A 115343-nucleotide genomic window follows, 5' to 3' on the forward strand; every position below is an offset into this window, starting at 1 on the left:
AACTTTAACCTGAATGACATGATCCCAATCTTCCAAGGTCTATTGGATGTACAAAAAGCCTTTTACAGAGAGTTAGTGAGCCGTATTGGTGTATCAGCTAACTTAATCGATGCCGATGGCGATTGATTCTCCATTAGCGCTGTTCTTAAACGGTAGCCAACGTATATTTTGGGGCTACCTAATTGCTAGCGCGCTGATAGCAACAGTTTGGTATGTGTGGCAAGGGCATAAGCTTTCTATTACTAACATGAAAGCCTATTGGTTGAATGCTGATGCCAAACTTGATTATCGCTATTTTTTGGTTAATTGGCTGTTAAAAAAACTGCTAATTATTCCATTATTATTATCAGGCCAAACGGTCGCATTGTGGGTTTTAAATTATTTAAACTCAAATTATGAACCGCTGTTTCTATCTTGGTATTATCGCGATATCGTCTTGTCTTATACCTTGTGCTTATTTGTATTAGGGGATTTGAGTCGTTATTGGTTACATCGCTTGATGCATACAAATCGTTGGTTGTGGAAGTTTCATGAGGTACATCATAGTGCCGAGTCATTAAACCCGTTAACCTTCTACCGTTTGCATCCGGTAGAAATATTATTATTTGCGTTGCGCAACGCGATTGTTGCAGGTGTGGTGACAGGTATTTTCATCTTTTGTTTTGGTGCGCGTGTTGATTTATATACTGTATTAGGTGGTAACCTGTTTATAGTTGCCTTATTTTCTTTTACTGGAAACCTAAGACATAGCCATATTCGTTTAACTTATGGGGGTTGGATGGAACGATTATTGATTTCTCCAGCGCAACATCAAGTACATCATCAACAAGAGAGTATGCGAAAAAATTACGGTAGCGTATTAGCCTTATGGGATTGGTTGTTTGGTTCATTGAGACTAACCAAGGATGCCGCTACGGTGCAAAAATTTGGTTTAGGGGAAGGTAAAAGACAAGATTTTGATAGTGTTAGCAAAATTATGGTTCGCCCCTTTTTTAATATAATGACAAATATAAAACGGACACTTAAGTGAAAAAATTTCTTTATTTATTCTTCATTGGTATGAGCTTTTATCAAGCGAACGCTGCTCAACTGACAGAGGCACAGTTAGGGCAGATCTTGTTTCTCGACCCGAGCTTTTCTGTGAACAGAACTATGTCTTGCGCAACTTGCCATGAGCCTTCAACAAGCTTTAGTGATCACCGTGACAATATTGGACTGACTATGGTTTCACTGGGTGACGATAGTAAATCTCTTGGCACGCGTAATACGCCAATGGCCGCTTATGCCAATACATCGCCTTCATTTCATTTTAATCAAGAGCTCAATGAATATGTTGGTGGGCAATTCTGGGATGGTCGTGCGAATACCTTAGCTGATCAAGCAATGGGGCCGCCATTAAACCCTGTTGAAATGGGTTTTCCTGATGCTGAAACGGTAGTACAGCGTATTCAAGAAAATCCATTTTACATTGATAACTTTAAACGTATTTATGGTGAAACAGTCTTTGAGCAGCAAGCTAAAGAAGATGGTGTTTTACCTGCTTTTAATGGTTTTGCCCGTGCTATTCAAGCATTTGAACAAACTGATGAGTTTGCAACTTATGATAGTAAGTATGATCGATTCTTAAAAGGCGAGTACGAGCTAACAGTGTTAGAAGATTTAGGGCGTACTTTATTCTTCTCTAATAACAATGTGAGCTGCAATAGTTGTCATATGTTGAAAACAGAAGATAGTAAAAAAGAGCCTTTCACTAACCATCAATATCGTAATATTGGTGTTCCTTCTAATGCTCAGTTGATTGCATTAGGCCACGTAAAAGATGACTTTATTGACCATGGTTTACTAGAAAATCCAGCAGTTGACGATCCTAAATACGATGGTAAATTTAAAAATCCATCATTACGTAATGTCGCCGTAACAGCACCTTATATGCATAATGGTGTATTTAAAGATTTACGTACCGTGATGGAGTTTTATGATCACTTTAATAATCCTAAGCGCACTATTAATCCAGAAACTGGCAAACCTTGGCGCGCACCTGAAGTACCTGCAACGGTTGACTTAGAGGATCTTAAAGCTCAAGTATTAACAGACCGTAAGATTGATGCATTGATTGCTTTTATGAAAATATTAACGGATAAACGATTTGAGCCGTTATTAGAAAAGCAAGAAAAGCGTGAGGAAGCGAAGCAAGCGGCTCACTAGTTATCATTATTATCTGCCAGTCGATACTGGCAGATAATAACCTCAGAATAACGACTATAAATTATTAAGTTTATAGTCGTTATTTCCCTCTGTTGTGTCGAATTACTTAACACTTTATTTCATTTATTTTTTTGTTTACAACTAATCTATTTAAATTCAGTACTTTACATTTTTGGCTTGCTTATTGCTTGATCGCTCTTTGTGGGTAGATTTTACCTAGTTAATTATAAAGGAAAGGTTGATGAGAAAAATCATCTCAATATTAGTACCATTGTTATTTTCAGTGGCAGCACAAGCAACAGTCATGAGTCATAAAACAAGTGGCAAACATACCTCTGGCAATACCATTGGATCTAATACCATTGGAGCAGTAAAAACATATCAAGATAGTTTATATATATATTCAATTGATGGTGAGAGTGATAGTAAAGTCAGTACTTTTGCAGGTGTTGAACAAGGTACTTTCGACAGCATTTCAACAGGAAACGCAGTATCGGGCTCCGCATATCAAAATAGTGTCACAGTCGATACCGGCTCAGTCTTTTCATTTGATTGGTTGTGGTACAGCGCTGAAAATTCAAATTCATATTATAATGATTTTGCCTTTGTTAACTTAAGCTTAGGTGACCTAAATTGGCTTGCTGATACAGCAACACCAGATTGGACAACGGGGTCTTTTGAATGGACTGCTACTGAGTCTGGTTTATTAACCTACACAGTAGGTGTGTTGAATGTGAATGATAATGCTTTTAAATCAAAATTAATCGTTAATAATTTTTTAGTGTCAGCTCCTGTTGCAGTGCCTGCACCTGCTATGTTGGGACTTTTTGCTTTAGCGGTACTAGGTTTTTCTATTAGCCGCCGTAAAAAGGTTAGCTAACCTCTACATAGACAAAGCTTCGCACATAAAAAAACCATTCAACTTGAATGGTTTTTTTGTTTTACGCTTATTATTTTTAACTTAACTAACCTCAGTTCTGGTTAATGGAAGCGAAACATAATATAAAATCAGATAGTTAAATCATGTAATAGACAATACTGCTAGTTGTGCGTAGTTCAAGGCAAATTATTGAAGCAATAACGGGTTATTGAGCAATAATTTAACGCAGAAATCCGTATCAATAGCGGTGTCGATTCGCTTTTCTTATCCAGTATTGATTGAGGTTAATTAATACGCTTGTACTTCACACGTGTTGGTTCTACTGCTGCTGCACCCAAGGTTTTCTTCAACCATGCTTCGTAATCTGTGTAGTTACCTTCGTAGAAGTTAACTTGACCTTCATCGCGGTAATCGATGATATGCGTAGCAATACGGTCTAAGAACCAACGGTCATGGGAAATAACCATAGCACAACCCGCAAAGCCTAGTAGCGCATCTTCAAGCGCACGTAAGGTTTCAATATCTAAATCATTGGTTGGCTCATCCAGTAGTAGTAAGTTACCGCCAGATTTAAGCAGTTTAGCCAAGTGTAAACGACCACGCTCACCACCTGATAAATCACCGACAATCTTAGATTGATCAGAACCTTTAAAGTTGAAACGGCCTAAGTAGGCACGGCTTGGGATTTCAATGTTACCCACTTGGATAATATCACTGCCGCCAGACACTTCTTCAAATACCGTTAATTTGTCATCCATGTGATCACGGAACTGATCAACACTGGCCATGTTAACTGTTTCACCAACAATTATTTCACCAGAGTCAGGTTGCTCAGTACCAGCTAACATTTTAAATAACGTTGATTTACCCGCGCCATTGGCACCGATAATACCTACGATTGCACCTTTAGGAATACTAAAGCTTAAATCATCAATTAACACTCGACCATCAAATGATTTAGTGAGGTTATTGACATCAATCACTTGGTCACCTAAACGCTGACCAGTAGGAATAAATAGCTCGTTAGTCTCATTACGTTTTTGGAAGTCTTGATTATTAAGCTCTTCAAAGCGGGATAAACGCGCTTTACTCTTAGATTGGCGACCTTTTGCATTTGAGCGAACCCATTCAAGCTCTTGCTCAATTTGACGTTGACGCGCTTTCTCTTGTGATGCTTCTTGTTTTAAACGCTCATCTTTTTGCTCTAACCAAGAAGAGTAGTTACCTTCCCATGGAATACCGTAACCACGGTCTAACTCTAAGATCCAACCCGCAACGTTATCTAAGAAATAACGGTCATGGGTAATAGCAACAACAGTACCTTCATAGTCATGTAAGAAACGCTCTAACCAAGCAACCGATTCAGCATCCAAGTGGTTAGTTGGTTCATCGAGCAATAACATATCTGGTTTTTCAAGCAGTAGGCGACATAACGCAACACGACGACGTTCACCACCAGACAATACTTTCACTGGTTGATCCCAAGCTGGAAGGCGAAGTGCATCAGCAGCACGCTCTAGTTGGTTATCAAGGTTATGACCGTCATGGGCTTGGATAATATCTTCCAATTGACCTTGGCGTTTTGCTAACGCATCAAAGTCTGCATCTTCTTCAGCATATGCTGCGTAAACTGCATCTAATTCAGTTAATGCTGACTTCACTTCAGACACTGCTTCTTCAACAACTTCACGGACATTCTTTTCTAGATCTAATACAGGCTCTTGCGGTAAGTAACCAATTTTAGTGCCAGTTAAAGCACGCGCTTCACCTTCAAACTCTTGATCGATACCCGCCATAATGCGTAATAAGGTAGATTTACCTGCACCATTTAGACCAAGCACACCAATCTTAGCGCCAGGGAAAAAGCTTAATGAAATATCTTTTAAAATCGTACGTTTAGGTGGAACCACCTTAGAAACGCGGGACATAGAATAAATGAACTTATCAGGCAATGCTTGAGGCATAGGGAATCCTTTATAATGAATAAAATAATTGCCAGCTATTGTAAGTATCTACCGAACAACAAGCAACAGAAGGGCGTGGCTTAGGTGAGCAAAAATGCGAAAAGGGACAAGCAAGGGAATGGAAATAGAGAAAACACTTAATTAGAAACTGGGTATAGATAATAATTAAGGTTACCTTAATACTCACATTAATATTCTATAAAACAGACTGCGAAGCCTGTTGATTAATTTTGACTATTATTTTTAATAAAATTACTCATTCCCCCTAAAAAAATTGTGAATAATATGTTATAAAGCTGAATACTATGAATCATCCTCCTACTGGTTGTTAATAATCAGTATCAGCCTGAATCTTCTTAAAAATCAAAGTATCAAGGGTTAGTAATGAGTGCAAAGTCCTATCAGTATGTTAATCGACAACGTTATCGATTAATGCCCGAGGGAGATATTGATGTGCGCTTGAGTGAAGATGTAGTGATCAGTGAAGATCCGTTAAACATCGTATTACATTGGACTTGTAAAGACACTCAGCAACAATTAGAAAAAACGTTTATGGTGACCATGAGAACGCCTGGGCAAGATGCCTTATTGGTGACTGGTTTACTGCTTTCCTATGCAATTATTCAAGATCGCACTCAAATCAAATCTATTGAAAGTGAAGAGTTTAACCAATGTGATGTGCTATTAAGTGATGATGTAGTGTTGGATTGGGCCTCATTAACGCGTCAATTTGTTAGTCACTCTGGTTGCGGCATTTGTGGTGCCAATGATGTAAAAAAGTTAGCGCACACCTTTGACCTCAATATTGACCAAGCACCTGAATGGTTGCCGATTCAAAAAGTACTGACTTTCTCCTCTCAATTAAGAGAACAGCAAACGTTATTCTCTGCAACGGGTGGCGTGCATAGCGCAGGTGTCTTTACGTTAGACCAATGTTTAGCAGTGCATGAAGATGTAGGTCGTCATAATGCCGTGGATAAGGTAATTGGCGAATTGGTCACTAAAAACTTATTAGACAAACAAAATATATTAATGCTCAGTGGACGAGTTAGTTTCGAATTAATGCAAAAAGCGGTAGCCGCTAAAATGGCTGTGGTGGTTGCGATTGGTGCACCATCAAGCCTAGCAGTAGCTGTTGCAAAGCAATTTAACATCACCTTAATAGGGTTTGTGAGTGACCATACTTGCAATGTCTACCATGGTGATTTTCGTTTAAAAAAGACTAATCAAATCAATAGGTAGGCAATAATGACCGTTAAAAAATATAAAGGTGCCGCTGGTGGTTGGGGTTCACTTGTTAGTACAGGTAAACATTTGTTGCACAGTGAAAATGTCGCAAAAAATGTATTAAATTTATTAAAGACCAATCAAGACCATGGTTTTGACTGCCCGGGTTGTGCTTGGGGCGAAGAGGGTAAAAAAGACCGCTTTAAATTCTGCGAGAATGGTGCAAAAGCAGTGAATTGGGAGGCAACATCTCGTCGTTTAACACCGGTGTTTTTCGACCAATATTCAGTGTCAACACTGCGCACTCAAACCGATTACTTCTTGGAAGATCAAGGTCGTTTGTCAGTGCCTTTAATGTACGATGCCGAAACAGATAAATATACTGAGGTAAGTTGGGAAGGGGCCTTTGAATTAATTGCCAAACACTTAAATGGTTTAGAAAGTCCTCACCAAGCTGAATTTTATACTTCGGGCCGTGCAAGTAATGAAGCAGCCTTTTTATACCAGTTATTTGTAAGAAAATTCGGTACAAATAATTTTCCTGACTGTTCAAATATGTGCCACGAGGCAAGCGGTATTGGGCTTAAACAAGCGATTGGAATTGGTAAAGGCACAGTCACATTAAATGACTTTGAGCATGCAGATGCTATTTTTGTATTTGGCCAAAACCCCGGCACAAACCATCCTCGTATGTTACATACCTTAAACCACGCCGCACATCGTGGCGCTAATATTGTGACTTTTAATACCTTAAAAGAGCGAGGATTAGAGCGATTCGCGAACCCTCAATCGCCTGTGGATATGATGTTTGGGAGTTCAACTAAGCTGACGAGCCAATATTTTACACCTAATTTAGGTGGTGATATGGCGGCTGTGCGCGGTATGGTAAAAGTGCTACTAAAACGCCATGAACAAGCCATTGAAAATGGCGACCGTGTATTCAATCTAAAATTCATTGAAAAACATACCAGTGGTTTAGAGGCGTATTTAGAAGAAGTTAAAGCCACGCCTTGGTCATTAATTACTGAGCAATCTGGATTATCTAAAGATCAAATTAAATCAGCGGCGACTGTTTTTCAAGATGCTAAACGCGTGATTATCACGTGGGCGATGGGGATCACTCAACACAAACACTCAGTGGCAACGGTTAACGAATTAGCCAATTTACAATTATTATTTGGTCATATTGGTAAAAAAGGGGCTGGGTTATGCCCAGTGCGTGGCCATTCAAATGTACAGGGTGATCGCACCATGGGCATTGATGAAAAACCACCACAAACCTTATTAGATAATATAGAAAAAACATTTAACTTTACGCCACCACAAGCGCATGGCCATAACGCAGTACAAGCGGTAGAAGCGATGTTACGCGGTGACAGCAAAGTGTTTATTGGATTAGGTGGTAACTTTGCTGCAGCCATGCCTGATACCGAAGTCACCAGACAAGCCATGAGTCGTTGTGATTTAACCGTGAATATCGCCACGAAATTAAATCGAACACATTTATACCCGGGTAAAAATGCGCTAATCCTACCTTGCTTAGGTCGAACAGATATCGATTTACAACAGGGTAAGCCGCAAAAAATCACTGTGGAAGATTCATTTTCAATGGTGCATGCATCACAAGGTGTGGTGAAAAGTGATATCAGAAAAATGCGTTCAGAGCCTGCAATTATTGCTGGCATTGCCCATGCTACATTGGGCAATGAACCAGTAGACTGGTTAGCTTTAATAGAAGATTATGATCGCATTCGTGATTTAATCAGCCAAACTATTCCTGGCTTCACTGATATGAACAAACGACTGGCGAATCCGGGTGGTTTTTATTTAGGTAACTCAGCAGCTGAGCACAAATGGAACACCAATGATCAAAAAGCACAATTTCATCGTGCGCCTTTGCCTGAAGCAATCGTGCCTGCATCGCAACGCGCGTTAAGTAAAAACCCTGTATTTGTATTGCAAACTCTTCGTTCACATGATCAATACAACACCACTATTTATGGCTTCAGTGACAGATATCGTGGTTTAAGTGGCGACCGTCATATTGTATTGCTGAATGAAAAGGATATCAGTGCCATTGGTTTAAGCTCAGGTGATAAAGTCGATATTGAAGCGTTATGGGGTGATGAAGTGCTCAGAAAAGTGACTAACTTTACGGTATTAGCATACGATATCCCAATGGGTAATGCTGCCGCTTACTATCCTGAAACCAACCCTTTAGTGGCTTTGGCTAACCATGGCGATTATACATTTACGCCAAATTCAAAATCGATAGCTATTGTGATCACCGCTGCACGTGATCCTGCGCCTCAACGCATCGTATAATCGTTATATTGTGCGAAAAAAATGGTTGGTTATTAGGTTTTTACTTAATAACCAACCATTAACCTCAATACTGGATAAGAAAAGCGAGCCAACACCGCTATTTAAAGGAATTTCTGCGTTAAATTATTTCTCAATAACCCGTTATTGTTTCAATAATTTATCTGACCTTTGCCTGAACTACACGCAACTAGCAGAATTGCCTATTAAATGATTTAGCTATCTGATTTTATATGATGTTTCGCTTCCATAAACCAGAACTGAGGTTATTTACTGTCATTATTACCAATCTTCACGTTGAGTAACGATATATTTCACGTCATTGCTCTATGCAATAGCGTAAAGATTGCGTAAAATGCGCACCATCAAATTGACTTATACTTTAAATTCCTACCAGGAGATGCACATGTTTAACCGAGATATGAATATTGCTGATTACGATCCAGAATTATGGAAATCAATGACTGATGAAGTTCAACGCCAAGAAGATCACATTGAGCTGATTGCGTCAGAAAACTACACAAGTCCACGCGTGATGGAAGCGCAAGGTAGTCAATTAACAAACAAATATGCTGAAGGTTACCCAGGTAAGCGTTACTACGGTGGTTGTGAATACGTTGACGTTGCTGAATCTCTAGCAATCGAACGTGCTAAATCTTTATTTGGTGCTGACTACGCAAACGTACAACCACATGCTGGTTCTCAAGCAAACAGTGCTGTTTACGCTGCTTTGTGTGCGCCTGGCGATACTGTTTTAGGTATGAGCCTTGCTCACGGTGGTCACTTAACACACGGTGCATCTGTTAGCTTCTCTGGTAAAGTTTACAACGCTGTTCAATACGGTATCAACCCAGATACTGGTGTACTTGATTACGCTGAAGTTGAACGTTTAGCTGTTGAACACAAACCAAAAATGATCGTTGCTGGTTTCTCTGCATACTCAGGTATCGTAGATTGGGCTAAATTCCGTGAAATCGCTGATAAAGTAGGTGCTTACCTATTCGTTGATATGGCACACGTTGCTGGTCTAGTGGCTGCGGGTCTTTACCCTAACCCAGTACCATTTGCTGACGTTGTAACAACAACAACACACAAAACATTAGGCGGCCCTCGTGGTGGTCTTATCCTTGCTAAAGCTAACGAAGCAATTGAGAAAAAATTAAACTCAGCTGTATTCCCAGGCGGTCAAGGTGGTCCATTAATGCACGTTATCGCTGCTAAAGCAGTTGCATTCAAAGAATGTGCTGAGCCTGCATTTAAAGCATACCAAGAGTCTGTTTTAGCAAACGCTAAAGCAATGGTTAAAGTATTCCAAGATCGCGGTTACAAAATCGTATCTAACGGTACAGAAAACCACCTTTTCCTAGTTGACTTGATTGCTCAAGACATCACAGGTAAAGAAGCAGATGCAGCATTAGGTCTTGCTCACATCACAGTGAACATGAACTCTGTACCAAACGATCCACGTTCTCCATTTGTTACATCTGGTCTACGTATCGGTACACCTGCATTCACTCGCCGTGGTGCAAACACTGAAGATGCAACTGAATTAGCTGGTTGGATTTGTGACGTGCTTGATGCAATTAAAGATGAAGAAAAACTAGCTGCTACTATTGAAGCAGTAAAAGTGAAAGTAGCTAAATTCTGTGGCGCACACCCAGTGTATGCATAGTAGTTAATTATCTGCTTTAAAGAATCCGTGTTTGTTTTTAGCAAACACGGATTTTTTTTGTCTTTAATTTGTTGAGTCCAATGCACTTATACAGAGACATTAAATATATTATTTAAATTTTTGCACTGGAAAAACAATTCAATTGAAGGCGCAAACTAACCCTTTCGACGGCTAACTTGGTTAATCGTCTATCGGAGAATTAACCAAAAATGTTAATTCTTTAATGGCTATTTCCTTTACCAAATTTACAAGGAGGAAGTGGACTGTTTTAAAAGCTATTTGTTGCGATTGGTATTACTACCTCTGTATTGATAGATGAAAAAAGCAGGCGTATTATACCAATTAAATAGCTAATCTAGTCTATTCGACATCACTTAAAACGTTACGCGAAAGTGATCTGATTTTTATAACGGGGGTTTTTATGAAACATTCAAAATTACTAGTGTTAAGTGTCACGCTGCTGACTACAGTAGGGATGTCAGCTTGTGCTCCTTTATTTCACGGTGGTCCAGGTGGCGGTGGCGGTCCTAGATTTGCCAATGAGCAATTAAATACACACAAAATCATTGAACAACAAAATATAAATAAAGCATTGACCGCGTCAATTAATTAAAACTGTTATTACCATCAAGTGCATCGTACTTATCTAATCTAGCTAGCCAAGGCATTGGTTAACCGATAAGTACGATCATTTTTAACACTGCTTTGCAATGACATAGTCTCTATATTGTTAATGATTATGTCGTACCTACTTCTATTTATTTGCTCTCATTGAAGTCACCAACACACTGGCAAGGATTAATCCGCCGCCAATCATCTGCAACACAGTAAATGACTCATTCAACCAAACTACTGCAAATAAAGCCCCGAATAACGGTTCGCTACCCATCAATAAAGAGACTTTAGTAGGAGATATCTTTCTGATTGCGTAGTTTTGAATACAAAAAGCAAACAAAGTACAGCACAACACAAGGTAAGTCATCGTTAACCAAAATGACATTGTTGTTGGTAAGTTAATATCAGCAAAGGGCTGTGTTAAAAAGCATAAGACAAGCGCACTGATCGCAACAATAAATGACTGAATAGCAGTCAGCATAGAGGTAGTGATATCTTTCCCTTCAGATAATCGCTTAGTCACAGTGACCATCGCAGCACGCAAGGTAGCCGCACATAAAATGAAATAGTCCCCTGTGTTGAGCGTTATTGTTGCAGAGCCAGAGTGAGTTAAACAATACACTCCCACAATAGAGCAGAGGGCCAACCAAATTAATGAAGGTGAGATCTTAGAACGGTTAATTAAAGGTTCAAAAAAAGCCGTTAATATCACCGACAAACTAATTAAAAAAGCCGCATTAGAGGCTGATGTTTGTGAAATACCATAAACTTCACATAGGAAAATAGCAGACAAAATCAGACCGCTTGGAATAGCCACTTTCCAATCTTTATTCTTACCTGCCCGATATTCCTTAAACACAATCGGTGCCATACATAAACTGGTCAACGAGAAACGAATGGCAATGAACAACAATACGCTAGTAAAGATAAGCGCCTCTTTGGTTAACCCATAACTTGTTCCCCAAAAAATAGCGACCAATAGTAACAACATTTCAGTTAATGGAAATTTAGGCAAATACTTGGTGAAAATGAAACCTGAACGCTTATCTACCGCGTTGCTTACTGTACTGTTTAGTGTGTTCATAAGGACTCTTCTTAATAATGATTTTGACAAGCAGAGTATTAATAATTAACTTATATGAAACAATACTAATAAATGGAAAGGATAATTGCGCTGTGGACATTAATAAATTGATTCCTCTTCTTTCTGAAATGGCTATTTTTGTTAAAGTGGTGGAGTCTGGTAGCTTATCTCAAGCGGCTCAAGCAATTGGCGTTTCACCCTCATCAATCAGCCGCAGTGTGGCGCGTTTAGAGCTCGCCATTGAAGAAAAGCTGTTAGAAAGAACCACCAGGAAAATGCGTTTGACGCCTACAGGTGAGCAAGTCTTTATACAATGTCGAGACATGCTAGCCTCTGCCAAAATGGCTGTTTCAGCGGCACAATCTAATGAAACTGATATTACTGGGTCGCTACGTATTGCTGCTCCTAAAGCATTGTCGCGACAAGTCTTGATGCCAATGGTCATGGATTTTTTAAAACTGTATCCAAAAGTATCCTTTCACTTTAAAGTGGCTGATCACATCATTGACCCAATTGGCGATGAAGTAGATTTAGTTATCCGCATTACAGATAGCCCAATAGAAGGGCTAGTGGCTAAGAAATTAGGTAATTGCAAACAGCTATTATGTGCAACGCCTGCTTATTTAAAAGAACATGGCACACCAGTACACCCTAATGAATTAAAAGATCATAACTGCATCGTACTCGGTGAGGTGACAAAAGATCGTCAATGGAAGTTCCAACATGAAAAACAGGTGTGTGAAATAAACGTTCAAGGCACATTTACTGTTAATCATAGTGAAATTCGTAGAGAGGCTGTACTTCAAGGTATTGGTATTGCACTGTTTCCTGATTTCTCAGTGGCTAAAGAGATTGACTCAAAGCAACTCGTACAATTGCTACCTGAATGGAGGACATTAGGTAATTATCAAGGCGGTATTATTGCACAATATCCGCAGTCGAAATTTATTCCCAGTCAGCTAAAAGCCTTTGTGAATTATTTAGCGGAGGCATTACAAAGCCATTAATAAATCCATTAAAGCACAGGTTTCATAGACTAGGAGCCTGTACTTTAAAGCTTCCCATATCAATTTCTTTACTCTTTTCAACCTACTCATTAAATCAATATCGATTTGCACATTGTTTGCTCATTTGACCGTTATATTTACATTCATAGAAGATGATTGTTGATTTCATCTTGATCGCAAACTTAATGTCACGCGAAGCACCTAGATACTTCCATTGAAATCATTGTAATAAAAGGACTTATATGATGTTGATAAAACATACCCTTAGTTATTTAAAAATAATGGCTATTGTACTCTCATTATTTTCACTCATTGCTTGTACAGAGTCAGACGATTCAGACTCAGTGACAGCAAGCTCTACCGATGAGTCAGATATTGTTTATAGTGAATTAGATAATACTGATGACTGGTCGGAAGCCACTCATGAAAAGCTAACCACAGATGAAATTATTGAAAACATCGATGTTGTTTTTAATACTAGTGAAGTACAGAAACTACGCATTGTTATTGAATCTGAAAACTGGACTGTGATGAATGACGACCTTGAAGAGTTAACCGAAGAACTTAATGGCTCGACAGATTTTAGCGACCTTGATAACCCTATTTTCGTACCTTCTGAAGTATTTTATTATTCCGAAGAAGATGATACCTGGACGGAATGGTATAAAGTAGGTGTGAGATTTAAAGGAAACTCAAGCCTATATAATGCCGGTAATAGTAAACTACCGTTTAAACTTGATTTTGATGAATTTGAAGACGAATACCCAGAAATAAAAAATCAGCGTTTTTATGGGTTCAAACAATTAAACCTAAAAAATAACTACGATGATCAATCAGAAATGCATGAAGTAGTCGCTAATGATATTTTTAGAGATTTCGGTCTAGCCAGTGCACATTCTACTTTTTACGCCTTATACCTTAATGTGGATGGTAGTGGTGATGAAGAAAATGATATTTATTATGGACTTTATACACTCGTTGAAGAAGTTGATGACACAGTTATCGAAACTCAATATTACGATAATGATGATGGTAACTTATACAAACCAGAAGACGATGCAGCAACATTTGCAAGCGGCACTTATGATGAAGACGAGTATGGCTTAAAAACTGATGATGACGAGACTTATGAGGACATAGCAGCACTTTATGATGTTATTAATGACAGTTCACGTACCAGTAGCGATGACGAAGCATGGCAAGCTAGTTTAGAAGCCGTTTTTGATGTCGATACTTTCTTAAAATGGCTTGCCGCAAATAGTGTTATGCAGAACTGGGACACTTATGGCGTAATGCCACACAACTTCTTTTTATATCATAATCCTGATACCGGAACCTTTGAGTGGATACCCTGGGACAACAATGAAGCACTAGTTGATAACAACCGAGCACTATCAATTACAATGACCTCAGTAGATGAAGATGAATGGCCATTGATTGGTTATATTCTTGACCAAGCAACTTACGAAGCTCAATATCAAACCTATTTAGAAACATTTGCTAAAAGCTATTTTAATAGTGATAGTTCCTCCGAATATAATATTAATGATGAATTTACTACCTTTCAAAGTTTGATAGAGGATTACGTTGCAAGTGAAGGCAATGATTATACCTTTACTTCTGAAGAGGAGTTTGAAGAAGCAGTTGAAACATTGATTGAGCATACAAGCGATCGATATGATTCAGCACAACGTTATATCGGTTGGTAATAGCTGATTGCTCTTAACCACCTACCGTTATAAAATTAACGGTAGGTGGTTTAATACTAAATATAGCGAACCAGTTTACTGGTATCGTTGAGTCTATCAACTTACCTATCGGCTATATTTGTGTCTTCAAATGTAAACATTAAATTACTTCTTATTCGCTTTTTTCAATAAAGCTAGCAATGCTGAACTACTTTTCCCGTCAACACGAATGTTGTGCTGCTTTTGAAAGCGTTTAATCGCTTCTCGTGTATTTTTACCCATTAAGCCATCTGCTTTACCCGCTTTATAACCAAGGCGATTTAATTGTTGTTGTGTTTGCAATATTAAAGAACGCCCTGATACGGCTTTTGTTGTTGTACGTGTCGTTGTGACTGCTTTTTTCTGTACTTCTGGCGAGTTTTTTACAGAAGCTTTTGATGATTGCTCTGTTTGCTTAGAGGTCTGCACAACTTCTTTTGAAGCATTACCTGATTTCTGCTGTGTTGTTACAGTTGTCTTAGTCGTTGTCTGTACAACCGTTTTTGAACCTTGCTGTTTTGCATTATTATTATTGTTTGTTGTTGTACAGTCTTGAGTATTGTTTGAATGACAATCAGAGGTGTTTTTCCCATTATTTTCAGCGAATGCTTGTTGCGTAAATACTAAACCACATACTATGATTAAAGTTGAAAATTTCATTTATTAGGTTCCTTGCTAGAGAGTTAATTACTCTATCTGAGTCAACTATCAACAAGATAAGTTCAGATTGATCTGTTTTGCTTGAGTGGTTTCTCGTCTGCGCTCGTCCAGTCACTTTGATTTTTCTTTGCTGTGTTTTCGCCCTGTCGGCGACCACCTTTTTCTTGCCAGAAGAAAAAGTAGGCAAAAAGACTGGCCACCGAATCACTTTCTTATCCAAATCCTTCATTGCTTTTATAACGCAGCGGCTCTTGCTGGCCATCCATGGCCAGAACGAGCCTAACCCAAACATCCTGTTTGGGTTTGCTAAAAGCAAACAAGGATTTGGGAAAGTTCAACGGTGGGGGAGTTGCAGCCATATCGAGCAAGGTTTATTTGGGGCGCTGGGAGAGTTAGCCGAGAGACTAGTACCACGAGCGGAAGAGCTCTGCGATTCCTTTTTTTAGCCTGCTTGTTTTTAATATTTACATTAGTTGTAAGCATCTGAGTGTACTTCGTCTGCGCTCATCCTGTCATTTTGATTTTACTTAGCAGTGTTTTCGCCCTGTCGGCGACCACCTTTTTCTTGCCAGAAGAAAAAGTAGGCAAAAAGACTGGCTACCGAATCACTTTCTTATCCAAATCCTTCATTGCTTTTATAACGCAGCGACTCTTGCTGGCCATTCATGGCCAGAACGAGCCTAACCCAAACATCCTAGTTGGGTTTGCTAAAAGCAAAGATTGATTTGGGAAAGCTCAACGGTGGGAGTTGTAGCCACATTGAGCCAGGTTTTATTGTAACTATTTGATATTGCTTATTTCAATGAGTGGCTGTCCAGTACTTTTTCCCAAATGACAAAGTTCAATTTGAACGCAATGTATCCCATTTTGATCTAGATAAGTGTCAATTTGAAAAAAAAGAAATTGATATTTGTATATTTAGTGATTCTAACTTGAAGTGTGCAATTGAGCTGAAGTTTCCTAGAAATGGTCAAGTCCCAGAGACTATGTTTAGTTTTTGTAAAGACATATTATTCTTAGAGCAACTTGTTATGGCTGGATTTGAATCAGCACATTTCATAGCTTTGGTAGACGAACACTTGTTTTACGAAGGGCAAACAGGTGGAATTTATGGTTTGTTTAGAAATGGGCAACCAATTACCGGATTAATAAATAAGCCTACTGGAGCAAAAGATTCTTCTGTTTTAATAAACGGAAGTTACATTGCAAAATGGCAAGTAATCGATGGTAACTCAAAGTATTGTGTTATAAGTATTTACAGTTAACAATGCATTTAAATGGAACTAAAACATTTGGTTAGGTTCTGCTTCGTTACACAGCATAACCTACAATTTTAGTTCGCTTAATGCGGCGTTGAGGTTGTAGAATAACTCGTTTATTACAAAATAATGTAAAATTGTAATTTTTAACTTATTGTTTTTCCAGCCCATTACTTTTAATAATTGGCTGTATTTTCACTTAAATAGAGAAATTCTACAGCCACGTTACATGGCCAGTGAGAGGTCACTATGGAATTCACTACTGAACAAAAGCGAATAGTTGTATCTTCGATTCGGAAGCTAGATGCTTTACAAGGTGATTATGATAAATGCTTTGAGGTATATGATTCTGCAAAAGTAAAAGTTGGCTTTGCCATATTTGCAAGTGGAATGTTGTTTCTTGGTGTTTTATCTGGCAATTATGAAATACAAGAGTGTATCGGTACTTTAGGCGTTGGCTCATTACCAATAATTTTTATTAGTGCAATTATATATTTTCTTAATGCTAGAAAACAATATAATAATCAAATTACTAAGCGTATAAAAATAGAAAAATCATTATTCGATCTTGGTGTGTCATATCGTCCAATGGGTAAATATTATAAAGAACCATGTTTAATAGTTATTGATACTCGTGAAGAAGTTGATGTAAATAGTTTAATCAAGGGCATGTAACAAGCATATTAAATCTGACGTCACACATTGTCCGATTTTTTGCTTAAATTCAATGACCGCAAAAAACGCGTCCAATACGTTCGGCCCTTTATAAGGTGGCTACAGCTTAACGAGGGATAATGGAATTTACCGCATTTGAAGAACCTGACTATGATCAGTTGATCGACTGGATTGATTCGAAGGAACTGAACTACTTATGGGGTGGTCCAGCTTATGAATTTCCACTTTCACATAAAAAAATCAAATATCATTGTGCGCAAGAGTCGGTATTTCCTTTTCTTGTAAAAGATGAAGGACAGCTTGTTGGTTTCATTGAGCTATATGAGGTTTCAGCATCAGAGTTTCGAGTGTGTCGTGTGTTCATTTCAAACGAGTTTCGTGGACAAGGTAAGGCGCAAGAGATGGTGTTATTAGCAATGCAAAAAGCTAAAATTGAGTTTAATGCTAACTTATTGACACTAAATGTTTTTAGTCATAACAAACCCGCATTAAAATGCTATGAAAAACTTGGGTTCAAAACTACTTCAAATCACGTGAGAGAACTGGAGTTTGAAGGGAAGGTTTGGCAGCTGATAGCTATGGAGAAACGGCTATAATAAAGCAAATATTTTGGGCCGCTAACACCATATATTCTCAGCTATTTAGTCATTGTTATAATTAAAGTGTGGTCTGAGAATGAAAGATTCTACAGTCTAGTTAAGCCGATCTTGTAATTATTAGGATATCCGTATTGAAGATTTATAAGTATCTACCGTTCACAGATGGTTCCAAATGTATTCTTACTGATGGAACTATGAAATTTAGTCACCACTCTGAATTTAACGATCCATTTGACTGTAAAACTGCATACGATATTGAAAAATCTATGACGTACCTACAATCTTGTTCTGATTTATTTAAGGAAGCTGGCAGGCAACTAAAACTATCTCCAGCTCAAAGGGTAAGTAAAAGAAAACAAATGGAGCATGGTCTTAGACGTTCATTGGAGAGTGGGGAATTTCACACAGGAATGATCGGAGAGGTTGGAATATGCTGTTTAACGAAAAAACCAGACAATATATTAATGTGGTCGCATTATGCTGATAACCATAAAGGCCTTGTAATTGAATTTACAATTGATAATAACTCTGAAAATATACACATGGGCAATGTTGAAAATAAACTATTTGGTTGGGATGTCGAATATACTGAAAGTATGCCTGTAATCAGTACTGAAGAAAGAGATTTCAATGCAGTTAAAGATGTTTTTCTGATGAAGTCTCCTGACTGGAGATACGAAGCTGAGTATCGGGTTTTATCGATGTATAAAGGTCCAGGAATTCATAAATTTGATCAGCAACTAATTTCTAGGGTAATAGCTGGTGTGAAGATGCCAAAAGCCAGTTTTGATGAGCTTAAGAAGCTGGTGAAACAATTAAACCATAAAAATGGTAAAAATATAGAAGTAGTAAGAGCTAAAATGTCTAAAACAGAGTATCGAATCATAGCCACTTAACAAGTAAATATAGTTGATGGCATTGATTTTTCGATAGTTTGTTTTGGATCCTGATAAAGAAAAGTCGATGAAACTGCACTTGCTCTATTGCATTTAACATTATGTAGAGTTTCAGGGTTTAGAAAAATAGACTTGGAAGTACCTAACCGATTACATGAAAAGTCTTAATGTTACCCGCTAATGTAGAGATCTTACCTATCTTTCTTAACAGGTAAGGATTTTAGAAAAATCAGAAGCACTACCCAATAAATATTTTGCTAACACTCAACATAAATATACTTTGCAAAAGGCATTTCCATATTTTTTGATATTTTATTCAAAATAGAACTTTCAAGAATTTAATTAATGCCACATCTCTATGATGTTTAAATCAGACTGGTTCACTCTATAAATATATTGAGCATTAATTCATATTGTAGAGTGCATTGTAAGGCTGGCTATAACCTCAACCCAATGATTAAATTTACTTTTTTCATCACTCTGTTAATTACTCTAATCATAGTTATGCTATTTTAGGGGTATTAAGAAAAACCAGATTAAGAAATATCAGTTTAGAAAACAAATAAAAACAACTTTCTCAAAAGGTGGTGCGTGTGTTTCAAGTTTATCACTCTAATCAAATCAGCTTGCTTAAAGACCTATTGCTGGCGCTGATCAATCAATCTCCATTAAGTAATCCTTTTGAAAATGAAACGGTATTAGTACAAAGCCCTGGTATGGCGCAGTGGTTGCAGTTAGAGATTGCACAGTCTACGGGTATTGCGGCGAATATTGATTTCCCATTACCGGCGAGTTTTATTTGGCAGCAATTCAAACATGTTTTAGATGATGTGCCGGATAATAGCCCCTTTAATAAACAGTCGATGACTTGGCAGATTATGAAGTTATTACCTGACTGTTTAGAAGATGAAGATTTCAGTGCCTTAAAAGATTACCTGCAGGATGACACGCATCTGCGTAAGCGTTTTCAGTTAAGCGGTAAAATTGCGGATATCTTTGACCAATATTTAGTATATCGCCCTGAGTGGATTGATAACTGGGAAACCCTACAAGACAGCCAAGTGAGCTTAGAAAACTTACAACCTGAATGGTTGAATACACACCTTTGGCAGGCCAAGCTTTGGCGCTTATTGGTGGCGAGCATTAAACAAGGTTTTCAATCGCAGGGTAAGGCTTATCACCGTGCGGGTTTATACCAAGACTTTTTAAGTACGTTAGCGACTAAAACCACTGATCAATTGACTCACTTACCGAAACGTATTTTTGTGTTTGGTATTTCCTCGTTACCTGAGTCTTATTTACAGGCCTTACAAGGTTTAGGCGAGCATTGTGACGTGCACTTTCTATTAACTAATCCGTGTCGCTTTTATTGGGGTGATATTGTTGACCCTAAACTATTGGCGAAACGTTTTGCACAGTCTCGCCCTAAAGTAAATGTACTGGCTGGTGAAGTGAATACATTAAACCCAACGAGTTGGCAGAAGGATGAGCAGCATTTAGCTTGGGCGAGTAGTGGGGATGTGGAAAGTGAAGTCGGTAATCCGTTATTGGCCTCTATGGGTAAAATGGGACGTGACTTTTTATACCAATTATACAGTTTAGAGCAGCAAGAGATTGATGCCTTTGTGGATATTGACCGTGATAGTTTGTTGCACCATATTCAAGCCGATATTTTAGAATTAAGTGATAGCTCGCTAAGTACCTTAAATGATGTATCGCAGCGTATTGAAGTGACGGATGAGGATAATTCGATTAGCTTGCATGTGTGTCACAGTGTGATGCGTGAAGTGGAGGTGTTGCACGATAATTTATTGGCGATGTTTGAACAAGATCCAAGCTTAACGCCGAAAGATATCATTGTCATGGTGCCGAATATTGATGCCTATGCGCCTTATGTGGAAGCAGTGTTTAGTCGCACTGGCAGTAGTGTGACTATCCCATTCTCTATTTCTGATGTGAGTGCGCAACAAGAAAATCCTATTTTAGCGAGCTTTTTACAGTTATTGAATTTACACCAAAGCCGTTATACCCGTGAAGATATTCTCGCCTTGTTAGAGGTACCTGCGATTTTAAATCGTTTTGGTATTAAACAAGTTGAGTTTGATTTGTTACAACATTGGATCACTGAAAGTGGTATTCGTTGGGGATTAAATAATGAGTCGGCCACACAATGGGAATTACCTGCTTTAACTCAGAATAACTGGCTGTTTGGCTTGAAGCGTATGCTGCTTGGTTATGCCATGAGTGATGAGCTGTTTGAAGGTATTGCGCCTTATGATGAAGTGCAAGGTCTTCAGGGCGATTTACTAGGGCGATTTATTGAGTTTATCGATACGCTGATTATTTTAGAGTCTAACTTACAACAAGATTTAAGCTGTGCGGACTGGCAACTGTTTATCAATCAACTGATTGATGATTTTTATTTAGAAGATGAAGATAACAGTGTGTTGTTCAGTCAAATTCGTCAGCAAATGCAAACGCTGGTGGAGCAAACTGAACAAGCTAAGTTTGAGCAACCTTTATCATTATTGGTGTTGCTTGAATATTTACAAGAGCACTTATCAAGTCAGTCTAATAGCCAACGTTTTTTAGCGGGACAGGTGAACTTCTGTACCTTAATGCCGATGCGTTCTATTCCATTTAAAGTGGTGTGTTTGTTAGGGATGAATGATGGTTTGTATCCTCGTTCATTGTTGCCAATGGGCTTTGATTTAATGGTCGGTCATCGAAAACGTGGTGACCGTTCACGCCGAGATGAAGATCGTTATCTGTTTTTAGAAGCAATGCTATCAGCGCAGTCGCAGTTTTATATTAGTTACATTGGTAAAGATATCAGTGATAACAGTGAAAAAATGCCCAGCGTATTAGTCAGTGAGTTACTTAATTATATTCAACAAAGCTTTAGGTTAACCAGTCAGTTGGATTTGGCTTTAGATGATGGGCAATTAGAGAAGGATCTATTGTCAGCCTTTACCCATCATTACCCAATGCAAAGTTTCAGTGAACAATACTTTCAAGGTAAACAAGTCACTTATCAGCAAGGCTGGTGGGAGGCGATTAACAAACCTGTGAGCAGCGAAGATGAACAGTTTACGCCATTGCCTTTGATCCAAAGTGAGCAAATAGAATTAACTGCTTTAATACGTTTTTTACAAAATCCTTGCCGTGCTTTTTTCAATCAAGGTTTAAATGTTTATTTTGAGATGGATGACATCAACCAAGAAAACGATGAACCTTTTGCTTTAGATAATTTACAACAATACTTATTAAAAGCGGAACAGTTTAAACATGGATTGGACGATCAAGCTTTAACCTCTTTATATGTGGGCTTACAAGCAGAAGGTAAGTTACCTGTCGGTGAATTTGCTAAACTTATTTTTAATAAAGATTTACAGGTGATGGTGGATTTAGCGAGTATTTATAGCAGTTACTTTATTGGTGATATTGAACAGATTGCGGTGGATATTCCCTTTGATGATAAACGCTTAATCGGTGCTTTAGATGACCATTGTGAAAATGGATTGGTACGCATTAAACCAGGTAATATCAAAGGCAAAGATCTCCTAAAATTGTGGGTCGAGCATCTTAGTTATTGTATTGTCCACGGACAACATCTGAATGCCACATTATTTGGACAAACCAAAGGCCATTATTTTGAAGAGATACCTGCGGATTATGCACATCAACGTTTATCGGAATTGATTGCTCTATACCAACAAGGCTTACAACAAGCTTTACCTTTCTTTATTGAAAGTGCATTTCAATGGTGTGAAGCAGTGTGTAAATTACAACCGAGAGTGTATGTATTAGATGAATTAAGTTTTGAAACGCGTGCAGCAGGGCAACAAGAAGCACTAAAAACCTTCAATAATAATCGAGGCTATTCAGAAGCGAGTGATCCGTATATCAATCGTGTATATGAGAATATTGAAGATCACTGGCAACAGTTTGAGAGCACTGCATTACAAGTATTTATGCCATTATTATGCAATTTAAATGACTTAATTTACGAACAATGGGGAGAGGCATAATCATGACCGAAGAAACACAATTATCATTGATTGAAGCTGATAACCTATCAGCCCCTGCGTCTTTGCAAGACAATACCAGTTCACCAGCTGGTGGCATTCCGGTCACGCCATTACAAGCGCTAACTTTTCCGTTGTTCGGTCGCCGTTTAATAGAGGCCTCTGCGGGTACAGGGAAAACCTATACTATCGCCAGTTTGTTTATTCGTTTGTTATTAGGTCATGGCACACAGGCCGATGCTAATGATTCAAGCTTAGTTGGGCAAACTGCACATCAAATCCCATTAACCGTGGATAAAATTTTAGTTGTAACCTTTACAGAAGCGGCTACGGCGGAATTAAGAAGTCGTATCCGGGATCGTATTCGTGAAACGCGTTTAGCTTTTGTACGCGGTAGTAGTAAAGATGCCTATTGTCAGCAGTTAATTGATGATAGTAGCAACCTTGAGCATGATATTCGTTTATTACGTTTTGCAGAATTGCAGATGGATGAAGCGTCTATTTTTACTATCCATGGTTTTTGTCAGCGTATGTTGCAACAAAATGCTTTCGAATCGGGAAGCTTATTCCAGCAGACCTTATTAGAAGATGATGCGGATATTTTAAGCCAAGCCTGTAATGACTTTTGGCGTGCGCATTTTTATCAATTATCCACGCCATTAACTGCGATCGTTTATAGTTATTGGGCGCACCCTGAAGCGCTTAAAAAAGAGTTACAACAATGGTTATCTCGTCACGATTTAACTTTTATACCAGAAATCACTGACTTTGATTTTGAAACAAAATATGAACAAGGTTTACAAGCGATTAATGACGTTAAACAAGCTTGGAATGCCGATAAAGATGATTACTTAGATATTATTGAGTATTCAGGTATTGATAAACGCAGTTACAGTAAACGTTATTTACCAAAATGGTTTGAGGACGTTTGTGCATGGGCAGCTTCTGATAGCTTAGATTTAACCTTACCTAAAAATCTATTGAAGTTTTCGCAATCAGAGTTGATAACTAAAACTAAAAAAGGTGAGCCACCGACACACTCAACTTTTGCCTTAATCGAGTCTTTGTTAGCAAAGGATATCTCCCTAAAAAATACCTTGTTAATTAAAGCAACGCATTGGGTGCGAGACAACCTACAAAAAACTAAACAGCAGCATATGTTATTAGGGTTTGATGACTTGCTGACACGTTTGGATATTGCATTACAGCACTCGCCAGAAGGACATTTAGGAGAGCAAATCAAACAGCAATATCCGATTGCTTTGATTGATGAGTTCCAAGATACCGACCCAGTGCAATACCGAATTTTTGATACCATTTATCAGCAAGCTGACCCAGCTGTTGATGAGCCGCCTGAAGCCATGAATTCACAGACTGCTTTTGGTTTATTTATGATTGGCGATCCAAAACAGGCGATTTATAGTTTCCGTGGTGCGGATATATTTACTTACATGAAAGCGCGTAATGCAGTGTCTGCCCATTATAGTTTGGATAACAACTATCGTTCTAGCGCAGAAATGATCGATGCGGTGAATGGCTTTTTCCAACATAAAATTGCGCCGTTTATTTATGACCAAGATATTCCTTTCCACCCAGTACAAGCGCCACCGATTAAACGTAAAAAGCTGGTGGTGAATAACCCTGAAGATGATCAACAAACCGCATTACAGTTTTTACATGTAAAAGGTGCATTAAGTAGTGACGCTTTCCGTCATGAAAGTGCACAGGCAACGGTTAACGAAATTAAAGCATTGTTATTGTTATCGCAACAAAATCAGGCTTATTTGGAAGACACAGAAGGTAACCATCATCCTATTCATGCTAATAATATTTCGGTGTTAGTGAGAACCGGTAATGAGGCGAATATTATTCGCAAATCGCTATTAGAAGAAAATATTAATAGTGTGTATTTATCACTCAAAGAGAGTGTGTTTGCCAGCATCTTAGCGCAGGACTTATTACGATTATTAAACGCTTGTTTACACCCAAGTAACGAGCGTTATTTACGATCTGCGATTGCCTGTAAGCTTTTTTCACTAACCCCTTTGGAAGTACACAATACTTTTTCTGAAACGGCTCGTTGGGAAAGTAAGATTGCAGATTTTGCGCGGTATAAAACTCTGTGGGAAGAGAGTGGCATCTTAGTGATGTTGCAACAATGTTTTCATGAGCAGGGTATTAGTGCGCATCTATTAACGCAAAGCCAAGGTGAACGCGCCTTGACGGATTTGTTACACCTCGCGGAGTTGTTACAAAAAAATAGTATGGTATTTGAAGGGGCATTTGCTTTATTACGTTGGTTTAGTGAACAAATTAGTCATGCTAAAAGTGAGCAGGGCGAACAAAAACAACGTTTAGAAAGTGAAAAGTCTTTGGTACAAGTGAGCACCTTACATAAATCTAAAGGATTGGAATACGATATTGTATTTATCCCTTTCAGTGGGTTATATCGTGAACCAAAAGAATACTTATTTCATGATGCTAAACAGCGCTTGGTATTCGACCTTGATGGCAGTGAAGTCAGTAAAGAGAAGACTGAAAAAGAGTTGTTAGCAGAAGATATTCGTTTGTTATATGTAGGTTTAACGCGCAGTGTTTATCGTTGTTATTTAGGTATTGGCCCTTATAAAAAAGGCCGTGCAAAAGCGACACCTTTAACAAAAAGTGCTTTAGGTTATTTAACCATTAAAGCGGGCGAGGAGTTACAAGCCGGTGATGACCAAAATTTAGTCCGTTTATTGCAAGGTGTGTGTCAGCAATCCGATAACATTGGTATTCGCCATGCGCCTGATTTACCCAGTGAGACCTATCAAGTTGCCACACCATCGCCAGATCAATTAATCGCGCCGAAACGCTTCTCCGGTGTCATTGAAAAAAATTGGTGGGTAACCAGTTACTCTGCTTTATCGCGTTTTCATACGGCGCCAACCTTGGAAGATAAGCAAACTAAAAAAATCCCTGAAGAGCGTGCGGAATTAATCGCAGTAAGCAATGAATTGCAACTGTTAACTAATGAAGTGCCAACTAAGAATGTGTTTAGTTTCCCAAGAGGTGCCAAGCACGGAACGTTTTTGCATGAACTATTTGAAGAGATTGATTTTCAAGATAGTCCATCTAAACAGCTAACTCCCTGGTTAGAAGAGCGATTAACAGTCAATAATTACGAAGATCCAGAAGAATGGGCGCCTATTGTTAGCCAATGGATTAATCATATTTTGGCACACCCTTTAGCGCCGGCTCTTTACCCTGATTTATCTTTATCTCAATTAAGTGAAGCGCAGAAAAAAGTGGAGATGCAATTCTTTATTCCTATGCAACCCATTGAAGCGACATCGGTTAATCGATTAATTGCGTATTATGATCCTTTATCTGCGCAAGCTGGCTCATTACAATTTAATCAAGTACAAGGGATGTTAAAAGGTTTCATTGATTTAACGTTTGAATACCAAGGGCAATATTTTGTACTCGATTATAAATCAAACTATTTAGGTGATGAGTTGGCTGATTATAGTCAACAAGCTATGTCAGAGGCTATTATTGAGCATCGTTATGATTTTCAATATCAGCTTTATACCTTAGCATTACATCGGTTATTACGTTCACGTTTAGTTGATTATGATTATGAACAACATGTAGGTGGTGTGTTTTATACCTTCCTACGTGGTATGCAAGGTACTAAAGAAGCGGGCGTTTATTTCACTAAACCTAAATTTGAGTTGATTGATAAATTGGATAAGTTATTAAGCGGCGAATTAACGGCTGAAATGTTGCTGGAGGAGTTGTCATGCTAGAAAAATCAATATCATCAAGCTTTGAGTCGACAACTGTTAGTTCAACAGAAAACAGTATGTTAACGCTATTAAAACAGTGTCAGTTAAATCAACAAATTCGACCTATCGATTTCCACTTTGCAAAGTTTATGGCGGAATTAGGTGCAGATAACTTGATGCAACTGGCGGCGGCATTAACCAGTCAACAGCTAGGTGGCGGTCATATCTGTTTACCTATTGATAAAATGGGGGGATTGTTTCATCAACACTGTTTGCAATTGGCGCTGGATTCTCAACAAGTGAGTGAACGTTTAAATGTGTCTTGTATTTTTCATGATCCTCAACAAACACATTATCAACTGAATGAAAGCCTCTGTTGCGGTGATGATGCTCCCTTAAGACTGCAATACAGTGCCTTGTTTATGGCTCGTTATGCGGAATTTGAGCAGTTGATTTCTGACAAGTTATTGCAGCCGATCTCTGTACAAGTCGATGTGGCTAGCAAAGGGTATTTAGAGAAGTTATTTACGCCGCAATATGGTTATTTATGGAATGCTTGGCAAAGTGATACCAGTCAATCAATTCAAGCGTTATGTGAAAAATACTTAGATGTGATTGAGCAAGCATCAGTTGATTGGCCTGCAGTGCAACAGTGCTTTACTGATGCAAGTTCCGCAAAAGATCTGATTTTATTAGAATCATTGATCCCAAATAAAGTGCGTTGTGATTGGCAAAAAATCAGTGCTGCCTTAGCACTAACCTCTCCACGTTGTATTATTTCTGGTGGCCCAGGTACAGGTAAAACCACCACAGTGGTGAAATTATTAGCACTTTTGTTAAATGCTCAACCAGATTTGATGATTAAGATGGTCGCGCCGACGGGGAAAGCTGCGGCTCGACTGACTGAGTCGATTACTAATGCTCTAGATGAGTTAGATTTGGGTAGTCCAGCAGATGGTCAAAAAGCACCGAACATCCCAACGGATGCGAGCACTATCCATCGTTTGTTAGGTGTACGAAATAATAGTGCGCATTTCCGTCATCATGCTGGTAATCAATTAACTTTAGATTTGCTGCTGGTGGATGAAGCTTCTATGGTGGATTTACCTTTAATGGCGAAATTGCTCAGTGCATTACCCGATCATGCTCGTTTAATTTTGTTAGGGGACAAAGACCAATTAGCTTCAGTGGAGGCAGGAGCGGTACTAGGTGATATTTGTTCCTTTATTGACTCAGGCTACAGTCAACAAAAAGCACAGCAATTAGCTGAGCTAACAGGCTTTGATTGTTTATTATCACAAGGTAAACATGCGCAAGCGACTATGTCTGATAATTTGTGCTTATTAAGAAAGAGTTACCGATTTGATCAGTACTCTGGTATTGGTTATTTAGCCAGTGCGGTGAATAAAGGTGGCGTAACGGCTGTGAAATTGGCTGCTTTATGTGAAAAATACGACGACCTTGCTTATTATGCTAATGATGCAGAAAGCGCTACTGATTTTGATCGTTTAGTGGTGGAAGGGTATACCCCTTACCTCTCTGAGTTATGTATCATTAATCAAGATAATCGTGGTCAAGCTAAAGTACTGCTGAGTGCTTTTAATGACTTTAAAATATTGTGTGCGACTCGAGAGCAAGAGTGGGGCGTAGATGCATTAAATCATCGTTGTGAAAAGCTATTACAAAAAGCAGGCTTGTTGGTGCGCCGTTTTGATATGACACAAACTTGGTATGTCGGACGCCCAGTGATGGTCACTGAAAACAGTTATCACCTTGGTTTGTTCAATGGCGACATAGGCTTATGTTTAGAAGATGAACACGGACAATTAAGAGTCTATTTTGTAATGCCTGATGGTAGTGTTGCAGATTTTCAACCAAGCCGTTTACCTGCGCATCAAACGGTATTTGCGATGACGGTGCATAAGAGTCAAGGCTCTGAGTTTAAACATACTTTGTTAGCTTTACCTGATTACGCATTACCCGTGATGAACCGTGAGTTAATTTATACAGGTATCACACGCGCTAAAAAGCGTTTAACCTTGATTGCAGACCTTGCATTGGTAGCGAGTTCGGTAAGAAACCGAGCAAGTAGAAACAGCCGTTTAACAGAACGATTAACAGCTAATTAATAAAGTAATACACCAATTAAACGAGGGTTTATTGGCGCTGAAATAAGTAAAGGTAGGAAATAACATGACTCCAGCGATTAAAGTAGCAGAAAAGCATAAAATTGCCTTTCAAGTTCATCAATATAAACATGATAAAAAACATGAGTCGTATGGGCTAGAAGCCGCTGAAAAAATGAATGTGGACCCGAAACGAGTATTTAAGACCTTAGTGGTGGATCTCGATAAACAATTGGTGGTTGCCATATTACCTGTGACTGAGCAGTTAAATCTGAAGGCAGTTGCCAATGCGTTAAAAGGCAAGAAAGCACAGATGGCGGACAAAAACGACGTATTACGTTCATCGGGATATGTATTAGGTGGCGTAAGTCCTTTAGGACAAAAAAAACAACTCACCACAGTGATTGATGATACTGCAAAGTTATACCCTGATATTTATGTCAGCGCAGGTAAACGAGGTTTAGAAATTCAATTAAACGCAGAAGATCTAGCATCGATACTATCAGCTAGTTTTGTGGACTTGATTTAGTTAACTCAATGCAATTAAACGTAACATCTTTTAAGGGCGCTGGGTGAAATTAGCCGACAGGCTAGTGATATGACCGGAACCGCTCTGCGGTTCCTTTTTTCAGCTTGCGCCTTGTAAGCTTTTCATTGTTCTTTACTCCATTAATTTGCGATAAATCATTTCTATTCATTTTCTTTTAAATAGTTAAAGATCTTTTAAATCACTCTGTGTTAGCATCGCGCTGAAAAATCTTGATCAATTGTTTATTTGTTAATGAGAGTCGAAATGGAACAGTTTATTACCCTTTATTTAAAACTATTTTTTATGATGACACCTTTCTTTGTGTTGTCAGTATTCTTGATCTTGAGTAAGAGCCTTAGCTCAAGTGAGAAGAAGCGGGTAATTTTAAAACTGAGCATTACGGTATTGATTATTAGCTTAGTCTTTTTGATTTTTGGGCAATATATTTTCAGTTTATTTGGTATTACCTTGGATGCCTTCAAAATCGGAGCGGGTACCGTATTGTTTTTAAGTGCATTGGAGATGATTAAGGGTGATACGGAAATGCCAGAAGGCACCAATAAGCGCGGCGGAGACTTTGCTATAGTACCTTTAGCTATTCCTGTTGCTATCGGACCTGGTGTGATTGGTATTTTAATGGTAATTGGTGCGGAATTAGAAAGTTTTACTGACTTTATGAGTGTGATTGCTTCGTTGATTGCAGCGGTATTATCAATTGCCGCAGTGTTGCTTTTTTCAAACAAAATTCAACAGTTATTAGGGCAACAAGGTTTAGAAGTGTTACCTAAAATTACTGGATTATTTGTATCTGCGATTGGTGCGCAAATTGTCTTTTCTGGTGTGAAAGGGTTCTTTGTCGATTCTCTTTTATTACATTAAGGTTTTAATCTGTATTTAGCCTTTATCGATTATTCATTGGGTTTAGCTTAAACAAGTTAAACCTAGTTTTATTTTATGCTGTAACAATAGATAAAATATGAGACTTTATTTGGCTGATAAAAATGCGACGTTAAACTCTTTTCAATGACCTTAATTTCTTATGGGGATTTGATTTATTTTCCTCTTTATTTCATCTTTTATCTGTTTGATATTCGACGTTATCGTACAACTATTGAACACTTATTAAGTGATGATTTTCATCAATTTAATCTGTTTATGTTAACAATTCACTGAAAATTGTGTGAAATAAGCGTGGATCTATGAAAAATAGGGCTTGCATGTCGTTTTTCCTATGGACTGCCTATCGACTATCGTCATAACAGTGTCTATAATGGCGCGTCTTAAATTTCACCATATAAATTACAAACTAATTTTTAATTAAGGTGTCATTTCTATAATGCGGTAGTCCACGCAAATACACCTTAGTGATGAAAGTAATACATTTTTCTTTCATCAGTAAAAACAATTTTTAATGTAAAAGATAAAGGAAATACAATGCAAGTTTCTGTTGAATCTACACAAGGTCTAGAGCGCGTATTAACAATTACTGTTGCCGCTGAAGCATTTGATAAAGAGTTTGATGGTCGTATCCGTCACCTATCTAAAACACAACGTGTTGATGGCTTCCGCCCAGGTAAAGTACCTGCATCAGTTATCGCTAAGCGTTTCGGTGCTGCTATTGAGCAAGAAGTTGGTGGCGAAGTAATGCAACGTAACTTTTACGAAGCAATCGTAGCTGAAAAACTAAACCCAGCTGGCGCACCTGCTGTTGCACCACAACCGCGTAAAAAAGGCGAAGACTTTGTTTTCACTGCTACATTTGAAATCTACCCAGAAGTAGCGCTTAATGCATTAGAAGAGTTAGCTGTTGAAACAGTATCTACTTCAATTGAAGATGCTGACTTAGATAACATGTTAGTGACGCTACAAAAGCAACATGCTGAGTGGAAAGAAGTTAAACGTAAATCTAAGAAAGATGACCAAGTAACGGTTGACTTTGAAGGTTCTATCGACGGTGAATTATTCGAAGGCGGTAAAGCTGAAGGCTTCCAAATCGTTCTAGGTAGTGATCGTATGATTCCTGGTTTTGAATCTGGTATTCTTGGCCAAAAAGCAGGTGAAGAGTTCACAATCGACGTGACTTTCCCTGAAGATTACCATGCTGAACAGTTAAAAGGTAAAGTTGCACAATTCGCAATCAACCTAACTAAAGTTGAGCAACAAATTCTTCCTGAACTAACTGAAGAGTTCGTTAAGAAATTTGGCGTTGAAAGTGGTGACTTAGAAGCTCTAAAAGCTGACGTTAAGAAAAACATGCAACGTGAACTTGATCAAGTAGTTAAAAACACTGCTAAAGACAATGTATTAACTGCATTAGTAGAAAACAACGAAGTTGAAGTACCAAAAGCATTAATCGATAGCGAAGTTAACGTTTTACGTAAGCAAGCTATGGAGCGTTACGGTAAAGAAATGGATCCAAACAACTTACCTGAATTACCAGCAGAATTATTTGCTGAGCAAGCTGAGAAGCGTGTTAAAGTTGGTTTATTATTAGGTGAAGTGATCAAAGTTAACGAATTAAAAGTTGACCAAGATAAAGTTTCTGCATTAATCGAAAACGCAGCATCTGCTTACGAAAACCCAGCTGAAGTTGTTGAATACTACAAAAACAACAAAGAGCTAATGCAAAACATGGAAAATGTAGCATTAGAAGAGCAAGCAGTTGATTTTATCATTGAAAAAGCTAAAGTAACTGAAGTGAAAAAATCGTTTGATGAAGTGATGAATAAACCTGCTGCTTAATAGTTTTTAACTATTAATTCAATTGGTTATAAATTTCAATGGCTCGAGTGATTTCACTCGGGCCATTTTCATTTTGGTAGACACAATAAATAAAAATAATTTAGGATGGAATATGACTAACCCATTTGCTGGAAATACGGAACAAATTAGTAACGCACTTATCCCTATGGTTGTTGAACAAACGGCAAAAGGTGAGCGTTCATATGATATCTATTCTCGACTATTAAAAGAGCGTGTTATCTTTTTAACAGGCCCTGTTGAAGATCACATGGCAAACTTGATTTCTGCACAGTTATTATTCTTAGAATCAGAAAGCACAGAGAAAGATATTTACATCTACATCAACTCACCAGGTGGTTCAATTAGTGCAGGTATGGCGATTTACGACACTATGCAGTTTATTAAACCTGATGTAAGTACTATTTGTATGGGGATGGCTGCGAGTATGGGCGCATTTCTATTAGCAAGTGGTGCAGAAGGTAAGCGTCATGTATTACCTAACGCTAAAGTAATGATTCATCAACCTTTAGGTGGTTTCCAAGGTCAGGCATCTGATTTTGAAATTCATGCTAAAGAGATCATTGCAACAAAACAACGTATGAATGAGTTATTAGCATTCCATACAGGTAAAGATATTGAAGTTATTGCGCGTGATACAGACCGTGATAATTTTATGCGCGCACAAGAAGCAGTGGATTACGGTATTGTGGATTCTGTTTTAACGCGTAGAAAATAATTGAGAGGTATTGATAACTATGTCGGATAAAAATAACAATGACGCTAACAATAGCAGTCTATTGTATTGTTCGTTCTGTGGTAAAAGCCAACATGAAGTTAAAAAGCTGATTGCTGGACCTTCTGTGTACATTTGTAATGAGTGTGTTGACCTTTGTGACGATATCATTAAAGAAGAGATTGCAGAGTTAACAAGTACTACTGATACGGATAACAGTAAGAAAAAATTACCAACACCGCATGAGATTCGTGCCTCTTTAGATGATTATGTAATTGGTCAAGACCTTGCTAAGAAAGTACTTTCAGTAGCAGTTTACAACCATTACAAACGTTTAAAACATGGTGACATTGCTGACGGTGTTGAGTTAAGCAAATCAAATATCTTACTTATTGGTCCAACGGGTAGTGGTAAAACATTATTGGCTGAAACCATGGCGCGCTTATTAGATGTACCTTTCACTATGGCTGATGCAACAACATTAACTGAAGCCGGTTATGTTGGTGAAGATGTTGAAAACATCATTCAGAAGCTATTACAGAAATGTGATTATGATCCTGAGAAAGCGCAACGAGGTATTATTTACATCGATGAAATCGATAAAATTACGCGTAAATCTGAAAATCCATCAATTACTCGTGATGTATCGGGTGAAGGTGTTCAGCAAGCGTTATTGAAATTAATTGAAGGTACTGTTGCTTCTATTCCTCCTCAAGGTGGACGCAAGCATCCAAATCAAGAGTTTATCCAAGTGGATACCTCTAAAATACTATTCATTTGTGGTGGTGCATTCTCTGGTTTAGATAGCATTATCGAACAGCGTATTGATACAGGCGCAGGTATTGGTTTTGGTGCTACAGTTCGAGACGAAGATTCAAAAGAAACATTAAGCGAAACCTTTAAGAAAGTTGAACCTCAAGATTTAGCTAAATATGGTTTAATTCCTGAATTCATCGGTCGTTTACCAGTAGTGGCAACGTTAACTGAATTAGATGAAGAAGCATTAGTTGAAATTTTAACTGCACCTAAAAATGCAATTACGAAACAATATGCTGCTTTATTTGGTTTAGAGAATGTTGAGCTTGAGTTCCGTCCTGAAGCATTAACAGCGATGGCTAAAAAAGCAATGAGCCGTAAGACTGGTGCTCGTGGTTTACGCTCTATTGTTGAAGCAGTATTGTTAGATACAATGTACGATTTGCCATCAGTCGAAAACGTAACTAAAGTCGTGGTGGATGAAGGAGTGATCGTAGGTGATTCTGCGCCATTATTAATCTATTCTGAAGATGATGCTAAACGCGTTTCGTCTGATAAATAAGCAGTTAGTTACTGTAAATTAAAAAAAGAGAGCTTTTAGCTCTCTTTTTTTATTTATATGCTTGAAAAAAAACAATTCATCCCCAATATTATTGTTACTTACGATTTTTTATAGCGAGTTGAGCTGTGTCATTTTTCGACTTGTCATTATTTATCTATCCATTTTCAATTCTTTTTCCGGGGACAATATGAAATTAGAAACAGATCAGCTGTTGACATTACCTGTCTTACCACTTCGTGATGTTGTCGTTTATCCGCACATGGTTATCCCATTATTTGTCGGTAGAAAAAAATCAATCAGCTGCTTAGAAGCAGCTATGGAACAGGGCAAAAAAGTCTTATTAGTTGCGCAAACTGAAGCAACCTTGGATGACCCTAAAATTGAAGACTTGTACCCGGTCGGTACAGTGGCGAATATTTTACAATTACTAAAACTGCCTGATGGTACGGTAAAGGTTTTAGTGGAAGGGGTACAACGCGCTAACATCGTTCGCAATATCGATAATGAAGAATACTTTTTTTCTGAAATTGAATTATTGGAAAGCGAAGGTGTTGACGAAAAAGAGGAAGAGGCGCTAGTCAGAAGCGTACTTGGTCAGTTTGAGTCATACATTAAATTAAACAAAAAGATTCCACCTGAAGTATTAGCATCAGTGAATGGGATTGATGAGCCTGAGCGTCTTGCTGATACGATTGCTGCGCACATGCCATTAAGTTTAGAAGACAAACAAGCTGCATTAGAGTTAACCAATGTAACGGAACGTTTTGAATACCTAATGGGTATGATGGAAAACGAAGAAGACATTTTAAAGGTTGAAAAGCGTATCCGAAGTCGTGTTAAAAAACAGATGGAACGTAGCCAGCGCGAGTATTACCTTAATGAACAGATGAAAGCGATTCAAAAAGAGTTGGGTGATAATGAAGAAGGGCAAAGTGACCTTGACCAACTTGCTGAAAAAATTGAATCGGTAGGCATGTCTGCAGAGGCAAAAGAGAAAGCATTATCTGAGCTTAAGAAGCTAAAAATGATGTCTCCAATGTCATCGGAAGCAAGTGTGATCCGTACTTACATCGAAAGCTTAGTGAATGTGCCTTGGAAGAAACGTAGTCCTGTTAAAAAGAACTTAGCAAAGGCGCAAGAAATCCTAGATCAAGACCATCATGGCCTTGAGAAGGTCAAAGAACGTATTTTAGAGTACTTAGCGGTACAAACGCGTATCAACAAGTTAAAAGGGCCTATTTTATGTCTTGTTGGGCCTCCTGGTGTAGGTAAAACCTCATTAGGTCAGTCTATTGCTCGTTCAACTGGGCGTAAGTATGTGCGTATGGCTTTAGGTGGTGTGCGTGATGAAGCGGAGATCCGTGGTCATCGTCGTACTTACATTGGTTCATTGCCGGGTAAATTGATTCAAAAAATGACCAAAGTGGGTGTTAAAAACCCATTATTTTTATTAGATGAGATCGATAAAATGGCCTCTGATATGCGCGGTGATCCTGCTTCTGCATTATTAGAAGTGCTAGATCCTGAGCAAAATAATAGCTTTAATGATCATTACCTTGAAGTTGATTATGACTTGTCTGACGTAATGTTTGTTGCAACATCTAACTCAATGAATATTCCTGGCCCATTATTGGACCGTATGGAAGTGATCAATCTTTCTGGTTATACAGAAGATGAAAAATTGAATATCGCTAATCAACATCTTTTAAGCAAACAGATTAAACGTAATGGTTTAAAAGAGAGTGAGATTACTATTGATGACAGTGCAATCATTGGGATTGTGCGTTACTACACGCGTGAAGCGGGTGTGCGTGCCTTAGAGCGTGAAATCTCTAAGATCTGTCGCAAAGTGGTGAAAGATATCTTATTAGATAAGAGTCTGAAAAAAATTGATGTAACTATCGATAACTTGAAAGATTATTTAGGTGTTCGCCGTTATGACTTTGGTAAAGCTGATTCTGCTAATCAAGTGGGACAAGTAACTGGTTTAGCATGGACATCTGTTGGTGGTGATCTACTGACTATTGAAGCAACTTCTGTACCGGGTAAAGGTAAGTTAACTTATACTGGTTCATTGGGTGATGTCATGAAAGAGTCAATTCAAGCGGCGATGACTGTGGTACGCGCTAAAGCAGAAGAATGGCGTATTAACAGTGATTTTCACGAGAAACGTGATATCCATGTACATGTTCCTGAAGGTGCAACACCAAAAGATGGTCCAAGTGCAGGTGCCGCAATGTGTACCGTGCTTATATCAAGTTTAACGGGGATTCCTGTTCGTGCTGATGTTGCGATGACAGGTGAAATTACTCTGCGTGGTGAAGTGCTTCCTATCGGTGGATTAAAAGAGAAATTATTAGCGGCGCGTCGTGGTGGTATTAAAACAGTATTGATTCCGTTTGAAAATACACGTGACTTAGAGGAAATCCCTGATAATATTAAAGACCAACTTGAAATCAAACCTGTACGCTGGATTGATGAAGTATTAGAAGTTGCATTACAAGATAGTATCACCGGCTTTTCTGTTGAAAAAAACGACAAATAGGTGACTAATCGCATACAATACGGGCTAGTTCGCTAATTTTATTGAAATTTACTTGCTTGAATTTGAATAGAGAAGTAGCCTAGCTCAAGTTTTTTACAATGTGCCACTCAAGATGAAGATAGCACCAATTATTATAAACAGGGGATTTACAAATGAATAAAGGACAATTAATCGATAACATCGCTGAAAGCGCAGACATTTCCAAAGCGGCTGCAGGCCGTGCATTAGATGCATTTATCGAAAGCGTAACAACAGCTTTAGTTGAAGGCGACAGCGTATCTCTAATCGGTTTTGGTGCTTTCTCAGTTAAAGAACGTGCTGCTCGTACAGGTCGTAATCCACAAACTAACGAACCAATCCAAATCGCAGCTGCAAAAGTACCTGCATTTAAAGCGGGTAAATCATTGAAAGATGCTATCAACGCTTAAGCGTTTATTAGCTCTTCCATGTATTAAGCGCGTCCTATGATGCGCTTTTTTTGTTTTTAGTCTTAAAGAGTAAAATATTATGTTAGAAAGAATGCGCGAAGGTTCGCAAGGAGTCGTCGCAAAAAGTATTTTGATTGTGATCATCCTCTCTTTTGCTTTAGCTGGTGTCAGTAGCTATTTAGGCACTTCATCAGTGAATGCTGCTGTAACCGTAAATGGTGAAGAGATTTCACAGCAAAGTGTTGAACAAGCTTATCAAAATGAAAGAGCACGTTTACAACAGCAATACGGTGAACAATTCGAACTATTAGCTTCTAACCCTAATTTTGCACAACAAGTACGTGCTCAAGCGACACAAACCTTGATCACTGAACGTTTAGTAGCACAAGCTGTTGCTGATATGGGGTTACGTGTTGGTGATGAGCAAGTTAAAGAAGCGATTCGTAACACTCCTGAGTTCCAAGTCGATGGAAAATTCGATAACAACTTATACTTATCACTGTTACGTAATAACAATCTTTCACCTGCACAGTTTAGTGCTAACTTTAAGACTGATTTAGTACGCGTTCAGCTATTAGAAACATTAGTAGGCAGTGAGTTTGTTTTACCTTCTGAAGTGGCACAAACAAGCCAATTACAAGGCCAACAGCGTGTGGCGCGTATCTTAAACGTAGATAGTGCTGATTTTGTTGCGGAAGCGAATGTAACAGCTGAAGATATTGAAACTTATTATGCTAACAATAGCCAAGCTTTTCAAAGCCCTGAGCAAGTCAATGTAGAATATATTGTATTAGATTCGGCAACATTGACTTCAGAAGTCAATGTGACAGAACAAGATGTTCAAGATTACTACGATCAACATCAATCTGATTACGAACAAGTAGAACGTCGTAAAGTTGCACATATTTTCATTCAAGGTGATTCTGATGAAGCGAAAGCAAAAGCAGAAGCTATTTTAGAAGAAATTAAATCTGGTGCTGATTTTGCTGAGCTAGCAAAAACGAAATCGGAAGATGTTTATTCTGCTAAAAATGATGGTGAGTTAGATTGGTTTGAACGTGGTGTGATGGATCCAGCTTTTGATTCAAGTGCTTTTTCTTTAACTAAGGCTTCACCTATTTCTGATGTTGTTAAATCTGAATTTGGTTACCACATCATTAAGTTAATCGATGCACAAGAGAATACTCCTCGCCCATTAAGCGAAGTTAAACCTCAAATCGAAGTTGCATTGAAAAATGAAAAAGTACGTAGCATTTTTGATGATTTATACCAACGTTTAAGTGAAGTGGCTTTTGAGTCTCCTGATAGCTTAGAAGAAGCATCTGCTGAAGTGGGTGTTGCAGTTCAAGAAAGTGGTTTATTCTCAAGTGACGATGTACCAAATGAATTAGACTCTCGTGATGTATTGAGTCAAGTATTTGATGAGAATTTCCGCGCTGAAGGTCTTAACTCAGAAGTTATTGACTTAACAGACTCTAAAGCGATTGTAGTGCGCGTTAAAGATTATCAAGAAGCAGCCACAAAACCGCTTGCTGAGGTAACTGATCAAATTACTGTGCAGTTAGAAGAGCAAAAATCAGCGGAAGCTGCTAAGCAATTTGTGGAGTCTTTAATGACTAAGCTAAATGCGGGCGAGTCAATTGATAGTGAATTAGCAAGTAAAGATCTTACTTTCTCTTCACCATTAACGTTAGCGCGTTACAGCCGTGATTACGATACGCAAATCATTCAGCGTTTATTCCAATTAGCGAAACCTGAAGCTGGTCAAGTAACGCGAGATTATGTTGCAACAGCACAAGGTGATTTTGCTTTGGTTGAGTTGTCTGATGTGATTGAACAAGATGAGAGTAAAGTTGAAGAAGAAACTGAAACACAGTTAGCGACTATGTTACAACGTAGTACATCAGAGGCGACTTATCAGGCATTGATTACTTCATTACTGAACAATGCTGATATTACTTACGCGGGCCAATAATCTATATTGATTCTTAAGTCATCGCATTAAGTAATCTAAAAGCGGCTTTCATAAGCCGCTTTTTTATATCAATCATTCTATTTATTTATCCCAAAACTCTTTTCTGAAGTGCTTTCGACATACAGACACGTAACTCTCATTACCACCTATTTCTACCTGCGCACCTTCATGTAAGACATTACCATTACCGTCCATACGTAAAATCATATTGGCTTTACGACCACAGTGACAAATGGTTTTTAATTCGATTAATTTATCAGCCCATGCCAATAGGTATTGGCTACCAGGAAATAATTCTCCTTTAAAGTCAGTTTTGATGCCGTAGCACAATACAGGAATTCCTAAAATATCTACTACGTATGTGAGTTGTCTAACCTGTTCTTTACTTAGGAATTGTGACTCATCAATTAAGATGCAATGTTGTTTATTTTGTTGATGTACTTTACCTATCATTTCAGCTAGATCATCATTCTCGTTAAAGATGTGTGCATCACTTTCGATACCAATACGTGACGATACTTTACCAATACCTGAACGGTCATCAATTCCTGCTGTTAATACATAGGTATTCATTCCTCGTTCACGATAGTTATAAGAAGATTGGAGTAAAGAGGTCGATTTCCCTGCATTCATTGCAGAATAATAAAAATAAAGTTGTGCCAAAACATGGTCCTATGAATAATTAAATAGCCCCCTTGATTGATTAATAACAGTTTTTTATGGATAGTAGGGGGAATAGCCCATGATAACATTAGCAACTGAATTTTTATTCTAATCATTTTTATGTGCTTCATGTTTTACGTCAAAATATGATCGATGTGCTTTTTCAAGTTGCATTGGTTAATAAGGAGCGACTATGAATCAAGCTGTTTTACATTATGTTTACGATCCTATGTGTAGTTGGTGTTGGGGTTTTAAGAAAACGTGGTTACAACTGGTGGAAGCATTAGCGAATGATGAAGTAGAAATAAATTATCATTTAGGAGGGTTAGCCCCAGATAGCGACCAAGTAATGCCCGAAGAATTACAGCAAACACTGCAAGGTATTTGGCGTACCATTCATGCTAAGTTAGGCACTGAATTTAATTTTGATTTTTGGACTGAGTGTCAGCCTCAACGTTCAACTTACCCTGCATGTCGTGCTTGTTTAATTGCAAGGGAAGAGGGCAAAGAACAAGAGATGCTATTAGCTATTCAACAAGCTTACTATTTACAGGCTAAAAATCCTTCTTTGAGCAGTACGTTAATCGAATTAGCTGAACAAGTGGGTTTGGAGGGGGAACGCTTTGCTACTCAGTTAACTAGCCAAAAAATTAATACAAAATTAATGAAAGAAATTTCAGTAAGTAGGGCGATGCCAATTCAAGGCTTCCCATCTTTGGTATTAACGGTAGGTGGAGACGTTTTTCCGATTGCGGTTGATTATAACAATTGGCAAAAGACCCATAAGCAAATTACGCAGTTAATAAACAATAAATAATATAGTTTTTTAAACGGTAAGGTACTATAAAGCCCATTGATAACAGTGTATCAATGGGCTTTTATTTTTAACCTTTTAAATTGATTTTATGCAGCGTTTTCTCGCGCTTCAATAAATTCAATAGCACGTGAAATACGAGCAACACTGCGTTCCTGACCAATTAATGCCAAGGTCACGTCAAGAGAAGGAGATTGACCTGCTCCGGTAATGGCAACACGTAAAGGCATACCTACTTTACCCATACCTACTTCTAATTCAGTTGCAGTGTCTTCAATGATCTTATGTAAGTTTTCCATTGACCAGTCATCAGTAGCTTGTAGTTTACTTTGTACCAATACTAGTGCTTCTTTCGCTACTGGACGTAAGTGTTTTTTCGCCGCTGTTGCATCAAACTCTTCGTAGTCTTCATAGAAGTAGCGGCTTGAGCTTGCTAGTTCTACTAATGTTTTTGCACGTTCTGCTAATGCTGTAACAACTTCTGTTAATGCAGGGCCATTACTTGTATCAATATTTTGTTGATCCATGTGCCATTGTAGATGTTCTGCTACATAAGCTGGATCTGATGTTTTGATGTAATGATTGTTTAACCATAATAGTTTGTCAGTATTAAAGGCTGAAGCTGATTTGCTGACATTGTCTAAGCTGAATAGGTCGATCATTTCTTGCTCAGAGAATACTTCTTGATCGCCATGTGACCAACCAAGACGAACTAGATAGTTATTAAGTGCATTAGGTAAGAAACCTTCATCACGGTATTGCATCACTGATACTGCACCATGACGTTTTGATAGTTTCGCACCATCATCACCTAGAATCATTGAACAGTGTGCAAAAGAAGGTACCGGTGCACCTAATGCTTCATAGATATTGATTTGGCGAGGTGTGTTATTAATATGATCTTCACCACGTACTACGTTAGTAATTCCCATATCCCAATCATCAACGACTACACAGAAGTTGTAAGTCGGTGAGCCGTCACTACGACGAATAATTAAATCATCTAACTGGTCATTAGCAATTTCAATTTTGCCACGTATTTCATCTTCAAAAACAACAGTACCTTGTTTTGGATTACGAAAACGAATAACACAATCTTGATCTTCTGTTGCTGCAGCATTTACTGCAACAATTTTAGGATGGTTGGCATCGTAACGAGCCATCTCTTTATTTGCTTCTTGCTCGGCACGAATTTCGTCTAATAATGTTTTAGGTGCGTAACATTTGTAAGCTTTATCTTCTGCTAATAGTTTTTCAACCATTTCATTGTAACGGTCGAAACGTTTAGTTTGGTAGTATGGACCTTCGTCCCAATCTAAACCTAACCATTTCATTCCTTCTAATATGGCATCAACAGCTTCTTGAGTAGAGCGTTCAATATCCGTATCTTCAATACGTAATACAAATTGGCCACCTTTACTTTTAGCATGTAACCATGAATATAGTGCAGTACGTGCGCCACCAACGTGTAAGTAGCCGGTAGGGCTAGGGGCAAAACGAGTTTTAACAGTCATTAAAAAGCTTCCTTATAATACAGCTTGAAGAGTAGTGCGCATATTTTAACGGAAAGCTATCTAATTACATTAACTATTTGCTAACAAACTAATTTTGCATAATAAAATGCAGCAAAATACAAATATTAAGCGTTTGTTGCCTACCCTTTGAGCAGTCAGTTAAAAAACTACAAATTTATTCAAAAAGGCCTTGACTGAAAAAAGGCTATCCCTATAATACGCCCCACAAACAACGGCAGAGCAGTTAAGCAGTTGTTATTAAGTAATGTGGGCGATTAGCTCAGTTGGGAGAGCATCGCCCTTACAAGGCGAGGGTCACTGGTTCGAACCCAGTATCGCCCACCATATTACTTAGTTCATCATAAGAACTGAAACTATGAACTTGAAGTGGGCGATTAGCTCAGTTGGGAGAGCATCGCCCTTACAAGGCGAGGGTCACTGGTTCGAACCCAGTATCGCCCACCACTTTCAAGTTGTTACAATTTAAGATAAAAATTAAAGATGGGCGATTAGCTCAGTTGGGAGAGCATCGCCCTTACAAGGCGAGGGTCACTGGTTCGAACCCAGTATCGCCCACCATCTTTACTTTTTCATCTAAACATATCATGGGCGATTAGCTCAGTTGGGAGAGCATCGCCCTTACAAGGCGAGGGTCACTGGTTCGAGCCCAGTATCGCCCACCATGATATATACCAAAATAAGATTAAAGATGGGCGATTAGCTCAGTTGGGAGAGCATCGCCCTTACAAGGCGAGGGTCACTGGTTCGAACCCAGTATCGCCCACCATCTTTAATCTCTTATCTATAATTAATCTAAATTTCATATTTTCTAATCATTAACTTTATCACTTTACTTAAATTTTTATTGTTTATGATAATTAAGTCAAATTTAAGTACTTAAAATATTCGTTCTTAATGATTTTATTTTTAATTTATTAAACCCTCTAGTCCATTTGCTACACATTAAAGTCCAATCAAAATTTCTTGTCTTATTTTTAGTTCAAGTCTGTATATACAAGCACTTAATGCTATATCAGAGTCGTATTTAATGTGAAATAAAGCTACCTTTTAGAAGTTTTTTACTTCACTTTTAATATTAATTAATAATCAAATTTACTATTGACGAGCGTTTGTCTATAGTTATTACTTTAGGGGGGATGTTTTTCGAAGATGGAACTTTGAATATCATCCTTCTTAATCTCTTTTTTAAGCAAATGTTATCTGAATAGCCGTATTAATTGTTAAAGTTTTGTCGGTTTTTAATAATTATGTAAAACATAATTTTGGAAGTTTATAGTCTCGTGGGGAATAGTAATGGATAAGCAAAATAACCAGGTTAACGAAAATAGTGAAACTGAAATTGAATTAACTGATCAGCAGGCAGTTCAAACAGAAGAACAATTAACTGTAACTGGTGAATCAATCGCGCCTGAGCTAGAACCATTAATTTTAGAAGAGACGGCTGAAGCCCCTGTTGCAGAAAATATTGAACTACCAGATATTCAAAATGATCAGACAGAACTTACTGATATTGATACTGATGACTTAGAGGCTATTTTAGCTCTTGGTGAAGAAGTTCTAGATTTAGACATCGAAACAGCTGCCGGTGAAGAGTCTGATGGTGGTGGTTTTTCTCTGGTTGATTTTGAACGTGATGGTGAAGAGACTATTGCGACGACTAATTTCGATACAACTACGTTTGATAGTGCCTCTGAAAACGAGCAAGAATTTACTGATACAACCGATGACAGTAGTGTTTTAACTGTTGCAAATACAGCTCCAACAATCATTATTAGCAGCAGCAATGACTTTACTGAAGATGACGGCAGTGCCGTTGAAGGTGCCGTGGTTGCGACCTTCGAAACAACGGATGAAGATGGTGACGAGGTTACTGTTACGTTAAGCGATACCGTTAATTATGAAATTGTTGACGGCACGGTTGTATTAACTGAAGCGGGCGCAGCACTTGTGAACAGCGGCGAAGAGCTACCTGAATTTACTTTGATTCCAAATGATGGCACGACTGACGGTGAAGCAGTTTCTGTTGCGCCAAGTGTAACTACAACGAATGATGCACCAGAAATAACTATCACTAGCAGCAATGACTTTACTGAAGATGACGGCAGTGCCGTTGAAGGTGCCGTGGTTGCGACGTTCGAAACAACGGATGAAGACGGTGACGAGGTTACTGTTACGTTAAGCGATACCGTTAATTATGAAATCGTAGATGGCACGGTTGTGCTAACCGAAGCGGGCGCAGCACTGGTCAACAGTGGCGAAGAGCTACCTGCATTTACACTAACACCAAATGATGGCACGACTGACGGTGAAGCAGTTTCTGTTGCGGCAAGTGTAACTACAACGAATGATGCACCAGAAATAACTATCACTAGCAGCAATGACTTTACTGAAGATGACGGCAGTGCCGTTGAAGGTGCCGTGGTTGCGACGTTCGAAACAACGGATGAAGATGGTGACGAGGTTACTGTTACGTTAAGCGATACCGTTAATTATGAAATCGTAGATGGCACGGTTGTGCTAACCGAAGCGGGCGCAGCACTGGTGAACAGTGGCGCCGAATTACCTGCATTTACATTAACACCAAATGATGGCACGACTGACGGTGAAGCAGTTTCTGTTGCGGCAAGTGTAACTACAACGAATGATGCACCAGAAATAACTATCACTAGCAGCAATGACTTTACTGAAGATGACGGCAGTGCCGTTGAAGGTGCCGTGGTTGCGACGTTCGAAACAACGGATGAAGATGGTGACGAGGTTACTGTTACGTTAAGCGATACCGTTAATTATGAAATTGTTGACGGCACGGTTGTATTAACAGAAGCGGGCGCAGAACTGGTCAACAGTGGCGAAGAGCTACCTGCATTTACACTAACACCAAATGATGGCACGACTGACGGTGAAGCAGTTTCTGTTGCGGCAAGTGTAACTACAACGAATGATGCACCAGAAATAACTATCACTAGCAGCAATGACTTTACTGAAGATGACGGCAGTGCCGTTGAAGGTGCCGTGGTTGCGACGTTCGAAACAACGGATGAAGATGGTGACGAGGTTACTGTTACGTTAAGCGATACCGTTAATTATGAAATTGTTGACGGCACGGTTGTATTAACAGAAGCGGGCGCAGAACTGGTCAACAGTGGCGAAGAGCTACCTGAATTTACTTTGATTCCAAACGATGGCACGACTGACGGTGAAGCAGTTTCTGTTGCGGCAAGTGTAACTACAACGAATGATGCACCAGAAATAACTATCACTAGCAGCAATGACTTTACTGAAGATGACGGCAGTGCCGTTGAAGGTGCCGTGGTTGCGACGTTCGAAACAACGGATGAAGATGGTGACGAGGTTACTGTTACGTTAAGCGATACCGTTAATTATGAAATTGTTGACGGCACGGTTGTATTAACAGAAGCGGGCGCAGAACTGGTCAACAGTGGCGAAGAGCTACCTGAATTTACTTTGATTCCAAACGATGGCATTACTGATGGTGAAGCTGTTTCTGTTGAGCCAAGTGTAACCACGACGAATGATGCACCAGAAATAACTATCACTAGCAGCAATGACTTTACCGAAGATGACGGCAGCGCGGTTGAAGGTGCCGTGGTTGCGACGTTCGAAACAACGGATGAAGATGGTGACGAGGTTACTGTTACGTTAAGCGATACCGTTAATTATGAAATTGTTGACGGCACGGTTGTATTAACAGAAGCGGGCGCAGCACTGGTCAACAGTGGCGAAGAGCTACCTGCATTTACACTAACACCAAATGACGGCACGGTAGACGGTGAAGCCGCCACTGTTGAGCCAGGTGTGACGACTAGTAATGATGCACCAGAAATAACTATCACTAGCAGCAATGACTTTACTGAAGATGATGGCAGTGCCGTTGAAGGGGCTGTCGTTGCGACCTTCGAAACCTCAGATGAAGATGGTGACGAAGTTACCGTTACCCTGAGCGACACAGTCAACTACGCGATCTTAGATGGTACGGTTGTCTTAACGGAAGCCGGTGCAGCACTGGTGAACAGTGGCGCCGAATTACCTGCATTTACATTAACACCAAATGACGGCACGGTAGACGGTGAAGCCGCCACTGTTGAGCCAGGTGTGACGACTAGTAATGATGCACCAGAAATAACTATCATTAGCAGCAATGACTTTACTGAAGATGACGGCAGTGCCGTTGAAGGTGCCGTGGTTGCGACGTTCGAAACAACGGATGAAGACGGTGACGAGGTTACTGTTACCCTGAGCGACACAGTCAACTACGCGATCGTAGATGGCACGGTTGTCTTAACCGAAGCCGGAGCAGCACTGGTCAACAGTGGCGAAGAGCTACCTGCATTTACACTAACACCAAATGACGGCACGGTAGACGGTGAAGCAGCCACTGTTGAGCCAGGTGTTAATGGAGTAGATGATCTAACTAATACTATTGAAGATAGCGTCGTTACAACAGAAGATACTTCTGTAATCATTGACGTATTAGCAAACGATACAGATGAAGACGGTGAAGTTTCACCTGTTGCCTCAGTAACAGACGGTACAAACGGGACTGTTGCGATTAACGCTGATGGCACCGTGACTTACACACCAGATGCGGACTTCAATGGGTCGGATACCTTCACGTACACCAATGAAGATGGCAATACAGAAACGGTGACCGTCACAGTTGATCCAGTGGCCGATGACACAGTCTTAGTAGCAGATAGCGCAACGACTGACGAAGACACGCCAGTGGTTATTGATGTCGTCGCAAATGATACGGATGCCGATGGCGTCACATCACCTGTTGCCTCAGTAACTGACGGGACTAACGGCACAGTGGCTATCAACGATGATGGCACAGTGACCTACACGCCAAACGCAGATTTCAATGGTGAAGACGAATTTACGTACACCAATGAAGATGGCAATACAGAAACGGTGACAGTCACGGTTGATCCAGTGGCCGATGACACAGTCTTAGTGGCAGACAGCGCAACGACTAATGAAGATACGCCAGTGGTGATTGATGTAGTGGCAAATGATACGGACGCAGATGGTGAAGTTTCACCTGTTGCCTCAGTAACAGACGGTACCAACGGCACTGTGGCAATTAACGCTGACGGCACAGTGACCTACACACCAAACGCAGATTTCAATGGTGAAGACGAATTTACGTACACCAATGAAGATGGCAATACAGAAACGGTGACAGTCACGGTTGATCCAGTGGCCGATGACACAGTCTTAGTGGCAGACAGCGCAACGACTAATGAAGATACGCCAGTGGTGATTGATGTAGTGGCAAATGATACGGACGCAGATGGTGAAGTTTCACCTGTTGCCTCAGTAACAGACGGTACCAACGGCACTGTGGCAATTAACGCTGGCGGCACAGTGACCTACACACCAAACGCAGATTTCAATGGTGAAGACGAATTTACGTACACCAATGAAGATGGCAATACAGAAACGGTGACCGTCACAGTTGATCCAGTGGCCGATGACACAGTATTAGTAGCAGATAGCGCAACGACTGACGAAGACACACCAGTGGTGATCGATGTCGTCGCAAATGATACGGATGCCGATGGCGTCACATCACCTGTTGCCTCAGTGACCAATGGCACTAATGGCACAGTGGCTATCAACGAAGATGGCACAGTGACTTACACACCAGATGCGGACTTCAACGGGTCGGATACCTTCACGTACACCAATGAAGATGGCAATACAGAAACGGTGACCGTCACAGTTGATCCAGTGGCCGATGACACAGTATTAGTAGCAGATAGCGCAACGACTGACGAAGACACACCAGTGGTGATCGATGTCGTCGCAAATGATACGGATGCCGATGGCGTCACATCACCTGTTGCCTCAGTCACTGACGGGACTAACGGCACAGTGGCTATCAACGATGATGGCACAGTGACTTACACACCCGATGCGGACTTCAACGGGTCGGATACCTTCACGTACACCAATGAAGATGGCAATACAGAAACGGTGACCGTCACGGTTGATCCAGTGGCCGATGACACCGTATTAGTAGCAGATAGCGCAACGACTGACGAAGACACACCAGTGGTTATCGATGTCGTCGCAAATGATACGGATGCCGATGGCGTCACATCACCTGTTGCCTCAGTAACAGACGGCACAAACGGGACTGTTGCGATTAACGAAGATGGCACAGTGACTTACACACCAGATGCGGACTTCAACGGGTCGGATACCTTCACGTACACCAATGAAGATGGCAATACAGAAACGGTGACCGTCACAGTTGATCCAGTGGCCGATGACACAGTCTTAGTAGCAGATAGCGCAACGACTGACGAAGACACCCCAGTGGTGATTGATGTCGTCGCAAATGATACGGATGCCGATGGCGTCACATCACCTGTTGCCTCAGTAACTGACGGGACTAACGGCACAGTGGCTATCAACGATGATGGCACAGTGACTTACACGCCAAACGCAGATTTCAATGGTGAAGACGAATTTACGTACACCAATGAAGATGGCAATACAGAAACGGTGACAGTCACGGTTGATCCAGTGGCCGATGACACAGTCTTAGTGGCAGACAGCGCAACGACTAATGAAGATACGCCAGTGGTGATTGATGTAGTGGCAAATGATACGGACGCAGATGGTGAAGTTTCACCTGTTGCCTCAGTAACAGACGGTACCAACGGCACTGTGGCAATTAACGCTGACGGCACAGTGACTTACACACCAGATGCGGACTTCAACGGGTCGGATACCTTCACGTACACCAATGAAGATGGCAATACAGAAACGGTGACCGTCACGGTTGATCCAGTGGCCGACGACACCGTCTTAGTAGCAGATAGCGCAACGACTAATGAAGATACGCCAGTGGTGATTGATGTAGTGGCAAATGATACGGATGCTGATGGGGTTGTATCGCCAGTGGCCTCAGTCACTGACGGGACTAACGGGACTGTTGCGATTAACGATGATGGCACAGTGACTTACACACCCGATGCAGACTTCAACGGGTCGGATACCTTCACGTACACCAATGAAGATGGCAATACAGAAACGGTGACCGTCACGGTTGAACCAGTGGCTGATGACACAGTATTAGTAGCAGACAGCGCAACGACTGACGAAGACACCCCAGTGGTGATTGATGTTATCAGTAATGATACGGATGCCGATGGCGTCACATCACCTGTTGCTTCAGTCACTGACGGGACTAACGGCACAGTGGCTATCAACGATGATGGCACAGTGACTTACACACCCGATGCCGACTTTAACGGGTCGGATACCTTCACGTACACCAATGAAGATGGCAATACAGAAACGGTAACAGTAACAGTTGATCCAGTGGCCGATGACACCGTCTTAGTAGCAGATAGCGCAACGACTGACGAAGACACGCCAGTGGTGATTGATGTCGTCGCAAATGATACGGATGCTGATGGGGTTGTATCGCCAGTGGCGTCAGTAACTGACGGGACTAACGGCACAGTAGCTATCAACGATGACGGCACAGTGACTTACACACCAGATGCGGACTTCAACGGATCGGATACCTTCACGTACACCAATGAAGATGGCAATACAGAAACGGTGACCGTCATGGTTGATCCAGTCGCAGACGACACCGTCTTAGTAGCAGATAGCGCAACGACTGACGAAGATACGCCAGTGGTGATTGATGTCGTCGCAAATGATACGGATGCTGATGGGGTTGTATCGCCAGTGGCGTCAGTAACTGACGGGACTAACGGCACAGTAGCTATCAACGATGACGGCACAGTGACCTACACGCCAAACGCAGATTTCAATGGTGAAGACGAATTTACGTACACCAATGAAGATGGCAATACAGAAACGGTGACCGTCACGGTTGATCCAGTGGCAGACGACACCGTCTTAGTAGCAGATAGCGCAACGACTGACGAAGACACGCCAGTGGTTATCGATGTCGTCGCAAATGATACGGATGCCGACGGTGAAGTTTCACCTGTTGCCTCAGTGACCGATGGTACGAACGGCACAGTAGCTATCAACGATGATGGCACAGTGACCTACACACCAGATGCGGACTTCAACGGATCGGATACCTTCACGTACACCAATGCAGATGGCAATACAGAAACGGTCACAGTAACAGTTGATCCAGTGGCTGATGACACCGTCTTAGTAGCAGATAGCGCAACGACTGACGAAGACACCCCAGTGGTTATCGATGTCGTCGCAAATGATACGGATGCTGATGGGGTTGTATCGCCAGTGGCGTCAGTGACCAATGGCACTAATGGCACAGTGGCTATTAACGATGACGGCACAGTGACTTACACACCCGATGCCGACTTCAACGGGTCGGATACCTTCACGTACACCAATGAAGATGGCAATACAGAAACGGTGACAGTCACGGTTGATCCAGTCGCAGATGACACCGTCTTAGTAGCCGATAGCGCAACGACTGACGAAGACACACCAGTGGTTATCGATGTCGTCGCAAATGATACGGATGCCGATGGCGTCACATCACCTGTTGCCTCAGTAACAGACGGCACAAACGGGACTGTTGCGATTAACGATGATGGCACAGTGACTTACACACCCGATGCGGACTTCAACGGGTCGGATACCTTCACGTACACCAATGAAGATGGCAATACAGAAACGGTAACAGTCACAGTTGATCCAGTCGCAGATGACACCGTCTTAGTAGCCGATAGCGCAACGACTGACGAAGACACGCCAGTGGTTATCGATGTCGTCGCAAATGATACGGATGCTGATGGGGTTGTATCGCCAGTGGCGTCAGTGACCAATGGCACTAATGGCACAGTGGCTATCAACGATGATGGCACAGTGACTTACACACCCGATGCGGACTTCAACGGATCGGATACCTTCACGTACACCAATGAAGATGGCAATACAGAAACGGTGACTGTCACGGTTGATCCAGTGGCCGATGACACCGTCTTAGTAGCCGATAGCGCAACGACTGACGAAGACACGCCAGTGGTTATCGATGTCGTCGCAAATGATACGGATGCTGATGGGGTTGTATCGCCAGTGGCGTCAGTGACCAATGGCACTAATGGCACAGTGGCTATTAACGATGATGGCACAGTGACTTACACACCCGATGCAGACTTCAACGGGTCGGATACCTTCACGTACACCAATGAAGATGGCAATACAGAAACGGTGACAGTCACAGTTGATCCAGTGGCTGATGACACCGTCTTAGTAGCAGATAGCGCAACGACTGACGAAGACACCCCAGTGGTTATCGATGTCGTCGCAAATGATACGGATGCTGATGGGGTTGTATCGCCAGTGGCGTCAGTGACCAATGGCACTAATGGCACAGTGGCTATTAACGATGATGGCACAGTGACTTACACACCCGATGCCGACTTCAACGGGTCGGATACCTTCACGTACACCAATGAAGATGGCAATACAGAAACGGTAACAGTAACAGTTGATCCAGTGGCTGATGACACCGTCTTAGTAGCAGATAGCGCAACGACTGACGAAGACACGCCAGTGGTGATTGATGTCGTCGCAAATGATACGGATGCTGATGGGGTTGTATCGCCAGTGGCGTCAGTAACTGACGGGACTAACGGCACAGTAGCTATCAACGATGACGGCACAGTGACTTACACACCCGATGCGGACTTCAACGGGTCGGATACCTTCACGTACACCAATGAAGATGGCAATACAGAAACGGTAACAGTAACAGTTGATCCAGTGGCTGATGACACCGTCTTAGTAGCCGATAGCGCAACGACTGACGAAGACACGCCAGTGGTGATCGATGTCGTCGCAAATGATACGGATGCCGACGGTGAAGTTTCACCTGTTGCCTCAGTGACCGATGGTACGAACGGGACAGTGGCTATCAACGCTGACGGCACAGTGACTTACACACCAGATGCGGACTTCAACGGGTCGGATACCTTCACGTACACCAATGAAGATGGCAATACAGAAACGGTGACCGTCACAGTTGATCCAGTGGCCGATGACACCGTCTTAGTAGCAGATAGCGCAACGACTGACGAAGACACCCCAGTGGTGATTGATGTTATCAGTAATGATACGGATGCCGATGGCGTCACATCACCTGTTGCCTCAGTAACAGACGGCACAAACGGGACTGTTGCGATTAACGCTGACGGCACCGTAACTTACACACCCGATGCCGACTTCAACGGGTCGGATACCTTCACGTACACCAATGAAGACGGCAATACAGAAACGGTCACAGTGACGGTTGATCCAGTGGCAGACGAGACCGTCTTAGTAGCAGATAGTGCAACGACTGACGAAGATACCCCAGTGGTTATCGATGTCGTCGCAAATGATACGGATGCTGATGGTGAAGTTTCACCTGTTGCCTCAGTCACTGACGGGACTAACGGGACAGTGGCTATTAATACTGACGGTACCGTAACTTACACACCCGATGCCGACTTCAACGGGTCGGATACCTTCACGTACACCAATGAAGACGGCAATACAGAAACGGTCACAGTAACAGTTGAACCAGTGGCTGATGACACAGTATTAGCAGCAGATTCAGCAACGACTGACGAAGATACCCCAGTGGTTATAGATGTCGTCGCAAATGATACGGATGCGGATGGCGTCACATCACCTGTTGCTTCAGTCACTGACGGGACTAACGGCACAGTGGCTATCAACGATGATGGCACAGTGACTTACACACCCGATGCCGACTTTAACGGGTCGGATACCTTCACGTACACCAATGAAGATGGCAATACAGAAACGGTAACAGTAACAGTTGATCCAGTGGCTGATGACACCGTCTTAGTAGCAGATAGCGCAACGACTGACGAAGACACGCCAGTGGTGATTGATGTCGTCGCAAATGATACGGATGCTGATGGGGTTGTATCGCCAGTGGCGTCAGTAACTGACGGGACTAACGGCACAGTAGCTATCAACGATGACGGCACAGTGACTTACACACCAGATGCGGACTTCAACGGATCGGATACCTTCACGTACACCAATGAAGATGGCAATACAGAAACGGTGACCGTCACGGTTGATCCAGTCGCAGACGACACCGTCTTAGTAGCAGATAGCGCAACGACTGACGAAGATACGCCAGTGGTGATTGATGTCGTCGCAAATGATACGGATGCTGATGGGGTTGTATCGCCAGTGGCGTCAGTAACTGACGGGACTAACGGCACAGTAGCTATCAACGATGACGGCACAGTGACCTACACGCCAAACGCAGATTTCAATGGTGAAGACGAATTTACGTACACCAATGAAGATGGCAATACAGAAACGGTAACAGTAACAGTTGATCCAGTGGCTGATGACACCGTCTTAGTAGCCGATAGCGCAACGACTAACGAAGACACGCCAGTGGTTATCGATGTCGTCGCAAATGATACGGATGCTGATGGGGTTGTATCGCCAGTGGCGTCAGTGACCGATGGTACGAACGGGACAGTGGCTATCAACGATGATGGCACCGTAACTTACACACCAGATGCGGACTTCAACGGATCGGATACCTTCACGTACACCAATGAAGATGGCAATACAGAAACGGTGACTGTCACGGTTGATCCAGTGGCAGATGACACCGTCTTAGTAGCCGATAGCGCAACGACTGACGAAGACACGACAGTGGTTATCGATGTCGTCGCAAATGATACGGATGCTGATGGGGTTGTATCGCCAGTGGCGTCAGTGACCAATGGCACTAATGGCACAGTGGCTATTAACGATGATGGCACAGTGACTTACACACCCGATGCGGACTTCAACGGGTCGGATACCTTCACGTACACCAATGAAGATGGCAATACAGAAACGGTAACAGTAACAGTTGATCCAGTGGCTGATGACACCGTCTTAGTAGCCGATAGCGCAACGACTAACGAAGACACGCCAGTGGTTATCGATGTCGTCGCAAATGATACGGATGCTGATGGGGTTGTATCGCCAGTGGCGTCAGTGACCAATGGCACTAATGGCACAGTGGCTATTAACGATGATGGCACAGTGACTTACACACCCGATGCGGACTTTAACGGATCGGATACCTTCACGTACACCAATGAAGATGGCAATACAGAAACGGTGACCGTCACGGTTGATCCAGTCGCAGACGACACCGTCTTAGTAGCAGATAGCGCAACGACTGACGAAGATACGCCAGTGGTGATTGATGTCGTCGCAAATGATACGGATGCCGATGGCGTCACATCACCTGTTGCCTCAGTAACAGACGGCACAAACGGGACTGTTGCGATTAACGCTGACGGCACCGTAACTTACACACCCGATGCCGACTTCAACGGGTCGGATACCTTCACGTACACCAATGAAGACGGCAATACAGAAACGGTCACAGTGACGGTTGATCCAGTGGCAGACGAGACCGTCTTAGTAGCAGATAGTGCAACGACTGACGAAGATACCCCAGTGGTTATCGATGTCGTCGCAAATGATACGGATGCTGATGGTGAAGTTTCACCTGTTGCCTCAGTCACTGACGGGACTAACGGGACAGTGGCTATCAACGATGATGGCACAGTGACTTACACACCCGATGCCGACTTTAACGGGTCGGATACCTTCACGTACACCAATGAAGATGGCAATACAGAAACGGTAACAGTCACGGTTGATCCAGTCGCAGATGACACCGTCTTAGTAGCAGATAGCGCAACGACTGACGAAGATACCCCAGTGGTTATCGATGTCGTCGCAAATGATACGGATGCTGATGGTGAAGTTTCACCTGTTGCCTCAGTCACTGACGGGACTAACGGCACAGTGGCTATCAACGATGATGGCACAGTGACTTACACACCCGATGCCGACTTTAACGGGTCGGATACCTTCACGTACACCAATGAAGATGGCAATACAGAAACGGTAACAGTCACGGTTGATCCAGTGGCTGATGACACCGTCTTAGTAGCAGATAGCGCAACGACTGACGAAGATACCCCAGTGGTTATCGATGTCGTCGCAAATGATACGGATGCTGATGGTGAAGTTTCACCTGTTGCCTCAGTCACTGACGGGACTAACGGGACAGTGGCTATTAATACTGACGGTACCGTAACTTACACACCCGATGCCGACTTCAACGGGTCGGATACCTTCACGTACACCAATGAAGACGGCAATACAGAAACGGTCACAGTAACAGTTGAACCAGTGGCTGATGACACAGTATTAGCAGCAGATTCAGCAACGACTGACGAAGATACCCCAGTGGTTATCGATGTCGTCGCAAATGATACGGATGCGGATGGCGTCACATCACCTGTTGCTTCAGTCACTGACGGGACTAACGGGACTGTTGCGATTAACGATGATGGCACCGTAACTTACACACCCGATGCGGACTTCAACGGGTCGGATACCTTCACGTACACCAATGAAGACGGCAATACAGAAACGGTGACCGTCACGGTTGAACCAGTGGCTGATGACACCGTCTTAGTAGCAGATAGTGCAACGACTGACGAAGACACGCCAGTGGTGATTGATGTAGTGGCAAATGATACGGATGCTGATGGGGTTGTATCGCCAGTGGCGTCAGTGACCGATGGTACGAACGGGACAGTGGCTATCAACGATGATGGCACAGTGACTTACACACCCGATGCGGACTTCAACGGATCGGATACCTTCACGTACACCAATGAAGATGGCAATACAGAAACGGTGACTGTCACGGTTGATCCAGTGGCCGATGACACCGTCTTAGTAGCAGATAGCGCAACGACTGACGAAGACACGCCAGTGGTGATTGATGTCGTCGCAAATGATACGGATGCCGATGGCGTAATATCGCCAGTGGCGTCAGTGACCAATGGCACTAACGGCACAGTGGCTATCAACGATGATGGCACAGTGACTTACACACCCGATGCGGACTTTAACGGGTCGGATACCTTCACGTACACCAATGAAGATGGCAATACAGAAACGGTTAATGTCACCGTTAATCCTGTAGATGATCCAACTGAAATTCTAGTTGGAACTTCAGACAGTGATATTGGCGAAGTGACTGAAGACGAAGAAATAAGTGCAACTCAAACTCTAACAGACTCAGGTACATTAACATTCTCAGATGTAGATACTGAAGACAGTGAAAACTTTGCGCCTACTGTCGAGTTCTCTCCTGAAAATGAAGGGGATAGCGCTCTAGGTGAAATATCTATTGATGCAGATGGTAATTGGACTTATGAGGTTGATAATAGTGCGGTTCAATTCTTAGGAGAAGGTGAGTCATTAGTAGAAGTATTCACAGTCACATTAAACGGAACTTCACATGATATTACAGTCACTATTAATGGTTCAGAAGATCCTACGACTATCGAGCCAGTAGGAACAAGAGATGCGTATGCTAGACTTTTCGAGGACGATGATGATATTACACCTGGATTCTTAACAACAAATGATACGCTTGAGTTTGGAGATGCAGACGATTCAGATAGTGCCTCTTTTGAGCCAGAAGTTAACTTTACAAGTTCGACTTCAAGTTTAGGTCAATTGGGCTCTGTTACTTTAGAAAATGATGGTAATTGGAGTTATAGCGTTGATAATTCATTGGTTCAGTACCTAGATGAAGGTGAGAAAATAACAGAGATATATACGGTTACTTTAAATGGTACTGAAGAAATCATTACCATTGATATTATTGGTACAGAAGACGCTACTGAAATCGTAGTGGATACTAGCGCCGGTGATAGTGCAGAAGGAGAAGTCTCCGAAGATAGTGCGGATACAACAACAACCTTAACGGATTCAGGAAAAATTACCTTCATTGATGTTGATGATTCAGATCGAAGTAGTTTTGCTCCAACGGTTGTCTTTGCAGCTTCAACTGCAGGCAGTAGTGCACTTGGTGAGTTAACTATTGATGCAGATGGTAATTGGACATATGAAGTTGATAACAGTGATATCGCATATCTAGATACTGATGAAACTATCGTAGAAACATTTACCATAGAATTAAATGGCGAAACTCAGGATATCTCTGTCACTGTAAATGGTGCAAACAGCGCACCTGAGATTCAGATAACGAGTACTAATGAACTTACTGAAGATACTGCGGTAGAAGGTACTATTGTATCTACATTTACTACATTCGATGCTGAGGGAGATGACGTCACTGTATCGATTAGCGATAGTGTTAATTATGCAATTGTAGATAATACCATTGTATTAACTGAAGCTGGCGCTGAATTAGTTAATAGTGGACAAGATTTGCCAGAATACACATTAACCACAAATGATGGCTCTGTCGATGGAGAGTCTGTATCCAGTACACCTTTAGTTATTCCTGTAGCCACAACTCCTACAGTTAATATTACTATTGACACTGAATACACTGAGTCAATTAGTTTATCTGCAGAAAACTACAATGAAACAGATAGTGGTTATACCGTAACAGCATATACAGCAACTGGAGTACAGACCACTTTAAGCTCAATTACAGGTACTACTCATGATGGTTTCGGTGTTTCAGGAAGGGCATCTGGAGCAAATGCTGAATTAGGTTATTTAAATAATACTGGTTCAGAATCAATTGTAGTTGATATAGATTATGAAATAACAAGTGCCGATGTTGCATTTTCTTGGTTAAATCCAAATGAAACAGCAGCTTATAGTCTTTATTCCAATGGAGTTTTAGTCGGTTCAGGTACTATAAACGGCGGAAGTAACAATGTTGATGACCCGATTACAATTAATGCGAATGGAGAGGGTTTTGATCAGATTGTGTTCACAGCACCTGGAAGTGGCGACGACTACTTAATTAATAGCATTTCATTTGACAAAGTGGTTGAGGAAGAGGTTACCGACGAAGCAGTTGTTGTTACTGAGGGGGGGGCTATATCCCTAAATATTAGCACTGAAGATACTGTATTGGATGATACTGAATCCTTAGCGCTGGTTATTTCCGACATTCCTAATGGCTTTACATTAAGTGATGGTGAAAATACATACACTTCTTCAAGTGATGATGGCCTTATTGATGTAACTTCTTGGGATTTAGATAATTTAACTCTTTTAAGTACTGAAGTTGATAGTACAAGTTATTACGAGTTGTTTGTAACTGCTACAACGACAGAGTCTTTAAATGGTGAAACTTCGTCAACCGAAACATCCATTAATTTAATTGTTGCTAGTGATGATTCTATTTTTGGTAGCGATGAAGCTGATGATTTAAATGGGACTATTAATGATGATTCTATTTTAGGTTTAGCTGGAGATGATGAGTTATCTGGCGGGATAGGAAATGATATTTTAGTTGGTGGAGCCGGAGATGATAATCTAATCGACAGTGTTGGTAATGATACAATGATAGGTGGAATTGGAGCTGATACTTTCACATGGTCTGAAGGGGATGCTGCTGGAACTGATATTATTGTTGATTTCGATATTGAAGAAGGTGATGCTTTAGATTTAAGCGACTTATTACAAGGTGAAACTGAAAGCACATTAAGTGAATATTTTGAAATAAGTTTCGATGGTATCGATACAACATTAAATGTATCCAGCACTGAATCTGGAGAGAATGTAGCAACAATTATTTTGGAGGATATACAGTTAGAAGGTATTACGCATGATGGTGAATTATCTTCATCAGAAGTTGAAACTGTAATAAATACTTTATATGAGGAAGGAGCGTTAATTATTAGCGATAATACAGATATAGATACAAGTAGCTCAACTTCTTCGTTAGATGATGATCTTTCTCAATAATTTTTATTAAAAAATAGGTTAATAGTAATCATTTAAATATATTTAATAGGTCAATAATACTTCTACTGTTACAGTAGTAGTATTATACCTATTAGTAGAAAGGGTAACGTTTGAGTAAAAATAATAATAAGCCTCCAAAATGGGAAATTAATGCATCCACACGCATCGGACATGATCCTTTATTAGATTGTTTAGTACTATTAAGTGAGTATTTTTCTACCCCGTGTTCAGCAGAAGCTTTAGCTGCGGGTTTACCATTGGCACAACAACACTTATCTCCTGAACTTGTTCCTCAAGCGGCTAGCCGAGCAGGTTTGAGTGCGAAACTAGACCGACGAACTTTAAACTCATTACCTAGTATGTTGTTACCGTGTATTTTGATGCTTAAAAATAAACAAGCATGCATTTTACATGAAATAGATACTCACAATAATGAAGCAAAAGTCTCTTTCCCTGAGACTGGTGGCCAAGAAGTACTTAGTCTTGAAGTATTAGAGTCTGAGTATGTGGGGTATCTATTTTTAATTAAACAGAAATATCATGGTGATCGTCATTTTGATGTACATATCCATCAATCAACAGATAATTGGTTATGGGATAGCATTAAAGAATCCGCTTCCATATACCGTGATGTGATAATTGCTTCAGTTCTGATTAATATATTTGCTTTATTATCTCCTCTTTTTGTCATGAATGTATATGATAAAGTTGTTCCGAACTTAGCATTCGAAACCCTGTGGGTACTTGCTATTGGCGCTTTCATTGCTTATATTTTTGATTTTATTTTGAAGCAAATTAGAGCTTATTTAATCGATGTTGCAGGGAAAAAAGTCGATGTTGAAATATCCTCAAAACTCTTCTCAAAAGTAATTGGAGTTCCATTAGAAAAAAGATCGTCAAGTGTTGGTGGCATGGCTCGACAACTTGGTGAATTTGACAGTGTTCGTGAGTTTTTATCTTCTGCTACGATTACCGCGTTAGTTGACCTTCCTTTTTCCATTCTCTTTATGTTCATTATTTGGCTTGTAGCCGGTGATCTAGTTTACTTTCCTGTTGTTGCTACTTTCTTGATTATCGGTTACAGCTTTGTTGTGCAATCAAAGTTAAAGATTGCGATTGAAGAAAGTAATAAATTTTCTGGTTTACGTCATGGGCATTTAGTGGAAAGTTTATCTTCATTAGAGTCGATTAAAGCAAATGGAGCAGAAGGGCTTATTCAACATACATGGCAGCAGATGGTTGGTCACACAGCTAAATGGCAATTGAAGGTGAAAATGATCACTAACTCAGTGTCTAATGTGTCAAGTTTTGTTATTCAAGCTTCAGTTATTGCCGTTATTGTTCTAGGGGTTTATCGCGTCTCTGAAGGGTTAATATCAATGGGGGCAATCATTGCTGCTGTTATGTTATCAAGTCGTGCAATTGGCCCTATGGCAAGAATTGCTGCTTTAATGACACGTTATAATCAAACGGTTAGTTCATTACGTCAAATTGACGGAATCATGGAACAAGAGAGCGAATTTGAAAATAAAGGCCATCTAGTAAGTCGTAATAAATTAGAAGGTAATATTGAATGTGAACAAGTTTCTTTTCAATATCCCAATAGTGAAAAAACAGCGTTATACCCATTTTCACTAAAAATTAAACCGAATGAAAAACTCGCTATCATTGGACGCAATGGTTCAGGTAAAACAACTTTAGCAAAATTAATTCTCGGCTTGTATAAACCTTCATCAGGAACCATACGTTATGATGGTTTGCATCAAGAGCAAATTCATCCGAGCGATTTACGAAGTAATATTGGTTACTTACCGCAAGATATCACGCTTTTTCACGGTACAATTAAAGACAATATTTTATTTGGCACAAGACAAGTTACCGAATATCAGTTACTGCGTGCAGCGCAATTATCAGGTGTTTGTTTGTTTACGGATTTAGCATCGGAAGGGTTAGACTTACAAGTAGGTGAAGGAGGTACCTCTTTATCTAGGGGGCAGAGGCAAGCAGTTGCTTTAGCACGCACTATTTTAAATGACCCTCAAATATTATTATTAGATGAACCCACTGCTAGTTTAGATGCTCGAGCAGAAAAACAGTTCATTAACTCAATGAAACAAACAGTTAAAGATCGCAGTATGTTATTAATTACTCATAAAATGCACCTTTTACAGTTAGTCGACCGTATCATTATTGTTGATAATGGTAAAATTGTTGCTGACGGCCCGAAAGAAAGCGTATTAGAAAGGCTGGCATCAGGCCAATATGCTGCTGCAACAAAAGAGGCTGAATAATGAAAGGTTCTAAGCAAGATTTAGAGATGGCTGATGATGTATACGGGGCAATGCTTACCGAAACACCAACAGCACAACGATTAACAATATGGGCTTTATTTGCATTATTTATATGTTTTTTTGTATGGGCCTACTTTGCGAAGTTAGATCGTGTCGTTAGAGGTGAAGGTAAAGTTGTTCCTTCATCACAAGTACAAGTTATTCAAAGCTTAGATGGCGGTATTCTTCAAGACCTTTATGTTAAAGAAGGGATGCTAGTAACTAAAGGGCAACCTTTAGCGCGTATTGATGATACACGGTTTCGTTCAGATCTTGCTCAGCAGGGACAAGAAGTAGATGCATTAAGGGCTGATATTATTCGATTACGAGCTGAACTAAGTAGTATTTTGATTGCAAATGTAGATGATTGGAATTTGCAAATTCAGATCAAACAAAAGAAATTAGAATTTCCTGAGGATATGCAAACGACAGCTGCAGCATTGGTGGATCAGCAGCAAGATGAATATATAGGACGTTTGAATAGTTTAGAAAACCAAGTTGCAATCCAAGCACAGCAAATTAAACAAAGACAACAAGAAATTACTGAGCTAGGTTCGAAAATGCGTACTTTAAGAAGTAGCTTAAATTTAGCCAATAGAGAGTTAAAATTAACACGTCCATTAGCTCAAAAAAATATTGTACCTGAAGTAGAGTTATTAAAATTAGAGAGATCAGTGAATGAATTGAGCGGCGAATTACGTTCATTACAAGCCCAATTACCAAGAAATCAATCTGCATTACAAGAATCAATTTTGAAGCGCCAAGAGCTTGTTTTAGAATTTCGTAAGGATGCGAGAGCTCAACTTAATGAGAAGCAAGCTGCTTTATCAAGTATTACTGAGGCACAAGTGGGTGTGCAAGATAAAGTGAGTAAAGCGTTAATTACCTCTCCAGTAGTAGGAACCATAAAAACCCTACACATCAATACTTTAGGTGGAGTTGTGAAACCTGGTCAGGTATTATTGGAGATAGTGCCTACAGAGGATAAATTGTTAGTTGAGGCTAAAATAATCCCTAAAGATATTGCATTCATTCATGTTGGTTTACCTGCTCGAGTAAAAATAACAGCTTATGATTTTACCCGCTATGGTGCACTGGACGGAGTTGTTGAATTAATTAGTGCGGATACAACTCAAGATGAAGAAGGCAATAGTTTTTATATTGTAAGAGTTCGTACTACTGAATCGAGTATGAATAAAGATAATAAAGACGAAATGTCGATTATTCCGGGGATGTTGACCAGTGTTGATGTCATGGTAAGTAAAAGAACCGTACTTGAATATATGTTTAATCCAATTTTAAGGGCCAAAGAATCGGCTTTACGAGAGTATTAAGTTGAGTAAAGGATATGGAGAAAGAATGAAATCATTACAAAATGGAATGACTAAAAAAGCGGCATTAGTTGCCTTCAGCTCTTTAGTATTAATGCCTTTTCAGGCTCAAAGCCAATCTTTGGAGCAGGCCGTTGCGCATACATTAGATACAAACCCGGAAATTCACACTTCCTTCACTCAATTTAAAGTGAAAGAAAAACAAGTGGATCAAGCGGAGGCTGATTATTACCCAACGCTTGAAGCTACAGGTGGTATTGGCTACGAATATACTGATAGCCCGACGACAAGACGTTATACTGATAGCTTAGATAACACAGAAGAGCTTACTAGAAGAGAACTTGGATTAAGTTTAACTCAAAACATATTTAATGGCTTTAAAACCAGTAGTGAAGTTGATCGTACTAGCTATGCTACAAGTGCAGAGCAATGGCGCTTACATTCTATTGCTGAAGATATTACGCTAGAAGTGACTAAAGTTTATATCGATTTAATTGAAGCTGAAAAATTAGTTGCGTTATCTGAAAAAAACCTCCAGTCACATATCGACATTTATGACCAAATAAAAGAACGTACTGAATCTGGTTTTAGTAGTAAGGCTGATTTATCACAAATAAGTGGTCGTTTGGCTCAAGCTGAATCAAATTTAATTGCTGCGAAGAACAATTATCTAGATAGTAAAACGATGTTTTATAGTGTGGTTGATCAAACACCTGAAAACTTAGTTATTCCTTTTCCTGATAATAGTAAGCTGCCAAAAACACAGGCAGAAGGCTTAGAGTTAGCGCTTAAAAATCATCCTTCTATTTGGGCATCAACTAACGATATTCAATCTGCAAATGCACAATATAAAAGTGCAAAGTCCACTTTTTATCCTGAGTTAAATTTAGAAATTGAAGCGAATTTCAATGATAACATTGATGGTGTAGATGGTTACAATGGAACTAATGATGTAGGCGGTAACAATGACGACGTTGTTGCAATGTTACGCTTTAGGTATAACTTATATAATGGTGGTAGAGATAAAGCCTACGCCAAAGAAACTGCTTATAAAATCAATGAAGCTAAAGCATTAAATATGAAAGCCCATCGTGAAGTAAAAGAAGGTTTCACTTTGTCGTGGGATGCTTACGAACTACTTAATAAGCAAAAGCAATATATCAAAATGCATGTTATTGCAGCGAAAGATTCTCAAGAAGATTACAAAGAGCAATTTAAAATTGGCCAACGTAGCTTATTGGATTTACTTGACACTGAAAATGAGCTTTTCGAAGCAAGAAAAGATTTTTTAGAAGCTGAATTTGATGAAATTACAGCACAATATAGAGTTTTACATGCAATGGGGACATTGCTAGATTCTTTACGTGTAACACGCCCTGAAGCGTGGAAAGGGGAGCAAGAGTTTGATGGTGGAGTTTACAATGAAAAAGATTAGTTTATTAGCCGGAGTCGTTCTATTAAGTGGTTGTTCAATCAACGTCATTGATCCTGCTAATGTCACTACAGAGCAGCTTTATGATTTATCTGACCCTGAAGGGGATGGTGTGATCAATGCTCGAGATAATTGTATTGATACGCCTTTAGGTGCAGCTGTTGATAATAATGGTTGTGGTGTTGATGTGATCGAAAAAGTCAGAGTAACTTTATTAGTCAATTTTGATAATAACTCTTCAGTAGTAGATGCTAAATATTTCCCTGAAATTCAGAAGTTAGCTGGTTTATTGGAAGAATATAAATCAGTTAATGTGTCTATCGAAGGGCACACAAGCCAAGTTGGAACAGCTAAATATAATAAATTGTTGTCCTTAAAACGAGCTGAAGCAGTGAAATCTATTTTGGTGAATAAATACGGTATTAACCGAGATCGTGTAGCTGCGGTTGGTTACGGCTTTGAGCAATTATTGAATGAAGGCCATAGCGATTATGCTAATGCACAAAACCGTCGCATTGTTGCTGAAATTGCAGGTGGAAAAGAAGTCATTGATATGAAATGGAATATTTATAGTGTCGATGACCGTGAATAATCATTTTTATTAAAGATTAAAACGTGTCAATAATAAAAAAGCTAATGCTGACGATTTTACTTTTATACATAAGTAATCTTTACACTTATGCAAGTAGTTCATTAAGCTTTAACACAAGTAAATTAATTTCCACCTTAACTAAAAATTATGGGGAAAGAGCCGCATTACGGGGCAAAGCGTGGTTAAAATTATTGAATGCAAGTTATGAAAATGAACATCAAAAGTTATTACGCACTAATCGTTTTTTTAACCAATTAAGGTTTACAACGGACAAAAAGTTGTGGGGTGAAAGTAATTATTGGGCGACGCCTGTAGAGTTTATAGGTGTGAATGCTGGTGACTGTGAAGATTTTGCCTTAGCGAAGTACTTCACATTATTAGCGATTGGCGTTGATGACGATAAGTTACGTATCGTCATGGTTAAGTCATTAACTTTAAATCAATACCATATGGTTGTTGCTTATTACGAAACACCAACATCAGAACCGTTAATTTTAGACAATATTGATGGTCGAATAAAGAAATCAAACGACCGGAAAGATTTAGTTCCTGTATATAGCTTTAACGGTACAAAGTTATGGTTAAACAATGAAAAAAGACAAGGTCGTGTCGCAGGCAAACCAAGTAGACTCAAACGATGGAATGATTTAAACCTTCGTATGGGACTTAACAAATTAAAACAACCTGTATTATCTATGGAGTAATTTATTTATGACACTGTTTAATCAGATCAACTCATTATTGCTAGGGCTGTTTTTACTAGTTGTATCGAGTTTGATGTATTTTCAGTTCACCGAAACTAAGACGTTTATGGACAGTCAGATTTCATCTGATTTAAATAATACAACCAATGCATTAACATTGATGTTGAAACCGCATCTAGAGACGGGTGATATTGCATCTGCAGAGACGGTCATCAATGTTATTTTTGAAGGTGGATTTTATAAAAAAGTGAGTTTAACGTGGCTTGAAAACGGTAAGACTCAGGTATGGGAAAACCCTGTTCAGGCTGAAAGTGTGCCAGACTGGTTTACTAACCTAGAGCTGTTTGATACGCAAAGCACGGAAAGCACTATCAACAATGGCTGGATACAACTAGCAACGTTGAAGTTAGAAGCTAACCCTGCTATCGGTTACAGTCAATTATGGAAAGTAATGACGGATACGCTGATCACACTAATCATTTTATTTATTTTTTCTGTGATTATTTTACGTTTTCGTTTAACGAAGATCTTAACACCACTTCATCGTGTTGCAGACCAAGCTAAATTGATTGCAAAACGCGAATTTCAGCCGGACCTTAAAATTCCTGAAACAATTGAATTAAAAGAAGTTGTATTAGCGATTAATAGTATGTCTGGTCAACTTCAGACGGTTTTCTCTCAACTTGATAAAGAAGTTGTTTCATTAAAAAATGAAAAACTAACTGATAAAGTATCGCAATTACCAAATCGTCTATACCTTAATGGTCAATTAGGTAGTTGGATGAAAGATCCAGGCTACGGTGGTGTTTTAATTGCGAGATTAGATTGGCTACAAGAAATTGATGACCAATTTGGTTACCAAGTAAGGGATAACACAATCCAAATTTTAGCAAAAGAGATGCAGCGTTCATTACCTTCGATTGCACCTTGTGTGATTGCTCGTATTTCTAGTCGAGAGTTTGTATTCTTAGTGACTAAAGCATCAAACGAACAACTGAAAGTATATTTACAGAATGTTATTCGTCTTATTAATCAAGCCATGATTAGTGCTAATTATCAAGAAGAAGATCAGTTCTCGATCGGTGTGGCTGTTAGAGCACAAGGCATGACCGCATCTCAGTTATTAGGTAATGCAGATAACGCATTGCAAGCAGCTTTATCAGAGAACCAAGTATGTCAGTGGTTTGAAAATAATGAAGAGCAAGAGTTAGCCATTTCACAATGGCGTGACTTATTGCAAGAAGCAATTGTGAAACGAAACTTTTTATTACAGTGGCATCCTGCATTATCTTTTGATGATGGGACAGTTATGCAACGTGAAATTTATAGTGGATTACAAATAGAAGAGAACGTTGTTCGTGCAGCACAATTTATGCCTTACATTGAACAACTTGAGTTAGGTAGTGAGTTTGATCAATCATTATTAAAAGTAATTGCTGAGAACTCGACTATTTTGTCTAAACAAGAAAAAGTTGCGATCAATATAACGCAAGATAGTATCTTAGATTTACATTTCCATGATTGGTTAGAATTATTCATGAGTCGCCAAAAGAACCCACATCGTTTCCATTTTGAAATTCAAGAAAGTACTGTATTAACGTACCCTAAACAATCTCAAAAATTCACTAATATAGTGAAGCAACAGGGCGGTAAAGTAGGTATTGATCACTATGGACGAGAGATTGGTTCGGTTGCTTACTTACAATCAATAAAACCTGACTATGTTAAATTAGATCAATCACTATCTTGTAACTTGAAGAATGAGATGGAAGTGGATGAACTAACTGAACGTCTAGCCTTGAGTCGAGCAGTAATTAATACTGCACGTGGTTTAGGAATTGAAGTGATTATTACCGCTGTGGAAGATCAAGAGCAATTGAACATGCTAAAAAGTCTACATGCTAGTGGTTACCAAGGGTTTATTACGCCACCAACTTATATTAGCTAATTAACTTGATTGCTAACCAATACAATAAGCCTCGTACAGTGTACGGGGCTTATTTTTCTATCGCTTACCTATTTCTTTAATAATGCTTGGTGTTGCGCTTTAAATTTTTGAAATTTAGGGGCAATGACTGCCATGCAGTAACCTTGATTTGGATTATTTAAGTAGTAATTCTGGTGATAATCTTCAGCAACAAAAAACTCGCTCCCAGCCTCTAGTTTAGTCACAATATCCTGATCGAATAATTGCTGATCATTAATTGTCTCGATCATTTCTTGAGCGATTTGTTGTTGTTCACTGTTTTGGTAAAAGATCACAGAACGATATTGGGTACCTATATCATTGCCTTGTCGGTTAACTTGTGTTGCATCATGTACACTAAAGAATAGTGTTAATAATTGCGAAAAATTAATAATTTGGTTATCAAAGGTAACTTCAACTACTTCAACATGCTCAGTTTCACCAGTACAGACGGCCTTATAATTTGCTTGTGATGCAGCTCCCCCACAATAACCAGAAATAGCGCTGATTACGCCTTCAATTTGGTTAAAAGCAGCTTCTACACACCAAAAGCAACCAGCGCCAACGACCATTTTTTCTTGTGCCATAATACCTCTCATTAAATTATATCGCTCAAAAGGGGGCGAAATAATAGCAAATAGTTAATCTCTCTTTTTATTTACAGTATATTGTTATTAGTTTCCATTCTTTCGCGCTTAAATGATTAAAATAATATCAGTTATGTGCAATTTTTTGTGGAATGATAATGCTTTTCTTACTAAATTTTCCTGATAAAAAATGCCAAAGATTGTGGAAATTATGTTAACTTACTAGCCAATTTTAATCTTTAATATTAGTTGCTTAATTGAGTGTAAAAGAGACTCTTATGCGACAATCGTTTATTACACAGAGAAATACGCCATGTTTTGTCCTTTTTGTAATACTCAAGATACAAAGGTGATCGATTCTCGCCTTGTTTCTGAAGGTTCTCAGGTGCGTCGTCGTCGTTTATGTAACGAATGTAATGAGCGTTTCACCACCTTTGAACTTGCTGAGTTAATTATGCCTCGTTTGATTAAATCAGATGGAAGTAGAGAACCTTTTAACGAAGAAAAACTACTTGTTGGTATCAATATCGCCTTAGAAAAAAGGCCGGTAAGTATTGAAGCCGTTGAAAGTGCGGTTAATAAATTAAAATCCACCTTACGAGCAACAGGAGAGCGTGAGATACCGAGTAAAATGGTCGGTGAATTAGTAATGGATTTACTTAAGGGATTAGACAAAATAGCCTATATTCGTTTTGCTTCTGTTTATCGTGCCTTTGAAGATGTCAAAGAGTTTGGTGAAGAAATCGCTAAATTAGACACAACGAATAAGTAAACTTACCTACAACTTTAAAAGTGTTGATACATGTTATTTACTGATGCAGACAACCATTATATGCAACGCGCTTTATTCCTTGCTGCAAAAGGGCGTTTTACTACCTCTCCAAATCCCAATGTTGGTTGTGTGATTGTTAAAGATGAAATGATTATTGGGGAGGGCTTTCATCAAAAAGCAGGTACAGCACACGCTGAGGTACATGCATTGGCAATGGCCGGAAAGCAAGCTGAAAATGCAATTTGTTACGTCACGTTAGAGCCTTGTGCTCATTTTGGGCGAACAGGTCCATGTGCTTTAGCATTAGTTAAAGCTGGGGTAAAAAGAGTGATTGTGGCGATGGTTGATCCAAATCCCAAAGTCGCTGGGGGCGGTATTCGTATTTTACAGGAAGCTGGCATACAAGTAGATGTTGGTTTACTAACTGCTGAAGCAGAATCATTAAATTTAGGCTTTATCACTCGAATGAAACTTCAGCGGCCACGTGTTACTGTTAAAATGGCTGCTAGTCTAGATGGGAAAACGGCTTTAAAGAACGGTCAAAGCAAGTGGATTACAGGCACTGCTGCCCGTGCGGATGTACAATATTACAGAGCACAACAAAGTGCAATTCTAACGGGAAATCAAACTGTATTCGCAGATGATCCCAGTTTGAATGTGCGCTATCAAGAGTTGTTAACGAGTTCTGACTTCGATCAAGCAGTCATGAGTGAGTCTGAATTACGTCAACCAATTCGTATCATTCTAGATTCCCATAATAAGTTGACGTTGAACGAGAAATTGTTTGATTTGCCTGGTAAGGTGCTAATTATTTCTACGGTTGAACGTAATATAAGCGTATTCGCAGAGAAAAAAGCCTTAATAGAGCAAATTATTGTGCCTGCAAACAGTAACAATCAAATTGATCTACAAGCTTTATTAATAGCGCTTAATGCTCATGAAATTAATGACTTATGGGTAGAAGCAGGTGCAACCTTAGCTGGTGAGTTTTTTAAAGAGGACTTGGTAGACGAATTTATTCTTTATCAAGCGCCAAAATTACTGGGCGATCAGGGTAGAAACTTAGTAAAATTACCGGAATTTTCCACGATGAATGATATTGTTAACCTGAATTTACACTCTGTTGTAAAAATAGGTGATGATATTCGTCTTATTAACCATCGAGAATAATATGTTTACAGGTATTGTTGCCGCAGTGGGCAAAGTCACTGCAATTCAAAATAATGAAAAAGATATGACCATCACCGTGCATGCTGGAGATTTAGGCATGCATGATGTTAAGTTAGGCGATAGTATTGCCAATAATGGTGTGTGTTTAACAGTAACGCATTTAACCGCAGATAGCTTCAATGTGGACCTCTCCTATGAAACCCTTAAATTAAGTGCCTTTTCAGGTATTCAACCTGGTTTTCTAGTGAACTTAGAAAAAGCGATGCAAATGAATGACCGTTTCGGTGGCCATATTGTGAGTGGTCACGTAGATGGAGTAGGTGAGATCACTGCCATTTCACCATTGGGTAATGCTGTAGAGTATTGGATAAAAGCGCCGGCTAATTTAGCAAAATATATTGCGAAAAAAGGCTCAATTACTGTTGATGGTATTAGTTTAACTACGAATGATGTTGATGGCGCCAGTTTTAAACTAACAATTATTCCACACACCATAAGTCAGACAACCATGCAGCAATATAGTGTTGGTAGCAAAGTGAATTTAGAAGTTGATGTGATTGCTCGTTACCTTGAGCGTTTAATGTTAGGTGAGCAAGCAGCAGAACCAAATGACAAACAAAAATCGACAATGGAGCTGCTAGCCAAAAGCGGTTTCATGGGGTAATAAAAATTTAAGTGCCTATTTAAGTACAAAGCGTTAAGGAAAAAAGATGAAGTTGAATACAAGTGCAGAAATTATCGAAGATATTCGCTTAGGCAAGATGGTTATTTTAATGGATGATGAAGATCGTGAGAATGAAGGCGATTTAATCATGGCTGCGGATATGGTAACACCAGAAGCGATTAACTTTATGGCAACACATGGGCGAGGTTTAATCTGCTTAACATTGACTGAGCAACGTTGCGAACAACTTAAATTACCATTAATGGTAGAAGATAACACCGCTGCATTTTCAACTAACTTTACTGTTTCTATTGAAGCTGCTGAAGGTGTTACAACTGGTATTTCTGCTGCTGACCGTGCCGCAACAGTATTAGCAGCCATTGCCAAGGACGCTAAACCAACCGATATCGTAATGCCTGGCCATATTTTTCCACTTAAAGCACAAGAAGGTGGTGTTTTAACTCGTGCTGGGCATACAGAAGCCGGCTGTGATTTAGCTCGTTTAGCAGGGCGTGAGCCTGCAGGTGTGATTGTAGAAATTTTAAAAGAAGACGGCAGCATGGCTCGCCGAGCTGACCTAGAGATTTTTGCAGAAAAACATGGTATTAAATTAGGTACTGTCGCTGATTTAATCGAATATCGCAATAATAATGAAACAACGATTGAGCGTGTTAGTGAATGTAAATTACCAACAGAGTTTGGTGAATTTGATCTTGTTGCTTACCAAGACACTATTGATAAGCAAGTACATTTTGCATTAGTCAATGGTGAAGTGAAAGCGGGCGATACTACTAATGTACGAGTTCATTTACAAAACACATTTGCAGATAATTTCTTCTCAGACCGTTTAGCACCACGTACTTGGCCTATGCATACCGCTTTAGAGCGTTTAGCAAAAGATGGCGGTGTATTAGTGATGCTTGGCCATCAAGAAACCGCTGAATCGTTAATTGAACAAGTTAAATACATCAAGCAAGAAGATGCAGGTGAGCGAGTTGCAGCGAAAGCACAGGGCGCTAGTCGTCGTGTTGGCGTTGGCTCACAAATACTACGTGACCTAGGTGTACAAAAAATGGCACTATTTAGCTCACAGAAGAAGTATCACGCACTTTCTGGTTTTGGTCTTGAAGTGGTTGAATATATCACTGAATAAACAGTGTCGATATAGAAATAAATTGTGTTAGAATGCACAAAATTTTGCAATAAGGGTAGAAAATGAAAATAATTGAAGGTGGCTTAGCCGCTCCACACGCTAAAATCGCAATCGTGATTTCTCGCTTTAACAGTTTTATTAACGAGCAATTATTAGCTGGTGCTGTTGATACCCTTAAGCGAACTGGTCAAATTGCAGATGATAATATCACTGTTGTTCGTGTTCCTGGTGCTGTTGAATTACCACTCACTGCAAAACGTGTTGCAGCGTCTGAAAAATTTGATGCAATTGTTGCATTAGGTTGTGTAATTCGTGGTGGTACACCACATTTCGAATTAGTGATTAATGAATGTAATAAAGGTCTAGCACAAGTATCGTTAGATTTTAGCGTTCCAGTTGCATTCGGTGTTCTGTCTACAGACTCTATTGATCAAGCGATTGAACGTGCTGGCACTAAAATGGGTAACAAAGGTAGTGAAGCTGCTTTAAGTGCGTTAGAAATGGTTAACGTAATGGCGGAATTAGGATAATGGCAATGAAACCAGCTGAACGTCGCCGTGCTCGCCAGTTTGCAGTACAAGCTGTTTATCAATGGCAGATCACTCAAACGGGTGTAACGCAAATTGTCGAACAGTTTGCTGTTGATCAAGATATGTCTAAAGCTGACGTACCTTACTTTAAAGAGTTGTTAATGGGTGTTGTTAAAAATACTGATTCTTTAGATGATAAGTTAGCTCCGTACCTTTCTCGTAAAATTGACGATGTTGATATGGTTGATCTTGCGGTATTACGTTTAGCAATGTTTGAATTGACTTTCCGTACTGATGTACCGCATAAAGTAGTGTTGAATGAAGCGATTGAACTAGCAAAAGACTTCGCTACTGACGAGTCATACAAATTTGTAAATGGTGTATTAGATAAAGCACTTCGTAGTTTAAAGTTACGTGAAGATATTGCTAAATAAACATTAGTTATACTCTAAGTTGTTATTGAATCCAGTTATTTATAACTGGATTTTTTTTGTTAAAAATATCATATATAAAGCATATTAACTCATCTTACTGAAGTTGATTGATATAAGGAAAAATCATGAATAAAAGTTTAATGACTAATTTAATTGCTGCGTTAATCTTAGTGATTGGCCTGTTACTTAGTGAAAGTGCATTATCTGCTATCTTAGTGATGGTCGGATTATTTGCTTTATCTGGTGCCGTGACGAATTGGATTGCCATATTCATGCTATTTGAAAAAGTCCCATTATTATATGGTTCAGGTGTTATACCTGCACACTTTGAAGAGTTTAAGTCTGGCATTAGAAACTTAATGATGAAGCAGTTTTTTACGGCACAAAATGTAGAGCGTTTTTTATCGGCAGGTAGTTTTTCATCGGCACAACTTAACCTTGAACCTGTGATTGAAAAAATAGATTTAAACCCAACTTACGATGGATTAATTAAAGTTATTATGGAGTCTTCTTTTGGTAGCATGTTAGCTATGTTTGGTGGTGAAGAGTCATTACAGCCATTACGAGAACCTTTCATTAAACATATGAAAAGCTCTGTAATTGATTTAACACAATCTGAAAAATTTAATGAGCTTTTACAGAGTGAAATGGATCAGCCTGAAATGATGAACAGTATTTTAACCAAAATAGAAAGCATCATTGAACAACGTTTAAATGAACTAACACCACAAATCGTTAAAGAGATTATTCAAGCAATGATCCGTAAACACCTTGGCTGGTTAGTGGTTTGGGGTGGTGTATTTGGTGGTTTAATCGGTTTTATTAGTGCTTTGGTTGTTGCATAATTAATCAGTAAAAGGTTATTTCATCGTGTTGAAATAACCTTTTAATTATCATTTCTATTCAATCTTAAATTCCAAGTTTTCCTGGTGTTTTGATACTACTTATAACTAATCAGTGATTCTCTATTATAAGTTTTATATTTAGATAGTTAAGATGATTAGACTCTTCCTCTTAAATCTGTCATAACTAATTTTAATTATCTTAAATAACAAGAGCCTAGTCATGCTAAATAATGCTTATAACACTTATAAAACCTTTTTCTTAACTAGCTTTGCGTTGTTAGCATTTGCGGCGAATTCTGTTTTTTGTCGTTTAGCATTAGGTGATGAACAGGTTGATGCGGGTAGTTTTACTGTGATCCGCTTGTTATCAGGTAGCCTGTTTTTAGGCCTATTTCTTGTTGTTAAGCACTTTTATTTTGATGCAAAAAGTAGCCATGAAACAGCTCAGGTAAATATGCAAAAGAGTCGAGGTAGTTGGTTAAATGCAATCTGGCTATTTGTTTATGCCTTAACTTTCTCATTTGCTTATATACAGCTAGATACTGCGACGGGTGCCTTAGTATTATTTGCGACGGTACAAGTTACTATGCTGTTAACCCGTGTATTAAAAGGGCATTTATTAAGTAGAGCGGAATTGATTGGTTTAATTCTAGCAGTGGCTGGCTTTGTCTTTTTATTGGCGCCACAGGTATCTAGTCCTTCTCTGATCGCTTTTGTATTAATGTGTGTATCTGGTGTGAGTTGGGCATTTTATACTTTAGCAGGTAAAAAAAGTTTGAATCCAACATCGGATACGATTTTTAATTTCTTCCGTACTACGCCGCTTATTATTATTTTTGCATTAATAAATCTTGATAGTACTTACTTAAGCTTTGATGGTGTTCTTTATGCTATTTTATCGGGCGTATTGGCTTCAGCTTTAGGTTATTTACTTTGGTATCAAGCATTAACTAGCTTACGTCATAATGTGGCTGCTGTGGTGCAATTATTAGTGCCAGTGTTAGCGGCAATCGCAGGTTTTATTTTCCTTGGGGAAAGTGTGTCAGTGGTCTTTGTTATTTCAAGTTTGATTATTTTAAGTGGTATCTTGTTAGTGATTAAAAACCCAACACTTAAGCTACCGTTTTCTAAGTAGGTCATTTTTAGGTTAACGGCTTGCATTAAGTTTATATAGTAGATAGCTTATATAATAATTCTTAAGCTATGTACTATCGTATTGATTACTTTAGCCTCCTATCGACAATAAATTCAGTTTAGTTTATTTGAATTAACTTATTTATAAATTTAATTAACCTCCTTGCACTAATCTTGCCTATTTTTTCATTATTAAGACTTTTAATGAGTGTCATCAAGCATTGAAGGAGGTAAATTAAATATTTATCACTTTATGTCATTTTAATAGCTTATGATCTTTTTAATTTAATTATCATCAAAGACATTGATCACAGCATTAATAGTATTCTATTCATTGATCTATAAATTGTGATCTCATTAATTGTATTAATATAATATGTAACTACATTATTGCTTACCTATATTTATACCAAGGGATAGAGCATGTATAAAAAAATATTATTATTTTCAGCAATGGCCGGATTAACTGCATGTGGTGGTTCAAGTGATAGTTCGAATGATGCAAATGTAAATGATGATGTTTTAAGTAGCTCAACAGCTGCAGTAATAAGTGGAGCGACTGAGGTTGAATTATATTATAAAAATGGTGATGTTAATGAATCACTTACCATTATTGATCCTGATGATGGCGAAGAAGCTTTTGTTGTTCAAAGCAGTATAGCGACTACCTACGGCATATTTTCACTTGATTCAAACGGTGAATGGACCTATGAAGTTCCAGAAAATGAAACGCTGGGCGACTTAAATGAAGATGAAAGTGTATCAGATAGTGTAACAGTTACCTCTATTGATGGTACTGAAGCTACGATTCGTTTTACTATCCTTTCAGCCGACGCACTTTCTGAAGATAATGATAGTGATAATGATGAAGACAATAGCGACGACGCCCTTACTTACACATGCTCAGATGCTTTTGACGATGACGGATCTGATGACGCAAACCCTGTTGTGACTGGAGCAACGCATAACTCAACTACTGATGATTTAAACGAGTTGTTAAATAGTGGAGATGTGCAAGGTGGAGATGAAATTATTGTTTCAGGTGATGGAGAAATATCAATTAAGGATACGTGCTTTGATGCTCAAGTTTTAATTCGTGCTGAAAGTATTGGCAGTACCACTTTGGAAACGGCTGCTATTTCTAATTCTCAAAACATTACTATACAGGGATTTGTATTAGGCCCAAATGATGCAAGTACACTATTAAAAATTGTAAACTCAAAAAACATCAAAGTATTACGTAACACATTTGATCATAAAGATATTACTGATGGGCAAACGTCAGTGGTGTTAACTGAATCAAGTGAAGAAATCTCAATTGCATATAATGAGTTTCTGGATAAGAATATTGTTGTTGAAGATGAGGATGGTCAAATCAATTCAGGCAGTTATATCAAATTTCAATATGATGATGATACTGAAACAATGGCAACTAATGCACACATTCATCATAACTACTTTAAAAATATTGTCCCGTACGTAAAAGCGGGCAATACGACCCCTGAAGGTGACTCAGATCGTGAAGCAATTGTCTTTGGGGATTCGGGGTCTCAAGATGTAGAAACAAACCATTTAATTGAATATAACTTGTTTGAAGATACCGATGGTGAAAATGAAATTATGACGGTCAAAACGTCAAATAATACATTCTCAAACAATACTTTTTTAAACTCTATGGGTTCACTATCATTCCGTTTAGGGCATGATAATAAAGCAGAAAACAATTATTTTTATGGGACTGGTGATAGCACGTTAGTGACGGATGCTAATTATGAAACGGGCGGTATTCGTGTTTACGGTGCAAACCATACTGTGAGTAATAACTATATGGAAAACTTATCAGGGTCGAGTTGGAGAAGTCCTATATTAATTGATTCAGGTGATGTATCTGATAGTTCTAATGGCAATAGCCACGAAGCACCAACCAATGTGACTGTGGTGAATAATACGTTGGTAAACAATTTAGGCGGAGGTATTTTCATTGGTCGAGACAACTATTCTATTGTGCCTAAAAATATTACTATTTCAGATAATTTAGTAACGGGAAACGAAGGTAGTTTATTCAACAACTATGCTAATGATGAATCTAACACTTGGTCTGGTAATCAATCATACGCAACCGGTTCTGCAGTTGATAATGAAGATGGTACGCTAGGTGCTAGCGAGTTAGAAGTGCTTTCATCTGAGCCTGCTACCACACCTCCTAGCCCTTTAAAGAGGCAAGATGTTGGCCCAACAGCTGATTTGTCTAGCTAATAAATAGTCTAATAAAATTAATGTTATAAAAAAGCCGATTATTTTTATATCTAATCGGCTTTTTATTATGCTAAATCGAGTTGTTTATTTTCTATTAACAACCACTTTAAGGATTACATAATACGTTGTCCTGGTTTTGCACCTGAATCAGGGTTTAAGATATAGATATCTTCTCCCCCAGGACCTGCTGCTAATACCATGCCTTCAGATAAGCCAAACTTCATTTGACGTGGTGCTAGATTCGCTACCATTACTGTTAGTTTACCTTCAAGATCTTCAGGTTTATAAGCTGATTTAATACCTGCAAATACGGTACGCGTTTCACCGCCTATGTCTAAGGTTAGTTTCAATAATTTATTCGCTTTAGGCACATGCTCTGCTTTAGCAATTAACGCGACACGCAAGTCTGTCTTAGCAAATGTATCAAAGTCAATCTCAGGTGCGATTGGTTCTTTATCTAACTCGCTTTGGTTTGCTGCTTGTGTCGCCGCAGCTGCTTTTTCTTTTGCTGCTGCATCTGCCGCTGCACTTGCCTTAGATGATTCAACCATTGCTTCAATATTTTTTGGATCGATACGTTGGAATAATGCTTTAAACTTATTGATTTGATGGCCGGCCAACGGTGTATTGATGCTGTCCCATGTTAATGTTTCATTTAAGAAAGCTTCACTGCGCTCTGTTAATTTAGGCATGATTGGCTTTAAGTAAGTCATTAATACTCGGAACAGATTGATACCCATTGAACAAATATCTTGTACCTCTGCTTCTTTGCCTTCTACTTTTGCTAACGCCCATGGTGCTTTTTCATCAATGTATTTATTCGCAATATCGGCTAATGCCATGATTTCACGAATAGCACGCGCAAATTCACGCTTCTCGAATTGCTCTGCGATTGAATCACCCGCAGCAACAAACTCTTGATACAAGGCTGGCTCAGACACTTCTGAAGATAATTTTCCTTCGTACTTTTTAGCAATGAAACCAGCAGTACGAGAGGCTAAGTTAACTAATTTATTGACAACATCAGAGTTAACACGTTGTGCAAAGTCTTCTAGGTTGAAGTCTAGATCATCTACACGTGAAGTTAATTTGGCAGCATAATAGTAACGTAAGCATTCAGGGTCTAGGTTTTCTAAATAGGTGCTTGCTTTAATGAAAGTACCTTTTGATTTAGACATTTTTTCGCCATTAACGCTCACATAACCGTGAACATTCACACCTGTTGGTTTACGGAAACCTGCTCCTTCCAACATAGCTGGCCAGAATAGACCATGGAAATTGATGATATCTTTACCGATGAAGTGATATAGCTCTGCTGTGCTGTCTTTTTTCCAATAATCATCAAAATTAAGGTCATCTGTGCGGTCACATAGGTTTTTAAAACTTCCCATATAACCAATAGGAGCGTCTAACCATACATAGAAAAACTTACCTGGTGCACCAGGGATCTCAAAGCCAAAGTAAGGGGCATCACGCGTGATATCCCAAGCTTTTAAACCACTTTCAAACCATTCACCGAGTTTGTTCGCGACTTCATTTTGTAGTGCGCCAGATTTTGTCCATTCAACTAACATATCTTGGAATTGAGGTGCATCAAAGAATAAGTTTTCAGTATCTTTCATTACCGGAGTTGCATCAGAAACCACTGATTTTGGATTAATCATTTCAGCTGGACTATAAGTGGCACCACAAACATCACAGTTATCGCCGTATTGATCTTCAGCTTTACATTTCGGACAAGTACCTTTTACAAAACGATCTGGCAAAAACATCTCTTTTTCTGGATCGTACAATTGTGAAACAACTTTTTTAGTAATGTATCCATTATCTCGAAGCGCTAGATAAACTTGCGATGATAAGGCTTTGTTTTCTTCTGAGTGTGTAGAATGATAATTATCAAAGCTGATATTGAATCCTGCAAAATCTTTTTCGTGATCCGCTTGCACGTCGGCAATAAGTTGCTCTGGTGTAATACCCATTTCTTGCGCTTTTAACATGATAGCGGTGCCATGAGCGTCATCAGCACAAACAAAATGAATATTATTGCCACGTAAGCGTTGGAAACGCACCCAGATGTCAGCTTGTACATGCTCAAGCATATGCCCTAAATGGATTGGACCATTTGCATAGGGAAGGGCGCAGGTAACAAGTATATTACGGTCTTGATTAGCCATTTATTTGATATTCCTTAAGTCTAGGCGAATTTTTTTAAGCCTATAATTCTACCGAAAAAATGCTAATAATCCCACTCTTATCTCTTTCAGTTAGAGTGATGATACTGAAATATTCAACCACTGATTTAAGGTGTTTTAAAGTGAGTAATGATTGCATCATCATTTATCCGTCAATATCAAATGAATAAGGCTATTACCGCTTTATTAATGAGGATGATTTATCTGTTTATTTTGATAAACTCATCTATCAATGTAGATAAGAGGTGCATATGCTGTTCAAAAATAAAACCAATCAACAACAAGTGTTAGATTGCTTAGCACAAATTATCGAGCCTGAACTATTTAATAAATTACAGCAACAATCTCTCCTGAAGATTAATGTTGATACGGCTGAAATTATAATCTGTTTGCCTTTCCATGCGCCTGAATGGCTAATTAATATAAAAGCGCAGGCTGAGCAACCTTTAGCTGAGCTATTTAAACAAAACCCTGTATGGCAAGTCACTTATAAAGTACCAAGTTTTGAACATAAAAAAGCGCCTAAACAGAATGCAAATATTAAAAATATTATCGCGATTTCCTCGGGTAAAGGTGGTGTCGGAAAATCCACTGTAAGCGTTAATTTAGCATTAGCTTTAGCCAAAAATGGTGCCAAAGTTGGTTTACTTGATGCTGATATTTATGGTCCATCAGTACCCATGATGCTGGGTGAAAAAGCAACAAAGTCAACGTCTATTGATGGTAAACTATTACAGCCTATTTCAGCTCATGGCATTGTGTGTAATAGCATTGGTTTCTTAATTGAAGATAAAGATGCGATGGTATGGCGCGGTCCTATGGCGAGCAAAGCCTTACAGCAAGTATTAAACGAAACAGACTGGCCTGAATTGGATTATCTCATTGTTGATATGCCGCCTGGTACTGGTGATATTCAACTTACTATGTCGCAAAACGTCGCACTAACTAGTGCTGTGATTGTCACTACCCCGCAAGATGTTGCATTAATTGACGCGAAAAAGGGCGTGACTATGTTTAACAAAGTGGATGTGCATGTAACGGGCTTGATTGAAAATATGAGCCTTTATTCATGTGTTAAATGTGGCCATCAAGAAGCTATTTTTGGAACGGGTGGAGGTAAAAAATTAGCTAAACAATTTAATTTGGCTTTCCTAGGAGAGTTACCCTTACATATTCAATACCGAGAGAACACCGACCAAGGCTACCCAACTGTTGCTAAAAATGAACAAGTTGAATTAGTTGCTCCTTATTTAGCATTAGCTGAATCAGTTGCTATTAATTTGTTTAAAGATCTACAACCAACGATAGAGCAAATTAAAATTACAGAGCTTAAATAGTACTGATATGAGCGGCGATTTAATATGGCAGAGATTACTTTTTCAAGTACGCAAAAAGCAGCAATGTTCGAACAAATACAAACCTATTTTTAAAAAAATTAGGCCAAGAGCTTGGGCAATTTGATACGGAATTTTTGTTATAACTTTTAGCCAAAAAGATGGGACGTTATTACTATAATCAAGGTTTAAATGATGCGAGAAGCCTATTAGATGATAAACTTGATACTATTACTGAATCCTTTATGAACTTGAAAAAGTAACTGAGTTCATTGGGAAATATTAAGCCAATTTAAATTGCTTAATCGACCTAATTTAATGTTAAGAAGAAAAAATAATGTCAAATAGACCATTAATCGAAGAGTTAACACAGGCTTTACAATGTTTACCAAGTGTTGGCCCTAAATCAGCACAACGTATGGTTTACCATTTGTTAGATAAAAACCGCAATGGTGCACTTAAATTGAGTGATGTGTTAGCAAGAGCTGTGACTGAAATAGGCCATTGTCAACAATGTCGCACTTTTACAGAAGAAGATTTCTGCTCTATCTGCAGTAATCAAAAACGTAATGATAATGGTGTTATTTGTATTGTTGAAATGCCTGTTGATGTGGTCGCCATTGAGCAAACCGCACTGTTTTCTGGTACTTATTTTGTATTAATGGGGCATTTATCTCCATTAGATGGAGTGGGGCCTGAACAACTTGGTTTACATTTATTAGAGCAGCAGATGAAAAAGGGAAATATTACTGAGGTGATCCTAGCAACTAACCCAACAGTGGAAGGTGAAGCGACAGCTTATTACATTGCAGAAATGGCAAGAAAACAAAAGATTCAAGTGAGCCGAATCGCACATGGTGTGCCAGTGGGTGGAGAGCTTGAGTTTGTTGACAGCACTACTTTGTCACACTCCTTTACTGGTCGCTCGATGTTATAAGCTGAATAGGTCATTACTATCGTCATGAATCATAATGTTAACATTTCAAGGGAAAGAGATGCCTAGCAATCAAAAAGGGCCTTATAAAGGCTCTGATAAAGCACATTCAGTAATACAGGATTCGTTAGCCCGATCTATTTTTAATACGTTAATTGCTAATCGAATTCCTATTTCCATTGCTGACAAACTATCTCATCAAGCAGCTACACGTGTAGATATGGTCACGCTTTATAATGTGGTTGCACAAGATATTCAATCTCAACACCAACCAAAACAACGTATTTTAGATAGAACCATAGTGCACATGTTTGAGATTTTGTTTCGCTTAATTAATGCGCCTGCTGAAGATAAAGAACCTTCTGCTGAATTTTTTAATTTAGTACCACGTGGAGAGTGTTTAGACCTGTTTTTACAATTAGTGAAAGAATATTGTATGGGTGATATTGAGATACAAGGGTATACGGCTAAAATAGAGCCATTGACCCAACTACACAATAAAGCAGGTGTGATTGATTGGGATAGTTTGTATCAAAGTGAAGCATTTAAAGGGTATTTATCAGGCCTCCTTAAATTAATTTTAACTCATTTAAAAGAAGATAAGAAACCCATTCCTGCATTAGAGAATAGGATCCCTACGCATTTTCAACCTTATAGAATTAACTCTTTCTTAAATCAGGTCTGTAAATTAAAGCAGACAGGTCGAATAGGATTGAGTATGTAATACCAGCCTCATAACAAGATAATCAGGCATGTAAAAAAGGGCTAGCTTCATGATAAAGCTAGCCCTTTTTAGTATTGATAACCTAATTATCTATTACCACTTCATGTGAGAATCAATTATTTTTGAAACTGATTCGTACTAAAGCGTGTTAAGCCTTGTTTACCATTGGTCGGTTTAGTACCGAATTTTGCTTTAGGTTTACGTTTATTATTTACAGCTAGTTTACCTTGATTTCTTGGCGTACTTTTACTGCCTTTTAAAGGTACTTTTGCTTTTTTAGCGTTTCTATTAAGGATTTCAGCACGTGTTTCTTTTGGTACTAAGCAGGTTGCCTTACTACCAATCAAGGTTTTGTCTAATCCCATTTTTGTTAACGCTTCACGAATAATTGGCCAGTTAGCTGGATCATGATAACGCAATATAGCTTTATGTAATCGACGCTGAATCGTCCCTTTTGGAATGGATACTGATTCACTGTTTCTTTTAACATTACGCAACGAGTTAATTTCAGTGTGATACAAGGTTGTTGCGTTAGCTAAAGGAGAAGGGTAAAAATTTTGCACTTGATCCAATTTAAAATCATTCTCTTTTAACCACATTGCCAGATTGATCATGTCCATATCTGTTGTGCCAGGGTGAGCAGAGATAAAGTATGGGATCAGGTACTGTTTTTTACCTGCAACTTTAGAGTAGTGATCAAATAGCTCTTTAAATTTGTCATAGCTACCCATGCCTGGCTTCATCATTTTATTTAATGGGCCTTCCTCAGTATGCTCTGGCGCTATTTTTAAATACCCGCCAACATGGTGAGTCGCCAGTTCTTTAATATATTCAGGATCTTCAATGGCTAAGTCATAACGTACGCCCGAGGCAATCAATACTTTCTTAATACCCGGTACTTGACGAGCAGCTCGGTATAACTCAATCGTTGGTGTGTGGTCTGTATCAAGGTGACCACAAATAGTTGGCCATACACAAGATGGCTTACGACAAGTTGCTTCTGCTTTTTCACTCTTACAGCGTAATTTATACATATTAGCTGTTGGACCACCTAAATCAGAAATGACACCTGTAAACCCAGGGACTTTGAGTTTAATATCTTCAATTTCATTGATAATAGATTCCTGTGAGCGGCTTTGTATGATGCGTCCTTCATGTTCTGTGATACTACAGAAAGTACAGCCGCCAAAACATCCTCTCATGATATTAATAGATGTTTTTATCATATCGTAGGCGGGGATTTTGGCATTACCATAACTTGGGTGTGGGACACGAGCATAAGGTAAACCAAATACACCATCCATTTCACTTTCTTCTAATGGTGTTGCTGGTGGATTTAACCAGATAGCCCGATTACCGTGTTTTTGCATTAATGCTTTTGCTGACGTTGGGTTTACTTCTTGGTGAAAAATACGAGATGCATGTGCATATAATATTTTATTATCTCTTACTTGCTCGAAAGTTGGTAAATTAATATAGGTAGTTGACCACGCTTTTGCTTTCTCTATCCATCTTTTTTCACGCTCTTCTTGTGGCGTACTTTTATGTGGAGTCATCTGGATAACTTGTGCTGTTTTAGTCACATCAGATGCTTCATCAACCACATTTTCATCTTTTGCAGTATCACATTTTTCAGTGAGGTCTTGATAAGGGCTTGGGATTGGATCTATCTTCCCAGGTTTATCAACGCTACGTGAGTCTATACCAGTCCAACCTGGCAATGCGCTATTGGTTAAAAATGCACTGCCGCGCACATCGGTAATGGTTTTGACATCTTCACCTTGTGCAATACGATGGGAAATTTCAATTAATGGGCGCTCAGCATTGCCATAAATTAATAGGTCTGCTTTTGAATCGAACAAAACAGATTGACGCACTTTGTCTGACCAATAATCGTAGTGGGCGATACGGCGTAAACTTGCTTCAATACCACCAATAATGATTGGGACACCTTTATAGGCTTCTTTACATCGTTGTGTATAAGCAGTAACTGCACGGTCAGGACGTTTACCACCTTCATCATTTGGTGTGTAGGCATCATCGTGTCTAAGCCTTCTTTCAGCCGTGTAGCGGTTGATCATTGAATCCATGTTACCGGCAGTCACACCAAAATATAAATTAGGTTTTCCTAATTGCATAAATGCATCTTTAGAATGCCAATCAGGTTGCGCGATAATACCAACTCTGAAGCCTTGCACTTCAAGCATTCGGCCAATCACAGCCATGCCGAAACTAGGGTGATCCACATAAGCATCACCTGTTACTAAAATAATATCGCAACTATCCCAGCCAAGCTGCTTCATCTCTTTACGAGACATAGGCAAAAAAGGAGCTGCCTTAGAAGAAGGCTCTCCTCGGTATTTAGGATATGAAAACAAATTGCGGTCTTTGGGAGTAGTTATTGGCTTCAAGAAAAATAATCTCTAGTATTGGAATGTTAAATTGAGTCCATTATAACATAGAGTTTAACAAAGTTGGTTGCTGTCCTTGTTAAATAAAGTAGCCAAATAAATGCATTAAGCAGTTGCACCTTAAAATCAACTGCTTAACTGTTGTTGTAGTTTTTTTTAACCCAATGGGTCGGCAAGTTTTGCGATTAATTGGCGTGATTCAGGCTTTACCGAGGTAAGCATTACATCAATAACATCACCCAGTTGTAATTCTACTTGCTCGCCTACTTTAACAACGCCTTGTTCACGCATGCATTCTATTTTTTTAGCATCATTATTAGCTTTGCCTAACAAACTATTTGGAATAAAGAATGTTGCGCCGTTTTCTTGGACTTTTACACGACATCCTGCTTTAACGATATCAAAAATTTCAGCTTTATAACGCCAATCAGAATTCTCTTGGTCTTTTAAGTAATTACAGTACAGCAGATTATTGACATCTCGCTCGGCCATACGCTGGGATTTACGCGCTTCATTTAGGTGAATACCGATATCAGTAGCAACAGGACTAGATGCTTGCTGTGTAAGTACAGATTTAATTAAACGATGGTTAATTAAATCACCATATTTACGAATAGGCGATGTCCAGGTTGCATAGTGAGCCACACCCATTGTGAAATGAGGTGCAGGCGTTGCGCTGGTATCAGCATAAGATAATAGACGGCGGAGACGGTGATCCAGGTAGCTATTATTTAATTTAGCCACTTGTTGTCGCATTTCAACATAACCGTCCAAGGTTGATAGTGATTCCGGTGCCACTTCAATACCATATTCGGCGAGTAAACTAACGGCTTTATTAATGCGATCGCTCGCTATACCTGAGTGAACATTAAATACACCTGCTTGTTTGTGTTTTGCTAAAAAGTCACCAGCACAAACATTTGCTGCGATCATTGATTCTTCCACTAAACGATTAGCACTACGGCGAGGTTCGCATAATATTTCATACACTTCACCTTTATTGTTCAGTTTCAATGTGTAATCTGGCTGGTTTTTCATGACGATGGTATTTTCACAACGCCATTGATGGCGAGCAGTGGTTGCGGTATCTAATATTTTTAATAACTGACTTAATTCTCTATTCGGTTTCCATTGTTCTTCGTTTAACTCATCACTTTCTAAATAAGTTGATACATCATGGTAGTTAAGACGGTAATGAGATTTTATCCACGCAGCAAAAAAGACAGGCTCTTGCGTAATTTCACCTGCTTTATCAATGCGCATGGTACAACAGATGGTCGCGCGTTTTTCACACTCTTTTAAAGAGCATAAACTATCACTGAGGTCTCTTGGTAACATAGGTACATTAAAGTTAGGTAAGTACAATGTAAATGCACGTTGCCATGCTTCTTTATCCATCTCTGTTTGTTCTGGTACATACGCCGAGGGATCTGAAATCGCCACTGTAAGCTCCCAACCTTGATCATTTTCTTCAATGTATAAGGCATCGTCCATATCTTGGGTATTAACACCATCAATAGTAAAGAAGGGCGTTTTAGTGAGATCTTGACGTTCTAACTCAGGGTCGATGACTTGCCAAGGGTGGTCAAATTCAGGAGCTTTATTAGGTAACTTATGTGTCGCCACTGCTATCATTCGGTAAGCAAAAGGGTCATTATGTTCTGCTATTTTTTCTATCACTTCCACTAAGAAGCCATTATCCTTTAATGCATGACTTAACAATTTTACCTTAACCCAATCACCATCATGGTAGCCTTGGCTAGCTAATTGCATTGCTCCTTTAATTTTAAAGAAGCCATTAATTAGTGGGTTATTTGCTTTAATCGAAACGCGTTTTGCACTTATTGATAACTGCGCAACAAACTCAGTAATCTCTGTTTGTTTTAACTCAACGGGAGTTGCTGTTGATTTGTCACCATTTTCTTGGATGGTTGCGCTGATACGGTCTCCGTGTAAGACTTTTTTCATTTCGCTTGGCGCGATAAAAAAACGTTTACCTTTATCGGTTTCTAAAAAGCCAAATCCACGCTCTGATGCTTTGACAATCCCTGTGCGCTTGGGCGTATTGTCTTGCATTGTTTGTTTAAGTTGATTAAGTAATGGATTGTCTTGAAACATGCTTGAAACCTTTAATGAATTACAATAAATAAGGTGTTTAGAGAGAAAGTTTTATCAATAATAAAACTGAAATAATAAAAGCGTTAATATCTATAAACTTATGCTGCGATAGTAAAGGTGATTGGCTTTTAATTAAAGGTTGAACTGCTGAATTCGTGAAATTTAAATAGATTTATAAAAAAATGCAGAAAAGACTTGGCTTTTATCTCAACTTGTATATTATACGCCTCGTTCTGCGGAGGGGTGGCAGAGCGGCTGAATGCACTGGTCTTGAAAACCAGCGAGGGTTAATAGCTCTCCGAGAGTTCAAATCTCTCCTCCTCCGCCACATTAAGAAAAAAGGCTTCTCAATAGAGAAGCCTTTTTTCGTTTTAAAACATCAAGTTCCCCATTCTTTTAATATTTCACTAAACTGAATAGTTTCTCTTAGTCACTTTTAACTGCTCTTTTAGTTAGCTAATTGACCTAAATCTAAAAACATCCATATATACCTATAAATGGATGTTACTAGTTTTAGGTTTTTATAGATTTGTACTATATTTTGATGGATTGGTGAAATGCTTATTTCTTTATGATGGTGATCTCCCTAAATTAATCTTTCATTTTGCTTTGGTCTGATACTTGATGTGTCGACATTAAACGAATGGTAATGAACCTATGAAGCCCATCACTTTTAAACAACTCCAAATACGAGTTTTGACTGTACTGTTTATTTTGTTTTCAAGTACCTTGATTGGTTATCGATATTTTGTCGAGTTACCTAAACTCGAACAAAAAATCACCTTGGCTGCTGAGAAAGAGTTAAAGCTGTTAACCATTGGTATTAAAAATGCGTTAAGAGCCTTATCACGGGTAACTTATGATTATTCAGTTTGGACTGCAACTTATGAGTTTATGCAAAATGTCAATCAACGTTACATTGATGAAAATGTTATTGAAGATACTTTTCAAAGCTTAAAGGTTGATGGCATTTTTTACCTTGATCAAGCATTGGTTCCGATAATGGCGAAGGGAGTTGATCACTTAACTTCTAAACCATTACACTTTTCATTCTATGATATTAATGTTCATCCCCTGAATGCCTCTTTATTACCAGATCCAATAACATCACAAGGCACACCTCATCAAGAAGGGTTTATTAACACCCTTCATGGCCCTGCTTTGTATAGTGCATTTCAAGTAAGAGACTCTAACCAGAAAGGAAACAATCGAGGTTATTTAATTTTTATCCAATTAATTGAAAAAGAGTTTCTAACGACGCTTCGTGAGTCTACTTTAACTGATATTACATTGATCACTGATATTAATCCGCCGTTAAAGGGGGTAGTAGAATGGGATAAAAAAGTAAAAGTAGAAACGATCAAATCAAGCCACCAAATGTTGTTTAAAGATATGAATAATCAACCCGTGGCATTGTTAAGTGTGCAACATCGTATGAGTGAATCACCTCCTCTCATTAACCTGCATAGCTTGCTGTTTATTTTTATATTAAGCCTGTTTACTTATCTTTTTTACCATTTAATTACTCATACCATTATTAAGCCAGTAAGAAGCTTAGCAAAGAGTATTCAATTGATAGATAAAGACGGTGATTGCAAGATTGTCAGTGAAGCATTTTCAGTAAAAGAGTTAATTGTTGTTTCACAAAATATAAATAAGTTACTTAATAGGGTGCAACAACAAAATATCCAATTAAAAGAGCAAGCAAGTACTGACCAATTAACACAAGTACTTAATCGACATGGTTTATCATCAGCTTTAACTGTCCATAAAAATTTGTGCATACGCCAGAAGATCTGTTTCGTGGTGGTAATGTGCGATATTGATTATTTTAAAGAATATAATGACTACTTGGGTCACCTCGAAGGGGATAATGCATTGTATCGCGTTGCACAAACCTTAAATAAATTATGTAAGCGTTCAACTGATCACTGCGCACGTTATGGTGGAGAGGAGTTTACTCTATTGTTTAGTGGCATGAATAAGCATTCTCTGATACTAAAGTTGCAGGATATCAAAGCTGAGATTAATAAATTAAATATAGTACACCCAATGGAAGGAGGAAGTGAGCACATTACCATAAGCTGTGGTGCCACCATTATCCACGCTGAAAATATGTCAAACACTGAGCTACCGGAATGGGAAGTGTTAAGGTTTGCCGACCAAGCTTTATACCAGGCCAAGTCGTTAGGTAGAAATCAATTTGTTATTAATGATTTTATATTACCGGATAACCAATAAAACAGGATGCTCACGACATTTTAAGTCGTCTTTTTATTATCACGAACTAGCGCTTTGGTTGATTTACAGCATCAGAACAGTATTAGTTACTAGAATTTTATTCTTCTTTCGTTAAACTCAGATCAAATAAAGCGATATAACAAGCTGATTTTAATATAATTGTGTTTATTTATTCCGCATTTCAAATAAGATTAAATATAATTAGTTTGAAAAATGAGCATTCAACCTATTTTTTAAAAAAAGAGCTTGGCTTTTATCTCAGTTTCTATAATATACGCCTCGTTCTGCGGAGGGGTGGCAGAGCGGCTGAATGCACTGGTCTTGAAAACCAGCGAGGGTTAATAGCTCTCCGAGAGTTCAAATCTCTCCTCCTCCGCCACATTAAGAAAAAAGGCTTCTCAATAGAGAAGCCTTTTTTCGTTCCTAGCACTGAAAACTCAATTTATAGCACTATCATTTCATTTGTAATGCAGGTGACTCAGTAAAAACATCGCTTTGTTGTTCGTTTCTACCCTAGCTAATACAATACCTTATGTTATTTTTATCTATTTTAATTCTTAAAATAAAACTGCTCAGTTTATTGTCTAGAAATATATTTTATGATGTGCAAATAAAAGTTTGCCGAAAATAGCGGCAATCACTGCCCATGTGGCAATTTAATCCCGCTATTTTATGTTTTACCTTTTTTATGTTCAGGCTTTATCGCTAACTGATCTTTCTTTTTTCACAAAATCATGTTTGTTTCTACCGCTTTTTGAATATTGTTCTATTATTTAAGTGATATTTATCGTTTGTTCGTCGGATTTTTTTTAATGGCATAAAAAATGCTTTTGTTTATTTTGTAAAGGGTAAGTTTTTTTAAAAATAAATCAGAAAAAGCTTAAGTTATTTATTTTCCTGTCGATAAAATGACGTGGACATTGAACTAATTAGAGGGATTTATGACAAACATTGGCATTAATCATTACAACACTAATCTAAAAGTGGCCCAACCTCAGAATATACAATCTAAAGAGGCGGAAGCAACCAAAGAGGTTACAGCTGTTACAGTTACACCAGCTGAAAATAAGCATGTTGAGTTATCAGCTAAAGCTAAGGAGCTGTCAGCGGCAGAAATTGCACAGACGGTTAAACCTGAAGAGGAGGGCACAAGTAAAGTTGAGTCTTTCGCGCATGGTATGTTAGGTATGGATCACCCTGAAAAAGGAAAAGAAGAGGATGATAGCTATTCTGCTGGACAATTCTTGAAAGGGGCGTTATCTGTAGGTGCTTTATTACTTGCAGTGGTTTAATGCAATAATAAATGATGCCGATGTTGAATATGGTCTACTTAGTTAACCAAGTTGTATACACTGTACTTTATGTAGATATCGACGTGTTAATAAGTAGGCTGATGTAGCTATTCTTCAATTTTATTTCATTCAGGTTTGTGTAGTCCATCTTTGCTTTTAATTATTCGAATTCAACTCTCCTATCCTGCTGGCAATATAATACTATCTACATTATCCTTTATTTGACCTTCAATTAATCATATTTAATCTTCTCTTAAGACCCTATAACTTAATATAGATCGTTACGTTTCAGGTTTATGCTGCAAATTGAATGGCAATGGCTCTTAAGCTATTACTTTTTATTACTTACTTCCCAACTTCAATTTTTAATCTTCATGTTTTTTAAAGAGTCTGAATTTACATCTATAAAAAGTCTTTTCCTAGGCGATGCTGAAGGCATATTTTTAACATGAATAAAGTTAATCAATAGTGATGATTTTTATGGCATGGATTCTGCTTTATCTAAGTATATTCACAGTGATTATTACTTTAAGTTTGTTTATTTACGTTATTAACTCAATAAATGTCATAAAAATGGCGTCAAATATCAAAAGTTCGACACAAGCTTTATGAAGTTATCGGCATCACCAGATACTTTGCAAATTTTGGCTGTATTCATACTAAACAATATTTTATTTTAAGGATTAAAATAATGAAAAAGTCCATTTTAGCGTCTCTTATTGTACCTGCATTAGTTGTTGGGTGTGGTTCAGGCTCTTCAGGCTCTAGTGCCCCAACTTATAAGTGGCAAGTGGTGCAATTAAAGTCTGTCAGCGAAAGCTCGTTGAATAGTAAGTGTATTATTTATGCTGATTCAGAGTTAAATGATGGGGAAGTCATTACTGCCTATGTGGCTGAAGATGATTATAATATTCTTTATCATAATGCCGATGGCACTATAGCAGAGACTTTCTCTGGAGATGATATCACTAATGGCTTATTTACTATTACCAGTACTGATGTGCCTGATGACGGTTATGTGACACTGGAAGAGATTGAAAGCTTAACGGGTGGTGATCGTGGTAGCTATATGTTTAGTGTACAGAAAGACCTACTTGAAGATATGGTACTGAATATTACTCAAGAACAAGGAAGTACTTGTTACACAGGCAGTGATTATCGAGAAACAGCTTCGGATACTGCTTTAGTAAATGTCCAGCAGCCTGATTCTGATCCTGACTATTATCAAAGTAGTTATGATGTTGATTCTGTTAATGGCAAGGCGACGGCAACAGCGATTCCGGTTGACTCTCCTTATCCAGCTTCTCGTGATGTATTGATCACTGCTTTTGCTTCTTATGATTCAAGTTCAACACAGTACGCTGAACTTTCAGAGTGGGCATTTATCAGCTCTACTAACTTGTATGAAGACTCTAATGATAGTGCAAGTACACTTACTGCAAGCCTTTCAAGTTCAGGTTTAACCAATGTTTATTGGACAACTATTGATGAAGTAGAGTTAGATAGTGATAGTGGCATAATTGCTGTACATGATGATCAAAGTTACTTTTGGCAGCCTATCTATGATGATATTGATCAGTTAAATGTAGCCTATGATACTTCAGAGGTTGATGTTTGGAGCGGTTACTTTTCTGGAACGATCAGTGATAATGATTGGTTATTTACTAGCTTCACTGAATTAGATGAGGATACTTTCCTTGACCTGGATGCATTTCCATCGGTAGATGTTATAGATGGAGTGAGTGTGAGTAGTGTTTGTGATGTGGCTGATGCGTTTTGTATCGATACCAATGGCAGCTATAGTAGCGATGAGTTCGATTATCAACGTGTGCATTTCCGTTTAGATGAAGATAGTTCAAGCTCTTCGAGTAACATCACTTATCAATCAATCTACTCGCTTGCTAATGACGAGCCAGTAATATTAGTTAGTAGCCTATTTGATTTTACCGATCCAACTCTATCACGTGTTGAGATTAATTTAGTTACTTCAAGTGCTGACAGTGGTGATGCGATCCAATATTTGATGACAACAAATGTCGACTTGGTAGATTTAGGGGAATATAGTGCTTCTGATTTCGTGGATGATGCTGCTGCGACAGAGTTTTATAGCGACTTAAATGGTTTAATCACAACTACCTCTGAAACAGAAGAGCTATATCAAGCAATGTTAGAGAGTAATACCACCACATTAAGTAATGCTTACGATTTTTAATATATGTTAGTTTAAGTCCTTTAGCCCTGTCCTTTAACAGGGCTTTTTTTTGCCTGATATTTATATCACTTCTTAACTGAATAAATTTAGTTATACCAATTATATTAAATAAGTAGTCTAAATTTTACCTAGAAAAAATGACTTGGTTTAAGGCGTAATTTGAATCAAATAATTGTTCTATTTGCGAAAATTACAACGAATCAATAAGTTTTTTAACAAGTAAAATAGATCCGTTAATTAGTATTACAGCCTAAACTAGTCGTTAATCCGCCTAGTTGAGCTTCAACTGAGCTTTCTTTATAGGCTGCTAAAGATGGCATAATATCTAATCCACTGCGAGACTCCACTTCATCAACAGTAACCTCTGTTGTACAAAAATCATCAGCTCGTTGTGCATTTTGTTCCATGATAAAGGCAGAAGCTTCAACCCAACCATTCACATCGGTGATCACTACTTTGAAGTAACCGCTTGGGATAATATGTGATTCATCTGCTTCTGGTAATTCACCAAAACTCCATTCATACAATGGACCACTGACGACATAAGCATTTTGTCCTGCAGATACCATGCTTCTTACTGCGCTTTCTAAATCAACCCAAGGGCCTTGATTTAAAGATGAAGATTGTGGTGTGATATTTGATAGGTAATTAAGCATTGCCCAATCATCAGTATTACTGAATGAAGCAAGGGGAACTTGATGACCTCTGTCGGTTGCTAAAATAGCATTGGCATCTGTGTAATCATCTGGCTCTAGTGTCGCGGATGCATCTAAATCAGGATCCGCTTTCCAGTATCGTGAACGTGATGGGCCATCAATGGTTTCACTGGTCACATGATAAGCTACCCAGTCAGCAAATTTCGTTGTAGCATTGTTACTTAATGTATAGATAGAGCGCTCTATCTGTTCACCTGAAGCCCCAGTAGGACATTCATAAACGCAATTAGCGCCTAAACTTACACTACTCCAGAACGAAGCAATCATTAATGCAGTTGTTTTTATTTTCATGGTATATCCCTATAAATAGTTTGAATAGAAAGGTATTTGTACAAGAGAAAGGTGCTGATTACGTTACATCTATCTAATTTTTTAATTAAAAAAATGTTATTTAAATCTTTGTGCAGATGGATGAAATTACATTCGTTAGAATGATTAGTCATGAGAAGCAACATTTATTGGCCAATGGGCGTGCCATATATGAGAGGTCAATATTCCATTTTGGAACCTATTGATTATTAAGCTGTCTATAAGGTTATCGAGTTAATTGATATTATTTATATTGGGAGCATTTATGCGATTTTTAACATTAGTGGGCATTATTGCCTTATCATTGTCTCTATCTGGTTGTGGTTTCTTTCATCATCATGGTAACGGGGGGCATCAAGGTGGTGGAAATGGTCATAGTCAACAAAATGACCGTCATTAATTAAAAGTTAAAAAGCCGGTGAGTCATGTATTACTCACCGGCTTTTTATTAGCTGTAAATAGAAAATTCACATTCGTTATCTTGAAAAGTAGCACTTCTATGATGCTTTTTATTTTAACTATAACTTTCCTACCTTGGGATCAAGAAAAGCTAATTCTGGCCCTAAGCAGCCTGGAAATTTGCTTGCATAATGAATCCACTAAAAAATTAACTCTTTTTTAAGGGTTAATATGGACTTGATTATGTAAGGTAATACAACATGAATACAGAGACTCACCCAGCCCTTGTTGGCTCACTTAGTTCTACCGCACCTTCTGAAAAAGTGATCAACTTCAGTCCTGGTCCAACTTCTCTTCCAAAAGCTGTTGAAGCTCAAATTGCAGCTAGTTTTAATAAACCAGGATTTACTTCGTTATCCTTATCGCATCGCGCTCCTGAGTTTTTAGCTATTTTAGAGCACACTATTGCAACTGCGCGTGAAGTCATGGCAATTCCAGATGAATATGAGGTGTTGTTTACTCATGGTGGTGGCCATGGTCAATTTGCAGCTTTACCTCTAAATTTATGTACAGAACCGTCTGATATTGCAACTTATGTTGTTAATGGTACATGGTCTGCTCGTGGTCGTGATGAAGCAAATAGATATTGTGATGTGCATACTATCGATGCTAGCGATCCTGATACAGGTAAGTTTACTACTTTCCCTGAATTAACTGAGGCGAATGTTAATGTTGATAGTAAATACCTATACCTATGCTCTAATGAAACAGTTAATGGTATAGAGTTACATCGTTTACCGAAGTTGCCTGAGGCATTACAACATATTCCGTTAGTGGTGGATGCTAGCTCTGATTTCAGTACAAAACCAATTGATTGGCGTGGTTGTAATGTAGGTGTCTTATTTGCTTGTGCTTCAAAAAATATCGGTCATCCAGGTTTAACAATGACGGTAGTACGTAAAGATTTATTAGGTAAAGCATCGCCGCTGTGTCCTGGTGTATTTAATTACACAACGAATAGTGAAGCAGGTAACCTTTGGAATACGCCTGCTACTTTTAATATTGAAGTAGTAGGGATGGTGATGGATTGGTTAGTTAAAGAGGGTGGTGTAGATGCATGTGAACGCCGTTCTATTGCTAAATCTGATGTACTATATGATGTGATTGATAACTCTAATGGGTTTTATGCTACTCCTATTGATAATAAAACATTACGCAGCCGCATGAACGTACCTTTTAATATTGCCGGTGGTGATGACGCTTTAACTAACAAATTCTTAATAGAAAGTTGGGATAAAGGCATGGTAGGTTTACGGACATTAACTCCTTTTGGTGTAGGAGATTATTTACGTGCAAGCTTATATAATGGTGTCACTATTGGTGAAGCAAACATACTAGCTACTTTTATGCGTGATTTTCAAAAAGAAAATAGTTAAATTTCACTATTTTAATTAGCCTTATGCCAATAATATAAATCAATATGATTGGCATTTTTTATTTCACTCTAATGAATAAATTAATCTTATATACTGCATATTTGTCCTGTCATAAAGCAATGTTACTATCAAAAATAGCGAATATAGTGGTTGTTCTCCATTTATTTATGTTAAAGCTTAATAAATAGTTTTTTTGTTTTAATGCGATTAAATTCATCATTTGGTTAAATAACTTATTTGTTCGTTGTTATTTTTTAAAGGAATAACTACTCCATTTAATTAAGTCATTTTGCTATTTTCAAAAGTAAATGTAAGTCTGTTTATTAATGTCATTTTAATTGGTCTATACTCATCTTACTGTAAACTATTTTACTACTTATTAAGGATGCTTTATTTTTAATCTTATTACTAATTCCACACACCTCAGTGTTTCACCATCAATGGTAGATATTACTTGTTATGATTGATAATAGTAAAACGCTACTCGCGGCTCTCACAGTATATAGAGGCAGTATTAATCTGGTGACGGCTTGCAATGATGCTTTTACAGAGTTATCAGGCCTGACTTCATCAGTAATACGTAACTCGAATTTAGCAGACAAATTGATTTTGGATAAAAATGATCACAATGGCAATTTAGATACCTTATTTGATGATGCAATGCACAGTGAAGAAGGGATTGTTACTAATGCTAAGATATTTAACCAGTTTCATTATACAGTAGGCGCCAAATTACATTGCGTCTACGAAGGTTGTGATATTTTTAGCTTGTATTTCAGTGCTTCTGAAAATAAGTCGGTCGACCCCATCACTCGATTACCAAATGGTTGGGCATTGATTTCTCGGATTAATTATCTACTGGAAAACAGTCGAATAGCCTTAAAAAATATGGTTTTGTTGATCTTAGAAGCTGACAATTTTTCTGCTATTAATTTTCGCTACGACTATGTTGTTGGTGACCAGTTCCTGTCTCTATTAGGTCAGCGTTTACAGTCTTTAGTAAAAAGTTTTGGTTTTGTTATTCGTTTTTCAAATGCTAAATATGCAATTTTGATTGAAGACCATGAGAACTTGCCTGAATTAATTTTAAAAAGACGTATCGAACTTATCTGTCAAAATTTATGTTTTGAGTTGGCGAAACCTATTGTAATTTCTGATGAATTGGCCATTAATAAGTCATTCAGTATAGGTGTGAGCGCTCCCGGTTATGAATACCACAGCTATCATGCGATGCAAATCGCAGCAGAAACAGTAAAACAAAAAGCCAAAAAATATAGTATTAATAATTATTTTATTGCGACACCTGAACCAACAGAAGATTATTTACGACATAAGTTAATTATAGAAGCATTACCTAAAGCAATGTCCAGGGGAGTTATTGATATTCATTATCAGCCTCAATATGATATGAAAACCCAAACACTGGTTGGCTTGGAAGCACTTTCCCGTTGGACTGACCAGAGTTTAGGGGTTATTCGTCCAGACATATTTATCAGTATTATTGAAGAAATTGGATTGCATTTTGAATTTGACTTATGGGTGTTTGAGAAAGTATGTAAACAGTTAACACTTTGGCAGCGACAAAATATCCATGCTCCCAGAGTTGCTATCAACGTATCATTTAAAACGATGGAAATGAGTACTTTTATTGAACGAATAAAACAAATTTTAGTTGCTACAGGTTGCCCAACGCACTTTCTTGAATTAGAGGTGACAGAAACGGCTTCTATTAATAATACTAAAATGCTGTCAGATAATATGTTACAAGTAAAAGCATTAGGCATGCATATTGCCGTCGATGATTTTGGTACTGGCTATTCATCTTTAAGCTTAATACGGACTTTCCATAATTCCATTGATAAATTAAAGTTAGATAGAAGTTTAGTTGATAAAGTTTGCCATACAGAGTTAGATAAAAATTTTATTAAACATATTATTGAATTAGGGCGAATATTAGATGTTAGGGTTCTAGCTGAAGGGGTAGAAACAGTACAACAACTTGAACTATTAGTTGAGTTGAACTGTGATTATGCACAGGGATACTACTTCTCCAAAGCTTTACCCTTGACCGAGGTTATTGACTTAATTAAACATGATGCTGAAGTCGTTTAACTATTAAACAACTGTGCTTTATTAGGTAATTAATTGTTTCTAAATAGTAAAAGATCACTCGAGTTGTGTTGCTCATTGGCTGCGAATACAGTAATCTAAATGTGTTAACTAGTTTTAGTGATAATCCAAGCAAGAGATTGTTACTAGTTACTTTTTGTTTCACTAGACTGTTATCTCGAATGACAGTGTTTACTGTAAGGAAATAAAATGACAGAGATTGATATCGGTATTAGTAAAGAAAACCGTGCAGAAATATCTGAGGGTTTAAAGCGTCTTTTAGCTGATTCTTATACTTTATACTTACAAACGCACAACTTCCATTGGAATGTAACAGGCCCACAGTTTCGTGAATTACATTTAATGTTTGAAGAGCATTATACAGAACTTGCAGTTGCAGTTGATGATATTGCAGAGCGTATTAGAACTTTAGGTGATGCTGCACCAGGTACTTACAAAGAGTTTGCAAGACTTAGCTCAATTGAAGAAGTTGAAGGTGTACCAAGTGCTTCTGATATGGTTTCTTTATTGACTAAAGCACACGAACAAGTTGTTAAAACGTCTCGTAAAGTATTGAAAGTTGCACAAGAAGCCGACGATGAGTCGACTGCATCTTTAGTATCTGACCGCATGCGTATCCATGAAAAAACGGCTTGGATGTTAAGAGCGACTAAAGCGCTGTAATTTAGTCTGTTTAGATAAATAATAAGCGTGTGGTCGTAATGATCACACGCTTTTTTTAGCTTTATAAAAAGTATGCCTATGATATCAAGACTGCCACGTTGGGTTGAATCTGGTGCATTTATACTTGCGTTGATTGCAGGGTTTATCAATTCAATTGGCCTATTAGGCTTCCAACATCAAGCTATTTCACACCTGTCTGGTACTGCTACACAATTCGGTACAGGGCTGATCACAGCCTCTTTTTCAAGCAGCTTACATCTTTTGTTTATTTTAATTAGTTTTGTTATTGGCTCTATTATTTCTGGATTTTACCTAAAAGGTGGTTCGTTAAAATTAGGGCGGCGTTATAGTGGGTTATTATATTTAGAGGCGCTATTATTACTCGCTGCCATTTTCTATTTATCAAAACAGGATGGATTAATTGGGCATTACTTTGCATCTGCAGCCTGTGGTTTACAAAATGCTTTAGCGACAACTTATAGCGGTGCTGTGATTAGAACAACCCATTTGACAGGAATTTTTACTGATATTGGTATTATGATAGGCGCTAAATTACGAGGTGAAGCTTTCGATAAAAGAAAGTTACTTCTTTTTTTGTTAATTATTACTGGGTTTATTAGTGGGGGAGTGTTGGGAGCTTACTTTTTCCATCTCTTTTACTTTCAAGCATTATATATCCCTGTTTTTATATGTATTTTATTAGCATTATTGTATTCAATGTATAGTTTAAAAATGAATCGATAAAGGAATTTTTAACTTATTAAAAGGACAATGAAACGATGGAGCTTCACTCATTAATTTTATTTGTTATCTCAGCATTATCGATTAACTTAATTCCTGGCCCTGATGTTGTTTATATCGTTAGCAACACCATGAAAGGAAATATAAAATCTGGTATCCAAGCTTCATTGGGATTAGGGACGGGTTATTTAATCCATACTTTTGCTGCAGTTATTGGGTTATCTGCATTGATTGTCAGTTCAGCTTTGTTATTTACTCTAATAAAATATTTAGGGGCTGCTTATTTGTTGTATTTAGGTGTTTGCTCATTAATGAACTGTTATCGACAACAGGGGGCTTTTCCCATCAGAACGAATCATAGTCAACAACCTAAACAGGTATTTAAACAAGGTGTTATCGTTAGTGTATTAAATCCTAAAGTGGCTATGTTTTTTCTGGCTTTTTTACCTCAATTTATTGATCCTGTTAGTAATAATGCAAGTCATGAACTACTGATTTTAGGCTTGTTGTTTAGTGCATTAGCAACCACCTGTAATTTATTATATGCCAGTTTAGGTAGTGTGCTATTTAACAGTTCAAAAGCAAAAAGTTATAGCCGGATTTTGGAAGGGGTATCCGGCAGTATTTTAATTGGATTAAGCGCAAAAATAGCGTTGACCAAGAGTTAATAAAAAATTATTTTTTGCTAGGAAACAGTAGAAAAATTTATTGCTCTTTGACTGAAATGAGTATTTCCAAAGCTCGTTGACGGTCTTGGTTATCATACAAATCATTGGTAAAGATAAACTCATCAACGGCTAGTTGTTTAGCGATAATATCAAGTTTATGTTTAATACTCGTTGGTCCACCAATCACACTTAAACTTAGAAAGTTTTCAACCTGCGCTTTTTCTTGAGCTGTCCATAATCCTGACATAGAGTCGACAGGTGGTTTTAACCAAAGTGGTTGCCCTCGCATTAATGCAAGTACTCTTTGTTTTGAGGTAGTTGATAAATATTCTGCTTGTTGATCTGTTTCAGCGGCAACTACGGGTAAAGCTAACATAAAATAAGGTTTATCTAAGGTTGCAGAGGGCTTAAATTCTCGGCGATAAAGAGAGGCCGCCTCTTTTAAAAATCGAGGGGCAAAGTGACCTGCAAACACATAAGGTAAACCTTTTTGAGCTGCTAGTTGGGCACTGAATAAACTTGAGCCTAATAACCAAATCGGTACGTTTGTATCTTCTCCTGGGATCGCGCGTACAGCAGAATTACCGTTATAAGGACCTAATAATCTTTGTAACTCACTTACTTCTTCCGGGAAACGCTGTGCTCGTTGAGGGTCACTATTCAAAGCTTGGCTAGTAATATTATCACTACCTGGCGCTCGACCTAATCCAAGATCTATCCGTCCAGGATATAGGCTGTCTAAGGTGCCAAATTGCTCAGCAACCACTAACGTAGAATGATTCGGCAACATTATACCACCAGATCCAACGCGAATACGTTCAGTTTGACCAGCGATATGACCGATTAAAATACTGGTGGCAGCACAGACAATACCTGGCATATTATGGTGCTCAGCAAGCCAAAATCGGTTGAAGCCAAGCTGGTCTGCTTTTTGAGCGTATTGTGTGCTGTTTGATAATGTTTGCGTAACGCTTGCATTTTGTTGCATTGGCGCAAGCTCTAATAGGGAGAAAGGGATTGTTGATAACAAAATAATACCTCTACAGAGAGTGATGTATGCCTTTGTTAATAAACCATGGCACAGATAGAAATTGACTCTGCCAGTCTGACAGCTTTTCAATACATTGTTAACAGCAACTTAATAAATAGGCGGGGGAGCGATTTATTAAAGTATTTCCAGTTTACTTTGTGTTGGTTAACTGTTGACGTTGCAGCTTATAGTTTTCAGAATCAACACCTTGTTTCCAGTAACCTGAAGCCACTATTTGTGTGCGAGAGACTTGGTATTTCTGTGCAAAAAATCCTTTTAGTTCAGTCATTAATCCAGCTTCAATAGCCATAAATATAATGCTGTCTTCTGATATATTAAGCTTATCCAATGCACTTGGTAGACTTTGATTAGGTGTCGTTGTCACTACCCAATTTACTGATCGTTTCGTGTCTAAGTTGATGATATCTTGTTCATTTGGCACATGAATAATAGCATCAATACGTGCTGACTTCGGTAGTAGGTGAAGGTATCCTTTAATTGCGTTAACTGAGGTTAAGTCTCCGATTAACACATAATGTGGCTGACTCAATTCATCGAGCTTTTTAGGACCTGGACCTGCAATGGCTAACTTATCTCCTACCTTAGCTGTTTTCGCCCAATCGGTAGCTGGTCCTTGATGCATATTAATAACAAAATCCAAAGTTAAAGCACCAGTTTCTTCTTCTACATCTTGAATGGTGTAAGAGCGCATCCAGGCACTTTTCATCTCTATATCACAGGTAGAGTCGGCCTCTTTAGCAAGTAGCACCTTGACATAGTTACCTATTAAAGAAGAAGTAAAGCCTTTAAATTCCTCAGAACCAATGACAATTCGTTGTAAATGAGGAGTGATTTGTTGCGAACTTAATACATTTGCTTGTCGAATTTGTTTGCGCATATTATTCCTTACTGGATTTATAGTAACTGCTATTTCAATTTTTATGAGACATAGCTTGTTATCTTAAACACAGATAATTTTTAGTGTAAAACTCAATAACTATATTTAAGGTAATATCTATGATATAGTTGACAATATCAACAATAACATTTTAATTGATTTTGTCAACTACTTTGAGGTGCATATGGATACCCCCCTGATCAATTCCCTTTTTTCACTGATGCAACACTATCGAGTAACGATACGAGAGGTGATTAATGCCAATGAATTGGGTTTAAACGCAATGCATGTACGTTGCTTATATATCATTAATGAAACAGAAAATTGTACTGCAAATGACATTGTGCAAAAAATGCAGAGAGATAAGGCGCAAGTAGCACGTTTAGTGAAAGAATTGATTACGTTAGACTTGATAGAAAAGAAAGCATCTGCTGAAGATAAAAGACGTTTTATACTTTCTTTTACGGAGCAAGGAAAAAAATTATTAACCAAACTATTACAAGCACAGAAAGAGATTAATGAAACAATGTGTAAAGGCCTTTCCGAAGAGCAAGTTAAAACATTCTCAACAGTGGTTGATAAGATGAATAGTAATTTAGAATAATTTATATTCTTAAACAAAGCACATATTAACAAAGAGGCTAGTATGAATTTTCAGGATATTCATGATTTTTGGTTTACTCGATTACAACCTGAACAATGGTGGAAAAAAGATGCTGCAGTCGATAGTTATATCACTGCTAATTTTCAAACATTACATCAACAAGCAAACCGTGGTGAACTGTTTCAGTGGCGAGAATCAGCAAAGGGACGGTTAGCTGAAATCATCCTGTTAGATCAATTCTCACGCAATATGTTTAGAGACTCTGATCGTGCATTTGCATCGGATTCACTTGCATTGGTACTAGCACAAGAAGCAATTGCAAAAGGCGTAGATCAGGAATTAAGTGCTATTGAGCGCAGCTTCATGTATATGCCATTCATGCACAGTGAGTCTCTGTTCATTCACGATCAGGCATTGCAGTTATTTACAGAAAATGGACTACAATCTACTCTTGATTTTGAAGTGATGCACAGAAATATTATAGCTAAATTTGGACGTTATCCTCACCGTAATGCAATATTACAACGTACTTCAACACCCGAAGAGTTAGCTTTCTTAAGGCAACCAAATTCTAGTTTTTAGGCACTCATATCAATCGTAAAAATTAACTTCAACAAATGACAATGGTCAGTGGGAACTAATAAGATGAATAATGAATTCACTATACGTGAAGCAAAGACAAGTGATTTAGATAGATGCTATGAGATTGAAAGAGCTGCTTATGCCGGTGATGAAGCTGCTACCAAAGAGAAAATATTGTGTCGTATTCAACAGTATCCTCAAGGCTTCCTTGTTTTAGAAAATGATCGAGAAATCATTGGTTTTGTTAATTCAGGTGCAACTCATCATGTGCAGTTATCCGATGAAGCTTTTAAAGAATTAGTTGGTCATGATGCCACTGGAAAACATATTGTAGTTATGTCTGTTGTGGTTCACCCTAACTATCAAGGTAAAGGGTATGCAGATACTTTATTAGGTGCTTTTATTCAAAAGATGAAGGGGATAAACAAGTCAAATATCTATTTAATCTGTCAAACTGAATTGATTCATTTTTATGCTAAACATGGCTTTATACATTTAGGTGAATCAGACTCTTTACACGGTGGTTTAAGCTGGCATGAGATGTCACTTTCTTTATAACTATCAATTGCTTATATCTTAAGTTTAATTTGGGCGGTAAGTCGACATATAAAATAAATAAAGGGCTTTCTTAAATAAGCTATTAAGCTATTGATTATACTGTTAAATTTGATATTGTGATGTTAATTTTAGATTTCCTGATTTGTCCTTATACAAATCAGTTCACTTAGTAAGGGAATCGCATGTCAAATGTGAAAAATGCAGGCTATAAAGCCTTATCGTTAGTTGAGCATATTGGTTTATTTACCATTGCCGTATTAACGGTTATTGCGATGGCAGCAGAAGTTTGGATCGTCTTTAAAAACTGGGAAGTGACTTTAGCTGATTTACTATTGCTGTTTATCTATTTAGAAGTCTTTGCCATGGTGAGTCTGTATTTAAAGTCAGGCCGATTACCAGTAAGAATGCCGTTATATATTGCAGTAGTTGCTTTGGCCCGTTATATGATTTTGGATATGAAAAATTTGGATACGTGGAGAATGTTAGGGCTGTCTGCCTCTATTTTAATTATTGTGTTAGCCATTTTAGTTATTCGTTACGGCCATATTAAATATCCTTATGGTAAATCCGATAAAGATATTTAGCCTGCTGTCATTGATTTTATGGATAGAGATACTAACAGCGCGAAAAATTATCAAATCGTTACTTACTGTAGTGCGCGAGCTAAAGAAATTATAGACCTATTTTATTTAGCCGTTCATTCCATAGATCCTAATATTTATTCAGTAGCCCAACAATATGCTTGGGCTCCTACACCTATAAATTACCAGAAATGGTTTGATCGATTGTCTAATAAAAGACCGTTTCTATTATTGATAAATGATAAAGTCGCAGGTTTTATGGAACTTGAAAGTGATGGACATATCGATTGTGCGTATGTGCATCCTGACTATCAGCAACAAGGTGTAGCTACTCATCTATTATTGCACCTTGTAATGTGTGCAAAGCAATCAAAAATACCAGCCTTATATGTTGAAGCTTCCATAATCGCTAAGCCTTTATTTCAAAAATTAGGTTTTAAGGTTATTAAGTCACAAACAGTAAACAGGAACAATGAAGCCTTGATACAATACTTAATGCAAAAACAATTAGTCTTATCGTGAAATATTAGGAAACTATATGAAAATAGCAATATTAACATTTGATGGCTTTAATGAATTAGATTCTTTTATTGCGATGGGTATATTGAATCGAATGAAAGAACAAGGCTGGGATGTACAAATCACCAGTCCTTCGCCTTCGGTTGTATCAATGAACGGTGTTACGGTTATGTCCCAACAACCCTTAGAGTTTGCTAACACTGCAGATGTAGTTCTATTTGGAAGTGGTCTATTAACTCGAGATATTGCTAAAGATAGCCATTTACTATCTCGTTTGAATTTAGATCCGAATAAGCAACTTATTGGCGGTCAGTGTTCAGGTACGTTATTAATGTCTGTATTGGGTTTATTAAAGGGGGGTTCAGCTTGTACTGATTTAACAACTAAGCCTTGGGTTATCGAATCGGGAGTTAAGGTATTGAATAAACCTTTTAATGCGAAGGATAATATTGCTACTGCGGGTGGATGTTTAGCTTCTCAATATTTAGCTGCTTGGGTTATTTATAAATTAGCAGGTAAGCAACAAGCAGAAGCTGCCATACATTATGTTTCACCAGTGTCTGAAAAAGAGCAATATGTTAATCACTGCATTAACTTAGTAGGTCAATACATTTAAGGTAATTAAGATGTTAACTTGTCATCAATATGATTATGTTGAAATAGTTTGTATGTATCACTATCCTCTTCAAATAACTTTAAAATCAGGTCTAATAGTTGAAGGCGTTGCAATTGACACATTAAAAGATGAACAAAAACAAGAGTGTATTAAACTGGAGAATAATGGCCAAGAGCTGATTATTGCTTTAGATAACATGACTTCTCTCACGGTAATGGTTAAGAACCCGCATCTAAAAGAGCTCTCTTTTGTTTAGTCTTGAGAAGCTCATACAGAGTATTAAAGGAGTGGAGGGTGATAGATAAATTCGTTGCTAATAAGCTATTTCCTCACCGCATTATTCATCAGCAGAATATCAAGGGCGAAAAGTTATTTGTGAAAGAGTCCGAGAGTTTTAGGTGGTTCGAGTACGCTGGTTCTTCTATACAATCGATTATGTCTTTAACTCATCCAACTCAAATCATCATGCCGGTTACACAATCTTTTTTATTGTTTTTATTAATTAATCCTAAGGCATTAAATATCTTAAATTTAGGGTTAGGAGGAGCATCCTTAGAACGTTGTTTAGCAAAATGTACTCAGCTATCTATTACTTCTGTTGAAGCTTCACAAACTATTATTACGATGGCAAAAGAGCATTTTTTATTAACAGACCAGTCTAATGTGGTTTACACAACAGCAGAGCAATTTGTTGCTGATTGTGATGAAAAATATGATGTGGTGCTCTCTGATCTTTTTATAGGCGAGCAGAGTGCAACTTGTTTATTTGAAGAACAGTTCTATCAGAATCTTATTAATATCACTAGTGATCAAAGGTTGATTTTAATTAATCTACATGTGCAAGATGAAAAATCATTTACGACTGTTTTGTTAACAATAAAGAAATATTTTCCGCATATAGCATTGGTTGATTTTAAGGACTTTAGCAATATTATGGTGATTGCTAGTTGTGTTGACATAAATGAGCAGCAACAACTTAAACAAAATAAAATATTGCTAACACAGCTGGATTGGCAAGGAATTGATGAGATTATTGATCATATAACCTATATTCCTGCGTGTTAATTGTAAGCGTTAAGATTAATGCAAATCAGTGCTTATATAAAATCATATATTTAAATAACAGCTAATTCTGATAACTAAATTAAATTTCTTCTTCTTCCTTCTCGATAGAGATAATGACACGTCTGTTTTCTTGGCGTCCTAAAATATCTCTATTATCAGCAACATGATGCCTTTCACCGTAACCAGATACTTTTATATTGTCATTATTAAAGCCAAGTTTTGCTAAGTAACTTTTCACTGAATTTGCTCTTTTTTCAGATAAAACTTGGTTATTGTTAATTGCGCCATATCCATCGGTATAACCAGAGACAAGAATGACGTTGATCGATTTATCATGTTTTATATAGTCTCCAATCATTTTTAGACGCTTTTTAGAAAATTGCGTTAATAACGAACCGTCTTTTTTGTAACGTAGGATACTATAAGAAATATCATCAAAGTTATAAGGCAGTAACTGTGATATACAGTCATTAAAGGCATCATAGGTTTTATTAAAATTGATTGATGATAACCCTACGCTAATTAATTGTTGATTGTTGTACCAGTCATGAAAGTAAAAAGTAGGCACTTGACCTCGCTCTAATTCACTTAGCATGCGCCATGCACTTTGCTTAGTAACATAGCCATCAAATTGTTGATGGAAGGTGACTGTATCGATTAATTCTGGTGCCGCGCCAGGGTGCCATTCTGGCGGTACAGACTTCAACTGTACAACCTCAGTACTTGGCATTGCTCTTTTACTTTCTAGGCGAAAATCTAAATTAATTTTCTTACTAGCTTTAGCAACAAAATTGGCTTGACCATATCTAGGAATTGGGTGCTCAAGTGTACATTGTATTGGTGATGAGCTACTTAAATACCAATTAGAGTTATCTAGTCCTGCATGATACTGCTTACTTGCAGAGTACACTGGCATAGTGGTCATAATGAATATTAAAGGTATTATTTTTTTCATAATCGCTCGATGTATTTGATCTCTGTTGTTTATATCGACAGATGACAGAATATCTTTAGTAAATTTATGCGGTTTTTTTTACTTTCTGGCATAATATTTGGACTTTATTTTAACAGTGAGATGAAATGGATAATAAATTAGCAGAACGGTTCCGAGGGTTTTACCCAGTTATTATTGATATTGAAACATCAGGTTTAGACTCCAATGTGCATGCGATGCTCGAAATTGCAGCTATTTTCCCTGAAATGGATGAACAAGGTTATTTAACCAGTGTTGATAAAATGCATTTTCATGTGATGCCATTTGAAGGTGCTGAGTTAGACCCTAAAGCATTGAGCTTCACTGGTATTGATCCTTTTAACCCTTTACGCGGCGCTGTTGATGAACGTGAAGCACTGACTGAAATTTTTAAAAAAGTACGTAAATATCAAAAACAGAATGAATGTAATAGAGCCATTTTAGTGGCTCACAATGCCTCTTTTGATCAAGGCTTTATTAACAAAGCAACGGAGCGTTGCAAATTAAAGCGTGTTCCTTTTCATCCTTTTGCTGCTTTTGATACAGCGAGTATGGCTGGATTGACTTTAGGACAAACTGTATTGGCTAAAGCCTGTGAAAAAGCGGGAGTTGATTATGACAATAATGAAGCACATTCTGCTTTATATGATACAGAAGTGACTGCTGAACTATTTTATTACATGGTTAATCGTTACAAAGCATTAGGCGGTTGGAATTAAATAAAATAAATGTTTATTTAATTAGTTTTTATTTAATGTTTTAAATAATACATATTGTTAAATAGAACAGATCTTTATATTCATTTTAAGCTTAGTTTAGATTGTTTTTTAAGCTCTGGTTGTATAAAAAATATATAATTTGATAGTTGTTGTCTGAACTACTCATGACCCTTTCTGTCATAAAAAAGCCATTAATATTGGAAAATATTAATGGCTTTTTTTATTTTTAGTGTCTACTCTTTATTGGGTAGTTTGTGGGGTAGGTATAAAAACTGGGTTGCCATGTTTTTATTGGAATAACGCATTGGTAGATGTTGAGTAAATCAATTTGACTAACACATTTTTTAATTATTGTATTAATCAGTGTGAAATCATGTCTGCTATATAACATATTGTTAAATAGTCTATTTATTATAAATAGCAAAATGGGTTAGAAAGGGGATTGTGTAAAAGATGATAAAAGGTAAATACAATAAGCTGATTGTTTTAATGGCTTTTCTTTCACTCACAGCATGTGGTGGGGAAGGAAGCTCTGAAATAGCAGAGGAAATAGACGTAACTGTTGAAGAGTCATTTGAAGAATTAGTTAGTACTACTATTGATGAAGAGCAGGAAGCAGTTGAAACCGCATCATTGGAAATTAGCTGGGATGATTTGGCTGATAATGAAGATGGCTTTTTGATCGAACGTAGTTTGGATGGTGAAGATGATTTTATTGTCGTGACATCGGTGGATGTCAATGAAACCAGTTACGTTGATAATAATGTCGAAGCTGATAGTACTTATTGTTATCGCATTGGTGCTTATAATGAAAATGGTATTGCATACTCAGATGTTAGTTGTATCGAAGACATATAACTTAATTATTTCATTTAAAATGAAAAAAGGCGCACACTTGTGAAAGTGGGCGCCTTTTTATTATACAAGTAACTTTATTCTGCTGGTTGTGCTTTTGCAGCTGCAGCAGTAATTAATTCTTGTAACTCACCTTGTTGGAACATTTCCAAAATGATGTCACAACCACCTACTAGCTCACCTTCCACCCATAATTGTGGGAACGTTGGCCAGTTAGCATATTTTGGTAATTCAGCACGGATATCTGGATTTTGTAGGATATCAACATACGCAAAAGGTTGACCACATTGCATTAATGCTTGAGATGCTTGTGATGAAAAACCACAGCTTGGTAATTTAGGCGAACCTTTCATGTATAATAGGATAGTGTTTTCGCTTAATTGTTCTTTGATTTTATCTAATGTTTCCATTATTTTTCCTCTAACGATAGAATATTGTCATTAATTGCACATTATAACAGGTGTATACGTGCAATCTATCCATGAATTTGCGATCATTCTATCATAGATATAAAATGATCTAGGTCAATTTTTGTGGTGGCTTTTTATTACTAAAGAAAGTATAACTAGGTCAACTAAATTAATCCCCCCTCAGCCTTTATTAGGAGAATTTAAAATGGCTTTTGAATTACCAGCATTACCTTACGCAAAAGATGCATTAGAACCACATATTTCAGCTGAAACTTTAGAATTTCACCATGGTAAACACCATGCAACTTACGTAGCTAAACTAAATGGTTTAGTTGAAGGTACTGATCTTGCTGAAAAATCTTTAGAAGAAATCATTAAAACTTCTGAAGGTGGTGTTTTCAACAATGCTGCACAAATCTGGAACCACACTTTCTACTGGAACTGTTTAGCACCTAATGCTGGTGGCGAACCTACTGGTGAATTAGCTGCTGCAATCGATGCTAAATTCGGTTCTTTTGCTGAGTTCCAAGCTCAATTAAACGACAAAGCTGTTAACAACTTTGGTTCTTCATGGACTTGGTTAGTTAAAAAAGCTGACGGTTCTTTAGAAATCGTTAACACTTCAAATGCAGCAACGCCACTAACTGAAGAAGGCACAACACCGCTTCTAACTGTTGATTTATGGGAACATGCATACTACATCGATTACCGTAACGTGCGCCCTAACTACCTAAACGGTTTCTGGGCTCTAGTTAACTGGGAATTTGTTGCGAAAAACTTCGCTGCATAATCTATGTAATAAAATATCATTAGTGCGATGATATTGATATTAAAACCTAGCTTGTTATTCAAGCTAGGTTTTTTTAGTTTTAAAAGCCTAGAAACAAGACATTACTACTAAACTAACGAGGTTAGTTAGGTTGCTGCTGAGACCGGATAATTACTTATTCAATACGATTTAATGGGTTAGAGAGCACCTGATGTTTGTATATATCCACCCAAGCTGCAGTCGCCCCACAAACCGCAATGGGCATAATAATAAAGTTTAATAGCGGAATAGTGGTACAAAAACTAATGATCATGCCAAAGGTAATATTTTTGCCGAAGCGCTCTCCTAACGTTTTACGCATAACTGCAAAGGGCACTTTGTGATTATCAAAGGGGTAATCGGCATATTGAATTGCCATCATCCATCCTGCAAAAACTAACCACACGATTGGTGCAATAGTTTGTCCTATTACTGGCACAAAAAATAAAATAAAACAACCTAACATTCTTGGTAAAAAGTACACCCATTTCTGACATTCACGCTTTAGTATTCTTGGTAAGTCTTTTAAAAGATCTTGCCAACCATCATCATTAATTGCTGATTTAGTCAGTAAAATTTCTGTTTTCTCCGCGAGTAAACCATTAAAAGGTGCTGCAATTAAATTGGCGATGGTTGAAAAAATAAAAGAAAGCGAGAATAAAATAGAAAAAATAATTATCGGCCATAGTACATAAGATAACCAACTCAAAAAGGTGGGTAATTCTTGCATATAAGTTTCTATCCAGTCAGTAATACTGGTGAATAAAAACCAGAATGCGCTAGCAAAGATCAGTACATTTATCAGCAAGGGGACTAATACAAAAACTCTTAGTTGAGGGTGTCTAAGAAGTTGCACTCCTTTAAATAAATATCCTAAACCTGTCAGGGGTTGATCAATTATAGTATTGTTGTTCATAGTGAAGCCTTGTCATTGATATTTCTGATAATATTACCTTGTAGTGAGTAAATATCAGCTAATAAATCGATTCTTTTATCAATTGTACCTAAGTTTTGTAAAAAATTAGGGGCAAACGATAGACGTGCAGTACGATACAGGGTAATTTAACAGTCATAAAGTTATCTATAATGAATCAAGAGAATCAATAATGCAGCACTTTCAATCTATTCTTATCGTTATTGGTATTTTGGCTATTGCCGGCGTATTAATTCACGGTTTTTTATTAAATAGAAAAAATAAACAAGCGTTAAAAGCAGAACAACAAGCTCAATTAGATGAGTTAGAAGCATTAGCGCGTGAAGAAGCTGGCGAAGAAGAGCCTATTCAGGTCAAGACGTCAGCAACCAGCAAGTTAAATAGAGATTTTGATTCCGTAGCTTTTAGTAGCCATGGTAATCATCATGGTGATGAGTCTGATGCTTATCATTTTAATGTTGAACAACAAGATGAGTCGATTAGTTCAGTTAAGCCTACACCGATAGAGGCCGAAAGTGAACGTGTTGTACTTTCAACTTTGGATGACTTACCTATCCAAGAACACATCGATATGATCGATTCACTAGATGATCCGCAAACTGTCAATGTTGAAACTAAAAAAGTTGAATCAGTTGCTGATGAAACTGACTTGTTTATTTTTAATGTTGCCGCGAAAAATGGCGAACGCTTAGGTGGGCATGAGTTATTACAATTTTTCTTAACATCAGGTTTTCGTTACGGAGAAATGAATATATTCCATCGACATGAACACTCTGATGGTACTGGCGAAATTTTATTTAGCATTGCTAATATGATGGCACCGGGTACTTTTGATGTTGATTGTATGGAGCAGTTTAACTCTCCAGGTATTTCATTCTTTTTCACTGCGCCTAACAAAAATATCAGCGTTAACAAATCTTTTGATATGATGCTGAGAGCGGTAGAGCAAGTCGCAGAAGAGTTTGATTGTGAAGTCTTAAATGAGAAACGTGAGAAGTTCACTGCTGAGCAGTTTATCGAGTATCGTACACGGTTAGAGAAATATGCGTAAGCGCTGATATTAGCGGGACACCTCTCCTAAGAAAGCCTCGTTTTACGAGGTTTTTTTATTAGTAAAATTAGAAAAGAGCAAAGATCCATGAGTAATAAGATGCAAGTTGCAGAACAAAAAGTAAAAGAATTAAGTGCCTTACTAGAAGAGTACAACTATCAATATTATGTGCAAGATGCGCCATCTGTTCCAGATGCTGAGTATGATCGTGTGTTTCATGAGCTAAAGCAACTAGAGACAGAATATCCCAACTTGTTATCTGCTAATTCACCCACTCAAAAAGTAGGGGGGACTGCACTGTCTAAGTTCGAGCAAGTAACACATCAATTACCTATGCTGAGCTTAGATAATGTATTTGATAGTGATTCACTCAATGACTTCATGCAACGTGTTATTGATAAGTCCAGTTTAACTGAGACCGCCTTTTGTATTGAGCCTAAGTTAGATGGATTAGCTGCCAGTATCATTTATGAAAACGGTGTACTCGTTCAAGCTGCAACACGAGGTGATGGTTTAACAGGTGAGAATGTAACTGAAAATGTTAAAACGATTGGCAATTTGCCCCTCAGATTACGTGGAGAGAATGTCCCTGCTCGTTTAGAAGTACGTGGTGAAGTGTTCATGCTAAAAGCAGGCTTTGAAAAGCTTAATAAAAGATTAATCGATGCAGGTGAAAAAGCTTTTGTTAACCCTCGTAATGCTGCCGCTGGCAGTTTACGTCAACTAGATTCAAAAATTGCAGCAGCGCGACCATTAGCATTTTATTGTTATTCAGTAGGGATTTTTGAAGGTGATTTACCGGATAGTCAATATGATCGTATCCAGCAGCTAAAACAGTGGGGCTTACCTGTTTCCAGTGAAGTGAAACGTGTTGTCGGCGAACAAGCTTGTCATCAATTTTACGATAATATTGCTGAAAAAAGGCCGTCATTAGGCTATGAAATCGATGGTGTTGTATATAAAGTTGATGACATTAAATTACAACAAAAAATGGGCTTTGTTGCACGTGCGCCACGTTGGGCAACAGCTTATAAATTCCCGGCGGAAGAAGCGGTAACAGTCGTTGATAACGTTGAATTTCAAGTTGGCAGAACGGGAGCTATCACGCCTGTTGCTAAGCTAAAACCAGTTTTTGTCGGTGGTGTGACGGTGTCTAATGCAACCTTACACAATAAAGATGAAATCGAACGTTTAGGTATCTTGATTGGTGATGTGGTTGTTGTGCGCCGTGCAGGCGATGTTATTCCGCAGGTTGCACGGGTTGTTATAGAGCAACGTGATACAGAAAAAACACGTACTATTGTTTTCCCTGAGACTTGCCCTGTATGTGATAGTGATGTCGAGCGTATCGAAGGGGAAGCAGTCACACGTTGCACTGGTGGTTTGTATTGTGAAGCGCAGCGTAAGCAAGCAATTAAACATTTTGCTTCACGTAAGGCATTAGATATTGATGGCTTAGGTGATAAGTTGGTAGATTTATTAGTTGACCATAAGATGATCAAAGATCCGGCACAATTGTTCTCATTAACAGTACAGCAAGTCGCGAGTTTGCCAAGAATGGGGGAAACGTCAGCTAAAAAGTTAGTGAATAGCTTGCAAGTAAGTAAAAAAACTACCTTAGCACGCTTCTTATATTCTTTAGGTATACGTGAAGTCGGTGAAGCAACCGCAGCCAACCTAGCTCAACACTTTAAAACATTAGAAGCAATTAAAGCAGCGGGTATTGAATCATTTAAAAGTGTCAGCGATGTCGGTGAAATTGTTGCTAAACATCTCTATTACTTTTTACGCCAAGATCACAATTTGGAAGTGATCACGCAACTTATTGATGCTGGTATACATTGGCCGGCAATCGAGGTAAAAGATGAAAGCGATCTTCCGTTATTAGATAAAACCTTTGTTATAACAGGGAGTTTTACAGCAATGTCTCGCAATGATATTAAAGCTGCTCTGCAGGCTTTAGGGGCTAAAGTCGCAGGCAGTGTATCTAAAAAAACGAATACATTAGTTGCAGGTGAAGCTGCAGGGTCAAAATTAAGTAAGGCTACTGAATTGGGCATTGAAATTTTAGATGAACAAGCAGTATTAGATTTATTAGGTAAATAACCTCAATACCGGATAAAAAAGCGAGCCAACACAGCTATTTACACGGATTAATGCGTTAAATTATTTCAATAACCAATTATTGCTTCAATAATTTTCGTTGAACTACGTATAATTAGCTGTATTGCCTAATAAATCATTTAACTATCTGATTTTAGCGTACGTATCGCTTCCATTAACTAGGATTGAGTTTAAAATGATCGACATATCAATGTTGGTGAAGATAGATAAGGTGAGTTAATGAAAAAAATTAAAAATGAATCTCAATTACTACAGCATGCAACAAAGTTGGGGACAGCCTATGCTTTAAAACGAGGTTATGTTGGAATTGACAGTACAACTTCAGCAAAAGATAAACAAGAATGTATCTATCGTTTATTAGTACAAGATAAATTGATCAACCCACTTAATGTGGATGATGAAAATACCGCAAATATCCGCCATAAGTTAGTTACTTGGATCATGAAGAACTTACCAGCAGACCATTCCTTACTTAAATAATTTTCAATAAATAACTGAATAGACAAAGCATCTATTCAGTTATTACTGACTATTTTATGCAGCTTTTTTACTTGGTAGCATAGCTGTTACCGCAACCACCACAAATATTATTAAGTAAATTGCAAAGCTAACAATCAACCATTGTGGCATTGAATAGTCTAGGAAAGTCCACACGATATCAGAACAGTAACCCGTTGGGTTGAATAACCATGGGAACATTTCATGTAATGGCAACCACTCTGGAAAGTTCGGATAAAAATCACAGGTTGCAAAAGGCGATGGATTCATTTGGTAATCGGTATGCTCTATTGCGAGTAATAATCCCCATACAGAACCCAATGCCCATACGGCAAACGCACTCAATCGGATAATGACATTGTGTGGTGCGACTGCACCTAATAAACCGGCTGCGACAATGGCCAACATAGTGAGGCGCTCATAAATACACATTACACAGGGCTCTAGGTGCATCACATGTTGAAAAAATAAAGCGGTTAGCTCCATTATTAGTGCGCTTGCAGCTAATAATAGCCAAGGCCATCGTTGCTGAGAAAGGTATTTAAGCTTGCTTTGAGAAGGGTTTGAAATCAAGGGATTCTCCTAATAGAATATTTCAGGACGTATATAACCTTGTATTTCATAAAAATTCAACATAAACAGAAGACGTTGAGGTTAAATTTAGATAATGTAATTCAGCTCTTATCTTAAACAGCATTTAATTCGTTATCTGAAGTCGGTTTAATGCAAAGTTAATTTCATTTAAAATCAATCTATTATATCTCTATAATAGATGAACTAATATGCATGTAAATGGTACTAACCATGGTGTACCCTCATATTTTTCTCGAATTAAAGTCAGTTAATGCTACTGTTTTTTCAAACAGTCATCATAGAGTCAAATGAATATGTTAAGATGCCGTCATATTATATTGGAAAATAAAAATAACAATGATAATGAAAGTTAAAGGGCCTGCCGACGTAGCAGAGCAATATCTAATAGAATCCATTTGGAATGGCAGTATACCGATCCATTCTGAGTTACCGGCTGAACGGTTGTTGGCAGATAAAATTGGCGTAACTAGAACCACTTTACGTGAAGTGTTACAACGATTATCCAAAGAAGGGTGGATAACCATTCGTCACGGCAAGGCGACCAAGGTAAATGATTTCTGGGAAACCTCTGGTTTAAACGTATTAAGTACAATTACTCGTTTAGATAAGGAACGTCGCGGCGATTTTATTGACCAACTAATGTCAGTACGAACCAATATCAGTACTATCATCTTACGCATGGCTGCAAAACATAATAGTAAAAGTATTATCGAAT

86 protein-coding genes and 7 tRNA genes (2 of these 93 only partly in view) are annotated in these 115343 nt (G+C 38.5%); 77 read left to right on the plus strand and 16 right to left on the minus strand.

What is annotated here, in order from left to right; translation table 11 throughout:
* From AC0L3W_RS03070 to AC0L3W_RS03085, 4 genes are all read left to right on the plus strand, one after another.
* Window positions 1-126, plus strand: partial view of a hypothetical protein gene (locus AC0L3W_RS03070; RefSeq protein ID WP_409439702.1) — the final stretch only. It extends 861 nt beyond the left edge of the window; 126 of the gene's 987 nt are visible here — the last part of the coding sequence; the start codon falls outside the window, past its left edge; it ends in the stop codon at window positions 124-126.
* A complete protein-coding gene (locus AC0L3W_RS03075) occupies window positions 116-1030 on the plus strand; it encodes a sterol desaturase family protein (RefSeq protein ID WP_409439701.1) in 915 nt (304 codons plus the stop codon). The genes AC0L3W_RS03070 and AC0L3W_RS03075 overlap by 11 nt, the downstream gene beginning before the upstream one ends.
* On the plus strand, window positions 1027-2205 hold the full coding sequence (locus AC0L3W_RS03080; protein WP_409439700.1) for a cytochrome-c peroxidase: 1179 nt from the start codon (window positions 1027-1029) through the stop codon (window positions 2203-2205). The genes AC0L3W_RS03075 and AC0L3W_RS03080 overlap by 4 nt, the downstream gene beginning before the upstream one ends.
* A gap of 241 nt (window positions 2206-2446) precedes the next feature.
* Entirely contained in the window at window positions 2447-3085 is a 639-nt protein-coding gene (locus tag AC0L3W_RS03085) for a PEP-CTERM sorting domain-containing protein (protein ID WP_290038388.1), read from the plus strand.
* 284 nt (window positions 3086-3369) lie between these two features.
* On the opposite strand, the gene ettA is transcribed toward AC0L3W_RS03085, so the two are convergent.
* A complete protein-coding gene (gene ettA, locus AC0L3W_RS03090; protein ID WP_409439699.1) occupies window positions 3370-5049 on the minus strand; it encodes an energy-dependent translational throttle protein EttA in 1680 nt (559 codons plus the stop codon).
* Window positions 5050-5433: 384 nt separating this feature from the next.
* Between ettA and AC0L3W_RS03095 the strand changes: the two genes are divergently transcribed.
* The 4 genes from AC0L3W_RS03095 to AC0L3W_RS03110 all read left to right on the plus strand — a co-directional run bounded on the left by AC0L3W_RS03095 (window position 5434) and on the right by AC0L3W_RS03110 (window position 10883).
* Entirely contained in the window at window positions 5434-6291 is an 858-nt protein-coding gene (locus AC0L3W_RS03095) for a formate dehydrogenase accessory sulfurtransferase FdhD (RefSeq protein WP_409439698.1), read from the plus strand.
* Between the two features lie 6 nt (window positions 6292-6297).
* Window positions 6298-8601 (plus strand): FdhF/YdeP family oxidoreductase, encoded by a 2304-nt coding sequence (locus AC0L3W_RS03100; protein ID WP_409439697.1) that lies wholly within the window; start codon window positions 6298-6300, stop codon window positions 8599-8601.
* Window positions 8602-9004: 403 nt separating this feature from the next.
* On the plus strand, window positions 9005-10270 hold the full coding sequence (gene glyA, locus AC0L3W_RS03105; RefSeq protein ID WP_290038384.1) for a serine hydroxymethyltransferase: 1266 nt from the start codon (window positions 9005-9007) through the stop codon (window positions 10268-10270).
* A gap of 421 nt (window positions 10271-10691) precedes the next feature.
* Entirely contained in the window at window positions 10692-10883 is a 192-nt protein-coding gene (locus AC0L3W_RS03110) for a hypothetical protein (RefSeq protein ID WP_290038383.1), read from the plus strand.
* A gap of 141 nt (window positions 10884-11024) precedes the next feature.
* Here AC0L3W_RS03110 and AC0L3W_RS03115 read toward each other — a convergent pair whose 3' ends face one another.
* On the minus strand, window positions 11025-11969 hold the full coding sequence (locus AC0L3W_RS03115; RefSeq protein WP_409439696.1) for a DMT family transporter: 945 nt from the start codon (window positions 11967-11969) through the stop codon (window positions 11025-11027).
* Between the two features lie 92 nt (window positions 11970-12061).
* Here AC0L3W_RS03115 and AC0L3W_RS03120 point away from each other — a divergent pair, with 92 nt between their 5' ends.
* Window positions 12062-12976 (plus strand): LysR family transcriptional regulator, encoded by a 915-nt coding sequence (locus AC0L3W_RS03120; protein ID WP_290038380.1) that lies wholly within the window; start codon window positions 12062-12064, stop codon window positions 12974-12976.
* A 242-nt stretch (window positions 12977-13218) separates the two neighbouring features.
* Window positions 13219-14685, plus strand: coding sequence for a CotH kinase family protein (locus tag AC0L3W_RS03125; RefSeq protein WP_409439695.1), 1467 nt, complete (start codon window positions 13219-13221; stop codon window positions 14683-14685).
* 144 nt (window positions 14686-14829) lie between these two features.
* Here the strand turns inward: AC0L3W_RS03125 and AC0L3W_RS03130 are convergent, their stop codons facing one another.
* Window positions 14830-15363 (minus strand): peptidoglycan-binding domain-containing protein, encoded by a 534-nt coding sequence (locus AC0L3W_RS03130; RefSeq protein ID WP_409439694.1) that lies wholly within the window; start codon window positions 15361-15363, stop codon window positions 14830-14832.
* 806 nt (window positions 15364-16169) lie between these two features.
* Here AC0L3W_RS03130 and AC0L3W_RS03135 point away from each other — a divergent pair.
* The 15 genes from AC0L3W_RS03135 to ppiD all read left to right on the plus strand — a co-directional run bounded on the left by AC0L3W_RS03135 (window position 16170) and on the right by ppiD (window position 38986).
* The gene (locus AC0L3W_RS03135) at window positions 16170-16628 is read left to right on the plus strand and encodes a hypothetical protein (RefSeq protein ID WP_409439693.1); all 459 of its coding nucleotides are present in this window, start codon (window positions 16170-16172) and stop codon (window positions 16626-16628) included.
* A 243-nt stretch (window positions 16629-16871) separates the two neighbouring features.
* Entirely contained in the window at window positions 16872-17297 is a 426-nt protein-coding gene (locus AC0L3W_RS03140) for a hypothetical protein (RefSeq protein ID WP_333382189.1), read from the plus strand.
* Window positions 17298-17416: 119 nt separating this feature from the next.
* Window positions 17417-17893 (plus strand): GNAT family N-acetyltransferase, encoded by a 477-nt coding sequence (locus AC0L3W_RS03145; RefSeq protein ID WP_333382187.1) that lies wholly within the window; start codon window positions 17417-17419, stop codon window positions 17891-17893.
* A gap of 197 nt (window positions 17894-18090) precedes the next feature.
* On the plus strand, window positions 18091-18792 hold the full coding sequence (locus tag AC0L3W_RS03150; protein WP_409439692.1) for a DUF2971 domain-containing protein: 702 nt from the start codon (window positions 18091-18093) through the stop codon (window positions 18790-18792).
* Window positions 18793-19385: 593 nt separating this feature from the next.
* Entirely contained in the window at window positions 19386-22823 is a 3438-nt protein-coding gene (gene recC / locus AC0L3W_RS03155; protein WP_409439691.1) for an exodeoxyribonuclease V subunit gamma, read from the plus strand.
* A 2-nt stretch (window positions 22824-22825) separates the two neighbouring features.
* Window positions 22826-26611: an exodeoxyribonuclease V subunit beta gene (recB, locus tag AC0L3W_RS03160; protein ID WP_409439690.1), complete on the plus strand. Its 3786-nt coding sequence runs from the start codon at window positions 22826-22828 to the stop codon at window positions 26609-26611.
* Window positions 26605-28719 carry an exodeoxyribonuclease V subunit alpha gene (recD, locus tag AC0L3W_RS03165; RefSeq protein WP_409439689.1) on the plus strand — a complete coding sequence of 705 codons (2115 nt, stop codon included), beginning with the start codon at window positions 26605-26607 and terminating at the stop codon, window positions 28717-28719. The genes recB and recD overlap by 7 nt, the downstream gene beginning before the upstream one ends.
* Before the next feature lie 64 nt (window positions 28720-28783).
* Window positions 28784-29245 carry a Cys-tRNA(Pro) deacylase gene (gene ybaK / locus AC0L3W_RS03170; protein ID WP_409439688.1) on the plus strand — a complete coding sequence of 154 codons (462 nt, stop codon included), beginning with the start codon at window positions 28784-28786 and terminating at the stop codon, window positions 29243-29245.
* Between the two features lie 264 nt (window positions 29246-29509).
* Complete coding sequence (locus AC0L3W_RS03175; RefSeq protein ID WP_290038360.1) at window positions 29510-30124, plus strand: MarC family protein; 615 nt, start codon at window positions 29510-29512, stop codon at window positions 30122-30124.
* A 555-nt stretch (window positions 30125-30679) separates the two neighbouring features.
* On the plus strand, window positions 30680-31987 hold the full coding sequence (tig, locus tag AC0L3W_RS03180) for a trigger factor (RefSeq protein ID WP_290038358.1): 1308 nt from the start codon (window positions 30680-30682) through the stop codon (window positions 31985-31987).
* A gap of 112 nt (window positions 31988-32099) precedes the next feature.
* Complete coding sequence (clpP, locus tag AC0L3W_RS03185) at window positions 32100-32723, plus strand: ATP-dependent Clp endopeptidase proteolytic subunit ClpP (RefSeq protein WP_290038356.1); 624 nt, start codon at window positions 32100-32102, stop codon at window positions 32721-32723.
* 19 nt (window positions 32724-32742) lie between these two features.
* Window positions 32743-34038: an ATP-dependent protease ATP-binding subunit ClpX gene (gene clpX, locus AC0L3W_RS03190; RefSeq protein WP_290038354.1), complete on the plus strand. Its 1296-nt coding sequence runs from the start codon at window positions 32743-32745 to the stop codon at window positions 34036-34038.
* A gap of 187 nt (window positions 34039-34225) precedes the next feature.
* Window positions 34226-36583 (plus strand): endopeptidase La, encoded by a 2358-nt coding sequence (gene lon, locus AC0L3W_RS03195; protein WP_290038353.1) that lies wholly within the window; start codon window positions 34226-34228, stop codon window positions 36581-36583.
* Between the two features lie 152 nt (window positions 36584-36735).
* Window positions 36736-37011: an HU family DNA-binding protein gene (locus AC0L3W_RS03200; RefSeq protein WP_290038352.1), complete on the plus strand. Its 276-nt coding sequence runs from the start codon at window positions 36736-36738 to the stop codon at window positions 37009-37011.
* Between the two features lie 79 nt (window positions 37012-37090).
* The gene (gene ppiD / locus AC0L3W_RS03205; RefSeq protein WP_409439687.1) at window positions 37091-38986 is read left to right on the plus strand and encodes a peptidylprolyl isomerase; all 1896 of its coding nucleotides are present in this window, start codon (window positions 37091-37093) and stop codon (window positions 38984-38986) included.
* 81 nt (window positions 38987-39067) lie between these two features.
* On the opposite strand, the gene AC0L3W_RS03210 is transcribed toward ppiD, so the two are convergent.
* Window positions 39068-39649, minus strand: a complete 582-nt coding sequence (locus tag AC0L3W_RS03210; protein ID WP_290038348.1) for a thymidine kinase — start codon at window positions 39647-39649, stop codon at window positions 39068-39070.
* Window positions 39650-39842: 193 nt separating this feature from the next.
* Here AC0L3W_RS03210 and AC0L3W_RS03215 point away from each other — a divergent pair, with 193 nt between their 5' ends.
* Entirely contained in the window at window positions 39843-40466 is a 624-nt protein-coding gene (locus AC0L3W_RS03215; protein ID WP_409439686.1) for a DsbA family protein, read from the plus strand.
* 86 nt (window positions 40467-40552) lie between these two features.
* Here AC0L3W_RS03215 and gltX read toward each other — a convergent pair whose 3' ends face one another.
* Entirely contained in the window at window positions 40553-41977 is a 1425-nt protein-coding gene (gene gltX, locus AC0L3W_RS03220; protein WP_409439685.1) for a glutamate--tRNA ligase, read from the minus strand.
* A 269-nt stretch (window positions 41978-42246) separates the two neighbouring features.
* Here gltX and AC0L3W_RS03225 point away from each other — a divergent pair.
* From AC0L3W_RS03225 to AC0L3W_RS03280, 12 genes are all read left to right on the plus strand, one after another.
* Window positions 42247-42322 (plus strand) — tRNA-Val (locus tag AC0L3W_RS03225).
* A 44-nt stretch (window positions 42323-42366) separates the two neighbouring features.
* A tRNA-Val gene (locus AC0L3W_RS03230) sits at window positions 42367-42442 on the plus strand.
* A gap of 38 nt (window positions 42443-42480) precedes the next feature.
* Window positions 42481-42556 (plus strand) — tRNA-Val (locus tag AC0L3W_RS03235).
* A gap of 28 nt (window positions 42557-42584) precedes the next feature.
* Window positions 42585-42660, plus strand: a tRNA-Val gene (locus tag AC0L3W_RS03240).
* A 28-nt stretch (window positions 42661-42688) separates the two neighbouring features.
* A tRNA-Val gene (locus AC0L3W_RS03245) sits at window positions 42689-42764 on the plus strand.
* A gap of 527 nt (window positions 42765-43291) precedes the next feature.
* Window positions 43292-58789: an Ig-like domain-containing protein gene (locus AC0L3W_RS03250; RefSeq protein ID WP_409439684.1), complete on the plus strand. Its 15498-nt coding sequence runs from the start codon at window positions 43292-43294 to the stop codon at window positions 58787-58789.
* Window positions 58790-58899: 110 nt separating this feature from the next.
* Window positions 58900-61080, plus strand: coding sequence for a type I secretion system permease/ATPase (locus AC0L3W_RS03255; RefSeq protein ID WP_290039123.1), 2181 nt, complete (start codon window positions 58900-58902; stop codon window positions 61078-61080).
* Window positions 61080-62453 carry an HlyD family type I secretion periplasmic adaptor subunit gene (locus AC0L3W_RS03260; protein ID WP_290039124.1) on the plus strand — a complete coding sequence of 458 codons (1374 nt, stop codon included), beginning with the start codon at window positions 61080-61082 and terminating at the stop codon, window positions 62451-62453. Before AC0L3W_RS03255 ends, AC0L3W_RS03260 begins: the two co-directional genes overlap by 1 nt.
* A 25-nt stretch (window positions 62454-62478) precedes the next feature.
* Window positions 62479-63885 carry a TolC family outer membrane protein gene (locus AC0L3W_RS03265; protein ID WP_290039125.1) on the plus strand — a complete coding sequence of 469 codons (1407 nt, stop codon included), beginning with the start codon at window positions 62479-62481 and terminating at the stop codon, window positions 63883-63885.
* Window positions 63872-64474 (plus strand): OmpA family protein, encoded by a 603-nt coding sequence (locus AC0L3W_RS03270; protein ID WP_290039126.1) that lies wholly within the window; start codon window positions 63872-63874, stop codon window positions 64472-64474. The genes AC0L3W_RS03265 and AC0L3W_RS03270 overlap by 14 nt, the downstream gene beginning before the upstream one ends.
* A gap of 44 nt (window positions 64475-64518) precedes the next feature.
* On the plus strand, window positions 64519-65178 hold the full coding sequence (locus AC0L3W_RS03275) for a transglutaminase-like cysteine peptidase (RefSeq protein ID WP_354669227.1): 660 nt from the start codon (window positions 64519-64521) through the stop codon (window positions 65176-65178).
* 7 nt (window positions 65179-65185) lie between these two features.
* The gene (locus tag AC0L3W_RS03280; RefSeq protein WP_290039128.1) at window positions 65186-67126 is read left to right on the plus strand and encodes a bifunctional diguanylate cyclase/phosphodiesterase; all 1941 of its coding nucleotides are present in this window, start codon (window positions 65186-65188) and stop codon (window positions 67124-67126) included.
* A 68-nt stretch (window positions 67127-67194) separates the two neighbouring features.
* On the opposite strand, the gene msrA is transcribed toward AC0L3W_RS03280, so the two are convergent.
* Window positions 67195-67731: a peptide-methionine (S)-S-oxide reductase MsrA gene (msrA, locus tag AC0L3W_RS03285; RefSeq protein ID WP_409439683.1), complete on the minus strand. Its 537-nt coding sequence runs from the start codon at window positions 67729-67731 to the stop codon at window positions 67195-67197.
* 313 nt (window positions 67732-68044) lie between these two features.
* On the opposite strand from msrA, the gene nrdR reads away from it, so the two are divergent.
* The 9 genes from nrdR (at window position 68045) to AC0L3W_RS03330 (ending at window position 76689) form a co-directional block, all read left to right on the plus strand.
* Window positions 68045-68503: a transcriptional regulator NrdR gene (nrdR, locus tag AC0L3W_RS03290; RefSeq protein ID WP_290039130.1), complete on the plus strand. Its 459-nt coding sequence runs from the start codon at window positions 68045-68047 to the stop codon at window positions 68501-68503.
* A 30-nt stretch (window positions 68504-68533) separates the two neighbouring features.
* A complete protein-coding gene (gene ribD, locus AC0L3W_RS03295; protein ID WP_409439682.1) occupies window positions 68534-69673 on the plus strand; it encodes a bifunctional diaminohydroxyphosphoribosylaminopyrimidine deaminase/5-amino-6-(5-phosphoribosylamino)uracil reductase RibD in 1140 nt (379 codons plus the stop codon).
* Window position 69674: 1 nt separating this feature from the next.
* Complete coding sequence (locus AC0L3W_RS03300) at window positions 69675-70337, plus strand: riboflavin synthase (RefSeq protein ID WP_290039132.1); 663 nt, start codon at window positions 69675-69677, stop codon at window positions 70335-70337.
* 46 nt (window positions 70338-70383) lie between these two features.
* Entirely contained in the window at window positions 70384-71490 is a 1107-nt protein-coding gene (ribBA, locus tag AC0L3W_RS03305) for a bifunctional 3,4-dihydroxy-2-butanone-4-phosphate synthase/GTP cyclohydrolase II (RefSeq protein WP_290039133.1), read from the plus strand.
* Window positions 71491-71552: 62 nt separating this feature from the next.
* Window positions 71553-72020, plus strand: a complete 468-nt coding sequence (gene ribH / locus AC0L3W_RS03310; RefSeq protein ID WP_290039134.1) for a 6,7-dimethyl-8-ribityllumazine synthase — start codon at window positions 71553-71555, stop codon at window positions 72018-72020.
* Window positions 72021-72025: 5 nt separating this feature from the next.
* Window positions 72026-72454 (plus strand): transcription antitermination factor NusB, encoded by a 429-nt coding sequence (nusB, locus tag AC0L3W_RS03315; protein ID WP_290039135.1) that lies wholly within the window; start codon window positions 72026-72028, stop codon window positions 72452-72454.
* A 125-nt stretch (window positions 72455-72579) separates the two neighbouring features.
* The gene (locus AC0L3W_RS03320; protein ID WP_290039136.1) at window positions 72580-73299 is read left to right on the plus strand and encodes a DUF445 domain-containing protein; all 720 of its coding nucleotides are present in this window, start codon (window positions 72580-72582) and stop codon (window positions 73297-73299) included.
* Window positions 73300-73519: 220 nt separating this feature from the next.
* Window positions 73520-74434: a DMT family transporter gene (locus tag AC0L3W_RS03325; RefSeq protein ID WP_290039137.1), complete on the plus strand. Its 915-nt coding sequence runs from the start codon at window positions 73520-73522 to the stop codon at window positions 74432-74434.
* A 422-nt stretch (window positions 74435-74856) separates the two neighbouring features.
* Entirely contained in the window at window positions 74857-76689 is a 1833-nt protein-coding gene (locus tag AC0L3W_RS03330; RefSeq protein WP_409439681.1) for a chondroitinase-B domain-containing protein, read from the plus strand.
* A gap of 113 nt (window positions 76690-76802) precedes the next feature.
* Here the strand turns inward: AC0L3W_RS03330 and metG are convergent, their stop codons facing one another.
* Window positions 76803-78863 carry a methionine--tRNA ligase gene (gene metG, locus AC0L3W_RS03335; RefSeq protein ID WP_409439680.1) on the minus strand — a complete coding sequence of 687 codons (2061 nt, stop codon included), beginning with the start codon at window positions 78861-78863 and terminating at the stop codon, window positions 76803-76805.
* Window positions 78864-79132: 269 nt separating this feature from the next.
* Between metG and apbC the strand changes: the two genes are divergently transcribed.
* From apbC to AC0L3W_RS03355, 4 genes are all read left to right on the plus strand, one after another.
* Window positions 79133-80218: an iron-sulfur cluster carrier protein ApbC gene (apbC, locus tag AC0L3W_RS03340; RefSeq protein WP_409439679.1), complete on the plus strand. Its 1086-nt coding sequence runs from the start codon at window positions 79133-79135 to the stop codon at window positions 80216-80218.
* Between the two features lie 158 nt (window positions 80219-80376).
* A complete protein-coding gene (locus AC0L3W_RS03345; RefSeq protein ID WP_354669226.1) occupies window positions 80377-80478 on the plus strand; it encodes a DUF2164 family protein in 102 nt (33 codons plus the stop codon).
* A 74-nt stretch (window positions 80479-80552) separates the two neighbouring features.
* Window positions 80553-81152 (plus strand): recombination mediator RecR, encoded by a 600-nt coding sequence (gene recR / locus AC0L3W_RS03350; RefSeq protein ID WP_290039141.1) that lies wholly within the window; start codon window positions 80553-80555, stop codon window positions 81150-81152.
* Window positions 81153-81186: 34 nt separating this feature from the next.
* Window positions 81187-81873, plus strand: coding sequence for a hypothetical protein (locus AC0L3W_RS03355; RefSeq protein ID WP_409439678.1), 687 nt, complete (start codon window positions 81187-81189; stop codon window positions 81871-81873).
* A gap of 116 nt (window positions 81874-81989) precedes the next feature.
* On the opposite strand, the gene AC0L3W_RS03360 is transcribed toward AC0L3W_RS03355, so the two are convergent.
* Both AC0L3W_RS03360 and AC0L3W_RS03365 read right to left on the minus strand, forming a co-directional pair.
* The gene (locus AC0L3W_RS03360; protein WP_409440427.1) at window positions 81990-84191 is read right to left on the minus strand and encodes a YgiQ family radical SAM protein; all 2202 of its coding nucleotides are present in this window, start codon (window positions 84189-84191) and stop codon (window positions 81990-81992) included.
* 249 nt (window positions 84192-84440) lie between these two features.
* Window positions 84441-86402, minus strand: coding sequence for an exoribonuclease II (locus tag AC0L3W_RS03365; RefSeq protein WP_409439677.1), 1962 nt, complete (start codon window positions 86400-86402; stop codon window positions 84441-84443).
* A 237-nt stretch (window positions 86403-86639) separates the two neighbouring features.
* On the opposite strand from AC0L3W_RS03365, the gene AC0L3W_RS03370 reads away from it, so the two are divergent.
* From AC0L3W_RS03370 to AC0L3W_RS03390, 5 genes are all read left to right on the plus strand, one after another.
* A tRNA-Ser gene (locus AC0L3W_RS03370) sits at window positions 86640-86730 on the plus strand.
* A gap of 329 nt (window positions 86731-87059) precedes the next feature.
* Window positions 87060-88643, plus strand: coding sequence for a sensor domain-containing diguanylate cyclase (locus AC0L3W_RS03375; protein WP_409439676.1), 1584 nt, complete (start codon window positions 87060-87062; stop codon window positions 88641-88643).
* Between the two features lie 288 nt (window positions 88644-88931).
* A tRNA-Ser gene (locus AC0L3W_RS03380) sits at window positions 88932-89022 on the plus strand.
* 562 nt (window positions 89023-89584) lie between these two features.
* Window positions 89585-89935 carry a hypothetical protein gene (locus AC0L3W_RS03385; RefSeq protein ID WP_409439675.1) on the plus strand — a complete coding sequence of 117 codons (351 nt, stop codon included), beginning with the start codon at window positions 89585-89587 and terminating at the stop codon, window positions 89933-89935.
* A gap of 691 nt (window positions 89936-90626) precedes the next feature.
* Window positions 90627-92147 (plus strand): hypothetical protein, encoded by a 1521-nt coding sequence (locus AC0L3W_RS03390; protein ID WP_409439674.1) that lies wholly within the window; start codon window positions 90627-90629, stop codon window positions 92145-92147.
* Between the two features lie 233 nt (window positions 92148-92380).
* On the opposite strand, the gene AC0L3W_RS03395 is transcribed toward AC0L3W_RS03390, so the two are convergent.
* Window positions 92381-93130 (minus strand): DNA/RNA non-specific endonuclease, encoded by a 750-nt coding sequence (locus AC0L3W_RS03395; protein ID WP_290039375.1) that lies wholly within the window; start codon window positions 93128-93130, stop codon window positions 92381-92383.
* A gap of 307 nt (window positions 93131-93437) precedes the next feature.
* Here AC0L3W_RS03395 and AC0L3W_RS03400 point away from each other — a divergent pair, with 307 nt between their 5' ends.
* The 6 genes from AC0L3W_RS03400 to AC0L3W_RS03425 all read left to right on the plus strand — a co-directional run bounded on the left by AC0L3W_RS03400 (window position 93438) and on the right by AC0L3W_RS03425 (window position 99209).
* Complete coding sequence (locus AC0L3W_RS03400; RefSeq protein ID WP_290039147.1) at window positions 93438-93572, plus strand: hypothetical protein; 135 nt, start codon at window positions 93438-93440, stop codon at window positions 93570-93572.
* 259 nt (window positions 93573-93831) lie between these two features.
* Complete coding sequence (gene serC, locus AC0L3W_RS03405; protein WP_409439673.1) at window positions 93832-95007, plus strand: 3-phosphoserine/phosphohydroxythreonine transaminase; 1176 nt, start codon at window positions 93832-93834, stop codon at window positions 95005-95007.
* 459 nt (window positions 95008-95466) lie between these two features.
* Window positions 95467-97119, plus strand: a complete 1653-nt coding sequence (locus tag AC0L3W_RS03410; protein WP_409439672.1) for a putative bifunctional diguanylate cyclase/phosphodiesterase — start codon at window positions 95467-95469, stop codon at window positions 97117-97119.
* Window positions 97120-97326: 207 nt separating this feature from the next.
* A complete protein-coding gene (locus AC0L3W_RS03415; protein ID WP_290039150.1) occupies window positions 97327-97800 on the plus strand; it encodes a Dps family protein in 474 nt (157 codons plus the stop codon).
* A 78-nt stretch (window positions 97801-97878) separates the two neighbouring features.
* Window positions 97879-98544 (plus strand): YoaK family protein, encoded by a 666-nt coding sequence (locus tag AC0L3W_RS03420; protein WP_290039151.1) that lies wholly within the window; start codon window positions 97879-97881, stop codon window positions 98542-98544.
* A 35-nt stretch (window positions 98545-98579) separates the two neighbouring features.
* The gene (locus tag AC0L3W_RS03425) at window positions 98580-99209 is read left to right on the plus strand and encodes a LysE family translocator (RefSeq protein WP_409439671.1); all 630 of its coding nucleotides are present in this window, start codon (window positions 98580-98582) and stop codon (window positions 99207-99209) included.
* A 37-nt stretch (window positions 99210-99246) separates the two neighbouring features.
* Here the strand turns inward: AC0L3W_RS03425 and AC0L3W_RS03430 are convergent, their stop codons facing one another.
* Together AC0L3W_RS03430 and AC0L3W_RS03435 are read right to left on the minus strand one after the other, a co-directional pair.
* Entirely contained in the window at window positions 99247-100239 is a 993-nt protein-coding gene (locus AC0L3W_RS03430) for an LLM class flavin-dependent oxidoreductase (protein WP_409439670.1), read from the minus strand.
* Window positions 100240-100390: 151 nt separating this feature from the next.
* On the minus strand, window positions 100391-101137 hold the full coding sequence (locus tag AC0L3W_RS03435) for a siderophore-interacting protein (protein WP_290039153.1): 747 nt from the start codon (window positions 101135-101137) through the stop codon (window positions 100391-100393).
* A 184-nt stretch (window positions 101138-101321) separates the two neighbouring features.
* On the opposite strand from AC0L3W_RS03435, the gene AC0L3W_RS03440 reads away from it, so the two are divergent.
* The 8 genes from AC0L3W_RS03440 to AC0L3W_RS03475 all read left to right on the plus strand — a co-directional run bounded on the left by AC0L3W_RS03440 (window position 101322) and on the right by AC0L3W_RS03475 (window position 105662).
* Window positions 101322-101741, plus strand: coding sequence for a MarR family winged helix-turn-helix transcriptional regulator (locus tag AC0L3W_RS03440; RefSeq protein ID WP_409439669.1), 420 nt, complete (start codon window positions 101322-101324; stop codon window positions 101739-101741).
* 42 nt (window positions 101742-101783) lie between these two features.
* Window positions 101784-102323: a DUF924 family protein gene (locus AC0L3W_RS03445; RefSeq protein ID WP_290039155.1), complete on the plus strand. Its 540-nt coding sequence runs from the start codon at window positions 101784-101786 to the stop codon at window positions 102321-102323.
* A gap of 63 nt (window positions 102324-102386) precedes the next feature.
* Window positions 102387-102881 (plus strand): GNAT family N-acetyltransferase, encoded by a 495-nt coding sequence (locus AC0L3W_RS03450; RefSeq protein WP_290039156.1) that lies wholly within the window; start codon window positions 102387-102389, stop codon window positions 102879-102881.
* Between the two features lie 182 nt (window positions 102882-103063).
* The gene (locus AC0L3W_RS03455; protein WP_290039157.1) at window positions 103064-103465 is read left to right on the plus strand and encodes a phosphate-starvation-inducible protein PsiE; all 402 of its coding nucleotides are present in this window, start codon (window positions 103064-103066) and stop codon (window positions 103463-103465) included.
* A gap of 18 nt (window positions 103466-103483) precedes the next feature.
* Window positions 103484-103984, plus strand: a complete 501-nt coding sequence (locus AC0L3W_RS03460) for a GNAT family N-acetyltransferase (RefSeq protein WP_409439668.1) — start codon at window positions 103484-103486, stop codon at window positions 103982-103984.
* Window positions 103985-104000: 16 nt separating this feature from the next.
* Window positions 104001-104597, plus strand: a complete 597-nt coding sequence (locus AC0L3W_RS03465; protein ID WP_409439667.1) for a DJ-1/PfpI family protein — start codon at window positions 104001-104003, stop codon at window positions 104595-104597.
* 10 nt (window positions 104598-104607) lie between these two features.
* Window positions 104608-104853, plus strand: coding sequence for a Rho-binding antiterminator (locus AC0L3W_RS03470; RefSeq protein WP_290039161.1), 246 nt, complete (start codon window positions 104608-104610; stop codon window positions 104851-104853).
* Between the two features lie 38 nt (window positions 104854-104891).
* Window positions 104892-105662 (plus strand): spermidine synthase, encoded by a 771-nt coding sequence (locus tag AC0L3W_RS03475; protein ID WP_409439666.1) that lies wholly within the window; start codon window positions 104892-104894, stop codon window positions 105660-105662.
* A 79-nt stretch (window positions 105663-105741) separates the two neighbouring features.
* Here the strand turns inward: AC0L3W_RS03475 and AC0L3W_RS03480 are convergent, their stop codons facing one another.
* The gene (locus AC0L3W_RS03480; protein ID WP_290039163.1) at window positions 105742-106617 is read right to left on the minus strand and encodes a flagellar protein MotY; all 876 of its coding nucleotides are present in this window, start codon (window positions 106615-106617) and stop codon (window positions 105742-105744) included.
* 125 nt (window positions 106618-106742) lie between these two features.
* On the opposite strand from AC0L3W_RS03480, the gene rnt reads away from it, so the two are divergent.
* Window positions 106743-107354 (plus strand): ribonuclease T, encoded by a 612-nt coding sequence (gene rnt / locus AC0L3W_RS03485; RefSeq protein WP_290039164.1) that lies wholly within the window; start codon window positions 106743-106745, stop codon window positions 107352-107354.
* A 489-nt stretch (window positions 107355-107843) separates the two neighbouring features.
* The gene (locus tag AC0L3W_RS03490) at window positions 107844-108212 is read left to right on the plus strand and encodes a fibronectin type III domain-containing protein (RefSeq protein ID WP_290039165.1); all 369 of its coding nucleotides are present in this window, start codon (window positions 107844-107846) and stop codon (window positions 108210-108212) included.
* Window positions 108213-108286: 74 nt separating this feature from the next.
* Here the strand turns inward: AC0L3W_RS03490 and grxD are convergent, their stop codons facing one another.
* A complete protein-coding gene (gene grxD / locus AC0L3W_RS03495; RefSeq protein ID WP_290039166.1) occupies window positions 108287-108619 on the minus strand; it encodes a Grx4 family monothiol glutaredoxin in 333 nt (110 codons plus the stop codon).
* Window positions 108620-108824: 205 nt separating this feature from the next.
* Here grxD and sodB point away from each other — a divergent pair, with 205 nt between their 5' ends.
* On the plus strand, window positions 108825-109409 hold the full coding sequence (gene sodB, locus AC0L3W_RS03500) for a superoxide dismutase [Fe] (RefSeq protein ID WP_113819160.1): 585 nt from the start codon (window positions 108825-108827) through the stop codon (window positions 109407-109409).
* Between the two features lie 154 nt (window positions 109410-109563).
* Here sodB and cysZ read toward each other — a convergent pair whose 3' ends face one another.
* On the minus strand, window positions 109564-110343 hold the full coding sequence (gene cysZ / locus AC0L3W_RS03505) for a sulfate transporter CysZ (RefSeq protein WP_409439665.1): 780 nt from the start codon (window positions 110341-110343) through the stop codon (window positions 109564-109566).
* A gap of 190 nt (window positions 110344-110533) precedes the next feature.
* Here cysZ and zipA point away from each other — a divergent pair, with 190 nt between their 5' ends.
* The 3 genes from zipA (at window position 110534) to AC0L3W_RS03520 (ending at window position 114016) form a co-directional block, all read left to right on the plus strand.
* Window positions 110534-111412, plus strand: coding sequence for a cell division protein ZipA (gene zipA, locus AC0L3W_RS03510; protein ID WP_409439664.1), 879 nt, complete (start codon window positions 110534-110536; stop codon window positions 111410-111412).
* An 87-nt stretch (window positions 111413-111499) separates the two neighbouring features.
* Window positions 111500-113518, plus strand: a complete 2019-nt coding sequence (gene ligA / locus AC0L3W_RS03515) for an NAD-dependent DNA ligase LigA (RefSeq protein WP_409439663.1) — start codon at window positions 111500-111502, stop codon at window positions 113516-113518.
* A 237-nt stretch (window positions 113519-113755) separates the two neighbouring features.
* Window positions 113756-114016, plus strand: coding sequence for a DUF5062 family protein (locus tag AC0L3W_RS03520; RefSeq protein ID WP_290039170.1), 261 nt, complete (start codon window positions 113756-113758; stop codon window positions 114014-114016).
* Between the two features lie 54 nt (window positions 114017-114070).
* On the opposite strand, the gene dsbB is transcribed toward AC0L3W_RS03520, so the two are convergent.
* The gene (dsbB, locus tag AC0L3W_RS03525) at window positions 114071-114607 is read right to left on the minus strand and encodes a disulfide bond formation protein DsbB (RefSeq protein ID WP_290039171.1); all 537 of its coding nucleotides are present in this window, start codon (window positions 114605-114607) and stop codon (window positions 114071-114073) included.
* Between the two features lie 363 nt (window positions 114608-114970).
* On the opposite strand from dsbB, the gene fadR reads away from it, so the two are divergent.
* On the plus strand, window positions 114971-115343 hold the 5' portion of the coding sequence (fadR, locus tag AC0L3W_RS03530) for a fatty acid metabolism transcriptional regulator FadR (RefSeq protein ID WP_409439662.1). It continues 332 nt past the right edge of the window; only the first 373 of its 705 coding nucleotides appear in the window; the start codon lies at window positions 114971-114973; the stop codon falls past the right edge of the window.

This window comes from Psychromonas sp. KJ10-5 (assembly GCF_055808325.1).

Coding starts and splice junctions, on each gene's coding strand:
- AC0L3W_RS03365 (WP_409439677.1), bottom strand. CDS start 86,402: ATGTTTCAAGACAATCCATTACTTAATCAACTTAAACAAACAATGCAA.
- AC0L3W_RS03450 (WP_290039156.1), top strand. CDS start 102,387: ATGAATAATGAATTCACTATACGTGAAGCAAAGACAAGTGATTTAGAT.
- AC0L3W_RS03345 (WP_354669226.1), top strand. CDS start 80,377: ATGGGACGTTATTACTATAATCAAGGTTTAAATGATGCGAGAAGCCTA.
- gltX (WP_409439685.1), bottom strand. CDS start 41,977: ATGACTGTTAAAACTCGTTTTGCCCCTAGCCCTACCGGCTACTTACAC.
- AC0L3W_RS03085 (WP_290038388.1), top strand. CDS start 2,447: ATGAGAAAAATCATCTCAATATTAGTACCATTGTTATTTTCAGTGGCA.
- ettA (WP_409439699.1), bottom strand. CDS start 5,049: ATGCCTCAAGCATTGCCTGATAAGTTCATTTATTCTATGTCCCGCGTT.
- AC0L3W_RS03455 (WP_290039157.1), top strand. CDS start 103,064: ATGTCAAATGTGAAAAATGCAGGCTATAAAGCCTTATCGTTAGTTGAG.
- AC0L3W_RS03320 (WP_290039136.1), top strand. CDS start 72,580: ATGAATAAAAGTTTAATGACTAATTTAATTGCTGCGTTAATCTTAGTG.
- recD (WP_409439689.1), top strand. CDS start 26,605: ATGCTAGAAAAATCAATATCATCAAGCTTTGAGTCGACAACTGTTAGT.
- serC (WP_409439673.1), top strand. CDS start 93,832: ATGAATACAGAGACTCACCCAGCCCTTGTTGGCTCACTTAGTTCTACC.
- cysZ (WP_409439665.1), bottom strand. CDS start 110,343: ATGAACAACAATACTATAATTGATCAACCCCTGACAGGTTTAGGATAT.
- AC0L3W_RS03265 (WP_290039125.1), top strand. CDS start 62,479: ATGAAATCATTACAAAATGGAATGACTAAAAAAGCGGCATTAGTTGCC.
- zipA (WP_409439664.1), top strand. CDS start 110,534: ATGCAGCACTTTCAATCTATTCTTATCGTTATTGGTATTTTGGCTATT.
- AC0L3W_RS03200 (WP_290038352.1), top strand. CDS start 36,736: ATGAATAAAGGACAATTAATCGATAACATCGCTGAAAGCGCAGACATT.
- AC0L3W_RS03445 (WP_290039155.1), top strand. CDS start 101,784: ATGAATTTTCAGGATATTCATGATTTTTGGTTTACTCGATTACAACCT.
- AC0L3W_RS03260 (WP_290039124.1), top strand. CDS start 61,080: ATGAAAGGTTCTAAGCAAGATTTAGAGATGGCTGATGATGTATACGGG.
- AC0L3W_RS03395 (WP_290039375.1), bottom strand. CDS start 93,130: ATGATTGCTTCGTTCTGGAGTAGTGTAAGTTTAGGCGCTAATTGCGTT.
- AC0L3W_RS03490 (WP_290039165.1), top strand. CDS start 107,844: ATGGCTTTTCTTTCACTCACAGCATGTGGTGGGGAAGGAAGCTCTGAA.
- AC0L3W_RS03325 (WP_290039137.1), top strand. CDS start 73,520: ATGCTAAATAATGCTTATAACACTTATAAAACCTTTTTCTTAACTAGC.
- AC0L3W_RS03150 (WP_409439692.1), top strand. CDS start 18,091: ATGAAATTTAGTCACCACTCTGAATTTAACGATCCATTTGACTGTAAA.
- msrA (WP_409439683.1), bottom strand. CDS start 67,731: ATGGCACAAGAAAAAATGGTCGTTGGCGCTGGTTGCTTTTGGTGTGTA.
- clpX (WP_290038354.1), top strand. CDS start 32,743: ATGTCGGATAAAAATAACAATGACGCTAACAATAGCAGTCTATTGTAT.
- AC0L3W_RS03435 (WP_290039153.1), bottom strand. CDS start 101,137: ATGCGCAAACAAATTCGACAAGCAAATGTATTAAGTTCGCAACAAATC.
- AC0L3W_RS03465 (WP_409439667.1), top strand. CDS start 104,001: ATGAAAATAGCAATATTAACATTTGATGGCTTTAATGAATTAGATTCT.
- ybaK (WP_409439688.1), top strand. CDS start 28,784: ATGACTCCAGCGATTAAAGTAGCAGAAAAGCATAAAATTGCCTTTCAA.
- AC0L3W_RS03415 (WP_290039150.1), top strand. CDS start 97,327: ATGACAGAGATTGATATCGGTATTAGTAAAGAAAACCGTGCAGAAATA.
- ligA (WP_409439663.1), top strand. CDS start 111,500: ATGAGTAATAAGATGCAAGTTGCAGAACAAAAAGTAAAAGAATTAAGT.
- AC0L3W_RS03095 (WP_409439698.1), top strand. CDS start 5,434: ATGAGTGCAAAGTCCTATCAGTATGTTAATCGACAACGTTATCGATTA.
- AC0L3W_RS03145 (WP_333382187.1), top strand. CDS start 17,417: ATGGAATTTACCGCATTTGAAGAACCTGACTATGATCAGTTGATCGAC.
- grxD (WP_290039166.1), bottom strand. CDS start 108,619: ATGGAAACATTAGATAAAATCAAAGAACAATTAAGCGAAAACACTATC.
- clpP (WP_290038356.1), top strand. CDS start 32,100: ATGACTAACCCATTTGCTGGAAATACGGAACAAATTAGTAACGCACTT.
- AC0L3W_RS03100 (WP_409439697.1), top strand. CDS start 6,298: ATGACCGTTAAAAAATATAAAGGTGCCGCTGGTGGTTGGGGTTCACTT.
- AC0L3W_RS03275 (WP_354669227.1), top strand. CDS start 64,519: ATGCTGACGATTTTACTTTTATACATAAGTAATCTTTACACTTATGCA.
- AC0L3W_RS03400 (WP_290039147.1), top strand. CDS start 93,438: ATGCGATTTTTAACATTAGTGGGCATTATTGCCTTATCATTGTCTCTA.
- AC0L3W_RS03375 (WP_409439676.1), top strand. CDS start 87,060: ATGAAGCCCATCACTTTTAAACAACTCCAAATACGAGTTTTGACTGTA.
- AC0L3W_RS03130 (WP_409439694.1), bottom strand. CDS start 15,363: ATGAAATTTTCAACTTTAATCATAGTATGTGGTTTAGTATTTACGCAA.
- glyA (WP_290038384.1), top strand. CDS start 9,005: ATGTTTAACCGAGATATGAATATTGCTGATTACGATCCAGAATTATGG.
- AC0L3W_RS03410 (WP_409439672.1), top strand. CDS start 95,467: ATGATTGATAATAGTAAAACGCTACTCGCGGCTCTCACAGTATATAGA.
- sodB (WP_113819160.1), top strand. CDS start 108,825: ATGGCTTTTGAATTACCAGCATTACCTTACGCAAAAGATGCATTAGAA.
- tig (WP_290038358.1), top strand. CDS start 30,680: ATGCAAGTTTCTGTTGAATCTACACAAGGTCTAGAGCGCGTATTAACA.
- recB (WP_409439690.1), top strand. CDS start 22,826: ATGACCGAAGAAACACAATTATCATTGATTGAAGCTGATAACCTATCA.
- recR (WP_290039141.1), top strand. CDS start 80,553: ATGTCAAATAGACCATTAATCGAAGAGTTAACACAGGCTTTACAATGT.
- rnt (WP_290039164.1), top strand. CDS start 106,743: ATGGATAATAAATTAGCAGAACGGTTCCGAGGGTTTTACCCAGTTATT.
- AC0L3W_RS03520 (WP_290039170.1), top strand. CDS start 113,756: ATGAAAAAAATTAAAAATGAATCTCAATTACTACAGCATGCAACAAAG.
- AC0L3W_RS03250 (WP_409439684.1), top strand. CDS start 43,292: ATGGATAAGCAAAATAACCAGGTTAACGAAAATAGTGAAACTGAAATT.
- lon (WP_290038353.1), top strand. CDS start 34,226: ATGAAATTAGAAACAGATCAGCTGTTGACATTACCTGTCTTACCACTT.
- AC0L3W_RS03360 (WP_409440427.1), bottom strand. CDS start 84,191: ATGTCTCGTAAAGAGATGAAGCAGCTTGGCTGGGATAGTTGCGATATT.
- ribH (WP_290039134.1), top strand. CDS start 71,553: ATGAAAATAATTGAAGGTGGCTTAGCCGCTCCACACGCTAAAATCGCA.
- AC0L3W_RS03330 (WP_409439681.1), top strand. CDS start 74,857: ATGTATAAAAAAATATTATTATTTTCAGCAATGGCCGGATTAACTGCA.
- AC0L3W_RS03140 (WP_333382189.1), top strand. CDS start 16,872: ATGGAATTCACTACTGAACAAAAGCGAATAGTTGTATCTTCGATTCGG.
- AC0L3W_RS03480 (WP_290039163.1), bottom strand. CDS start 106,617: ATGAAAAAAATAATACCTTTAATATTCATTATGACCACTATGCCAGTG.
- AC0L3W_RS03385 (WP_409439675.1), top strand. CDS start 89,585: ATGACAAACATTGGCATTAATCATTACAACACTAATCTAAAAGTGGCC.
- AC0L3W_RS03215 (WP_409439686.1), top strand. CDS start 39,843: ATGAATCAAGCTGTTTTACATTATGTTTACGATCCTATGTGTAGTTGG.
- AC0L3W_RS03460 (WP_409439668.1), top strand. CDS start 103,484: ATGGATAGAGATACTAACAGCGCGAAAAATTATCAAATCGTTACTTAC.
- metG (WP_409439680.1), bottom strand. CDS start 78,863: ATGGCTAATCAAGACCGTAATATACTTGTTACCTGCGCCCTTCCCTAT.
- AC0L3W_RS03355 (WP_409439678.1), top strand. CDS start 81,187: ATGTTAACATTTCAAGGGAAAGAGATGCCTAGCAATCAAAAAGGGCCT.
- apbC (WP_409439679.1), top strand. CDS start 79,133: ATGCTGTTCAAAAATAAAACCAATCAACAACAAGTGTTAGATTGCTTA.
- nusB (WP_290039135.1), top strand. CDS start 72,026: ATGAAACCAGCTGAACGTCGCCGTGCTCGCCAGTTTGCAGTACAAGCT.
- ribBA (WP_290039133.1), top strand. CDS start 70,384: ATGAAGTTGAATACAAGTGCAGAAATTATCGAAGATATTCGCTTAGGC.
- AC0L3W_RS03280 (WP_290039128.1), top strand. CDS start 65,186: ATGACACTGTTTAATCAGATCAACTCATTATTGCTAGGGCTGTTTTTA.
- AC0L3W_RS03115 (WP_409439696.1), bottom strand. CDS start 11,969: ATGAACACACTAAACAGTACAGTAAGCAACGCGGTAGATAAGCGTTCA.
- AC0L3W_RS03420 (WP_290039151.1), top strand. CDS start 97,879: ATGATATCAAGACTGCCACGTTGGGTTGAATCTGGTGCATTTATACTT.
- AC0L3W_RS03425 (WP_409439671.1), top strand. CDS start 98,580: ATGGAGCTTCACTCATTAATTTTATTTGTTATCTCAGCATTATCGATT.
- AC0L3W_RS03390 (WP_409439674.1), top strand. CDS start 90,627: ATGAAAAAGTCCATTTTAGCGTCTCTTATTGTACCTGCATTAGTTGTT.
- AC0L3W_RS03300 (WP_290039132.1), top strand. CDS start 69,675: ATGTTTACAGGTATTGTTGCCGCAGTGGGCAAAGTCACTGCAATTCAA.
- nrdR (WP_290039130.1), top strand. CDS start 68,045: ATGTTTTGTCCTTTTTGTAATACTCAAGATACAAAGGTGATCGATTCT.
- AC0L3W_RS03075 (WP_409439701.1), top strand. CDS start 116: ATGGCGATTGATTCTCCATTAGCGCTGTTCTTAAACGGTAGCCAACGT.
- AC0L3W_RS03125 (WP_409439695.1), top strand. CDS start 13,219: ATGATGTTGATAAAACATACCCTTAGTTATTTAAAAATAATGGCTATT.
- ribD (WP_409439682.1), top strand. CDS start 68,534: ATGTTATTTACTGATGCAGACAACCATTATATGCAACGCGCTTTATTC.
- AC0L3W_RS03270 (WP_290039126.1), top strand. CDS start 63,872: ATGAAAAAGATTAGTTTATTAGCCGGAGTCGTTCTATTAAGTGGTTGT.
- AC0L3W_RS03110 (WP_290038383.1), top strand. CDS start 10,692: ATGAAACATTCAAAATTACTAGTGTTAAGTGTCACGCTGCTGACTACA.
- ppiD (WP_409439687.1), top strand. CDS start 37,091: ATGTTAGAAAGAATGCGCGAAGGTTCGCAAGGAGTCGTCGCAAAAAGT.
- AC0L3W_RS03175 (WP_290038360.1), top strand. CDS start 29,510: ATGGAACAGTTTATTACCCTTTATTTAAAACTATTTTTTATGATGACA.
- AC0L3W_RS03470 (WP_290039161.1), top strand. CDS start 104,608: ATGTTAACTTGTCATCAATATGATTATGTTGAAATAGTTTGTATGTAT.
- AC0L3W_RS03440 (WP_409439669.1), top strand. CDS start 101,322: ATGGATACCCCCCTGATCAATTCCCTTTTTTCACTGATGCAACACTAT.